This window comes from Bacillus sp. V59.32b (assembly GCF_003429085.1).
GTDB lineage: Bacteria > Bacillota > Bacilli > Bacillales > DSM-1321 > Peribacillus.
In genome coordinates this window covers 1-115,343 of the sequence record NZ_QVTC01000007.1, presented here as the reverse complement: position 1 = coordinate 115,343, position 115,343 = coordinate 1, and the positions used below count along the sequence as shown (strand labels likewise).

Here is a 115,343-nt window from a genome sequence, read left to right as displayed (position 1 = left end):
GTAAGCAGTTCTCTACTACTTCGGCATAGTTGTGTAGATTTTTGTCTAGGATTTTTATCATTTTTTCCGTTGCCCCTTTTTGGGGACCAAAAACGGCAGAAGCTCCCTTTTCACCTACAAGCGGACTCATGACGTCACAGGCGGCTTCAACTTTTATGTCTTTTAAGCGTACATCCAATTTAGAAATATCTATACGGTATAAATCATTTAGATGATCAGCTTGTGGCGGGATTTCTTCGTCCGCCTTATTGAAAAACTTCACTCCTAAAGCGGCTGCCATACCAACACCGCCATCGTTTGTAGCTGATCCGCCGAGCCCTAAAATAATTTGCTTAACATCGCGATTTAAAGCATCAAAAATTAACTCTCCTGTCCCCCTCGTCGTGGTAAGCAGCGGATTTCTTTGCTCCTTTGGCACCAAATGAAGACCTGAGGCGGCCGCCATTTCAATGAAGGCCGTTTGACCGTCTCCTGAAATTCCATAGAAGCCATCTACTTTATTTCCAAGCGGCCCTGTAACAGACAAGCTCACTAGTCTGCCGTCCGTTCCATCAGCAAGGGATTGAACGGTACCCTCACCACCGTCACCAATCGGGATCTTCACATAGTCAGAAGAAGGAAAAATTTTTCGGAAGCCATTCTCAACAGCATGGCACACTTCCATGGACGTCAAGCTTTCTTTAAAAGAATCCGGGGCTATGACGATCTTCATAAACATCCTCCACTCCTGTTGAACAGATAGTTTTTGTCTTTCTATTTCGTTTTTTATTTACCAAATACCATTGCTATATCCATCTTACTCACAGAAAAATGGATTTTCAAGGAAATATCATTTAATGATAACCCACACTATTATTAATATCTTAGCCGTTTTGCTAATCTTCTCATTTAAACACCCTTCATTACTATTTAATTTAAATATTATAAATTTTGGAATTATGTTGTTTTATAGTTCAAAAGACTTATAATTAAATTGTATAATTAAAACTAAGGAGATGGTCCTGTGGAAAAGAAACCGGTTTATTACGACGGCAGTGTTAAGTTTCAATTATCGCAGATAAATGAAAGCGTTACCAAACTACCTCAAATTACGAACGAAATTAGAAAATCCATCGGCTGTAATCCGTATCAGGCTAACCCGGTCAAACGGTAACTAGAAAAAAGAACAGTCCCCGTGTTGTAAATGGGGACTGCCTTCATTATTTTGCCTGCAAAGCCGCTTCCTGGTCTCTATTTTTTGAAGCATCGTCTCCCCTACTTTTCCCCGACTTCCTCGAAGAAAGATAAACCCCAACGAAAATAATAAGCAAGCCGATGATTAAATTCGGTGTGATTGCCTCACCAAGCAGGACATAGCCCCAAATCATGGCGGTCGCAGGAATCAGGTAAGTAACGGTTGCTGCCAGTTCTGGACTTCCCTTCGTGTTAATATAAAAATAGATAAGCTGCCCAAGTCCTGAACCAAAGCAGCCCAGGCCGATGATGGCGAATATAGGTAAAGGCTCCAGCAACATGTCTAGCTTAATCGGCTCCGTAAGCAGCATACCGATGAAACCGATAACCGCACCAGTTAGTAAAGTAAATGTTGTTATGACTAATACACCGGTGCCAGTTAAGAATCGTTTCGTAAATTGACCGGCAAACCCATAGCAAATAGCGGCTAGCAACATCGTTCCAACCCCGACGAAATCCTGTCCGAAAAGCTGTCCAAATTGAAAATCCATTAACACGAGTATCCCGAAAAATCCGATAAGGATTCCAATCCACTGACGGCCGCTAAGAACATACGAAAATAGAATAAATCCAATAAGTCCCGTCCAGATCGGCGTCGTTGCGTTAAGAATGGAAGCGGTCGTGCTGTTTATTACTGTTTCGCTCAAGGGAATCAATCCCCAGGCCAAGCCGCAATTGAAAATTCCTACAAGGACCAATGCTTTCCATGGTAACTTCCAGTTTATCTCCTTACGTTTCCACCATAAAACTGGAAGCAGGATGATGGCCCCGGCCAAGCAGCGAAGAAAAACGATACCCCACACCCCCGCAGGCTCCAACAGCCACTTCATAAAAACAAACGATAATCCCCAAATCAAACTAAGCCCGACTAAGGCCCCGTACAGTCGAATCATGATTTATTCCCTTCTTTCTATTCTTATTATGTCAAAGTTTGATTTGGATTTCATTCGAAATCTTGCTTTTTAATACATTGACTCTGATACCGCTAAGCACTTATCGACCTACTCTTAGTACAATTAGCACAGGATAACCATTAGTAGTAGGACCATGATTGCCACGGCGGCAACACAATGTTGTCTCTGTCCCGAAAAGAAAAGAAGACCTTCAAAATTGAAGGTCTTCTATCAAATCTATTAGATAAGATATTTTTTGTAGTAAAATAACGTTAAGATGAATGCAATAATAGTGTAAAAAACTGAGGTATACAGAAAGACAGAACATTTTTCTGGTCTTTTCTTAGTTTCTGCATCAATCTTCATACCTGTTGTAGCTTGTGTGTCCATTCTTATACTGTTACTTACAAATCTTGAGAAATCACCCTGGAAGCTGTTAGGAGGTTACCTAAAATTCCAACTGGAATGGAAAAATCAATAAATGTAACATTAAGAACATAGGTAATAGCCAAGTTTATCCCAGCCAATAATGCAATTGATAATAAGAATCTAATGAGACTTTTCATAGCAGCCCCCTATTTGCCCAACTCATTTACCATATACTAAACACCAACTCGACTTATCGATTACTTTTGTTAAACTAAACCTTTAATTATCATAGTTCTTAGGCTTTTATAAATATTTTATGATTCATACAAAGAAATTTATTCAACTATCATTTTGCTTGCAGTTTCAGCATCACTTCAATGTTTAATTGCATCCAAGAAATGAAAATCAACTTAAATAATGGTCGAGATAAGATGTCTGCCAAGCATTGAAACGTTATATCCAACCTATGAGCTTACTGCTAAAAAACATGTAGGAAAAATGGAGAGGAAGTTAAAGGATTATTAATGTGAGAAAAACAGAAAGAAAGTCCTTAAGGAAAGAGGTTAATACTCTTTTTTTCATCTTTCATTTCATCGATTCAGATTACTGTCCCTCTATCACTGCTTTTAAAGCGCACATCTTCCCTCCATTTAATTACGGTAACTTCTGTTCCTTTTCCAACTCTGGATTCGATTTTGAATTCATCCATTAACCTTCTAACACCGGGAAGACCGAAACCGAGACCGCTAGAGGTTGAATATCCATCCTTCATCACTTTTGCTACATCCTCTATTCCCCAGCCACTATCTTTGGCGATTACCTTTATGCCCACCGTATGCTCTACTAACATTTGTTCTATAGAAATCTGTCCATAATCTGCATACAAAACTATATTTCGCGCCAGTTCAGAAATGGCAGTAATGATTCTAACCTGATTTACATTTCCAAAACGAAGTGATTTTGATAATTCTCTGCCTTTTCGTCTTGCCTCTGCTATATCTTCATTTTTATGAATATCGACTATTATTCTATGCGCCATTCAAATCTCCTTACTAATTGGCGAGTACCATACAGGCCAATTTTTTTATTTCTCGCGCTCATATTTGCAGTCGCCATACTGTCAATTCACATAGTTTTTCGGTTTAGGTAATCTGCCGAATCTTATCCCCTACCAATAAAAAAGCCAAAAAGAAGATGGATTACTCTTCTTTTTGGCTTACATCTAGTTCTTTTGCCTAGCTTATTACCGCCCTGATTTTTTATTTGGCTTTAAAATAAAGATGATGCTGCTTCGATCTCTTTCAAAGTCCCAGTCAACAAAAAAATCCGTTAACTGTGCATCCAAATACGTTTCGAAATTGTAGCGATGTTCGTGAATAAGTCTTTTCTCAAGATTTCGTTTCGTGACTCTCAAGGTATCCTGAAAGCCGAGTTTAATTAATTCCTTCTCAATGTTAACAAGGAAGCCGGTCCGGATGATAAGTAATGTACGGGAATTAATGAAGTACGAATAAATAGTATCCGGCTGTTTTTCAGCCTCTTTACTTACTCGAGCAATCTCATTATGAATTTCATCTTGATTCTCGTAGGAATCTATAATAGATTGATTGTTTTCCGCACTTATGGCCACAAACATGCCAGAAGGCGAATCCAAATTCCAATCGTAATAAAATTCCTCAATATCCATCCCAATATGTATTTTTATGTATGCTTTAATTTCTTCAATTAATGTTTCCATTAACATGTCCCTGGTTTTTTCAACATAGATGCTCTGTTCCTGATTGACTAACGCTTTTTCCATCGGGGATAAGAAGTTTGTAATATAAACAGTGATAAATGGCTTATTAATACTTGCAAATACCGATTCCGGGCCCCTTCCGAAATTTTCCCGAAGCAGCCTTCCGATATAACTGCCCAATTCTTTTTCACGATCTCTTTCCAATACATTCATATAATTCGTCCTTTGGCATATGTCTACTATTTGATCATTTCATCCATTTTCTAGTTCTTTAGATTAGTATAAGATGAATACTTAATGCTTATAAAGAATAAAATCCAAAATATTTTCAGTTTTTTTATCCACTAAAACAAGCCAAAAAGAAGGTCTTTGACCATGCTTTTTGGCTTACATCTAGTTCTATTGCCTAGCTTGTTTCCACCCATCATTAAATTGGAGATTTATGTTTGTTCATTTATAGTACATTATCCATATATATCTTGTAAATAAAAATTTCCTTATTATTACTTTAAATTTCCTTAATATTACTTTCTCTTTATGCCCATTCCATTCCTTCCCGTTTTTGAAAGTTTTCACATAATTTCTTATCTGCTTCCAAAAGACTACGAAACAAATTTAGCACTTGAGAAAAATTAAGGAATTTCTTTTCATGTAACACGATTCTTAATCCATATCTTTTTATGTAAGATTCCTGCCTTGCTCTTTTTTTGAAAAAGTCCAGTTCACAAGAAAGATTCCAAGGAAAATCAGTAAGCCTCCCAGATAGACATACCATTGTATTACTTCGCCTAACAATACCCACCCAGAAAGAACTCCGAAAAAAGGAGCCAGAAAGATAAATGCACTCGTTTTGCCTGCATCGCCTTCATTCAGCAAGTAGAACCATATCGCAAACTGGATAATCGAAGCCATAATGGCGAGCCACAAAATAATAAAAACGGAAGTCGGGTTTATGATCAGCTTAGGGGTTTCAACGGTTAGTCCCAGCATCAATAAAACCAGTCCACCGAACAGCATCTGATAAGCAGTCAGCACCCATATATTAAATCGGCTGCCCCACTTTTTAATCAAAATCGTGGCAATCGACCACGAAATAGCCGAGCCTACTCCAAGCATGGTTCCTTCCTTCAGCTGTAAATGAAAGCCGAGGGTAAGAAACACCCCTGCAAATCCAACCACAACACCCGCCCAATGGGAAAACTGATATTTAGAGCCAAGGAAAAGACTGGCCAGGATAACAACAATAAGAGGATTGCTGAAAGTCAGTATGGAGGATTCTCCAGCCGGTATCGTTCTTAAACTCAGAAAAATGCAGGCCATTACTCCAGCTGTCTGGAAGAGTCCGGTAAGAAGGATTCTTCCCCAATCGGACGGCAACTTAGGATGCGGTTTTTTAATGACCAGCATTGCCATGATTAAACCTGCAATCGTAAACCGCAAGCCGACAAGCAGTAAAGGAGAAACATACGTTAACCCTATTTTCCCGACCGCAAAGGATGAGCCCATAAGCGAAGTAGTCAAGATAACTAGCAATATGTAATAATATCGATTCATAATCCGCTCCCCGGCATGTACCTTGACTTAATATCCTAGAATGGATTTTAAACAAATAGTAACATACCTCTTTCATCCGTGTATGTAAATTCGCTTACATGCATAATAAAAACCTTATCGCAAGGTTGAAACTAACCCGGCTATAAGGCTTTAAATAGACTCATAAACGTATATAAAATATTATCGTATATTTCTTTTAGGATTGGATGAGGTTCTATTTGCATCCGGGGGCATAGTGTTTCCGCGGAAGTTGGCTGCCTGTTTTACCGAGTTTGTGACGTTATGAATGACTTCGCCGACATCCTGAGCAGATTCCAGTAATGGATCCACAGTCCGCATTTTATGCTTCACATCGACCGTGATTTGATTGGCTGTATGGATCAGCTCCCTGGATTCCTGCGTGAGGTCCTGGACCGCGTTCCTCACCTCACTAAGGGTCTTGTTGGTTTCTCCCAGTGTCACCATTCCTTTTTGGAGCAACCCGATAAGAAATATGACCAGCCAGATAAATGCAATTGCGATGGCAGCAACACTGAATTCAATAAGCATAAAAACAACTCCTCCTTTTTAACCAATTTATGTACAAGCACTGCAGATATTCCTTATATATTTCCAATCCGAATTTATCCGAAAATAAAGAAAACTCGTCGATTGACGAGCCGTAAGGCGGAGATTAGACGAAGTTGCACTTATGCAGAGAGGAACATTTCCACTTTCATTTCTGCCAAAAAAATACAAATGCCTATATCCCCTTGCGCTCGGGAAGCAGCATTCGTATGTATCTAAGGATAAATTCCGGTAACACATCAATATTGCCTGTGAAGTGGAGAGCAGCCGTTAATTTAACCTAATCTTCACTCCCCCATTTGGTGTAGACCTGATTACCGGGGCATCTTCACTGGTTTTAAAGTTGGATGTTCTTGCTGGTTGGTCCTTACTGGACACAGAACTCGCTGCATCTTCTCGATGATGATTAGTGGCACCGTTTTCTCTTGACACAGCTTCGTTATTTGGAATGATACCAGATCGTTTAACCGTATCTGTTACACTGTGGATCACTTCTCCTACATCCTGGGCCGATTCTAACAAGGGGTCAAATGAGTGGATCTTATCTTTGATATCGTCAGTGACTTGGCTGGCGGAATGGATCAACCGTTGGGATTCCTCTGTCAGGCCAGTAACGCTGTTTCTCACTTCAGCAATTGTGCGTTGGGTTTCCCCGAGTGTCTGAATCAATTTAGCGGCCAAACAAACAAAGGCAACTGAAGCACTGGCAACGCTGACCTTAATAATCATGAGCTTCCCCTCCCTTTCCCTTTCATTTTATGTACGTGCCTCAAGCTATATTCCCGTAGTTACAGGAATATAGCTGAAGTCGGGGGAGCTTCAGTATCGAGTTGTTGCACTCTTTTCATTTGGCAATGATATACCAAAAAAAGAGTCTTCTTGTACATTTATATTTCCTTTTTTCTATTCTCCGAAATGGTTACAAATTTCCTGCTTCCGGCTTCCATTCCAACAATAAATAGTAAAATCGCTGCTACGCAAAGAATAATGATAGGAATCGTCCAACTATGAGTGAAGTCGTGAATAAGGCCAAAAAGTGCCGGTCCAACCGCGGCCAATAAATATCCAATCGATTGGGCCATTCCCGATAACTCTGCTGCTTGATGAGCGTTTTGTGTCCGCAAAACAAAAAACATCGTGGCCAAACTGAAGGCTGCCCCTAAGGCAATTCCAACGAGCACTGCGCAAAATGGGGCAAATGTTGGACTCCCGCTCAACAGCCCTGCATAGGTAAGAAGCAAACAAAGCACAATGAACCCTACGAGGCCCCGTTGGTTAGCAAGACGCCCTGCCCAAATTGGGATTAAGAAGGAAGCTGGAAGGCTTACAAACTGGGCCAATGACAAAAGCCAGCCTGCTGTCGAATGGCTTAATCCTTGTTCATGAAGCATGGAAGGAAACCAGGTTATGACAGTATAAAAGACTGTGGATTGCAGCCCCATAAACAAAGCAACTTTCCAGGCGAGGCCGGATTGCCATACAGAGCCGCCCTTTTTCTGAGAACTCGTTGGCTTATTAGCTGAACGCAGCTGTGGCAGCCATAATACTAGGGAAACGAGGGAAAGTAGAATCCAGCATACAAGCGAAGAACGCCAGCCTTGGCCGAAGCCCTGAGAGATGGGAATACTAACCCCTGAGGCTATTGCTGCCCATAGATTCATAGAAAGGGAGTATGTACCCGTCATAAGACCGACTTTATTCGGAAATTCTCGTTTAACTAATCCGGGCAGAAGTACATTGCAGATGGCAATTGCTATACCGAGCAAGCCAGTGCCTAGAAATAATGTTTCAATAGAGGGAACATAACGGAGAGCTATCCCTGCCGCCAATACAATCATCGCTCCAAAGAGTGTGTACTCTGTCCCAAAACGGCGGGCGATTTTAGGAGCGAGTGGTGAAACGGCCGCAAATGCCAGCAGCGGGATGGTTGTTAACATACCTGCTGATCCATTGGAAATGTTCAATTCCGTCTTAATCGAATCGACAATCGGTCCAACACTTGTTAGAGGGGCTCTGAGGTTGGCTGCTGCGAATATGATGCCTAGAATCAGCACAGAGACTGCGAGATTGGAAGAAGCATGGGTTTGAGTTATTTTATTTTTTGTTATCAAGTAAAATCATCCTTTTTGTATTTCAAGCCGAAGCAGACAGTTTTAAATAATTGTTAAAAATCCATGTTATAACCAAATGGCTATGACAGTACATTCACCTTTTTAACCAAATTAACAGACTAAGGTCTTAGGATTGGCATAGTTCTCCTCCAAGAAGCATTCTTTCCAAGAATTTCCGAAGAGTGTACCCTTTTTCATGTCATTCACACTAGAAGATGAATTTTAAGTCTAAAACCACAAGAAAATCAGCCAAGTAAATGGACCCTTATGAAAATATATCAATCATGGCCACTTCAAATCCTTGAAGAACAAACGAACGGAGAACATCTTCTTCTTTGTATATAAAGGGTGTCCCATATACGTCCTCTTCTGTGAGGATATATTGCTCGACTACTCTTTCATTGGGGTAGATTAATAAATACTCTTTTACTCCATGTTTTTGGTATACGTTCAGTTTTTCAATGCGGTCTTTGTGCCACGTAGAAGGATATACAGTTCTCCTGTTAGCTGGGTGAATTCGTTGGTGTTTCCGGGATGGTACAGATTGCTTATGAGGAATGCCGTCAATAACTTCATAGCGCGGTTCGTCAGGCCATGTTAAATATTCAGCATATGTTACTTTCTTAGGATCAGGTTTAATGGAACTCATTACAACCCCCCACTTACTAACCATAGTTTAACAACATTTTAAAGATAATGATAGCCGAACAAAACGGACGTTCAAATCAGATGCGAAAGAAAAATTGATTTTCAAGTTTAGCTCTTTCCTAACTTCCGCGCACATTTTAACAACTACGCATACATTTTCGCTAAAAACGCTCCCATATTTCGTCCACTATTCATATCTTAGACTAAAAGGTGTGAATTATATGGAAGCACTCATCTTCACTTACCTGGCCGCTTTTCTATTGCTTTTTTATGTTGGCCTTTTAATCATCGGGGCGTCATGTACGGCTGTTTTGTTAGGAGTACAACTGTTCAGAAAAATAAAAGGCAACGTATATAGGCAAGATTATACTAAGCATTTAAAGTAAGGCACCTTCCGGTTATTGGAAGGTGCCTCTCGCTGATTCTTATTTAGCTGCCTTTTCCTTATTATCTATCTCGACCTCTTTATCACTTGCTTCTGTTCCCTTTCCTCTGTCTTTTTCTTTTTTCTCGGTTTCTCTTTCTCTATCTTTTTCTTTTTCACTATCCCTCTTTTCTTCTGATTCTTGTTCTCTTTCCTCTTCTCGTTCTTCTTCTTTCCCTTTCGCCTTCCCTTTCATTGTAAACTGCCAAATATCTGACACCGCTTTTCCTTTGTAGGAATCAGTTGCTTTGACATACCAAGCGTAGGAATTGGCTTTATCGAGATGCTTCCATTTAACAGTGGCAACCTTCCCGCTGCCTATATTTTTCACTGTGCCGATCTCTTTATCTGTGAACACGGCTGCTTCAAAATAGTCTGTGGCTACTTGTTTTTCTTTTGGCTGCAGATCTCCAAGCTCGATTACAAATTCATCTTTACCGGGATATACGGTTGGGTCATAAAAATTATACTTATCCAGATATGGTGAATATGTTTTCACATAAATCCTATTTTCTGACGGATTTACTTGTAGCAATCTCATAAATCCTTGCCCGCCTTCAGGTCCGCCTTGATAGTCGGCAAGCATTTGATATACTTTTCTGTCAGGTGTTCCATCTCCGTTATCATCAACATCACTGATTAAGGTTTCGCTGTCATGATAATGTCCGCTCAGTGTTGCGATGACATTTTTATTTGGAACAACCACTTCTTCAAAAACCTTATTTCCGACCGGGCTGCGGTTTCCGGACACAAGCATATACTCGTGGAACGCAAGGATCGCCATTCGATCCGGATGCTTTGCGAGAACTTCATTCATCCAGGCGATATCCTCATCATTTACACCCCAGCCCATATAGAGCATAATGTAGTCATTTCCATTAGCAGAAACCAGATCGTAATGTCCGCGGTTATTTTTGTAGGATTCGCCATAATGGTTTTGATCTTTAAAGCGATTCTCACCAAAATACTTATAATATTCCGTATAGTCTCCGGTTTTATGGCCAACATCATGATTTCCGGCCAGTACACCATAAGGGACCTTTGCGTTTTCAAGTGTCTTCATATATTCGTCGGCGTAGCTCCATTGCTTCGGGTCTTCGGCGATATTGACAAGGTCGCCGGTATGGAACACATACTTAATGTTACTTTTAGTTTTGTTCGCACTGACCCAGTCTGTCATTTTCTGATAGATGTGCGGATAGCTTTCAGAATAATACTGCGTGTCGGACATCCAAACGAATGAATAAACGTAATTATTTGAAACGGCTATTTATCCTGAACGATCACCTGGACAGCACGGTCTTTAACAAATGCTGGTCCTGACACGGTGCCTTTTAATTGGAAATCTTCCTTAGCGGCTACTTTTGAATCCACAGCAATCCATTTTCCTTCCGCATGGTTCCAGGCATACATGGTGACTTTTCGCCCGGGAAGGGATTTTCCGTTCCATTTCAACTCGATTTGGTCTGAATCTTTTACAGCGGCATCAAGCTTGATCTCAAAACGCTGATACGGAAATTGTTCGGTGGAACTGGTTGTCGTGTATGTTCCGTCCAGCTTTTCAATGGCCTCCAACTCTGTCTCGGAAAGTTCTTTTTCCCCGTCCAGTTTCATTACCTTCGGCGGTTCTGTATCGGATGCATGCTGTGAGACTATCATATTTGCTTTATTTTCCGAATTGTACTTAAACCCTTGATAAAAGGAAACATCCATATTATCGTTGGTTGGATCCGTTACGCGAACAGACAGCTTCGGATTAGGGTTCACATTTGTTTCCCCATCCTTTGGTGTAATAACCTCAGGCTGACGCGGCATTTCTTCCACGACTGAGAAAGTTACTTTCTTTTCTCCCTTATTCCCTGCTTTATCAATCGCTGTAACCGTAAAGACATGGTTACCCGCAGTCAAATCTGCGGAGGAAGTCTTAAAGGGAAGTTCAATTTTCTTCCCGTCAAGAGTGGCTTCAAAGCTTTCAACGCTGCTGATCGCATCATTGATCGTCGCGTTTATATCAAAGTCTCCCTTATATTCCTGTCCCTCCAAGACACTCGTTTCAATCTCTGGGGCTGTATTGTCGACCCGGACGTTCGCTTTGGTCTCTTTTCCTTCGCTGTTACGTGCTTTTATTTCATGTTCCCCTTCTTTTTCAAGCTTCGTATTCCATTTATAAGCGACAGAATTGAACTTGTCAGAAGGAATGTTGAAGCGGAAATCGAGAAATACATGCGAACCGGCACTATCTCCTATTGGGAGTTCCTTGTCGACATCTTTAAAATCCGGATCATAAATCGTTGTCCCGTCAGACAAAACAAGGCGGATATTCTTAATATAAAAGTCGTCCCGGTTCTCTTCTGAAACCGGATCAAAAGGAGAAACCTTTGTCCCGGATCTTACGGTGATCACTGTATCTTCATTGATTTGCATTTTATCTGGTGAGATGGGAACCGACATCGTTTCATAGCTGTTAATGGTATCGTCAAAGATTTTTAATGTTTCATTTCCCATCGTCACACCATTTTTGAAATAAAGATTCGTCTTCTTAACATCAAAAGCAAAGTACGCCTTATTCTCCATGGATTTGAACGTATGATTGATTTCCTTGTTGTCAATTAAGAGCTTCGGCTGTTCACTGTCATCGGTTGCTTTTATCGTCTTTTCACCGGATAGCAGGTCATGATCTTTTACGTTCAATCGCAATCCTGTCGTTGATACTTCTCTTGTAATCGTTACTTTTTGTTTTTCAGTCGCGACAGTGTTTGCTCCATCTGAAGCCATTGCGTAATATTCGACCCAATCCTTCCCGATCAGTTCAGGCGAATAAACCGTATGATGGTAAAGCCCATCATCATAGTTTTCACGAAGATAGATTTTCTTGTAATCGGCCTCAGCGTTTGACCGGTAATAGAACGCAAGCGTCTTAACAGCCTGGTTATCCTTCGCATCAAAGCTGATTTTTAAATTGTTTTCTTCCTTCACTGCTTGTGTTGGCGCGATGAGTTGAAGCGTCGGATGTTCTGAATCTGCTGCTGAATCTACAGGCGCCTTCGGTATTTGAATACCTGCCACCTTACCAGGTGTCGCTTGTTCTTTAGCGCTGCTGATTTTCGTCGAGTCAATGGTGCCTTCTGAAGTCGGGAACCGGTAAAGAATTCCTTTGTTCGCCGCTGAGTCATTCACATTCGGCTGATCATTGTAAAAAGCTCTTGAGGTCTCCTTGCCCGTATTCGTGGCAATAACAATTCCACGGTGGCTGCCGTTCGCCATGCCCCCGGAGTGGATCCGGACGATATTCTCGTTCTCTGTCAATTGGCTTCCGTAATGCTTGTTAAAATCAGCAACCGTTTTCGAACCGTTATCAGCGTTAATGATCCAAAAAACAAGCGATTTCTTTGAAGGAATCACGACATCTTCTTTATCAGAAGGCCACACCAAATCCGCTTCCGGACCCTCTGCCGGGTAGCGGTACTGAATCTTGTAATCCTTGAAATTTACCGGTTTGTCGCTATTGTTGTAAATCTCAATAAATTCATAGCCATCAAGCTTTCCGACATTGGTTGAATCCGGAACAATTTCCGTGACAAGCAATGGAGGAACTTTTTGTGTATCGTAAGGCGGTTGTTCGATTGCTGCGGTATACGTTTCGGTTTTGCTTGTATTGATTCCATCTGTTGCTTCTATATAATAGGAAAATGTTTCAGACCAAAGCTCGTTTTTAGGGATGACTGCCTTATATATCTGTTCTTCTGCAGAAAGTGCCATTGTTGCTTGTAAGTAAGTGCCTTCTTCCTCCTGTTTATAAAAGAGTGTCGCACTATCCACTTTATTGTTATCGGTAACTTTTGCGGTTACCGTCAGATCATTTGCAGAGCTCCCTGCCGTTACCGGCTCGTGCGTGATTACAGGTGCTTCTTTATCCGCAGGCTGTTCTGTTGGGACGAGCTGTAACGGATCAACCTTGCCGACAGTCGGCTCCGATTTCTTCAGGAATGTTTCCATATCATGACCCGATGAAGGCAGCTTGAAATGCGCGGACAACCCGTCACCGATATCGTCTGGCAGATAGGCTGCAGAACTGATCGCGTTTCCGGTGTTATCCTGAAGGACAATCGACCGGTTTCCTCCATTATAAAAACCGGTGAAGCCGGCACCTGAGAATTCCAGAATAGACTCCGCATCTATGCTTGCACCATAATGAGTAAGAAAATCCGCTTTATTTTTATTGCTTTTGTTATACCAGAATACAAGAGTTTGACCCTGGTCGATGGTGTGTTCCCCGACGGAAAGCGGTATGTTCGATCCCGATCCATCGCTGTATGTATAAAAGTATTTATAATCTGCCAGATTCAGCGGCTGCCCGCTGTTGTTATGTATTTCAAAATACTCGTAATCATCTGCGCCCTTATTATTCGGCATAATCTCGGTAATGACTAGTCCCTGTTTTTCTGAGGCCGACACGTTTTGGAAGGCAACAGGTGTGAAAAGTCCTGTAAAACTTAAAATAAAGACAAGAAACATTGCAAGAGGTTTCCCTAATTCTACTCTTTTCATCTTCATCCTCTTTCCCCAAATAATAGTTTTTTCAAAATAAGTCTAATAGTGGTATATGAAGAAAAAATGAAAGAAATGTAAATAGACTGTAAATGAATAGAAACAGGTACAAAGCCCCTATTATACAAGCGTACTAAATTACTATTTTACCCTCTCGTAATATTCTTGCTACTAATCTTTTACCTTTGCACGGATAAAAATTAATATTCCGTTGCTACTCTTGAAAAGTAGTTTAATAGAGATGGGAGATGTGTATATTGAAAAGAAGATGGATGTCGGCGCTTGGGGCGCTAGTAATCGGAATTGGTGTTTTGTCAGGTGGGGAAACTGGAATGGCAAAGGAAAAACATAAGGATATCGTAAACGTCTCCCATCGCGGTGCTTCCGGCTATGCTCCGGAACATACGATTACAGCCTATGAAATGGGCGAGAAAATGCACGGAGACTATATTGAAGTAGACTTACAAATGACAAAGGATGGCAAATTAATCGCCATGCATGATGAAACGGTAGACCGGACAACAGATGGTACAGGCCGGGTAAAAGATTACACTTTAGAACAAATCAAACAGATGGATGCCGGCAGCTGGTTTAACGAGAAGTATCCGCAATACGCAAATCCGGCCTATGCGGGATTACAAGTGCCAACGCTTGAAGAAGTGTTCCAGAAGTTCGGAAAGAATGCTAATTATTATATCGAAACGAAGTCACCAGAAGTGTATCCCGGAATGGAAAAAGAACTATTACGTCTCGTAAATGAATACAAAGTCAATAAAAAGAAGCTATTAGTTCAGTCTTTCAGTTCAGCCAGTTTGTTAAAAACGAAAGAACTGGATCCATCCATAAAGCTCGTTCAATTGCTTTCTTACAGAAGCAACGCTGTGATTACCGATGCTGAAATTGCTGCCATTAAGCAATATGCAATCGGCGTTGGCCCGAACTATACGTATCTGAACCAGGAATATGTACAAAAAGTAGTCAATAACGGACTAGCCATCCATCCATACACCGTCAATGATAAGGAAACGATGAAGAAGCTGATTGACTGGGGTGTCACCGGAATGTTCACGAACTTTCCAGACAGGCTTCATGAAGTGAAGAAGGGGAAGTAGGCATTTTAAAAAATAAAGGATAGGGCAGCAGCGTTCAGATTCACGCTGCTGCCCTATCCTTTTTGATTGGTCAGAATTAATTAAATCTCCTGATTCCCTTATGAAACAATAACCCCAAAGAGATTAGTAATATAATAGAGCATAAGCTAACCAGTGTTTGTATTTCCCCTACCCCTTTTGCTAACCAGCCCGTCAGCAGATAACCTACTGGCAGCAAGGCAAATGAACCTAAATAATCAAGGCTCGCAACTCTGCCGAATTTCTCTTCCGGGACGATTTCCTGCAAACTCGTCTCCCAGATGAGTCCGAACAGCATGATCCCCGCTCCATCAATAAACATCAACAGCATTAATAATGGAACGCTCGTTACGAATGGCGTCAAAAGCAACGCCAGCCCGCTTGCAGCAACGCCGGCATAGGCTAGGATTCCCCTCTTTCTCCATTCCTTCCTCAGTCCAAAGATGATACCGGATACGATGGCACCAGCCCCTGCAGAGGACAGAACAAGTCCGTACACAACAGGTTCGAATTCATGATGGATATTGATCAGCCACGGCAGCAATACCTGTGTGACCCCTCCTGCACAAATATTAATAAATGAAAAAGCGAGAATCGTAATCCAAAGCCAGGACTGTTGTTTGATCACATCAATACCTTCTATGAAATCTTGTTTCATTGTATGTTTTTCTTGCGTATTTACAGTAATTTGCTGAAAAGATAAAGAGCGAAGGCTGACTATAAAGAAAAAAGAAATAATATATGTAAGAGCATCTAACCCAAAGCCCCAGCCTGCTGATAAAGAGGTGACGATCAGCCCGCCTAACACTGGACCAAATAATCTGATTCCCTGCTGACTTACCTGTGTCAAGGAATTGGCCGCGTTACGGATATCTTTTGTAAACACCTTTGCTCGAACCGACGAATACGCGGGAAGGAAAAACCCATCCATCAAGCCCATAAGAAACATTAAGATAAAAAGATAGGTCATATTGAGCTGGTCCGTGAAGGCCAATACAGAAAGCACACCCATAATAATAAACCGAATAATATCAACGGCTAACATGATATGTACTCTGTTTAGCTTATCGACCAATATCCCTGCAATCGGAAGCATGATTACATTAGGAAGCATATATAAAGCCATCACGGTTCCCATCATCGCTGTCGAATTCGTCAGTTCAAACACCACGATCGGCAAGATGACCATCGTGATCGAACTTCCCAATATGGAAAAGAGCTGGCCAAAAAATAAGGCAGTGAAATAACGCGATTTTTTAAAAGGTTGAAAAATAATCAGACCTTGATCATGAGCCTGATTTGTTTGGATTGAACTCACTATACCCCTCCTACGATTACTCATTCTTCCATTAATATTATCACTTCGTGGAATTTCTTTCTAAATTATTTATAATTATAGTACGAACTTCCCCAACAAGCTTTAGGAAGTGAAAAAAGGAAAATAAAGCAAAAAGAAAACCCGCCGATTGGCGAGTTTTCATGATATTAATGCATTTTTTCTTTTAGTTGCAATTTTTCTTTTTCTTCATCTTCGTGTTCTACTTTTTGTTGCTTGTAATTTCCTGCTAGGATAATACCGAGCACGACGACTGCTTCAAATCCGTATTTTACAAATGAATTCGTAAAGTAATCATGCATGAACGGTTCAGCGACAATCATCTTGGCAGCGGTCCATCCCAGGATCGCAGCACCGATTGTAATGATAAACGGAAAACGTTCGATTAGCTTAAGGATTAAGGTGCTGCCGAACATGACGACCGGAATCGAAACCAATAGTCCAATTACGACAAGCAGCATGTTTCCGTGTGAAGCTCCGGCAACAGCCAAAACATTATCCAATCCCATCAAGGCATCCGCGATAATGATGGTGCGGATGGCTGCCCACATGGAATCAGCTGCTTTAACCTCATGTTCCTCCTCATCCAGCAACAGCTTATAGGCAATCCATACGAGCAGAACGCCGCCTACTAAATGCAAACCAGGTACATCTAATAAGTACACAACCAGCAGCGTCAAAATACTCCTTATGACAATCGCGCCTATGGACCCCCAAAGTATTACTTTCTTTTGCTTCTCTTTAGGAAGCTTCCGTGCTGCAAGCCCTATAAGTATAGCGTTATCTCCGGCGAGCACCAAATCAATCATAATGATAGACAAGAGCGCCGCAAAAAATTCACCTGATAAAATTTCCATCTTATTCTCCCTTTCTCCCCAAAAAATAAAGAGACCCTTGCCTTTGACGGCAAAGGTCTCGCTGAGCGCTAAACAAAAGCTTAGGCCAATAAAGCCGGTGGATATCCCACGTAATGACGACTTTATTTCAGGTGCATACCTGACGCTACTCCCCTTTACGGGAAAAGTTATTAAGTTATTAAAAATACAAAAATCAATTCAACTATTCTATTCTAGCAAAAAGTGTAGAGTAGTAAAAGAGAAATGTATTAATAGGTTAGAAAATTTTAGTTCACATGGGTTGACCTTATGAATGATGTTTTTCTTCAAAAGAAATATACAAGCAAAAACGTGATGATTAATGATTGCGCTGAAGTGATCATAAAATCATTTTTCCAGTATGTTTTTGAAAAAGGGCTTAAAGTCCTGGCTATCACAAAACTGCATATCCATATAGTTAAAAACGTTAAAACAAAACCCATCTTCATTCTCCCCCTAATCAAATCAGAAAAGGCTCTACTTTAAATACATTTGTCCATCTATATTCTACCATTATTTCTAAACTATCAATCCTCTCTTTGAATGATGGATTATATCTTTTTCATAGTGTGGATATCAGGAATGATTGTTATGCTTATGGCTACTTTATATAGCAATTTAAGAATCGGCAAAATTAAAAAAAGTCTGCAAATAGTTGAAAGCATGAAGTTGTCAACACTTTTCTATCAATGTAAAGAGGAAATACATTTTCATAAAAAGGTTGTTTTAGAATATTCCTCATTGATAAAATCAAAATTTCTCCTGTTGAACAGGTAGATATAATGAAGAAGTTTTATAATAATGAATTTGCTTTTGAACAAACCAATATTGAAACTGTGAAAGACTCGTTACTTTTAGAAGAATCCAATGGTAATCTATTATCAGGAAAAACGGGAACTGCAGTTATAAACGAGGAAAATGTGGCTGGCTGGTTTGTGGGATATGTAGAAAGTGTAGATAATACGTTTTTCTTTGCCGTTCATATTCAAGGTGAAAAGCAGGCAGGCGGAAGCTCCGCTGCCAAGATCGCACTTTCCATTTTGGAGCAGGAAGGCATTTATCAATCTGTTATGAAATGATTTTACATCAGTTTTTCTTATGTTATACAATCGGTGGTATCGGAATTACGCCATTAGAAGATGAAACGCAGAGTAAAATCTGCGTTTTTTTTATTGTCTGGTTAATAATATAATAACAAAACCCCCATTATTCTCCCCCTAAATCATCGAGGCCTTTTGTTCCCAATATGAAATTCGATCATATACTTTATTGTTCCCTTCAACAGGGGGGTAAACAAAAATATCGTAGTAACCGACTTTTGACTAAATATTATCCAATTCGAAATTCATGTATTTTAGTAAGGAGAGATCCACTTTGCAAAATCGTCAGCAAACCATGGTTAGTATTCCTTCCCCATCACAATGGGGTATCCACGCTGATATAGCTGGCAGACCGATTGTTTGGGGTACAATGATCATTAATTCAATTACGGATAACAGGGTAGTTGGTACGATTAATTTTCGCGGTACAGCTATTCCAATTAACGGATTTTGGAATGAAAAGACCAGGCAAGTAAGTTTTAATTCACCTTATGCCACGTATTCCGGTAACCTGTCCATATTTGATGATTCTGCAATTAGAGTTCGACATTATATGTTAAGAGGACGGCTTATGATGAAACCTCCCTCTTTACAAGCAGGTGAATATGGCACATGGGTTGCAACAACCGATACAGCTCTAACGGGAACTCCTATTATCAGTGATGCTTTGCCGCCTGTTGGCGCCTTTTTGACATCGGATATTATGTATGGGCCAAATAGATAGAATGATGGGGAATTTTATTTATGACCCATACAAATTTACTTTAAAATACTCCATTTTTAGGATGGAACTTTTCACGCAAATCGTATAAATGACGATTGGTTTGCTGTTTATTCGGGGTTACCATAACTTGTAAAGTAATTCTCCGCACAAGTTCTTCCTGATTCAATCAGTTTTAGCTTTGTTTCAGGAGGAATATCAAAGTCAACTGCAGAAACATCAAGTGAATCGATATAAATGGTGCGTGCTGAATCATTCTCGTTCAAATGCATATTCCTTTGGCACCTCATGATCGTCCTCATTAAGTGCCATGTAAAATCAGGTAGGTCCTTGATTTCATGCCTCTTTGGCGAAGCATTATGCATATAAGCATTTATATCTTCTTTAGATTCTAATCGAATCCCCAGTGTTTCTTTATTATAGACACGTGTATCATAAGGTCCGTTTCCGGACAAAGCATGATTGGTAGCTGCATAATAATTCGGTATCGAATAATGCTCTTCCTTTGTAACGTACCGTTCCCAATCGAATGACCTGATAGGGTAATTATCCAAAATTCCCCCATCCACATAAAGGTCATCCTTCCATTTCACTGCTTCAAAAAAGAATGGAATGGACATTGAAATTCGGACAGCCTTGGCAACAGGCATGTCGGGACTCTTTTCAAATGAGAATGTCTCGATAAGATGGGTTGAGACATTGGTCCCTTGAAAAAAAATTTCCTTAAAATGATCGCTTTCCATTCGATCATGGATATCTTTAAAAGTAGAAGATCTATCTCCTGTCTTTTTCTCAATGATACCTTCTATCCAATTCTCAAAATGGTCACCTTTAAACCAGCCATAACCTTGAGTCAAACGAAAAGCATCTCGAACAGGCCCGACGGTATCATCCTTAAATTTTCTGAAGTCCAAGACGCTCAATATGTTTTCCAATTCAGAGATTGTATAGCCTAATCCAAGAATAAGCACCGTAATCGCACCCGCCGAAGTACCCCCAAATCTTTTAACATTGTCAAGTATATGTTTATCTTCTAAAACTTTTAATGCCCCAACAAATCCAATTCCTTTAACTCCTCCACCTTCAAATATAAGATTTCTGAAGAGATGATTCATAAAAACACCTCGATTTTCATGTAATGTAATCCGACTATATAGATTGAACTTAAGTTTTTCTTTATAATTCGGAAGGATTTTTTTTCATCACTCGTCGAAATAAAGCTTTATCCTGAATAGGCGGTGAGATGTCATGAAATCCAATGTTGACGAATTACAAGATGTCGAAAATAGACTTAAAACTGAAAAAAGTCGTCGCATGTATGAACGTTATCAGACAATCCGGCTACATTTGATGGGAAAACCTGTCCAGGAAATCGCCGCCATTCACAAGCGAACCAGTAAAACAATCGGAACCTATATCCGTTCCTACCAAGAACATGGATTGGACGACTTAACCATGAAGTTCTCAACCGGAAAGCCACCACGATTGACGACGGAACAGCAGGCGCAGGTAAAGCTGATGAATCGTTCTCCATGCTCAGCCGGCCATAATTGCCATGAACACATGAAATGTAAAAATTAATTTCTGTTTTTTGGTTAATATAAGAACATCGTTTTCATTTGATCCTATACTTTTGCTCGTTGATTAGTATCTACATAATACTGCTTTTTAAAATCGAAAAATCACTTATCTGCTACCAATCCAAGGAGGATGACAACATGGAAAATCGTTCAGATATAAACCAGCACCAGACAAGCGAGATCCAAAAGGAAGTATTTGAAGACTATACGTGGAAATGGTTCTTTTCCAAAGAAGCAGAAGGCCTGACGGCAAGTAGTCCGGGTTTGGAATATGCTCATTTTATGAAAACCCATTTTGGAATGGATATCGATTATACGAAGCTTATTAAAAACTCGGTTGACGATATAGGCAAATTGCTTAATGCGGATATTGAGAATGGGGTGATTGATGAACTTATTGGCAGGTGCGAGGAAATTAGGCGCCAGTATGTAGCCTATTCACAGACAAAAAAAGAAGGCGACCCCGGAGTGATCAAAACACAGCATGACAAATTATTAGAACTTGAAAAAGCAGCAGGCATAACTGTAAAAGAAACAGTGAATCAATTTGATATTCCTCAAGTGTTAGGACCGATCGCAATGGCTTGTTCTCTGCACCTAATGGCGATTATCGAATTACTTCCCAATTCAGATGAATTTGACAAGGCTTTTGCACATTTCGCTAAGGAATATGGTAATTTGTTAGAAATGGGAGCCCAGCAATTTTATAAACAGGTACCAGATGATAATCAAGAATCAGCCACAGATGAACGTGATGTATTTTTGAATCTCTCTAACGCATGGAAGCTTTTACCCAAGAAACATATCATTTAACGCCTTTATCATATGGGGTCAGAATCGTCATTTAATATTGGGTGATTTACATACAATATTATTCCTAATGAATTAAGAATTCCGAGAATCCTCTATTCGGTCATATAAAATAGCCTATTATTCCTTGGCGCGGAACAATAGGCTATTTCAATTCTTTAGAGTAATAATTTCTTGTTACCCTTCAAAAAATTTCTGAGTAGTCTATATATCGGAATTATTCCATTACGAACACGAGATTTTTTCCTTGTTTCACCTCATCTTCATATTGCCGTGCTGCTTCATCATTCAGCGCCGTTTCCTTTAAAGCCTCCGTTAAACCACCATACCTGCGGCAGCTCCGCCCAGTGTGGTAAATATCGGGCCTGTTCTAAAATTGAATCAATCCTGCGATGGCAATCAATACCTAACTTGAATAACTAAATTCCTACCCATCTATTAAAAAGATTTGCCTCTATGCCAAATTGATCCAAAGCTTTTTGTACACTTTGGTCTATGATGTCATCAACTGTTTTTGGATGGTGATAAAAAGATGGTACAGGTGGGAGAATAATCCCGCCTATTTGCGCGACCGTCGTCATATGGTTTAGATGACCAAGGTGAAGCGGGGTCTCCCGGACCATTAATACTAATTTTCTTCTTTCCTTTAAACTGACATCGGCTGCCCTGGTCATGAGGTCAACATTATAACTGTTTGCGATTCCTGAAAGAGTTTTAATCGAGCAAGGTGCAATAACCATTCCATCAACCTTGTATGATCCGCTGGATATAGCGGCACCGAGATTCTTATTATCGTAGACTTTAGTGGCTAACTGTGTAACATCCTCTATCTTGTATTCTGTCTCGTATTCAATGGTGGTTCTTGCTGTTCCGCTAAGGATGAGATGACTTTCTACTTTTACCGCCTTTAATGCTTCCAGTATACGAATCCCATAAATAGCTCCGCTTGCCCCAGATATTCCTACAACGACTTTCATTCATATCCCCCAATCATCAATCAAATAACATGCAATCCTATTATTTCTTTTCAAGATGCTGTGTACGTAATCCCGACGAATTTTTGTTTATATAATCATTAATGTTGATCTCATCAAAGCCAGGAATATGAATTCGTTTATATCTCATAGGTTCGCTTCCTAAAGGAATCGTGCAATCAAACCCCATTTTGGATCCAAAGCCCTCGTCAGTGGACGGATCCAATTTTGACCCTTGTGTACCGTTTATTACCACTAAATCTGTTTCTGCTTGAAAACGTGTGGCAATGGCCCATTCGACTTCTTCCATATTAAATACGTCGACCTCTTCATCGACCACAACTACGTGCTTTATGTCGAAGCTATTGGCAAAAGAAGCAATAATCGCATTTTTTCCCTCACCTTCATTTCGCTTTTTGATGGAAATGACTGCATGATACCGGCATGTTCCTCCAGGGCTCATATGTACCGCCTTCACTGAAGGAACCGTTTGCCGTATACTTTGAATCAGGCTGGCTTCCCTTGGTATACCCCCTAACAATAAATGTTCGTATCCAGCGGGTACAATCGTATAGAAAATGGGATTGTTCCGGTGCGTAATCCCAGTTATCTGGACAACTTCCTTATCACCTCTCGGACCATAGTATTTTGGAAATTCACCAAATGGCCCTTCCGGTTCCCGGACTTTAGGCAGAATTTTGCCCTCTAGCACAATTTCTGCATAAGCCGGCACATCAATGTCCACCGTTTCACATCGGACCACTTCAAGGGGTTCCCTTAACAGTGCGCTTGCAATTTCAAGTTCATCAACACCGAAAGGAGTACTGGCCTGGGAAGCAAGAAGAGTAACAGGATCCACGCCGATGGCGATGGCACATTCAAGCGGCCTGCCTGCATCTTCCGCCTGTTTAAATAAATGATAAGTATGTCGGGGCAAGAGAAGTACACCCAGTCTGTCTTTCCCCGAAATCTGCAGGCGGTGTATTGAAACATTTTGTTTTCTCGTAACCGGGTCGCGCACGATAAAAAGCCCGGCTGTTATATACTTGCCTGAATCCTTTTCATGATGGACCGGTATCGGGAAACAATCTAAATCGATATTGTCCAAGATGATATTTTCTTTAACAGGGGCATTCTCTTTTTTTACATGGCGACACTGGGTAGGAGAGGTAACTGCTTCAGTAAATTTTGATAGTAATTGATACTGGTCGGTTTCCAGTGCTTCCGCAAATTGTTCTCGTGTTGCACAAATGCCAGAAACGATTGGAATTTCATAGTCTTCTACATTAGTGAAATAGGTTGCTTTTTTGCCATCCAGCTTTTTCGTAAGTGCTGCGACTTCGAATTGGAGACTGACTTCCTTATCCATGACTGCCACCCTGTCGGTTTTCTGCAGGTACTCTAGCCAGGTGCGAAGTGATTTTGCCCTCATACACGAACCTCCTAATTGTTCACCAAGCTGCCAAATATATCTTTCAATCGTCTGTCAAATAATTTCGTCAACCGCTCGCGACCTTGTACTTCCGGCGGTGTCGGCACTTCACGCCCATCAACGATTACTTGCTGGTCATAACGGATAAGAATATACGGAAGATATTCATCGTAAATCGCCCGGATTCTCTCGGCATGCTTTGGATTGCGTGCTAAAAGCTTGAGCATGCGCAGGCCGAACCCAACATGCCGGCCTTCATCTTCTTTAATTCTCGCAAACCCTTCTTTAAGCCCCGGGAACAATCCTTTGCTGCCATAAACAGCTTCAAAAACATCATACCCTGACATCGCCTGAACCCCTTCGATAATGCCTTGATAATGAGTCAATCCTTCAACAAGGGCTGCTTCACGCTCTTCGGGACCTGCTTCCAGGGCGTCAAGCATTTGCCTGGCACGGTCGTCCAGCCTTTGCTGGACGAGGTTTTTCACACCGGAGATTCGTTCGCGGCCCAACACTTCAGTAAAATAGCGCATAAAAAACTCTGTATGTTTAAATTCCTCCAATAATTGAGTGCTTAGGAAAGCTTGTTCTTCCGTGGTCGATCCCAACATAATCCAAGGACAGAATTTGAGGGCAACGTTTTCCTCCGCATCGAGAAACCCTGTACAAAAATGGATAAGATAATCTTTCAAGTCCTGGTCAAGTGATTTGAAATCCTGCTTATCTTGTCTTAAATCAATAGCCTCAGGATCCCAGGTCCCAAATCGAATTGCCTTTCGATATAGATTCCAAGCGACTTCACTCGTACTTTTATCAAGACCAGAAATTAATTCTTCGCTCATATCCAATTCCTCCATTTTAGAATTAATACACACCTTTTAATAGCTCAAACACTTCTGCTTCAGACGGCTGACGTGGATTAAATTTCATCATCCCGCTTTTAAAAGAATCCTTTGCAATGTCAGCCAGCTTCGCTTCTGGCACATTGAGATCCCTTAGCCGGGTTGGAAGTCCAATTTCTTTTACCAAACTTGCCACAACATTTGAAGCCAGCTTTGCAAGCTGATCTTCATTATCGGCCTTTCCGCCCAGTAGTCCGGCGATTTTGGCAGCCTTATCAGGACGGGCAAATGAATTAAATTCCACTACCTGGGGCAGTAATAATCCAATAGCTACCCCATGTGGAATGTGGCAATGTCCTGAAAGAGCACTTCCAATTGCATGGGTCAAGCCAAGAAAACTATTGTTAAAAGCCATGCCAGCAAGCAGACTACCATGGGACATTCCACTCCTTGCCTGTTCATCTTCCCCATTGCTTACCGATCGGTGAAGGTTGGAACCGACTATTTCAATTGCTTCCAAAGCCAGAGCTGCAGATGCAGGGCTGGACCTCAGTGAGAAATAAGATTCAATGCCATGGGCCAAGGCATCTATACCTGACGCAGCTGTCATAGTTTTCGGTAAATTCATCGTTAGCTGCGGGTCGACAAGAGCAATAGTCGGTGCCATATACTGACTGGTAACGGTCACCTTGACATTTTTGACCCAATCAGAGTACACCCCAAAAATGGTTACTTCACTGCCGGTACCCGAAGTTGTAGGTACCGCGATTAAAGGAATCGTCGGAGCGGTACCTATCTTGTCAACACCTGCATAGTCCTCAATGCTCCCGCCATTGCTTGCTACCACCCTGATTCCTTTTGCCGTATCAATGGCACTTCCTCCACCGACCGCCACAATGCAATCATAGGCATTTGCTGTAAAAACTTCTGAACCTTTATTGATTGTCTCAAGACCTGGATCAGGTTCAACCTCCAAATATTTTTCATATTGAATGTTTGCGGCCTCCAAGGACTTTTCCAAATTCTGAAGCAGCCCGGCAGCCTCCACTCCTTTATCGCTAACGAAAAAGACATTCTTCACGCCCAATTGGCAAAGCTTCTCTCCAAGAAGCGAAGCTTTGCCAAATCCTAACTCAATCAAGGTAGGGAGATGAAACGAAAAATCAAAATTAATTCCTTTATACATACCGATCTTACTCATTCAATAACCTCCCTTCTTAATCAGTTTCAATATGAATGTGTTTTGTTTCGCAGTACTCCATCAATCCGTCTATTCCTCTGGTGCGTCCTAAACCACTTTGCTTGTAGCCCCCAAATTCCGCTTCCGGGAAATTCTTGTTGTACGAATTAATCCAGACGGTACCCGCTTTGATACCCTTTGACATTTTCACGGCCCGGTTTAGGTCCGTAGTCCATACGCCGGCGGACAAACCGAAGTCGCTGTCATTTGCTATTTCAAGTGCTTCTTCATCGCTAGAGAACGATTGCACGGCAAGAACGGGGCCAAAGATCTCTTCTTGGACAACCCGGCAATTGGCTGGAAGTTCATCTATAATAGTCGGGCTGAAATAATATCCTTTATCATAATCGCCACCTGTCAATGGGTAACCGCCTGTAATGATCCTGCCTTCCTGTTTGCCGATTTCGCAATACTTCTGGACGATATCAAGCTGGCTCTGCGACACGAGCGGACCCATATCCGCACTTTCGGATAACCCGTTTTCGACCCGGATCCCTTCTGCGTAATTCTTTAATCGGGCTACGACTTCATCTTTTATCGAATCATGTATTAGCAATCTTGATCCTGCCATACAGATTTGCCCTGCCGAGATGAAAATCGACTTCCCAATGATAGGAATCGCTTTATCCAGGTTCGCATCAGCAAACACAACATTTGGCGATTTTCCACCCAGCTCCAACGCCAGCTTTTTAATATTGCTTGCACCCATTTCCATAATTGCTTTCCCAGTTGAAGTATCACCAGTAAAGCTGATCATATCAATCTTGTTGCTTGTTGCCATATAGGCTCCAATTGAGCTTCCAGGACCTGTGATAATGCTGACAAGCCCTTTGGGGAATTCAGGTACCTCGTCTATCAATTTAAAGATCTCCACTGAAATGGATGGGGTCAAACTGGCAGGCTTTACGATGACACCATTGCCGGCGGCAAGAGCAGGAGCTAGTTCCCTTACCATCAGAAGAGCCGGCCAGTTCCATGGTGAAATGATGCCCACAACACCAATTGGTTCCTTTACGATGACTCCAAGATTATTTGGTTCCAGTTGAATGGAACGTCCAAAAACTGTACGGGCAGCTCCTGCAAAATATTTCAGTGTATCGATACAACCGGAAATCTCTATCCGTGATTCGCGAATGGTTTTACCTTGTTCCATTGTCAAGATCCTAGACAAATCTTCCATGTTGTCTGTCATTTTCTGCGCTAAGCTAAGCAGTGCTTCATAACGGCGCTTTGGATTGACTGACCAATCACTCTGCAGATAAGTTTCCTCCACAGAATCGATAGTTGCCTTTACATCGTCCAGGTTGGACTTTTGGGAATAGCTAACCAATTCACCCGTTGCGGGATTGTACGATTCAATCATTTCTTTTGACGTCGATTCAATCCATTCTCCACCAATATAGTTGTAATAAACAGGTATTTTCTTATCTACCGCTGTCGTCATTTTTCTCCTCCCAAACTAGATATTAGAGGAAGGGGAAAGAGTTTTCCCTCTTCCTAAGATATAATTCTATTTCAAATTTCCTCTGGTCTCCGGTATGATCAGGCTTCCAATAATATAAACCAGATATATAGCGATAAAGAAAATCATCAGAGTATGTGGAATGTTCTGCACTGAGCCGCTTGCTAATGTCACAAAGGTTGGCATCATGCCGCCAACGGCAAATCCCATGTTCCAGGAAAGCCCGGTGCCGGTAGAGCGAATGGATGTTGGAAAACGTTCATTTAGAAAAATCAATACAGGAGCATAAGCAGCATTCCCGAGAAACACTACACAGATGGTATAGAAATAAATCGAAGAAGTGGTTGTTGCATCAGCTAGTGAAAGATAAAAGAATGGAAGGCCGATGATATTTATCAAACCGACACCAAGGAAAGTCTTCTTCCTGCCGATTATTTCACTTAAATGGCCCACAATGAGTGCCGAAATAATCGTTACGATACTGGAAGTGATAAGAATACCCGATTTAGTTGCTGGTGATACGCCGTTAATGATATCCAAGAAAGTAGGGATAAAACCTGCAGTGAGATAATAGCCGGAACCACCGCCAATAACGATCATGAGATTGACCATCAATACACGAAAGTAAGTTGTAAACAGGGACTTAACCGGCTTTTGCTCAACCGTTTGCGGCTGCTTCTTTTCTTTTTTCTCTTTTTGAAGCTCTTTCCATAATGGTGACTCATCAAGGGTTCGGAAAACAAAGAGACCAGCGACGGATCCGATAAGACCCGTGAAAAACATGACTCTCCATCCCCATTCACTGAATGCTTCACCCGGAAATAAAGCGGATACAATTGTGAATGCGATTGAAGCGAATAGAGCTCCTAGACCTGCTCCCCCCCCGCCAATAAGGCCGGACATTAACCCTCTTAATTTAGGTGGCGCAGATTCAGTTCCGATCGTATGTGTGGAGGCCACAACACCACCAACAAATATCCCTTGTACTAGGCGCAGCAGCAAGAAGATTACTGTGGCAAACACACCTATTTGCGGCACTGTCGGCAACAGGCCAAAAACAGCGGTACTCAATCCAACACCCACTATAGCAACCGTCATCGCTTTCTTTCTGCCGTTTTTATCGGCATAGGATCCAAAGATGGCTGATCCGAGCGGACGCATAAGCAATGTTACAGCAAATGAAGCGTAAACAGCAGCCAGGGATAGGGTCGGGTTGCTGCTTGGAAAAAATAATGCTCCAATTGTTGGTGTCACATACAGAAGAATAAAAAGATCATAAAGGTCGAAAGACCATCCTAAAAGTGATGCCATAGTCGCCGAGACTAATTGACGATTATTGCCCTGCTTATCAGGCGGATTTGAAACAACCTTGTGTACCGAATTTGACATTAGAAATACCCCCTATTATTTATTTTTGTGTAACTAAATCTTACTTAAACAAAAACCAGTTTGATTTATTCAGAATTTTCTGTCTTTTAAACCTGCAACATTAGCCTAATTTTGAGGAGATAATCCCCACAGTCTTTCTGTGAGGATCACATGAATTAAGTTTTTTATTTCCCTGTAAAATTAGGTTTCCGCTTTTCTACGAAGGCATCTACACCCTCTTTAAAATCATCGGTGCATCTTAGCATTCCATATGCCCGGCCCTCGATTTCCAAACCAGTGCTGAGCGGCCCTTCTTCTGCTGCGTTTAATACTTCTTTACATACACGCTGGGCTAGCGGTGAAAATCTTGTCAATTCTTCTGCCAATTGGAGAACTTCTGTTTCCAATTCATCCTTGGCGACGACTTTTGTCAGCAGTCCCCATTGATATCCTTCCTCTGCGGGAATTCTTCTTGCCCTCATGATCATATCTTTAGCCCTTGTCAGTCCGACTGCTTTCACTACACGTTGGGTACCGCCGCTTCCCGGTATCATTCCCAGATTCATTTCCGGGAGGCCCAGAAGTGTATCGTCCGCAGCGATTCGGAAATCACAGGCCATGGCGATCTCAAAACCAACTCCAAAGGTAAAACCCTGAAGCTGTGCAATCACAGGTTTGGGTGAACGTTCCGGAGCGGCGACATTGATTCTTAAACGTGATAGCTCTTCCGGATGAGTTTCCATGAATTGCGGGATGCTCCCCCCTGCGCTGAAAGCTTTATCCCCTTCCCCTTTGACTATGATAACCCTTACATTTTCATCCTTATTTAACTGATCGAAGATCTCTGAGAATTGGCCGCGGGCAGTCATGCTGATATAGTTCATTTTTTCCGGACGGTCAAAAATAATAGTAGCGATTTGCTTTTCATTGTTTTTTTCAACTCTGATATGATCATATTTTGTTGTCGTTTCCATGTAAAATTCCCCTTTCGTTTACCCTACTATTTTATTTTCATCAGAATATAATTCGACTTCTCCATCCCTGATCTTACGGCGAAGAATTTTGCCTACCGGGCTTTTCGGAATCTGTTTTAAGAACACATAATTACGCGGCCGTTTAAAATTGGATAACTTCGGATCACTTTTGCAAAACTCATCAAGTTCCTGGACAGTGATGGTTGAGTCCAATGGTACGATGAATGCAGATACGATTTGTCCCCAGCGGTCATCATCTTCGCCAACTACGGCAACCTCAGAAACCTTAGGATGTTTGGAAATAACATCTTCCACCTCAAGCGGATGGATATTCTCTCCTCCTGAGATGATCATATCGTCAACCCTTCCGACTACAAATAAATCTCCATCATTATCAATGATCCCTAAATCACCGGTAAAGTACCAGCCTTCCCGTATTGCCTTTTGGGTTGCCGCCGGTTTATTCCAATAGCCCTTAAATGCCTCATTCGAATTAAGATTAATGATGATTTCGCCTACTTCTCCTTTTCCGATTAAGTCGTGTGGCAGTGAATTTCCTTCGGCATCGGCCTTAACAAGGCGGACATTTTGATGGAGACCAGGTTTACCTGCACACCCTGGTTTTTGCTGGACATAGGGACATATCGTAAAGGTGTATATTTCAGTGCTTCCATAATGATTCACAAAGACTTTAGGCTTTAATAAATCCACACACTTTTCCGTAAGAGCTGTTGTCATCGATGCTCCTGCATACCCGATTTTTTCCAGTTTATCTAAACGGTAGCTACCAAAAGCCTGATGGCTTAAAATATCGTGGTAAAGTGTAGGAACTAAATAGAGGGATGTGATTTCTTCGCTGCTTAATAATTCAAGAGCATCCTTTGCATCAAAATCCGGAAGAACCACATACTTTCCGTTCAAGAAAGCTATAGATAGCAAGGAACGCATCCCCATCGTATGGTATAAAGGCATGGTACCCAATGTACTTTCCCCGTCTGTATATTGATTTTGGATGATATGGGCAATAGCTGCTGAGTATTCATTTTTATGGCTCCTTGGGACCCCTTTTGGGAGGCCTGTTGTTCCAGATGTGTACAGCATCAATGCAATATCATCTTCATGGATCACAGGCTTATTAAAGCTTTCTGGACTTCTGTCAACAAGTTCTTCGTAATAAATATCCGCACCTTCGACAGCGCCGAGCCCTATCAGGATCGGATTTCCTTCAAAGGCTGCTTTAAGAACTGCATCCTGACTCGCTTCTTCATAGACGACTGCATTTGATTCTGCATCATTTACACAATACTCGACTTCTTTAGCGGACAGCCTATGATTTATTGGAGTGTATACAGCGCCAAGCTTTTGGATCGCCCAGTAGATTACGATGTTTTCAAGTCTATTTTTCAAGACAATGACAACACGGTCGTGCTGTTTGATTCCCATTCGCTGCAGGGATGCGGCAACCTTGGTAATTTCCTTATTTAAGTGGTTATATGTGTATCTTTTTTCGCCTTCTACCAGAGCCAACCGGCTTGGAAATCGTTCCACCGCAAATTCAAACATGGTTGATAAATTCATAGGTTCAACTCCCTTCTAAGAGACTGTCTCTTTGTTTTCTTCAACTGTTTTTTGAATAGCCTTCAGAATTCCGTCATAACCCGTGCACCTGCAAAGATGTCCAGAAAGCATTTCTTTAATTTCTTTGGTGGAAGGCTTCGGATTTTTCGATAAGTAGTCGCTGGTTGACATTAAGATGCCCGGCGTACAAAAACCACATTGAAGTCCATGGCATTCTTTGAAATTTTGTTGCAAACCGTTCAGCTCTCCATTTTGGCTAAGTCCTTCCACCGTTTGAATCTCGAGACCTTCTGCCTGTACGGAAAACATTAAACAGCTTCGGACGGCTGACCCATTCACGATGACAGTACATGAACCGCATACGCCATGTTCACACCCTATATGGGTTCCCGTAAGCCCACAATTTTCACGAATGAAATCACTTAATAGCATTCTTGGTTCAACTTCTTCCACGACCGTTTTTCCATTGATCGTAAGCCTTACTTGATGTAGCCCCAATCCGTTCACCTCCTAGCCCTCGTGTATGCTGATTTCAGGGTTCGTTTGGCGAGCACTGTCGCCAGATGTCTCCGGTAATCAGCTGAAGCATGCAGATCCGACTCAGGATCGACCGATGTTGCAACAATGTCCGCAACCTTGCCCAACAACGATTCAGAGAGCTTCTCCCCTATCATAATTTGATTGATGTCTTCCACTAATAGCGGTACAGCTTCGACTCCGCCAAGGGCAAGCCTGACTTTCGATATTTTATCCTGATCATCCAACGTCAGCTGGCAAGCAGAGGCAACCAAAGCAAAATCACCATGCCTCCGGGATATTTCATGAAAGGAATAACCAATCCTGCCTTCCCAAATCGGTATGTGGACCTCCGTTAAAAGTTCAGTGGGCGAAAGATCTGTCGTTAAGTAGGTAACGAAAAAATCCTCTACTTCCACTTCCCTTGTCTCCTCGCTGGAAGCGATAAACACGGAACCTCCAGAAGCCATTAGGGAGAGCGGAATTTCCGCACTCGGATCGGCATGGACCAGGCTGCCACCAAAGGTGCCTCTATTCCTTGTTTGAACATGGCCAATAAACGGAACCGCCTCACTCAACAAGCCGCTTTTTTCCTTTATCATTGAAGAGGATTCCACCCTACTTTGCCGCGTTAATGTACCTATCTTGACTCTATCATCATCAAATTCGATAAAATCGAGGTCAGTTAAATGATTGATATCAATCAGACATTCGGGGGCCGATAACCTCATATTCATGATCGGGACCAGGCTTTGCCCTCCAGCGATGATTTTTCCATCATACCCGGATTCATCAAGCAATGTGAGAGTAGTTTCCACTGTTTTGGGACAATAATAGTCAAACTTTGCCGGTTTCAAGCTTTTAACCTCCCTTCATACCTACGCATTCGACTCAATTCTCTTTAGTTCTTTGGCAAGCTTTTTGAAAAAATCCTGGATGATCAATTTGGCCACTCCACCCAGCATCCGTTGGCCAATCATCGCCACCTTTCCTCCCACTTCCGCCTCATATGTATAGGCGAGTTCAGTGGTGTTCTCATCAATTGGGCTTAGATCGATGATTCCAGTAGCTTCGACATTGCCCGGACCGCCTTCACCTTTGACAATTAGCTTGTAATGTGTCGGTCTTTCTATATCAGCAATCTCGATGGTAGATTCATATTTTCCTTTCACCGCTGCAATCCCGACCGAAAGTTCGGCATTGTATTTATTTTCAGCTTCCTGTTCTAGTTTTTCGCAGCCCATGATGCATTTCCCCAATACATTCGGATCCAACAGCACTTCCCATGACTGATCGATGCCCGCGTCCAATTTTAAAGTTCCTTGTCCATTCATTTCCTGCCACCTCTTTTACTTGTTGGTAACCTTTTGTTCAGAAAGTAATTTCCATATTTTATTTGGACTTAAAGGTAGAGAATCAATTGCGACCCCAAATGGTTTCAATGCGTCGCTTACCGCATTCGCAATCGCTACCGGGGCACTCATTGTATTTCCTTCTCCAAGCCCTTTCGCTCCAAGCGGAGTGACCGGTGATGGAGTTTCAATATGCTTAATCGTTATATTTGGTACTTCCGGTGCGGTCGGACAGAGATAATCCATGAATGAACCTGTCAGGAATTGGCCTTTATCATCATAGGCAAGTTCCTCATATAACGCCCCGCCCAGTCCATGGACCAGCCCCCCGTATATCTGCCCATCGACGATCAACGGATTTAACAGTTTACCGGCATCATGTATCGTAATATAGTCGAGAATGTTAACTTCACCGGTCTCCGGATCGATTTCAACTGTAACCAGATCCGCTACAAATCCATATGTGATCGAGGAATTGATTAAATCATTTTCATCCGGTGGTTCAGCGATTTTAGCTGTATAAAAATAAGTTTCATAGATTCCAGGCTCAGTGCCTTCCGGAAGTGACAATGGGTTCCAATGCGCCGATCCCGCTGCCCGCTTTACTGACCATCTTACAGAGGAATCATTTTTAGATAGAATGGTGGCGTTCTCTATTATCAGATCTTCTTCAGGCACATGGAGATGGTTGGCTCCGATTTGCAATAATTTTTTCTTTACTTTCTGGGCGGCAAGATAGACGGCACTTGAACCTAAAGAGGCAAACCGGCTGGAATAACTTCCGGAAGCTATCGACCATGGGCTCGTTGCAGTATCCAGTTCCGCCACCACGTTAATTTGATTTACCGGGATCTGGAGCACATCCGCCACTATTTGAGCGGAAACCGTCTCATGGCCCTGGCCTGTCGGTGCAGTACTGATTCTGACATTGACAAAGCCCATCGGATCCATTGAAACGGTTGCTGCTTCAGTACACCCGGATTTTGGCAAGGAAGCGGCTCTTTCTTCAGGGGTCAGGGCAATTGTGATGTAACCCATATTTGATCCTGAAGGCTCCACGATACAAGCAAGCCCTACACCAAAAACCTTTCCTTTTTTTCTAGCTTCAGCTTGCTTCTGCCTGAATTCTTTGTACTGCCCAGTATCTAACGCAAGTTGAAACGCCGTTTCGTAATCGCCGCTGTCATAGATTCCCCCGGATGCAGTCTGGTAAGGAAATTGATCGGATTTAATTAGATTCCTTTGGATGACCTCTGCAGGATCTAAATCCAGTTTGAAGGCAATCATTTGCATGATCCGCTCTAATGGAAAATAGAGTTCCTGGCCGCCGTATCCCCTTATTAATCCTGTCGGTAATTTGTTTGTCATCACAACATACCCATCAATCTGCAGGTTTGGGACATCATATGCCCCTGTTGTATTAGCATGGGTGCGGTAGAGACAAGCAGGTTCCGGTGCACGGATATAGGCGCCGACATTATCCATCATTTTCATTTTAAGACCAAGTACCTTTCCATCCTCTTTTACGGCGGCTTCGATATAGGTTACCCTGTCCGTTCCACTGGAGCTTGCGGACAGATGTTCCTGCCTGTCTTCGATCCATTTTACCGGACAGCCAGCGATCCGACTCACGACGGCGAGAAGCACCATGTACGGGAAGGTGCCTGCCTTGATTCCGTAGCTTCCGCCGATATCTTTTGGAACGATGATTCTAAGTCTATTACTCGGGATCTTTAACGCTCCTGCCATGACCGCTTGAATGATGAATGGTCCGTGAAAGTTAGCATGAATGGTATATTGGTTTGAGCTGTTTTCGTATTCTGCAATGATTCCATAGGTTTCGACAGGCGTAGCTGAATACTTTGGAAAATGGAATTTATGCTTAATGATCAGGTCTGCCTCATTGAAAGCCTGGTCCACATCTCCATAATGAAACGTTCGATGGTTTGCTATATTTGATCCTACATTTTCGTGAAGCAATGGGGCATCTGCTTCCATGGACTTTTCAATATCGACGATTGGTTTTAGCATTTCGTATTTTACCTTTACAAGTTCTGCGGCATCTTCAGCGACATACCTGTTTTTTGCAATCACGACGGCGACAGGCTCCCCGACATACCTTACTTTATCTATAGCAATCGGATAATAATGGACAGGTGCACTCACCCCGACACTAAAAGGATTTAAATAGGCTGCTATTTCTTTACCTGTAATAATACCATTTACACCAGGCACTAATAACGCCTCTGTAACATCGATTGACTTTATGATGGCATGTGGATAGGAGCTTCGGACAATCGCCGCATGGGCTGTATTGGGGGGGATGCCGATATCATCGATATACTTTCCTTGTCCGGTCAGTAATCTAGCATCTTCAACGCGTGTCAACGGGCTGCCAATAACATCAGTCATCTAACATACCTCCTCCCGAAGTAATTTTTGGTAATCTATTTTTGTATCTATATCAAAAGCCATATTTGTTCCCATACGTGAATAATAAATATGATGTTTATACTTTTTAATGACTGACCTGGCCCCTTCATCGCCACATACTTGGTACAATTCAGAAAACAATCGTCGATTAAATAAAACAGGGTGCCCATTTAGATTTTTATAGCTTGATTGAACGATCAGCGGTGATTCGTCCTGTGTAAGATAATCCTGAATTACTCTATTGATTTCCCGATAGGTTATTAACGGCATATCGCCGAGTAAAAACACCACCGCCGATGTATCTGCTGGCACAGAAACTAACCCTGATTTAATGGAAGTAGACATGCCTTGAACGGCCTTTTCATTTAAGATCAATTTATCTATTCCCGGTACAGAAGCCTGCGTAATAAGGTCTGGAACTTCAGGATTAACCACTACGGTAATCCCTGATAAATTGGAGTGTAAGCTCTGTTCGATCACATGGAGCAATATCGATTTTCCTTTAAAGGGCAGCAATAACTTGGCCGTTCCCATTCTTCTTGAAAAGCCTGCAGCCAGAATAATTCCCCAGACCTTGTTGTTCATGGTTTCAATACAACTTCACGCTCCTTCTCTGTTCTTATTGTTGGTTTCCCTTCTCCCTCGCTTAATCTGGAGCCAGTTCCACCACGATAAGCAACCATGATCTCGGCCAGGATACTCAACGCGATTTCTTCAGGAGTTTTCGAACCTAGATCTAATCCGATTGGGCTATGGATATGATGTAGTATGGGGTCAGCACAAAGAACTTCACTTGTTCCTATTAATTGATCCGTTCTTTTTCTTGGACCTAGTACTCCTAAATATGCCGGTGACATTTTCAGAACGTTCTCTAGAATAATTTGGTCTTGGATAAAGTTGTGTGTCATTAAGATCACATATGAATTGTGATGAATCGCTATATCCGGAACCGTTCCGGCGGGATAGACAATTAACTGGTCAGCGTTTGGAAAATTTTCCCGAGTAACAAATGCAGTTCGATAATCCAATACGGTAGTATGCCAATTTAACGTTTTCGCGATTTGTACTAATGGAATGGCGTCAGGTCCGGCACCAAAAATGATGAGTTCAGGGGGTGGTTCAGTAAATTCATAGAAGACTAGAAGGTCGGATTGTCCCCCGATAGAGGAAAGGCCATTCTTTTGTAAACATCTTTTACTGTAATAATCTTGTAAGATTTCTTGAAACGGAATATTGGGAGTTTCTCTTGATGCAGGGTCGATCAGCCAGGTTGTTCCCGATAACGACTCATCTTTTGAAGCTACGATAGTGATTCTGTGGATGGTTTTCGACTGTGCTGCTGAAAAAAAGGTATCGATGATTGCCGGGTTTCTATTGCGATCACCAGGAAGATATGGCTCCAAATAAACATTCATCTTGCCGTTACAACCCAAACCTAGTCCCCAGACGATATCACCATCATCTTGAAAATCATAATGGACGATCCTTGAAAGACCAGAAGCTAAAATCTCTTGGACATATTCCTTCAAATCGCCTTCAACACATCCGCCGCTTAACAGTCCGGTTAAGATTCCATCTTCAGTAATAAAGCATTTGGCCCCGGTTTTTTGATAGGTTGATCCTTCCGTAGAGATAATCGTTCCAAGCACGCCTTTTAAACCATTATCTCGACATCTTTGCAATTCCTTGTAAATTACGTACATCCGTTCACCTCCCTGTTAGATTGTGACCGTTATTCCAGAGTCCCAATGAAATTGTTCCCGGTACTCTGTTGGAGTTTTCCCTACTAATTTTTTGAAAGCGGTTGCAAAATAGCTTGAATTTGCAAAACCTGTATTATTCGCAATCACTTCAATTGGCAAGGACGATAAACGAAGCATGCCTTTCGCTTTTTGAACCCTGACAAACGTTACATATTCAACAAAGGTCATTCCCGTCTCTTCCTTAAATAGACGGCTAAAATAGGATGGGCTGAGATAAACCTTGTTTGATATACTTTTCAAAGTCAAAGGTTCCCCATAATTCAGTTGAATATATTGGATGGCACTTTCAATCGGGTTTTTTAAGTCTGTAATAAACTCACCCGACACATTATTGATCCCATAATGTACCTGGGAGCTGATTTCAGGAGCGAGCACCCTGTCGAACGTTTCCAACAGTTCATTTTTAGAAAGCGGTTTCAATAAAAAGGAAGCAAAACCGGCGTTCATAGCTTTTTGTACTAATCCAAACATCTTCAACTGGGTGACAATGATAATCGGCAAAGTAGGATATAATTGCAGGGCCGTCCTGCCGAATTGGAAACCATCCATATCAGGCAATGATAAATCGATTATCAGTGCGCTTGGCTGACTTTGCTTAAGAAGTAACAATCCTCTTTGAACAGTACTTGATTCATAAACAGATAGAAAATTGTATTTACTTTCGTTCACTATCGTACATATTTCTTTTCTTGCCATTTGATCGTTATCGACAATAAGCAACTCAGCCAACTATTCTCCTCCTATCTGAATCTTAATAAAAATAATGTCGAAGCAGTTTCATTATCTTGTTATGCTCATTTTAAATTCTTCTCATTTTTTTAATTTTCTAATTATTCTTATACTATTTGATACATCTTCTAACAGGTTTTAAATTTTTGCTTTTTATCTTTTAAATATTTCTTCTAATGTTTTCAATAATCCTTTTTGAATTTTCTTACAGTGTTAAAATGATTCTCTTACATAGTATTGTCTTAGGAATAATTACAGAGTTTTATTCAAACTAAAGGGTACGTTGATCCAGCAGGATTGACCGCCTTTTCTCATTATAGTTGTGAACAAAAAATGACATGTCTCTTTGGGACATCTCATTTTTTAAAGATCATTAACCTTCCAGAGTTCACCCTGAGCATGTTGACAGCTTCAGTTCTTTTTTCTGCAGGTACCTGGTATCCAGATAATGTGTCCCCAGTTTCAATTTCCCTAATGGCTGCAAGTCGGGAATTTGGGAAAATTTCGCGTCCAGGCTGCGGTAAAAAGCATCCAAATCCACGGGTTGTACGAATTGATTTTCCGCACGCATCTCTTCGACACAGGTGAAAAGGGCCTTTTCAAACTCCTCTATTCCGAAAAGCTGGCCGACTGGATGCTCACGATGGAACATGTGTTGGACGAACGGCATAAAGATTTTCCCTCTTATCTCTTCGTAAAAGTCTGCATAGAATTGAAGCAATTTCTTCTCTAAGCCTGGGAGGGAACGCTTGTATTTGGTATATAGTTCCCAGACTTTCTCATCCGCCAAATTTAGATTTTGATCAAATGTCTTTTCTTCGTTATAGACCTTGAATATAGTTCTGACCACTGATATGGGTGAGAAAGCAAACAATGACCGTATTCCATCCCGGTTTCTGCTCTTCTGTATGTTGTTCGCCATATCCCCTACATAGTTGAACAGTTTTTCAAAGCGATCGGCGAACGGCTGATACTCCTTGCTCAATTGCGGTTCCAAGTAATCGGAATACTCCTTTATCACCTTATCCAGTTTGGAGATGATATGATCCATTTCTTTTTCATTTATCACGATAGGAAACGCAATCAGCAAATCTAGAAAGTGGCGTTTCACTTCCATCAAGATGGATTCGTGAATGATACCATAGATCACTGGTACCGCTCCAGGCCCTATACAGAAGTACTCATTCAGGAATTCTTTCCTTTGTGGTTTTTCGCTGAGATTGTACCGCTTTTGGGAAAGATGCCTGGAGAAATCCAAATGCACCTGGATTCTCTTCATCAAAAGTTCCTTTAGATAGGCAAGCATTTCTTCATATGCCGCAAAACCCTGTTGTTCTTCTTTTCGAAGGTAACGCCCCCATTGTTTTTGGATGACAGGGTGGGACATTTGTTTCAGGATGGTTTGTACCTCCATCCGGCCATCTTCCGTCTTCATTTGTTGCCGGAAATTCTCGTCATGTGCTTTCCAATCATTAACGACATGTGTGATTGCGGATTTCAAATCCATTTCAGGATGACGCAGCCTCGTTCTGCTGACGAACCTATAAAAGTCGGTGCGAAAATCATCGAACATATATTGCGTTTTTAATTTTGTGATAAAGGTAGGGTTCTGCAGCAATTCTTTCCGGCATTCCATGACAGCCTTACCTAATTCCATGTTCTCTGCCGGACCCTCATACTGAGAGAATTCCTGGGCCATTTCGGTATCAAAGAATTGTATTACTTTTTCCACGAATATGTCATTGCTCTCATGATAATGCTGTTTTAACACCTTCCCGGAAATCCCGTCTGTCTTTAACACATAATAGAAGATTTCTTTCAGTCTTTGCTTTATTTCCTGATTGTGCAGGACTCCCGGCAATGCCAGTAATTCTGCTTTTTCTTCATCTGTTAAAGGAAATGCCCGTTCGTACGTAGCTAAGAAACGGTACACGGCATGTTCAAATTCCTCTTCTGAGAAATCCGTCTTCATAAACCCGGAAATCATGCTTAGCGTTTGTATGGTAGCCCCGTGTTCGTCATGCTCGGGTTCATTCAAGATATATAAAAATTCTTCTATCTCAGCTTCGGTAGGCCTACTCATAGGAAACACTCCCCAATGATGCAAATTGGGTGACAAGTTTTTTTCGGTATGCCATATAACCCCCGTCAAACAAACCGTCCTGATCCCAATCCTGAAATGGGTCATTGCCGTCATGTATATGATTTCCATTTGTATCGATAAATGGATCGTTCGCATCATTCGTAAAATCCCCATCGATGTCGTTTATCGCATCAAACGGATCGCTGAATCCGTCTCCATCATAATCGGAAAATAGGGGGGTTTGTGTCACTGATGAAATCGTGATCCAGGTCCAACAGACCCAACGTATTGTCAAAAATACCATCCATGTCAAAATCGATGTTCAGATCCATCGGTTCGAGGACGATGTCATCAAATATCCAGTCAAATATCAGGTCTTCCAACGTTATACACCTCTCCAACTGCTCAGTTTACCCAGTATATATCGGTAGAATTTCCTATTTTTAAAGTCGCAGGGATAGCTAAGTATTCCCTGGGGACGGGATTCATGAAGAAAAAAATTTAGCCTAACAAGTTCGGGAAAAGGTTCGGAATCCTTTTTTTGCTTATTATAATTTATTGGGAATGGTTATTATTCACCTATTAAACTTCAAAACCATAGCCTTTCACGCAAAGCGAGATTGTGAAAAATTGTATTTAAACTATAGGGTGCGTTTATCCAAGAAGGATAACGCATCTTTTTGTAGAAGTTATTGTACTAAGGAGCAGTTTAGCCCTTATTCAATTATGAGGAAAACCAAGGGGGAAACTAATATGACAAAGAATAAGGAGTTGTCACTAGAACAACGTGAAGAACTACTCAGAACTTTGAAAGCCCGTTTTGAGAAAAACATGCACCGACATAAAGGTCTCGAATGGGCTAAAGTACAAGCTAAGATCGAAGCTAATACTGAAAAACTGTGGTCGCTCAATGAAATGGAGGCAACTGGCGGAGAACCGGATGTTGTTGGCCATGATAAAAAGACGGGCGAATACATTTTTTATGATTGTTCACGGGAAAGTCCTAAAGGTCGCAGAAGTGTTTGTTACGACCGTGAAGCTCTGGAGTCAAGAAAAAAACACAAACCAGAAAATAACGCTATTGATATGGCAACTGCCATGGGAATTGAACTTTTAACGGAAGAACAATATCGGATGCTGCAGAAACTTGAAAATTTCGATATGAAAACATCGAGCTGGGTGCAAACACCCGCTAGTATTAAAAAACTTGGCGGGGCCATCTTTTGTGATTATCGCTACGACACTGTATTTGTGTACCACAATGGAGCGGAATCCTACTATGCTGCAAGGGGTTTCCGTGGCTCGCTAAGGGTCTAAATTTTGCATAAACAGCTAAATTTGAATGTGAGAATGGATTACTTGGGGAAAGGTTTAAATGATAGTAATCCAGTCATTTTTATGATGATATTGATAATAACGAGGAAGTCAGTTGTATAAAGATTCTGATGGTTCTGAGCTACACAGTTCATTAAAACACTATGCAAATTATGTAATTGAAAAACAATATCAAGTTCTTTCTTCAATACTGTTCTCTCTATTAATTGCTTTTTGTTGAACTTCTTATTGAACAAACGGTTCAGGTTACTGTAAAAAGGTAATTAGGTGTTAAGTAGAGAAAAAGTATAGATATACATAAAAAAATAAAATACATAAGGAGAAATGAATGCCACAAAATGAAGTTATTGTACAAACGGGGCAGGTTAGCTGAGGAAGAGGTTTAAATAGGAGAATTGTTGGCGATGGGGCTATTTATTTCTATATACAAGATATAGTGGTTCATCTAGATTATCAGAAAAATGGGATTGGTAAGGAAATAATGAATCTTTTGGTTGAATACTTGCATACGAATGCCCCAGATAAGGCGTTTGTTGGTTTGTTTGCATCACAAGGTAATGAATCGTTCTATGAAAAATATGAATTTAAAGATTTCTCACCAAACATGACAGGGATGTTTACTGTAATTTCAAAAAAATAGAAATAATTGATTGGAAATTTTAGGAGAACTAAATAAATCAACATTAAAAAAATTGTCTACAGGTACCTTTTTCCTTCAAAAAACATTCTGCCATAAACAGCATTTTATAATTGCCAAATACAATCTTTTTGCATATCCCACAATGTACAGATTTTTTGAAGATATCTAATTCCATGGTCACCTAACTTGCTTTTAACTTTTATCACGGATTGAAATTTCTTTATCAACTAAAATTCAAATCTCATTTATTAGACTGAATAAAACCGATTACTCAAAAAATAGCCTATCATTCACTCGCATGGAACAATAGGCCATTTCTTTATTTTACTGCTAATCTTAAGGATTAGTAAGTGTTACTTATATCACGGAACTATTCCGTTACCATCACGAGAATTTTTCCTTGTTTCACCTCGTCTTCATATTGCCGGGCCTCTTCCTCAGTGAGCCCCGTTTCCTTTAAAGCCTCCGTTAAACTGCCGGATTTAGTAGCCAGGCCTGCGGCGGCTCCGCCCAGTGTGGTAAATATCGGGCCTGCTGCTAAAATTGGACCGATTCCCGGGATTGCAATGGCACTCAAACCGACAAAAAGACCGGCTAAACCAATCGCACCACCCGTTGTTGCCCCGGCTATCAATCCATCCATTTCCTTAGGTTCCACTTGTTCAGCATCTGGTCCCAATTCTTCGATATTTTTTGCGACAAGAGAAATTTCATCCATGGTGTACCCTTTCTCCTTTAAATCTTCAACCGCCGCCTGTGCCTGTTCTTCATTTTCATAAACACCTATGACTCGTTTTTCCATGATGATTTGCTCCTTTCATGTCTTACCTTTTAAATACCCTTTTATAGAGACTTCAATCAGGAGATTTGCTGGTGGATTCTTTAAGGATTCGTAAAAGGTTTAATAATATAATCCACAATAAGTATTTTAGTTCTTGTATCTCATGCTAGACTAATCAATAAATACATAAATAAATAAATAAATAAACGATCTTGCTATTCTCTTCAGAATAAACAAGATCGTTTAGATTAATTGCTTATTTAAATTTGGTTTCGGAATTTTATTTTCCCTCACTCATTGATCTCCGTTTGCTCCTGTTTAGGAACACTCGCTACAAGTTGTTCAAACAAGTATGTAAGGTAAGAATGTAATTCAAATCGATCCTCTTGTGCGAAATCGGTTAATTTATTTTCCCTCATGGTATCCCCTCCCTTTTCATTAATAATACCCAAGCTATTAACCTTTTAATCATGGAATCTAATAAATAATACATACACCCAAATTAAAAAGTAATGATTTAATTACTATAATATATGAAAACGCTTTCAATTTCAAGTTAATTATTAGAGGGGTGAAAGGTGCCAGCCATAGTCAAAAATAATGCTCCTTTCATCTTGAACTATGGTATCTCGAAAGAACTAATCGAAAAAAAGCCCCCTGATTCGTATGAATGTAACGAATAGAAGGCTTTTAATTAAATGTGTCCATATTTCAATAGCTGAAAGACAGTACTACTGCTTATTCGGCACCGCACAACTGCCATCCGCACAGCTTGCATCGTCCGCTCCGTCTGCGGAAAGATTCTGCAATTTAGGCGCAGCAGATTCTTCCTGCCATATTTGCTCGAGCGCGCCAATGAATGATTCAGTCGGCTGGGCGCCAGAGATGGCGTATTTTTGGTTGATAACAAAATACGGTACCCCGCTGATGCCATATTGTCTGGCGACAGCCTGGTCATTTCGTACATCAGCCTCGTAAGCAGTCTCATCAGCTAGAATGTTCATTGCTTCTTGACGGTTCAATCCGACTGATTCTGCGATTTCTGCTAGTGTTTCATGGTCCCCGATATGCTTGGATTCTGTAAAATAAGCATAAAGCAGTTTTTCCGTGATTACAGCTTCTTTTCTTTGAGACTTTGCAAACTTAGCAAGACGGTGAGCATCAAATGTATTGGTAGACTTCATCGTATCAAAGTTGTAAGTCAGTCCCATAGCGGCTGCCTGCTGCCCGACCCCTTCGTTTGATTGTTTGGCCTGTTCAACACTCATCCCGTACTTGGATGCGAGCATTTCGTGGATACTTTTATCCGTGTTCTTCGGCGCATCCGGGTCAAGCTCAAAGCTCTTGTATTCAACTTCCACTTGGTCTTTATGGGCGAATTGGCCAAGGGCTTCTTCTAACCGACGTTTCCCAATATAACAAAACGGACAGACAAAATCCGACCATACCTCGATTTTCATAACGGCACCTCTTCCTTTTCCTTCATTATTCCCTACCATAGTAGCACAACATGTGACAAAACCTGATAAAGAATGCTCATTAGATTCCAAGCTGTTTTTATAAAAACGCTATTTTATTGAGATTCACTTTCCATTTATTTCTTTCTCCATCCTCCACACCCCATATGAATTCCGACCATTTATCCAAACCGCAAAGAACAATAGAGCACAAATGAGGGAGGATCCAACGAAAGGAACCGTGATATGGACAGCATAGAATACACCGCCCATTAATGGTCCAAGTATTCTGCCGAAGCTATCGATGGCCTGGTCCAGCCCCATAGTAATGCCTCTACCCATTCTCTCTTGTTTGGATAGTAGCGAAATGATTGTCGGGCGTATGCATGCGGATCCCACTCCTACTAAAGCGCATCCGAGAACCACCATCCAAATATCAATAGAAGCAGCAATTAATAGATAACCAATCGCACAGATGACAAAGCCAAATTTGGCAATCCAGTTTTCCGTTCTTATTTGATAAAGATATTTTAATAGAAAGAATTGGACGAAGGCGGAGCCGCCGGCAAATATACTGAAGGCCAGGCTTACTTCCCCGGGTGTTGCCGAGAATCTATCAATCATGAAGTAACCAAGCATTCCGAATAAACTGGATGCAGCAAGTGATATTCCGAGGGTAAGTATGTAGAGTTCCCGGTAACCGGTTTTTGTAACGAGAATTAGCGATCTTATGAAGGAAGGCTCAGCCATTTTTAATTTCTGCTTTGGGGGTTCTTTTATCGATACCCAGACAAACGGTAAAGCGAGAAACGCCAATGAGCCGGCAGCAATAAATGGTGCATTCACCCCCAAAGGAGCAAAGATGCCACCTAAAGCAGGTCCGCATAGAAACCCCAAACCGTTGACAGCCCCTATCTTTGCCATTGCGTTTCCCCGGTTTTCGTCATCCGAAGAATCTGCCACAATGGTCAGGGCAGCCGGAAGCGATCCAGCAGACAGGGTGGCACCGATGATTCGCGCGACTAACAATTGGCCGTAGGTTTGCGCAAAGATAATCAGGATGAAAGCAATGCCGAAACCGAACAGCCCGATAAACAGGATCGGTTTTCGGCCAAAGCGGTCGATTAATCTGCCCCATACTGGTGTTGATATAAATTGTGCAAGGGCCCAGCCAGTGATCAGGCTGCCCATTTGAAAGGAAGACAGACCTAACCGTTCGGCTACATATGGCAAGCTGGGGAGGACGATTCCGTAACCCGTCATCGTTAAAAACATGATAAATGACAATATGATAAAAGCTTTCCGATCCATGGTCTTCTTCTCCATTTCATCTACCTGTATCATTAATGTCTATCACTCATGTTGACTGTAGCATAATCGTCATGTAGGAATTTGTTCTAAGATGTCATAAATGACAATCCGTAAAAGGAAAATCCTGCTTTTTTCAGACTTTATTCAGCTTCTATACACAAAAGGCTATATGAAAGTATTGTTAATTAAATAAAGATCTTCATAACTTCCAAACAATTGAAGAACCCATTGAATGGTATGATAGCTCCTTCCTAATTCGCACGAAAGCACAAGGAAACCGGCAAGTCCATTACAATCCACTGTAAGAAGAAATGAAAATCAAAAACTAAAACCAGCCTTTAGTTTGACGAAGTGGCACAAATGTACACTCAACTGAAAATAGCGGTAGAAAATACGTTCGGTAATATCAAACGCAATCGGTCGTTAAGGCGTATAATTTCTACTTATATTCTGCTGATTTCGTGGAAAATTATAAGCGTTGAAGGAAGAAGTTCTCATAACAAATGCTCAAAAAAATGAACAGGAATAGAGGGACCTTCGACCGCTTATAATAAAAAGATAACTTAGGAGGAAAAAAAGATGAAATTAGCAGCACATGAACTACAGGATTTGCATGAATTGACGATGAGTTGTGTAAACTCGATTACGAATATGGCGTATATGCTGCAGCATGTCCTGGATCCCGAATTTAAGAGCATACTTGAAAGGCATTTTCCGTTTCATGTTCGGGATTATAACATGAAGGTGGAATTTCTGAATGAGACCGACGGAGCGAAAATGGAGCTTCCTCTATTTCGAGAAAAAGGAACCCTCTCTGATTATACTCAATCGCCCCTTGACACATATCCGCCTGTACAGCCGCGCACAATGGTTAGCGACATGAACGACCGTGAAATGGCCACAGCCTATTTGTTAACGTTAAAACGGGCAGGCCGCGAATATGCTTACTCAGCGATGGAGGCTGCAAACCCGGAATTGCGCTCTTTTTTACAAACTGCCTTTATGATGAGCTGCAGCCATGCTTACGATATGTGGCAGTATATGGTGCAGAAAGGTTATTATCCACTGGAACCAGCCGACCAGACGATGATTAGCAAAATTGGAACCGCCTACCAGGTTGTGCCTGAAAACCAGGAAATGATTCACCAGGCACTAAATAAATATAAAGGGCAAAATCCAATAGCCGGTGAAAGCGACCAATTATTTCAATGAAGTAAGTATCCGCCCATAAAACGGGCGGTTTTAATTTCGCTCTAGAAGGGCACTTTACCAACAAACCCCTAAGGGACCTCTGAATTGACCGTCAACCGTTTACTCATGTTGTCTCGCGAGAAACTTTATAACGATTTTTTCCAACCCATTGATTTCTTTAAAACTTTACATGACCCTATTAAGCAATTTCAGAATGTAAGAATCTGTTTTGTATAGTCAGTGAAATCTCCAAGATGCTTTTCAACAATTTGTTGTAAAATGTCTAAATTAACAGCTTGGTAATTATGCAGGGCTATGTTTCTAAAGCCAACCATTGATTTTAAGCGCTTCGCTGTATTTTCATCAATGATTAAATGATTGTGCAGCATATCAAATGCATCTCTGCTGGTTTGAGGCAATCCAAGTCTCTGATCAGCTACTATGTGCATGGCCAAATCGATAGATGCTTCACAAGCACGTTGAATATTGAGAATAATTGAGTCCTGTTTAGTAAAGTCTCTTAGATTTCCAGGATCGTTTGCATAAACCTCTTGAATCCGGCTAATGAATCGTTCAATAATGCTGATTTTATTTAAAATCACATCATTTTTCATAGATAGACCCGCTTTCATTTATTTTTTTTAGGATAGTCTCCCGTTCTTCATTTAATTTAGCGTACATGCTAAGTGCAGTCATTTGCAGGTTTTTTAGGAGCAAGTCGTTTGCTGAATAAATAATTGTACCAGTTGTGTAAATTTGGGCCTGGAATACCGTAGATGCCGTACGAAGATCTATCAAATCAACCTCAACTTTCAATATATCTGCTAGTTCTTGTGCAAGTTGAAAAATTTCGTATGTAGTAAGTGAACGTTCCTCACTAAAGAATGCCACATCAATGTCACTGTCTTATGTGTAGAGTTTTTAGCATATGAACCGAATACAATAATAAAAGCGGGATTTAGTTTGTTTACTAGGAAATCTTGAATTTGTTGAAACATATCCTCTTTCATAAGACACGCTCCCAAAAGTTATTAGTGTATTATACCAAACGTCCATTCCCATGTTCAACTTTGGCAAAAACTAGTACATCACGCAAAGAAAAAAGAGTCCTAACCCAAGGCTGCCCATTTGAAAGGGAGTCAGTCCTAACCATTCCTCTAGCATAAGCAGGCTGGGAAGGACAATTCCCTAGCCCCATAATTTTCATGTAGGAATTTGTTCTAACATAGATTTCCATAATTGAAATCCTTCAGATTTAAGGAGTTAACTTAAAGTTGTTCATTATTGTTCATTGATTCCCTTGGCATAAATAAACTTGCAATTAAAGTAATAATGCCGCCTAGCAGTAAAATGAAATTAAAAACCATTAAACTTGCTACACCATCAAATCCATTCCATTCCCCGAAAACAGGCACAAGTAACGGATAACTAAAAATTGAAACAATCGTTAGTATACTGCCAACTATGATCCTCAGTTTCTTTTTACCCGAAGTCAAGCTAAAACTAAATCGAATGATTAATATGGCAATTATGATTAGAATGAATACTAACATATCCGTCCCCCTTCTATAACGGGAAAAATTCTTATTACCAAATTATACCTCACTTCACAATCAAATAGATCAATTATCAAAAAATCCTTGGCTTCCATCCAAGGATTTCACTTTCAGTAAACATTTCATAATTCAATGTTCAATATTAATCATTTTGTGTCTCTAACAACCTCTCATGATGGGTAGAGTACATCGCCATCGATTCGGCAGCGGGATCCATGTATTTCTTGGCACTGTTCAAAGCAATCGGTCCTTCGGCAAGGCCGCCGGCAATCAACTTTAATTTGTTTGGATATGTGACGGCATCTCCGGCTGCGAAAATGCCCGGGATGTTCGTTTCCATCGCTCCGTTTACCACAATCCGTTCCTCGTTCATCGTGAGTCCCCAGTTTGCAATGCCGCCGTAATCACCCCTGATTCCGTGATTGACTACCACTTCGTCAGCTTTTATTGTCTTTATTTCTCCTGTTTCGACATGCTCAAGTACTACAGCTTCAATCTGTCCGTCTTTGCCAATCAGATCCTTAATGGTAAATGGAGTCAGTATGTCAGCATGCGTCTTCATCTCTGAAACATGGCGTTCATGACCGCCGAAATCATCCCGGCGGTGCACGACGGTCACTCTCTTTGCAACCGGAAGTAATTCATGGGCCCAGTCGACTGCAGAATTGCCGCCTCCTGAAATAAGTACACGCTTATCATTAAATGAGCATATCTCATCTATCGAGTAATGAAGCTGGCCGGCTTCGTATTGTTCCGCTCCGCTGACTTCGAGCTTGATAGGTTTGAAGATTCCAGCGCCAATCGTGATAATGATCGTCCTCGTATGATGGATTTCACCTGTTTCGGAGGTAAGCAGAAACGTTCCGTCTTCCATGCGTTTGAGGTCTGATATTCTTTGGCCGAATACGATGGTCGGTTCAAAGGTAGTTGCTTGTTGGATGAGTTGTCCTACAAAAGCACTGCCTGCAATCCCTGGAATCCCGCCAATATCACGCAGGATTTTTTCCGGGTAGAACATCGTTATTTTTCCGCCCAGGTATGAACCTGCTTCAATCAGCTTTGTTTTCAAATTCCTCATTCCGCTGTAAAATGTCGTGAACAGTCCGATCGGCCCTCCGCCAATGACCGTCACATCGTATAGGCCTTCTTGGTCCATGGATATCTCCCCTTATCTATTATTCTTAGCCATTAAATACATGAAATAGGGCGCGCCAATGATTGTGACGACCACACCGGCAGGAATCCCGCTCGGGTCGAGGACGACTCTGCCGATTGTATCCGCACCAAGGAGCAATAATGCTCCAATCAATGCGGCCACAGGAAGAAAGCTTTGGTGGCGAGGTCCGACAAGGCTTCTTGCGATATGCGGAGCCATCAGGCCGACAAACGTGATCCCGCCGCTCACGGATACGGAAACGGATGCCAGGGCAACGGCGATAGCCATAAGCACCAACCGCTCCCTTTCTACATTCACACCCAATCCGACACTGACATGCTCATGCAAATGTAAGGTATTGAGGACATTCGCTTTCATAAAAACAAGCGGCAGGAGGATCAGAATCCATGGCAGCAGAGCGAGCACGAATACCCAATCGTCTCCCCATATCCTGCCGGCCATCCAGTTGGCAAAAAAATCATACTGCTCCCGTTCCATCCGCGCCGAGAAGGTCATAATCGCGCCATAAAGAGCGGCTGCAAGTCCCACCCCTATTAAAACAAGCCTTGCCGGGTCAATTCCTTCGCCCTTTTCGTATGACATAAGATATATGAATCCTGCTGCCAACAACCCGCCCAGCAAAGCGAACAAGGGCAGTATGTATAAGTACATGGTTGATTCTGATGAAAAAAACATCACGTAAAAGACGACCATCAAGCCGGCGCCCCCATTAATCCCCAAAATGCCGGGATCGGAAAGCGGGTTCCTGGTAATGCTTTGCAGAATGGCTCCCGAAACGGCAAGTCCCATGCCTGCAAGAATCGTAATCAGGATTCTTGGTAAACGGAAGCCGAATAAGATTAAATTTTCCTTGTCGGTTCCTTGCCCCATGATCGTTCGCACCAATTGGGCAGGCGCTAAGGAAATATAACCGGTTGCTACGCTTATTACAAAAACCGCCAGTAGCAGCGCTAAAGCTGACAGTAAAGTGAGCCGAACTTTTTTTTGCTTTCGCGAATCGATCATGCCAGTTTTCTCCCTCGCTTTCGTGCCAGATAAAGGAAGAACGGAAAGCCCACCAGTGATACTATGGCACCCACTGGAGTTTCAAAAGGTGCATTTACCATTCTTGCGGCCGTGTCCGCGAGAACCATTAATATGCTCCCAAATACTGCTGAACACGGGATGATCCAGCGATAATCCGTGCCGACCAGATAACGGACGATATGAGGCACCATCAATCCGACAAAAGCGATCGGTCCGACTAGGGAAACAGCCGCTCCTGCCAGAATCAATACCACGGTCATTAACACCGCTTTTGTTAGTAGTGTCCTTTGTCCGAGCCCTTTAGCCACTTCCTCTCCGAAGCTGAGAATCGTCAGTCCTTTCGACAACATGACTGCTGCGAGGATACCGGCCGCAACTACTGGAACAACGATTTTCAACTGCAGCCAGCTAGTCCCTGAAACACCGCCATTCGCCCAAAATGTAAGATCCTGAGAAAGGTTGAAAAAGAGAGCGATTCCTTCACTCAAAGCCAATAATAAGCTCGAGACTGCAGCACCCGCCAAGGTGATTCGGAGCGGCGTCATGCCTCCTCTGCTCAGTGATCCGAGGCCGAATACCATCACAGCGCCAAGGCCGGCACCAATGAAGGAAATCAACATAACCGATAGAAAAGAAGCGCCGGTGCCAAAAGCAAAAACCACAGCCAGCGCCAGGCTTGCTCCTGAATTTAAGCCGAGCAGACCGGGATCCGCAAGCGGATTTCTTGTCATCCCCTGCATAATCGCACCGCTAACTGCAAACGCGGCCCCGACCATCGCTGCCCCCATCTCTCTTGGGAACCGGATGCTGACGATGATCTGATCGGTCTCCCTAGTAGAATCATAGGCAAAAATAGCTCTCCACACAGTGCCAAAATCAATATTTGCTGCTCCCACAGAGATGGATAGAACAATACTACCGAGCAAAAGGATGATTCCAAATGACAATATCGTGGTTCCGATTGCCGGCCTGGAATAAACATCATTATTTTGAAGAGATTTTGTTTTTGTAATTCTCATAGAATATGGCCTTCTTTACTATTTGCCTTTGGTCAGTGCATTGACGATAAACTCCATTTCTTTTTCCAATGAGATTGGGTCATTGAAATAGAAGGATTCTGAATCAAACGTGATGACGTTGTTCTTTTGTACGGCAGGAATTCCTTTCCATACATCTGTTTTCATGAATGAATTGTCCGCTTGGGCCCCGCCGTCACCTACAAAGATATAATCGCCGGCATACTCAGGGATCACTTCAGCCGAAATGGCTTTATAACCGGGGCCAAACACTTCCTTTTCCACTTTTTCGGGCGCTTTTAGTCCCAGGTCCTGGTAAATGACCTCGGTCCCTCTTCCCCAGTTCTTGCCGTATACGTACATGTCTTTTCCGAAGGTTTCAAAAACCATCGCAGTTGCATCTTTGCCAATTGCTTGTTGGACCTTTTCTTTTTCGGCTTTCGCTTTCTCTTTCCACTCTTCCACCCACGCTCTTGCTTCATTTTCTTTGCCGATGATCTTTCCGATTTCAATATGCTGTTCCAGGTAATTGTATTTGTCATAGGTGAGTGAGACGGTCGGGGCAATTTCAGCATACTTTTTCAGGTTTTTATCATCTGAATATGTAATAATCAAGTCCGGCTCCAGAGCGAGCAGCTTTTCTAAAGAATCAGCCGTTATTACTTCCGCCTTATCAAGTTTGCCTTCATAAAATTTATTGTTCTTTGGATACTCGTTAACCGCTATCGGAGTATTTCCGAGCGCCAGCAGGTTACCGGCATATGTCGCTGCAAGCATCGCGATTCTTTTCGGCTTGTCTGGTACTTTTACATCACCATTTTCTGACTGGTAGATTCGTGTTTTTGGAGCAGAATCTTCTTTTGCCGCTGTATTTGCTTCTTTATCACTCCCGCATGCTGCCAATAGTCCTGCGATAAGTACTGTAATGATCGTTAGAAATAAATTTTTTCTCATTCTTCCCATCTCCTGTTTTGATAATAATAATTATTCTCAATTAGTTTTAAAAAAAATAAACTTCCTCTTTTTTCTCATCCATTTTGGCTGCCTGCTGTTCCCCAGTTAGTAAATCATACGTCAGGCAGATTGGCTTTCCTGTTCTGGGATCCATGCCAATCTCGGCATCGATGTTAAACACATTTCTGAGCACCTCGGAAGTCATGACTTCCGCTGCATTTCCTTCTTTGATAATCTCGCCATCCTTCATCGTCACCATATGATCAGCGAATCGGGCCGCATGGTTTAGATCGTGAATCACCATTACGATCGTTCGTTTTTCGATATCGTTCAGGTATTTCAGAAGCTGCAAAACCTCCAGCTGATGCGACAGATCCAGATAGGTTGTCGGCTCATCGAGAAGAATGATATCCGTTTCCTGCGCCAGCGCCATGGCAATCCAGACTCTTTGACGTTGTCCTCCTGAAAGGGCATCGACCGCTCTGTGCTTGAAGTCTGAAATGCCTGTCACCTGAAGTGCCCATTCTATCACTTCCCGGTCCTTATCCTTCAAGGTTCCCATCCCTTTTTGATACGGATACCTTCCGTAAGAGACCAATTCAGCTACTGTCAGTCCTTCGGGAGCATCCGGGGATTGCGGCAGAATCGCCATTTTTTGAGCAATTTTTTTCGTCGATTCTTTCGTGATTTGTTTTCCATCCAGGTACACCGATCCCGATTTTGCCGTTAATATGCGGGACAATGTCTTCAGAACTGTGGATTTGCCGCAACCATTCGGTCCGATAATGGCCGTGATTTTTTCATCAGGTATATCCATGTTTAAATTTTTGACAATATCGTAATCTCCATACGATATTCTTAAATTTTCGGTAAAAAGCCGGGACATCTATGTACCTCCTTTATCTAAGCAGGATTCCATCATACTTCGCTACCTGACCATCACTACCCTTTGCTTTTCTCCCTCTGCTGACTTATCAACCATTACGTTATAAATGATAATGATTATCACTTTCACTTAAAATTTTATGAAAACGATTCAGTTATGTCAATAGAATTTTATAATTTTCAACAAAGTTTTGTTTTTTACATACTGAATGTTTCTAATTATGTTTACATATCGATTTCAAAGAGCTAAGATTAAAAAAATAACTGTATATCAATTTTTACTACTAGGGGTGTCTTATTCGTAAGGCTGAGAGAAAAGTGATTTTCAACCCTTTGGACCTGATCTGGATTATGCCAGCGTAGGAAAGTAGTCGGCATAGAACATTTGCCATGCTAACCAGCCAGGTCCCTCTTTGGATCTGGCTTTTTTACATTTCGGGAGGATGATACATATGAAAATGAATGACCAGGTAGTGCTTGTTACAGGCGGAAGCCGCGGGCTTGGAAGCGCGATAGTTCAGGCATGTGCGAGGGAAGGATCAAAGATCGTGATCAATTATTATTCCAGTGAGGAAAAGGCAGATGCCCTCAGGGAACAATTAGGAGACAATGCGATTGCGATCAAGGCGGATGTCCGGGACAAGGAACAGGTACAGAAGATGTTTAATCAGGCCAAACAGCATTTTGGCCAACCTGTGACTACCATTATCAATAATGCGCTTGTTAACTTCCGTTTCGATCCGGTCAATAAAAAAGATGCTTCAACGGTGTTATGGGAAGACTTTCAATCGCAGTTGGCAAGTGCGGTGAAAGGAGCTTTAAACACCATTCAGGCTGGATTACCGGATATGAAAGAAAACAGATTTGGGCGGATCATCAATATCGGCACCAATTTATTTCAAAATCCGGTCGTTGCTTATCATGATTACACAACGAGCAAGGCCGCTTTATTAGGTTTCACAAGAAATATGGCCAATGAATTAGGCCAATATGGCATTACGGTCAATATGGTCTCCGGCGGGCTGTTAAAGCAAACCGATGCAAGCGCCGCGACCTCTGAGGAAGTCTTTGCTCTTATTGAATCCTCCACCCCGCTCAGGAAGGTGACAGAGCCTGCCGAAATGGCTGATGCCATCTGTTTCTTTGCTTCCCCCTGGAGCAGAGCTGTGACCGGCCAGAACCTTGTCGTAGACGGCGGTCTTGTGATGGATTGAATTGGAACAAAGCAATAGTTTGGTTTATTCGTATTTGGGTAAAATAATCCCGTTAAATACGAGTAATAAAGGATGGTCAATATGACGCGCAAAACAACTGAACAAACTCTGTCCGTTAAAGAAGCCATTGAATCACGGCACAGTATCAGAAAATATGACCAGCAGCCGATCGGTGAACAAGATCTTCAAAGTATTTTTGAACTTGTACGCCTATCTCCTAGTGCCTGGAATCTTCAGCCATGGCGTTTCCATGTGGTAACCGATGAAGTTATGAAGGACAAACTGGAAGAGGCAGCTTACGGTCAAAAACAGGTAACATCAGCACCGGTCGTGGTCGTTGTGACCAGTGATATGGAAGATGTGCTCGAAAATCTGGCAGACACTGTTCACCCGGGACTCTCTCCCGAACAGAAACAAGATGAAATAGCTAATTTATCAGCATTATTCAATGGGATGAGCTTGGAAGAACGCGGCCAATGGGGATTAACGCAAACAAATATTGCATTCGGCATCCTGATGGTAGCTGTTCAGGGGCATGGCTATGCGAGCAACCCGATGCTTGGCTTCGACCAGAATAAAGTCAGAGAGATATTAGGCTTACCTGAACATGTGAAGTTCGCTGGGATTCTTCCTTTTGGCAAGCCTGATAGTGAGGGGTATCCTCATCATCGATTTGACACGAATAAAATTGTCACATTCCACTAAGTCTTGGGGCGATACAAAAGGAGCGGATTCATTCCCGCTCCTTTTTCATGCCATTTTTCCACTCTTTTAAGTAAAAATTCTCCATTGACTTGTCTTTCAAATGACCGTATATTATTACAAGTGAATGTATATTGTATTCATCTAATCACGATAAATGGTTACTTAATTATTTGATAAATGAAAGAAATTGCCAACTAGAGAGGAAATCACATCATGAATAACAAAAAACTTGGCCTGTGGATTTTGACGGCCTTGGTAGTCGGGAATATGGTCGGAACCGGCATTTTTATGCTGCCTGCTTCTTTAACTAAAGTGGCGAGCCCTGCCGGCGTGATTTCCGCATGGCTTGTTACCGGCTTTGGCGTGCTGATGATCGCACTTGTATTCGGAAACCTGGCTTTACGCAAGCCAAAGCTTATAGGCGGGCCGCAAATTTATGCGAAGGAATTATTTAAGCCCGGCAGCAACACTTCGACTTTGACCGGGTTTATGACTACCTGGGGATATTGGCTGGGGAATCTGACAGGGAATATCGCGCTCATTACGACTTTTGCCGGTTACTTGTCGACCTTCTTCCCTGCTCTATTAAACCAGGCTGAGCTGTTTACAATCGGCGGATTTACGTTAAAAGTCGGAAATGCCTTGACCTTTATCGTCTGTACGATCCTGCTATGGGGAACGCATTTGATTATATTGAAAGGCCATGACACGGCCGGAAAGCTGAATTTCCTGGCGACGGCAGCCAAGGTTATCGGGTTTTTCCTATTTATCCTCGTCGGTCTGTTTGCCTTTCAAAAAGCGAACATGCTTCCATTTGTTGCCCCGCGATTCGATGACGCGGGACAAGCTATCGGTTTGCTTGGGCAAATCAATAGTGCAGCCGTGACGACGCTATGGGCGTTTATCGGGGTGGAATCTGCCGTTGTATTTGCGTCGAGGGCCAAAAAGCAAGTCGACGTGAAGCGCGCGACCATGCTTGGATTACTGATCGCACTTGCCATCTATATTGGCATCAGCACGCTTGTCATGGGGATGCTGAGCCAAGAAGTTCTTGCGGCGTCTGACAAGCCGCTCATAGATGCGATTTCAACGGTGTTAGGTCCGATTGGTGGAAAAATTCTTGCGGCGGTTGGATTGATCAGTTTGTTCGGCTCCACAATCGGCTGGGTCATGCTGAGTGCGGAAGTTCCCTATCAGGCGGCGAAGCAAGGATTATTCTTGCCAGCTTTCGCAAAAGTAAATAAAAAAGGCATTCCTGTCTTTTCCATGGTAGTTACCAACATCCTTGGCCAGCTGTTTATTTTCTCTACTATTTCAAGCACAATTTCAACGGCCTTTAATTTTACGATTGTGATTGCAACGCTTGCCTATCTTGTCCCTTATTTCATCTCATCGGTCTTCCAGCTCAAGCTGGTCCTAACTGGTGAGACATATACGAGCCGGAGAAGCAGGATCTTTGATGGAGTCATAGGCGTTCTTTCAACCATTTATTCAATCTGGGTGATTTACGCGGGCACAGCGGATTTGAAGACATTTGCGCTGGGCATGGCTTTGCTGGCAAGCGGCATTTTCTTTTACAGATGGGTAAAACCTGCTGAGAGGCAAATAGAAGCCGTATAACTTTATGTTTAAAACATAAACGGGATATCTCTTGAGGATTAAACCTCAAAAGATGCCCCGTTTATTTTTGTATTCACTATCTAAATAGCTACTCCGGAACTCTTAGACTTTCTTAATTGATTGTAAGCGCCTGAGCCAATCAGAACACCCATAATAATCAATAGTAAGCCGATTAGGTGGGTTGCATAAATTCTTTCGTTAAGAAACAGAGCAGCGCCAATCAGTGAGAAGAATGGAGATAAATTCATGAAAACAGCTGATTCGGCGGCACCGATCTTTCCAATCGCATAATTATAACCCATATGGCCTACGGCCGTAGCGATGATCGCCGAAGCAAAAAAGATTACATAATCATAAACGGATCCATCGGCTATTCCTGAGAATCCACCCGGTTCAACGATTGGGCTCAGGATGAAAAGGAACATAGACCCGATTACAAGCATATATCCCGTCATCAAGCGCGGGTCCATCGTCTTCGATACTTTTTTAATCAAGATAAAGCTAAGAGCTTGTGAAAATATAGATAAGAAGACATCGATATCCCCGGGATTAATTCCGCTTGCTTCGGTATTTCCCGACATAACGGTGACGATGATCCCGGCAAAGCCAAGTATGAATCCTAACCCTTTTAAGAGGGTGAAGCGGCTGCCGAGCAGTATGATGGATAAGATGGCCGTAAGCAAGGGTCCCGTCCCGATAATGATCCCACCATGCACAGCCGTCGTGTCTTTAAGGCCTACCGATAAATAATAATGATGGGCTGTAACGTTCAATAAAGCCCCAAGGATAATGGCTGGAATTTCTTTTTTCGAGGGCAACCGGAGCAGCTTTAAAAAATAAAGAATTACAAAAACGGAAATGCCCGCTGTAAGAATTCTTAGTGCCGTGATGGAAACAGGCATGAACTGGTCCACAAGGATCTTTGTTGCAGACACGTTGAATCCCCATGCCACCATGATGACCACTAAAAGTATATACATTTTTGCCAAACCATCAACTTCTTTCTGGATGTCTATAATGTCTTAATGCTGAGCGTTTATTCCATATTAATCTATCTTTGCTACTCACATACAATAATTTGCCTGGAAAATGAGCCTTTATTGGCGACGCAGCGATCTGCAATTTCAAACCCCGCTTCCTTGATCATTTCGTCCATCGTTTCGATCGTGATAACGACCACTTTGCCAGCAAACCTGCGGGCGTTCTGAAGAATGGAGAGCTGGTCTTCCGGTGAGGCATGGGTATATAAATTATAGGGCATATCGATAATTGCAACGTCATATTTTTCAGAAACCTCTGATATGGGTCCCGTTGTTACCTCGCCTACATGCCCGAAGTAGGCAATATTCTCCCTGGATCCGTCTGTGACAAGAGGGTTTATATCGCGTCCGACGATGTCAATTCCCATCGAAAGCGCCTCGACCAATACCGTGCCAATCCCGCAGCAAGGGTCAATCGCTTTGACTCCTTCCGGTTTCGGTACAGCGATATTCGCCACAGCCCTGGCTACACGTGTGCTGAGTGCAGTGGAATATTCGCGGGGTTTTTTAAGATGATGAAGCCAGATTGCTTCGCTTTTGAGATATTTCCCGAAATACCATTTCCTGCCAAGAGGAACTATGCCGAATATATGGTCAGGCTCGTGCATATCGGCTTCGCCCTGGATGGGCCAGCCAATTTCCCGCTCGATTGCACGTTGCTCCCAGTATTCTACTTTTTCTTGCAAATCGTTTATTTTCACGAAAATAACTTTGAATGTTGATTCATCCAACTGGATGTGTTTTACTTGCTCGACAATCTCCTGCACGCTATCCCCTTCATGCATCACTTCAATCCGTTCCTTAATGAACGGACTTCTGCTGGGATCAATGCTAGTGGGGCTTTTGATAATATTGAACGGTGACTCAAGTCCAAAAAGTGAACGCATCTCCATGCGGCATAAAGAGAGTTCCTCCGGACTGCATGCATATGTGTATATATATGCTGGTGTTAGATTATGATTTTCCAAATAATTACATCCTTTATCATTTAAACTAGCTTCATATAAAACCTTATCCGTAAAAGCTGTTAAAAGCAATATGCAGGATTCATACTTCTTATGAAATTTCTGCCTATTATATCAAAAAATCACAAAGGACCCGGTGTAAACCGAGTCCTTTTGTCTAATTATTTCCACGCGCAATGCTAAACACATTAATTGGATGGTGCCTGTCATCTATTGAATTGGTGCTTCCATGCCAGCAGGCGCCCACTCTTCCTTTGAAGGGCCATAGATTCCTGGAACCGGCAAACCGGCCTGGCGCATTAGAACGGTCATTTGTCCGCGGTGATGGTTTTGATGAAGAATCAGCGTCATCAAGAAAATCGAATTTTGCTGCTTCTGTCCAAAAAAGTCGCTTTCAATCTGGAGACTTTCATCAGTCCATTGAGCTTTTATTGCCTCTAAGAATGCTGCGCTTACTTGACCATAGCTGTCTGCAATGAATTGAGCTGAGGTCGGCACTGGCCAGTTTTCCGTGGGGGCTTCAAACTTCAGCCCAGTGCGGGAAGTCATGATATGTATGGATGGTACAATGTGCCAAGCAATACGCCCCAATGTCCAATTCTCTTCAGTTATCTCCTGTTTAAGAGATTCGTCGGTTAGATTGTTCAGTATTTTTTGAGTTGCTTGTGATTCGAATTCCCAAGATTTCATAAAACCTTCCAATGTCAGAAACATATAGAACCCTCCTACGTTTAATTTAAGTGATGATTACGCTATTTTGTTGAAGAATCCTTCTTTAACCAAGTATATTCCTTCATGCAATACTCTTAATAATCCAACATAGTCATAGTATGCTTATATTCTCTCTGTTATTCTCATTATCTCAGAATGGGTATAAGTACTATATTATGTATTTATTCGGTTTTGCTACTGTTGCTTTTTAATGTCTTTACCGTTATCTTCTCCCAGGTTGTCCATGGCAAAAAGTTTTTTAATCTGATACTCAGTTTCACTCTTTTTCCAACAGGATGACGCAATGTCGTCTCTTTTTGCTGTGAAATCTCACCTATCAAACTAGCTACTTCCTGAGGATCTCCATATCCGGATTCATTTTTTAGTAAGTACCCTTCAATGTTTCTCATCGTTTCATAATATGGAGAATTTTCGAGTTGTGATTTCTCTGTTACTTGTTTCCCGGTTGTCCAGATGTTCGTCTGATATGATCCTGGTTCAACGAGAGCGACTTGGATTCCAAATGGTTTCATTTCAAGCCGGAGACATTCGCTCCAGCCTTCCAGAGCGTATTTGGAAGCAACATAAGGGGACATCCCCGGAAAACCGATTCTGCCACTGATGCTGCTTATATTGATGATGTTTCCATTTCCCTGTTCACGCATCAGCGGTAAAACTACCTGTGTAACAGCTATTAAGCCAAACAGATTGGTCTCGAATTGTTTCCTGTATTCATTGACTGGAATTTCCTCGACAAAACCGGCACCGGCATACCCGGCATTATTTACGAGTACATCCACCTGCCCAAGCGATTCTAATAATCTCTTCAAACCTTGAATGGACGCTTCTGATGTGACGTCAAGTTCATGAATTTCGATGTTACGGTCAATTCCCAATTCCTTGGCTTTCTTCGTTAATTCCGTTCCCTTTTGAGGATTCCTCATCGTAGCAATCACTCGAAAACCCCGATTGGCTAATTCGAGCGACGTCAATAACCCAAAACCGCTTGATGAACCGGTAACAATTGCAATTTGATTTCCCATTAAATCCCCCCTCCTTCTTTTATAACAAAGAAGGGTCCCATGCACCATTCATTTGTGGTGTGAAATGAAACCAATCTTTTGACTTTATGGCAGTTAATACATAACATCGGTTTATTGTTATTTTTCGATCATAATGAAGATGATAAAAATAATTGTGCACATGACGAAGGAGGATCTGTCAGGCATGTTAGAACACCGAGCATTTCAAAGAATGTATCAACAGGATAAAATGACACTCGGCTTTTCGATCCCGACTGAAAGAATGTCCAAAATGCCGAGAATGGAAAATCAATTGCAGCTCGCCCGTGCGATTGAAGATTTTGGTTTTGCAGCACTATGGCTACGGGATGTTACGATGCAGGATCTTACTATTGATGATAATGGCCAAATGTATGATGTCTGGATCTATTTAACGTATCTTGCTGCTCACACTAAGCAAATAGCATTAGGAACTTCTAGCGTCGTCCTTCCCTTGCGCCATCCGGTTCGCGTCGCTAAGGAAGCCCTTTCGATACACCGCTTGTTTCCGGATCGCCTCATCCTTGGTGTCGGATCTGGTGATCGGGCAAAGGATTTTACAGCTCTGGGAATTGATAAAGAAGATAGTGGACACCTTTTTAAAGAGAATTTCGAGACCATTGACCGATTGCTGAAGGAAGAAGGACCAACCATTCATTTTGATCATGGTTTTATAGATGGAACAGATACGAGATTGATTCCGCAACCGGTGTCGCCGATTCCCATGATGGCAACGGGCTTCAGCCGCCAGTCGATGGAATGGATTGCCGAGCATGGCGATGGTTGGTTCCAATACCCCAGAAGCATTCAGCAACAAACGATGTTAATCAGCGATTATCGCGCAATGGTGGAAGAAAAGTCTCCGGGAGTATTCAAACCGTTTACTCAGTCGTTATTTATCGACTTATCGGAAAATCCAGATGCACCTCCCGTCACCATTCCATTAGGTTTTCATGTCGGTCGCAAATATTTATTGGAGCTGCTTCAACAGTTCCAGACAATCGGCGTCAATCACCTTACATTTGTCTTGTATTTCTCTAAACGGCCGCCAGAAGATGTCATCCTTGAACTTGGTGAAGAGATTTTGCCGCATTTCCCTACGCATTCGCTTACTGATGAAAAATAAGGAGATGAACCCCTGTTTTGCAAAGCATACAAACGGCTGTATGCTTGACACGCAATCAATAACAAGCATGATTGAAATATAGTTCCCAAAAATAAAAACAGCCACTTCATTCATGAAGTGGCTGTTTTTATAGGTTTATAAAGAAACCTTTGTACTATCTATCTCATTTAATCTTGATTGAATTTCACTTTTATTTAATCCGTGTTCTTTCACATATAAATTCTCCGGGTGAACCCGACATTCATGGCTGCAGCTCCGCATATAACGATGTTCATTTTCCTCCGTGCAGAATATGCGTTTATCGCATTCGGGATTTGCGCAATTTACGTATCGTTCGCAAGGTTCGTTAGTAAAGTAGTCCCGTCCGACAACTACAGTTTCCACCTTATTAATCGGCACACCGATTCTGTCATCAAACACATAACACTGGCCGTCCCATAGCTGCCCTTTTACTTCTGGATCATTGCCGTACGTAACGATTCCCCCATGTAATTGGGCAACATCTTCGAATCCCTCTTTCAACAGCCATCCAGAAAACTTTTCGCAGCGGACTCCGCCGGTGCAATAAGTCAGGATTTTTTTGCCTTCTAATTTTTCTTTATTCTCTCGGATCCAAGCAGGCAATTCACGAAACGCTTTTATATCAGGTTTGATTGCATTGCGGAAATGCCCCAGTTCGTATTCATAATCGTTCCGAGCGTCGATTACAACCGTATCCTCATCTTGCATTTGTGCAAAGAATTCCTTTGGTTCGAGATATGTCCCTGTTAGCTCCAGAGGGTTCACGTCTTCGTCCAAACCTAAGGTGACCAGCTCTCTGCGGTGACGGACATGTATGTTCTTAAACGTATGCTGGTCGGCATAATCCATTTTATACACCATATCTTTAAAGCGGATATCCCGCTGCATATGCTCCATATATTCCTCAGTTTGCTCCAATGTCCCTGAAACCGTTCCATTGATTCCTTCACTTGAAACCAGAATCCGTCCTTTTAATCCCACTTCTTTACAAAACCGTAAATGGTTCTTTGTAAACCTTTCAGGGTCTTCGATCGTGACATATTGATAATAAAGCAAAACTCGATATTTATTCTCCATGTTCATCCACCTCATAATTTATTGTAAGTGAATCATCAGCTTTAAATCAGATATTAAACTTTTTTATTTTTAGGTTCTGTTAAATGATAATGTTGTTTTTGGGAAGGGAATCTGCGAGACTCCTGCGGAAAAACGGGCTGGCAAGACCCCGCAGCGAGGTACGAGTGAGGAGGCTTGCCAGTTCGTCCGCGGAAAGCGAGTAGATTCCATGACCATTTGAAAATCAACAATGGAATTTAACAGAGCCTATTTTTAAAATAATGCATAATCAAGATTTTAGAATAACATTTCCTTTGATATATTTCAATTGGACGTGCCGTTCAAATATGATTAACCCCATGTATATAATACCTTCCGAGGATTTCAAAACCATATTGCGAAAAAATCAGGGTTTTCAGAAAGAAGTTCCGAAACCTTAAAGGGAGAAATAATGAAGATCTTCGTCTTTTCATGTCTAAATCTGCGTATAAAAAAGATGCTAAGCTGTAACTTAGCATCTGCATGTAAAAAATATAGGTAAGCGAAGGTCCTTTTTTCTGCAGAATTTACATTTTATCATATGACTACAGAGGGTCTTTAATCATTTAAACGATCATTCATCTGATTTAAACGAAAACAGAGTTCATTTTAAACGAAAATCATGATGATTTAATGAAACTACCGGTCAATTGAACGAAAACGTCGTCCATTCAAACGAAACGCATTTTCGAGTATGATTTTAGCAACATCTAAATCCACTGGTGATTGTTGTAAACTGAGGAACCTCACGAGTTGTTTTCGTTTTTGGTCCCTGTTCTTTTACCAATCAATTATTCAAATAAATCATCAATGAAGTTTCTTCCCTCATCATGGTTCCGGGCAGCTTCCAACGCATTACTGACATCGATCAACCCGCTGCCAAAGTCTTCGTCATTGCCGCGTGCGCCGATGTCATACGCGGTATCTTTAATAATGTCCATGACCTCTCTATTTGTTAAATCAGGGTTTTCAGAAAGCACGAGGCCTGCCAGTCCTGCTACATGAGGCGCAGCCATGGATGTTCCCGACATCGCCGCATATTGCCGATTTACATACGTACTTGGAATTTGGACGCCAGGAGCTGCAACATCGATATAGTCTCCATAATTCGAAAAAGAAGCGCGTTCCCCCGTGTAGCTTACGGCAGAGACACTAAGAACTTCCGGATAAATAGCAGGATAGCTCGCATCGCTCGTATTTTCGTTCCCTGCTGCGGACACTAGGACCACGTTGTTAGCATAGGCATATTCGACAGCTTCTTTCATCAAAGAAGATGGATGATAATTCCCTAAGCTCAAATTGATGACATCTGCCCCGTGATCAACCGCCCAGATAATCCCCTTTGCTATATCAAAAGTAGTGCCATACCCTGCTGCACTCATTGCTTTAATCGGCATAATCTTATTAAACCATGTAAGCCCGGCGACTCCTTCACGGTTATTTGTTTCAGAGGCAATAATACCGGATACGTGGGTGCCATGGCCATTATCATCTTGAGGAATGTTATTATCTGCCAGCACATTGTATCCCTCCGTTACCCGCCTTCTTAAATCCGGATGATTTAAATCGACACCCGTATCTATGACTGCGATCACAATATCTTCATCACCTCTTGAAACACCCCAGCCTGATTCTGTTTGGATGACAGGCAAGTTCCATTGATACTGTTCACGGTACAAAAGGTCATTCGGCAAATCGGTTTGATTTTGCAGATACAGATAATTGGGTTCCGCGTATTCCACTTCGCCCCGGCTTTTGAAACGCTGAATCAGTTCTGGTGTTGTCAGACGATTAGAGCGAAAAACGAATCTGGACTCGAGATTTTTTACAACCTGCCCATCAACGTCCGCCATTAGCTTGTTTATCGTCTGCTGGCTTGGATTGTCCTTGAATTTTACCGATACTTCTTTTTTGTTATAATGGCTCTCCCTTCCGCCATTTTGATTGAGGAGAAACACGCCCTGATCAGCCCGTAAATGCATCTTGAGATTTTCCCCGTCCGCAATGCTGTTGATCTGCAGGAGCTGCCGGCCGTTATTAACATTCTGGATTCTTGAAACAGGGACATTAAATCGGTTATTGGCAGTATTAATTTCCGGATTTCGAGTATTTCTTTCGTTATGAGACAAAAAGACCGATCCAACCGTTATAAGAATCGCAAAGGAAATAGTAAATAGTAAGAACCTAGGTATTTTTCCCATGAAGGCACCCCTGGAATCAATTTGATTTTATTAGTTTGTTTTTGTCATCGGTATTTAACGATGGCAAATAGTGGTGTTTAATCTCATGGGATTAATCAGGTTCTAAATTTGTTTTCATTATGGAATTCATTCATCTCCAAATTTGTTGTAAGTAGGCTACTGTCTATGCCAAGGGCTTTTGCGGAACATAGTATAAAACCGTTAAGATATATAATAAGAAAGGAAATTACTAATGAATCCTTACCGCCAGTACCCATATGGAATGTCTTACAACCAGCCGCAATTTGCAGATGATTTCCCGCAATATCCCAAATCTGAGATTTGGGCGCAGCCGCTGGTCAAACAACCTATTTATCCTCATTTGAAATCAGAAGTGTTAAAGAAGATTTCCCCTTTTGTTCATTACGGAATGGAGGAGGCGAAGGACACTTCATATAAGCATGCTTTGCAGGAAGTGGCTGCTATGGCCTATTTAATGGGCAAAGGCATGGATCCGCACACCGCGTATTTGACCGTCGAATCGTGGGAAATTAACGAGATGTTTTAAGTACCCTACGTTAAGATAATAGTTGCTTATTCCCTTCTACTGCTGTCGGACATAATTACAATGAAGAAAACAAAAAACGCTATTCTTTCAGTTGCCATGAAAGAATAGCGTTTTCCTCTTAATTAATAATGGTTGCCTAACCAGAAGTGTTCTCCCTCCTTAGTCAAACATCCCGTTCTGATAATCCTTAAAAGCCTGGAATAGTTCTTCCTCTGTGTTCATCACAAACGGTCCGCGGTGGGCAATCGGTTCATTTAATGGCTCCCCGCTTAGAATCAGCACGATTGTATTTTCACTGTCGGCTTCAATTGAAATATCTTCTCCCTCATTCTTAAAAAGAACAAATTGCTCCGAAGAAACATTTAGTTCATGATTAATTACTGCAGAGCAATAAAAAACATAGATTTTACTGGCTTAGATAATTTGAATTTTGAAATGGTTAAGTTTAAAAAGATGAACTAAAACAAGGACCAAACCGTTCATATGGTTTGGTCCTTACCTTTCCTTGCTGATCACAATTTACTCTTTGACCTTTAAAAGCCGCAAACTATTTAGTGTAACAAGGAGTGTAGCTCCCATATCCGCAAAAATCGCTAACCATAGGGTTAACCAACCGGGGATGATTAAAAGTAATGCTACCGCCTTAATGGCTAAAGAGAAGGTGATATTTTGCTTAATAATCGTTAAAGCCTTCCGACTTAATTTGATTGTATATGGTAATTTGGATAAATCATCAGACATTAGCGCAATATCCGCTGTTTCTAACGCTGTATCTGTTCCAGCGCCACCCATCGCAACACCAACGGTTGATGCTGCAAGTGCTGGTGCATCATTAACACCATCTCCAACCATCGCGACACTTTGGTACTTTTCACGGAGCTGTTTAATATAGGTTAACTTATCCTCCGGCAACAAATCTGCCTTGATGTCGGACACTCCTACTTCATTTCCGATAGCTTGTGCTGTTCGGTGGTTATCACCTGTAAGCATCACTGTTTTTTCAATACCAATTTCATGAAGTCTTCGAATAACTTCTTTAGATGACTCTCTCATTTCGTCAGCTACAGCAATCAACGAAAGAATCTCCTGTTCTGTGCCTAGAACCATTACGGTTTTTCCTTGCGTTTGTAAGGTATTAATCTGTTCATTTAATTCTTTTTTAATGCCTTGATGTAATTCTTCTAATAGGTTCGGACTACCGACGTAATATATAACCCCATTCACGCTGGCTTTTACGCCTTTACCTGTAATCGATTGGAAGTCATCCACGACCACCTTGTTAAAATCGGATCCATCTTCCTCCGCTTTTCGCATAATCGCGGATGCAAGCGGGTGCTGTGATCCTTTTTCAATTGCAGCAGTTATGTTCATTAATTCCTTTTCATTACGTCCAAACGAGATTACATCAGTTACTGCAGGGACCCCTTTTGTTAATGTTCCTGTTTTATCAAAAGCAATAACTTTTAAAGCTCCTGCTTCTTCTAGATGAATTCCACCTTTAATTAACACACCATTTTTAGCAGCGTTACCTATTGCTGTAACAATGGAAACAGGTGTTGAAATGACCAATGCACATGGACAACCAACTACTAACACAGCTAATCCCTGATAAATCCACTCGCTCCAGTCTCCCCCAAAAAGCAATGGAGGAACGATAGCGATCATAAATGCCAATAGGATAATGAATGGTGTATAATATTTCGCGAATCGGTCCACAAAAGCTTGAGATGGCGCTCTCTCTGCTTGAGCTTCTTCAACCAAGTGAATTATTTTAGAAAGAGTTGTATCTTCAACACGCTTAGACACTTCTACTTCGAGCAATCCTTCTTCGTTCAAAGTTCCTGCGAAAACTTCGTCCTTGACTGCTTTTGCCACAGGAACACTTTCACCTGTTATGGCGGCCTGATTCAATGTGGATGTACCTTTTACTACAACTCCGTCCATTGCTAACTTTTGACCCGGCTTAACAATCATGATGTCTCCAACTTGAATATCTTCCACATGGACCATCATTTCTTCGTTCCCTCGTCGAATCAGGGCTTCTTTTGGAGCTATATCCATTAGTGATTGGATGGATTGACGGGCTTTATCCATCGAATAACGCTCTAATGCCTCACTTACCGCAAACAGAATAACAACTGTCGCTCCTTCTCCCCATTCCCCTATAGCTGCTGCTCCTATAATCGCAACTGTCATTAGGGTGTTCATATCGAACTTTAATCGAACTAAATTTTTTAGTCCTTTGATAAAGAGGGAATATCCTCCAATAAGAATGGAAGCAGCGTATCCAATTGTAGGAATAATATGCTCTTCACCATATTGTTCAGCAAGGAACCAGCTAATAATTAAAAGCACTGCTGAAATATATACTTTAATGTTTTCTTTTTGTCTCCAAAAAGGTTCACGTTCTATTGCTTGTTCTTTTTCATCTCGAACTCTTAGGTTTTCAAAAGCTCCTGCCTTCTCAAGTTCTTCGATGGTGGTACTTCCTGTAACAGTAAGTTTAGAAGCTCCAAAGTTAACTTTAGCATCAGAAACACCATACAGGTGTTTTACGTTCGTTTCGAACGTTTTTGCACAATCTGCTCAGGTGAATCCTTGTATGCGATAGGTCTTTGTCTCTTGATCTGTGGACTTTGCTAGTTGTTCAGACATTGACTGTAGCCTCCTGTTTGTTTGATAATGCAATGGAAATTAGTTGCTTGATTTGTTCATTTTCTAACGAGTAAAAAGCTAATTTACCCTCTTTTCTATACTTCAGAAGCCCTTGTTTATGAAGACTTCGTAGGTGGTGAGAAGCGGTGGCGACTGAAGAACCAATGATATTAGCTATATCGCATACACATAGTTCCCCATCTTGGCACAAAGAAAAGGCAATTTTTGCTCTATTTTCATCTGCTAGCGCTTTAAATAACTGGGCAACACTAGCTAGATCTACTTGTTGTAGTTTACCCTGTATCCGGTTCACTTTTTGTTCGTCAAAACAATAAATTTCACAAGTGTCCTTTTGACTCATATAATCACTTCCTTCAAAATTTTTATTAATTTTATTATACCCCTTTTTACTGATACTCAAAAGTATATTTGATTGATGTTATTTTTTTCTCAGCTGCTTTGTAACAATTCCTAACAGTTTATCTCAATTGATGCCATGAAAAAAGACCCAACGCAAATTGCGTTGAGCTTATTATACTTATTGCGACATGTAACGTTTTATACCAGATGGAGAAATCCTTTTTATTATTTCGTATTAAGAGATGTCTATGCTGCCATCAGTTTATTTAAATAAATTAGAAAGAGCGGTAAAAGTTTCATTCTCTAACATAATATATATTCCTAATCCTATAAACACAATTGGAATAATCCAGCGGCCGTATTTCTCAAGTGTTTCAGAAACATATCTGAATCTGGCCAAACGATAGCCGATTAAACACCAGATCGCCACCATAATAAAGAAGGTAACAACCGTAATAACCAGTTCATTCGTGTTCAAAGTAGAAAAGAACGGAACGTAAATTCCGATGTTGTCTCCACCATTGGCAAATGTGATAAAGGCTACACTTAAATAGAATTTATTGAATTTGTTTAAACTGGAAAGAATGGCACCTTCATCTTCTTCTTCACCTTTTATAAACAGTTTAACCCCTAAATAAATTGGGATTAGTCCCAGTAAACCTACCCACTGATCAGGAATGAGAGTTACACCAAATGTCGCTAAGAGACTGATTAGAACTAAAAGTGCAAAACCTAAATATTGTCCAATGACTATATCTCTAGGGTAAATACGGTTTCCATTAGTCTGCATGTTAACCGCTCTACCGTTACTCGCTTTCGCCTGTGTCCTTGCCTGAGAGAACAACAACATTAGAATAAAAATGTCATCGATATTAGTTGCGATAAACGCCCCTAAAGCCGAAATTATGGTCAAAATTAAATTCATTTGTGTCAACCCCTTTATAGTGTTCGTAAACAATCAAACGCAAGATTGAATATTATAGTATTTCCATTTCATAAACATAATTAATCATTTCTAATCAGTTTACTTTTCAGGTAAGCATATTAACAAATCTATTTAATAAACCTAATGTAACGTCGGAGCTAATTGTTCAAATATCCAATGAAGCATATAATATAATAAAATTCCTACAAAAAAAAAAGAATCACTGATCTGTCTTCAGTCGCACTTACAACGGGTAACAAATCAGCTGTAGCGATATATAGAAAAATACCAGCTGTAATGGAAAGAGCTATAGCAAGAATAATACTATCTACCAAAAAGAATTGAGTAAAATACAAAGCCGCAAATGCACCCATGATAGTTGAAATACCCAATAACACAGATGCACCTATCGCCTTCTTCTTACTTTTTAAATTTGCAAATACAATTGATGAAATCGTCCATCCGTCAGGGATCTTATGTAGCAAAACTGCAATTAATACAACAAATCCTATTCTTTCATCTATTTTGAAACTGGCAACGATAGATACACCATCAAAAAAAGTATGCACTAACATGCCCATTAAAGCACCCAGCGTTGTGGTCTGTGAATGAGAATGTTTGTGAGTCTCTTCTCCAAAATGAAAATGAGGTGCAAGAAACTGCTGGAACAAAAAAATTAAACAAAATCCTAAAACAATATATATTGGACTTGATTCATATAACTCTATTGCTTCAGGTATTAAATCCATAATAGCAAATGTGAAAAGTATTCCAGCGCTTAACGCCATTAAGGCATTAAGGCTCCTTCTAGACCAGTTTTTTTTAAGAAATATTACAAATCTACCTTAGATGTTAGCAAAAGCCGCCGTTAACACGTAGAACAATATGTCCATTCGTTTTCACTCCAAAAAGTTTGAAAAATTCAACCTGCACTATAAAGTGCAGGTTTATTTTCATTACACTATACTTATTTTTTATTCAGCATGTGAATTGCATGTCCCATTACACCTTCAGCTGCTTCCATCAATGGTTCAGGCAGAGTTGGATGGGCATGAATTGTAAGGCTAAGATCTTCGGCAGTTGCACCAGACTCAATGGCAAAGACCGCTTCAGCAATAAGTGATGACACTTCTGGCCCAACCATCTGTACGCCTAATACCCTTTTGGTGTTCTTTTCGGCCACAACCTGTACAAAGCCATCTGCATCAGAAACAGATAACGCCCTTCCGTTCGCCTGGAATGGGAACCGGCTAGAAACTGTTTCAAATCCTTTTTCCTTCGCTTCTTTCTCCGTTAATCCTGTGTAAGCAACTTCAGGGTCACTGAAAATAACAAATGGCATGGCTTGAAAATCAATTACACTCTTTTGCCCGCATATCACTTCTGCAGCAATTTTCCCTTCGTAGCTTGCTTTATGAGCAAGTAGGAACCCACCTGCGCAGTCGCCAATTGCATACACGTGTTCAACGTTTGTCTGACATTTATCATTGATCTTAATAAATCCGCGTTGATCGAGCTCTACCCCGATATTTTCCAAACCAATTTTTCCGGTGTTCGGTTTTCTCCCTATGGAAACTAAACAATAATCGCCAGTAATCGTTTCTTCGTTTCCATCAACCTGCACGCGGACCTGTACTTCTTCACCAGTATTTTCTCCGCCTTGGACTAGGGCATTCGTAATGACTGTGATGCCCAGTTCCTTCAAATGCCGTTTCACCACATTTGTAAGCATCGGGTCGGTACCGGGAAGAATCGTGTCCGATCCCTCTAGAATGGTTACGTTTGCGCCAAACTTAGCAAAAGCTGTACCCAATTCCAAACCGATGTAGCCACCACCCACTACAACTAAATGTTTCGGCACTTCTTGCAACATTAGTGCCTCCGTTGATGAGATGATTCTATTCTTATCAAATGGCATACTTTTTAATTCGAAAGGTAAGGACCCTATAGCAAGAATAAGATCTTTGTATGAATATAAATGTTCTTCGTTGCCCGTTTTAATTCTTACAGTTTGAGGTTCAGTAAGATATGCTTCACCACTGATGACTTCTACTCCATTTCCTTTTAGCAGTGTACGGACTCCGTTTGTTAGCTTGTTTACAATTCCATCCTTCCACTTCACTACTTCAGGCATATCTATTTCAACTTGACCTGAAACTCTGATTCCCATTGTTTTTGCCTGTTGTATTTGTTTGACTCGTTCAGACGCGCTAATCAGTGCTTTTGAAGGTATACACCCCCGGTTAAGGCAAACTCCGCCTAGTTCTGCTTTATCGACTAGTACCACTTTTTTTCCCAACTGCGCCGCACGTATGGCTGACACGTAACCTCCAGAGCCTGCACCAATAACTAACAAGTCCACTTCTTTTTTTACATCTGCAGTCATTTCTGTTTCCTCCCTTGGTGATTTGTGATGAAAAATAATGATCTTCCTGTTGTAGAGAAACCACCTAATATTCTAATCCTCGTTTTAATATGATGGACATATAACTTATACCCTATGTAATGTTTGTTATTTACACCAAACGCAAAATTTACATACATTTTGAAAATTGGGCTTTCCACTCCTATATTGGGAAAGCCCATTTCCTATTACTCTTTTACTCTCATAAGTCTTAAACCATTTAACGCTACAAGTAGGGTTGCCCCCATATCTGAAAGGATGGCAATCCAAAGCGTTAACCAACCCGGAATGACCAATAGCAAGGCTATTAATTTAATAGCGATTGCAAAGGTGATGTTGGATTTGATTATGTTTAGAGCTTTACGGCTTAGTTTCACTGTAAATGGAAGCTTTCTTAAATCATCTCCCATAAGAGCAACGTCTGCCGTTTCTAGTGCAGTATCTGTACCTGCTCCTCCCATTGCAATCCCAACTGTAGAAGCTGCAAGCGCTGGGGCATCATTTACACCATCTCCAACCATAGCTACTTTGCTGTATTCGGATCTCAATTGTTTAATATAATCTAATTTGTCCTGTGGCATCAGTTCTGCCTGAATATCCGATACTCCAACGTGACCGCCGATAGCATTTGCGGTACCTTTATTATCACCTGTAAGCATTATGGTCTTTTTGATTCCAAGTTGATGCAATTTCTGAATAACTTCTTTACTTGATTCACGTACTTCATCAGCTACCGCAATAACAGCGAGTATTTCTTTTTCAGTTCCAACCACCATAGCTGTCTTGCCTTCATTTTGAAGAGTCGTAACTTTTTCTTCTAAGTTCTTATCGAAATTAGAAGTTGATAATTCTTTAAAGAGTTTTGGGCTACCGATATAATAAGTAATCCCGTTTACAGTACCTTTAATACCCTTACCTGTAATAGAAGAGAAGTCCTCTACCAGTACAGCAGAATAATTAATATTTTCCTCTTCTGCTTTTTTCATGATGGCAGATGCAAGAGGGTGCTGGGAACGATACTCTAATGCAGTAATAACAGAGAGCAATTCTTTTTCATTTGTCTGCTTGTTCAACACATTAAAATCAGTTACAACTGGGACACCTTTTGTTAGTGTTCCCGTTTTATCGAAGGCAATGGCCTTTAAGGCACCCATTTCTTCTAAATAAACTCCACCTTTTATTAGAACACCCTTTTTCGCCGCATTCCCGATTGCTGACACAATGGAAATCGGTGTGGAAATAACCAGAGCGCACGGACAACCAACAACAAGTACAGATAGCCCTTGATAAATCCATGTTTCCCAACTTCCGTCAAAGAAAAGTGGAGGAACAACAGCCACTAAAGCGGCAATGATCATAATGATTGGCGTATAATACTTCGCGAATTTTTCGACAAACGCTTGAGATGGAGCGCGTTCTCCTTGTGCTTCCTCTACAAGATGTATAATTTTAGAAATCGTTGTATCTTCAACTAGTTTCGTTATTTTTACTTCAAGCAATCCTTCTTCATTTAACGTTCCTGCAAACACTTCATCATCCACCGTTTTGGCAACAGGGACGGACTCACCTGTAATAGCTGCCTGATTGACGGCAGAGTAGCCACTTACGACCACACCATCCATCGCAATCTTTTGACCGGGCTTCACGATCATAATGTCACCAACGGCGATGTCATCAACATGAATCATCATTTCTTGTCCGTTTCTTCTTACAAGCGCCTCTTTAGGGGCAATGTCCATCAAGGACCGAATCGATTGTCTTGCTTTATCCATAGAGAAACGTTCTAGAGCTTCACTGATTGCAAAGAGAATCACAACAATGGAAACTTCTGCCCATTCTCCAATGATTGCTCCACCTATAACAGCTACCGTCATAAGGGTTTTCATGTCAAATTCAAAGCGAAGCAAGTTTTGCAAACCGACTTTAAAGAGCGATAATCCTCCGATTAACATGGATACTACAAATGATAATGTAGTAATGAGGTTCTCTTCCCCATTCACAAACTCTGACAGGTAACCAAAGACAATGAACAAGGATGCATAGAGTAAAGTACTGTGCTTTTTATAAAACGGTACTTTTTCTTCTTTAATAAACTCCTTGCCTTCATTAATCCCTTTTGTAGCTTGCCGCACAGATTTTTCAGGAGACACTTTAAGGTTCTCAAAAGCCCCGGCTTTTTCCAGTTCCTCAATCGTTGCTTCTCCGTAAACGGAAATTTTTGATGCTCCAAAATTCACTTGTGCATCCTGAACGCCCGGAATTTGCTTTACATTTTTTTCAAACTTTCCTGCACAGTTCGCGCACGAGAATCCCTCAACGCGATATACATTTTTGACCTCTTCAACCTCATGCGAAGATTGCCGTTTAGGTTTTTCAGGAGCCACTTTAAGATTCTCAAAAGCTCCGGCTTTTTCCAATTCCTCAACCGTTGCTTCTCCGTAAACGGAAATTTTTGATGCTCCAAAATTCACTTGTGCATCCTGAACGCCCGGAAGCTTTTTCACATTTTTCTCAAACTTCCCTGCACAATTCGCGCATGAAAATCCCTCAACACGGTATACTTTTTTGTCCTCTAACGGTTTTGCTGCTTCACCCAACTTTAACAACCTCCTTTTGATGTGTAAAAGCCATTTTTATCAGTTGCCTTACATGATCGTCATCCAAGGCGTAATAAACCAATTTCCCTTTCTTGCGATATTTAGCCAATCCAAGGTTATTGAGCAGCCTCAAGTGATGAGACGTTGCGGCAGTCGTAGCACCAACAATATTCGCTACATCACAGACACACAATTCCTCTTCCAAGGAGAGAGCATAGGCAATTTTAATCCTTGTATCATCTGATAATGCTTTAAATATTTGAGCCACATCTAAAGTATTGTGCATTAACAATTCGCCTTTAACTCTTGAAACCTTCTCTTCGTCAATACACGTTATTTCACATGCATCTTTTTTCACTTATTCCACCCCTTTTAATCAATCAAACATTCATTTGAATAATATTATATTTCCTTAAACGAAGATAGTCAAACAAATATTTGAATGTATATCAAAAAATATTCAAATGATTGTTTGAATAAAGTATATACCTAACTAAAGTAAATAGTCAAATGATTGTTTGAATATATTGACTAGCTGAAAACTTTACCTCATTCTGAGAAGGAAACACAAGGTACGAATACGCATAAAGGAACATATGTAAACATTGATACCATCAATAAATGTTACGATTGTATTTGGTATTAGATACTACGAAAACAAGATTGGTTTAATCCTACAATCATCATAAGATACGACAAAATCTGTCAATATTATGTTTGAATATAGATAATACATCATCTATACTATAATTGAACTGTTAATCTAATATATATTTGAATGAGGGTGAGATAATTTGAAGAGAAAAAGGTTGGTTTTACGCACTGGAATCCTTTTACTGCTTTTAGCAGCCGTTGGGTATACGTTGTATGCTAATTTTACGAAGGATGACACAACAATCAAAGTTGGGTCTTCAGCTCCCGATTTTGTTCTAGAAACATTAGATGGCAAAGAAATGAAGCTGTCAGACTTGAAAGGAAAAGGAGTTTTCTTAAACTTCTGGGGTACATGGTGCAAGCCATGTGAGAAAGAAATGCCTTATATGGAGACCGAATATCAAAATTTCAAAGATAAAAATATTGAGATTTTAGCCGTAAACATATCAGAAAGCGACCTTGTTGTTTCTAGTTTTGTTGAAAGGCACAATTTAACCTTTCCCATTTTAATGGATCGTAAAAGCCAAGTAACAGATGTTTATAAAATAGGACCTATCCCTACAACGTATTTAATCGATGAAAAAGGGAAGATACAAAAGGTCATTACTGGCGCGATGACTCAGGGTGACGTAAGGGAACATTTAAATTCCATAGTTCCTAAGTGAAACGGAGATGTACTCAAAACACAGGTTAGGATGGGGAAAAGCTTAATGGAAGAGTTAAATATTGCTTTAGCATTTTTTGCAGGATTATTGTCATTTTTATCTCCTTGTTCTTTACCGTTATACCCAGCCTTTCTTTCGTATATTACGGGTATTTCCCTCAACGATTTAAAAAAGGAAAGATCGATATTTAAAAGGACGGCAATGTTACATACCCTATTGTTTCTTCTAGGATTTTCAATCATTTTCATGGCATTGGGATGGTCTAGCTCGTTGGTAGGGACATTCTTCATAGAAAATAAAGAATTATTAAGGCAATTAGGAGCTATTATTATCTTCTTCTTTGGGTTAATTATGACTGGCTTAATAAAAGTAGACTTTCTTCTTGGAGAGAAAAAGTTTCAATTTAAGAACCGGCCTGCAGGGTATTTTGGATCAATCCTAATAGGTATGGGGTTTGCCGCTGGGTGGACACCTTGTACTGGTCCAATACTTGCAGGTGTAATAGCCCTTAGCATTTCTAATCCCGGCCAAGGATTAATTTATATGTCCTTTTATTGTTTGGGCTTCGCAGTCCCCTTTGTAATCATGTCCTTGTTCATTGATAAACTCACATTCATTAAAAGACACACCCAGATCATGATGAAAATTGGCGGGTTCATAATGCTTTTCATGGGCATATTTTTATATTTCAACTGGTTAACAAAGATCATCTCTTTTTTGACAAACAATTTTTTCGGAGGATTTACCGGTTTTTAAATGAACAAAATGTAGTTCGACAAGCTAAAGTGGCTGTCTGAATACATGATTACCGGAAAATGAGAAAGAATGTATAAATTAATGTTTAGCAAGATTCTTTTCAGTTATCATTACATTCAATTCTATGAGTTTAATTCGAAATATAATTTAATAGAAAGAGGAAAAAAACATTGAAAAAGGTAATCTTTCCCCTTCTTACTTCAGCTATACTCTTAATAGGCTGTGCCTCTGAAAAAGGTGAACGCACAGAGAAGCCCCCGACTCTACAATATAAAGTTGGGAGTAATGATTGGTCTGCCGTCACTTCTGTCAGTGACAATCCAGACATATTAGAGGCGTATCAATTTGCTGTTGAGCATCCAGATGTACTAAATTATATGCCATGTTATTGCGGTTGTTATGAAGAAGATGGCCATACAAGCAATACAAACTGCTTTGTTGAAAAGGTAGACAACAAAATGGTGACCTTGGACACAATGGGCTTTGGCTGACAAGTCTGTGTAGACATAGCCCGTGAGGCTAAATCAGAGTTCGAAAAAGGGACACCATTAAAGGAAATAAGGGATAATATTGATAAAGAATATAAAGAAACTGGAAGTCCTTCCACACCCATGCCAAAAGGCTAATGAAGAAAGCATCATTATCTGATGCTTTTTTTGATAGATTAACTTATAAAGGTATTTTTCCACTAGTTTAATATTTCTTTGCTTTAAAGTACGTTCCGATTTAAATCACTATTCGGATCAAAGAATATCAAACCAAATTTTCACTGCTGTAGCCGTAATTAATACGGATAATATGATTTGAAGAATTTTTGTATTCATCTTTTTCCCTGTCATTGCACCAAGAGGTGAAGCAATCAAACTAGCAATAACCATTATTAAAGCAGGATAATAATCAACTTGCCCCGTTGTAATTTTCCCAACTGTTGCACCTATGGATGAAATAAAGGTTATCGCTAATGAGGAAGCAATCGTCATCCTTGTTGGAATTTTTAAAACCACTAGCATAATCGGTACCAGTAAGAATGCACCGGCCGCCCCAACAATACCAGATCCTACACCGACAATTAACGCTATCGATGCTGCTAGCCATTTATTAAACTTTACTTGATCTAGAGGAATATCATCGACTCCTTTTTTCGGTAAAAACATCATGACAGCTGCTAGTAAGGCCAATACCCCATAGACTATATTGATTCCGTCCTCTGTCATCACCTTTGAACCGAAACCACCGATGAAACTGCCTAATAAAATACTGGCACCCATATAGCCAATTAGGGTTTTATTCAAATATCCGCCTTTCCGATATGCCCAAACTCCCCCAATTGTAGCGAAAAAGACTTGGACTGCACTAATTCCTGAAACTTCATGAGCGCTAAAAGCAGCTATTCCAAATAAGGGCGGAATGTATAAAAGCATTGGATATTTAATTATCGAGCCACCTATTCCCAACATCCCTGAGATGTATGAGCCTATGAATCCAATTAAGAAAATGGTAATGATAAACGCGATGTCCATGTGTAGTGCCTCCTTAAAGAAAGAAAAGGGAACCATTCGCGGTTCCCTATTTTTATTACCCTTTTTTAATCCAGAATTTAATTACTCCATTTTCTTCTATTGTTTCTAACAACTCATGCCCACCAGAATTTGACCAAGCAGCTAAATCTGCTTTAGCACCTTTATCTGTGGCGTGTATTTCTAACACTTGACCAGATTGCAAGTCATCAATTGCTTTCTTTGTCCTAACAATCGGCATCGGACAAGCTAGGCCCTTTGCATCTAACACTTTATCTGAATTCATTTTTCATCTCTCCTATATTTGTAGTATCTTCCCAATAATTATTTTTAATTAGTAGGTTTTATCGCACCGCACAACGGTTTGGCCCAATTTCCATCTCACGTTGCTTTTCTTTATCAGGAGCTATCTTCCCCATATTTGTTTCACGGATTTCTTGATAGGAATTTGGCTGGGCAGGTAAGTTTTCTGTAACCATTTTTCTGAACTCTGCTTCATCTGCAATATTTAATCCATGATTTTCAGAGAAAAGCTTTCCTAAATTTTCAGCCACACTGCCATCCTCATTCAATTCTTCAATAATCATAAAGTGAGCAGGCAGAACGATTAACTCTTCTGATAAATCTCTGTAACGGTTATATAGAGTCTCTCTCAAGTCTCCAACCCAGTCCTCTGCCAATCCTGCTAAATCTGGTCTGCCAATTGAATCAATGAATAGGATATCTCCAGAAAGTAAGTACTTTTCATCGACTACAAATGAAGTGGATCCAATTGTGTGACCCGGAGAATAAAGAGCCTCAATGGTAATGGTTGTATTACCGACAGTCACAACGTTACCACCCTCCAATGGCTTGTATGCAAAGGTAACGTCCGCTGCATCTTTTGGAGGTAACCAGTATGTTGCATTCGTTTTTTCTGTAATAGTTCTTCCGCCAGAGATGTGATCAGCGTGTAAATGCGTATCAAATACATGCGTGATTTTTGCGCCGATGCTTTCTGCAAAGTCTAAATAAACGTCAGTCATTCGTGTTGAATCAATAATGGCTGCCTCACCATTAGAAGCTACCATATAAGACAAGCAGCCTTTACCAAGGCGTAGGAACTGATATATTTCACCGCCATCTTTTAAATCCCCTACTTTTACTGGCTCCAAATGTTCACTCCATGATTTCATCCCGCCCTTTAGGTAAGAAACCGCAATGCCAGCATCTGATAACATTTCAGCGACCATGATGGATGAGCCTTCCTTCGCACACACGACTAAAACATCTTTATTAGTTGGAATTTTATCTATTATTTCTTCTACCCCATCAAGTAGGTCGAAATAAGGGATGTTCCAGAATCCGAAATTTACACCTTCAATTTTCCAATCATTAAAATCACTTTGATTACGGACATCGAGAATATATAATTCTTCTTTATTTATAACTTTCTTTGCAACTTCTTTAGCTGTCATTTGCTTAACCAACATTTTTATACCCCCTATAGTATTTTATCAGCTAAAATTTTTTAAAAGATTTAAAATGTTAATGTCACGTCAGCGTCTTTTGCGAATTCTAAGAATGTTACAGCTCCACCAACTTCAATGCCATCTATAAAAGCTTCTTTTTCTAAACCCATAACATCCATTGTCATTTGACATCCGATAAACTTGACTCCCATTTCCTGTGCCATTGAAAGTAACTCTGGAATAGAAGGTACATTTGCCTTTGTAAATCCTTCAGCAAAATGCTCCTTACCTTCCGGCATCGGAAGTTGTTTATTCGCTTCTTTATGAATCAAGTTTAATCCTTCAAATGTGAAGAAAATGGCTACCTCCTGATCAGTTGCTGCTGCTGCCGTTGCAATGTTAAATACTTTATACGCATCAAATAATCCACCGTTACTAGCGATAATAGCTACTCTAGTCATGTTCATTGTCCTCCACTTGTATCAGTTTAGTTATTTGCCCTAATTATTAATGATTTAAAAATGGACATCTACAAATTTGCAAAGTTCTTAGATTCATTTTCTTTTTTTTTAGGATGGCAGCATGAACATTTACATCCGCCGTTATTTTCAGTATTAACAATTTTCTTATTCATTTTTTATAACCATCCATTCTAAAATATTTATATTCATTTTTGCTCTACTGACCTTTCTGTAACTCCATTCCATTCACTCATCCCCGGCACAACATTAATCACCTGTTTAAAACCTGCAGCTGTTAGTTTTTGTGCGGCTAAATCACTTCGGCTACCAGTACGGCAAACTACAAAAATCTCAGTCTCTTTATCTAATTCTCTTAAACGTTCATCTAATTCTCCAAGAGGTAGGGACTTAGCATTTGGAATGTGGTTAAAAGCATATTCTGCAGATTCTCGCACATCTAGTACAAGCAAATTTTGATTTTCTTTGATTTTTTGTTGTAATTCTTCATTGGCAATGACATTCGGATGCTTCTTTTCTGCTTTTTCTTCTCCACTAGCTTTGCGAAGGTAATGCTTTAGTACTGCCCCTTCTTCGATTGTACCCAAATATTGATGACCCGTACTTTCCGCCCATGCTTTCATATCAGCAGTAGATCCTTTATCAGTTGCTTGCACTTCCATTACTTCGCCCGGTTCTAAGACGTTCATTGCCTTCTTTGTTTTAACAATTGGCATTGGACAAGCTAAACCTTTTGCATCTAATACGGAATTTGTTTGAATCATTTTATTTCCTCCTTGTTTTCATACCATATGGGGTATTTCTTGATATAAAAAATTATTCAGTTGGACCTTTATACTCAAGCATTCCGCCGGTCATATTAATTACTTTAAACCCACGATTTTCAAGAAGTTTTGCAGCCTTTGAACTTCTTCCACCGGAACGGCATACCGTAATGTACTCTTTTGTTTTATCTAAATCCTGTAAGCGAAATTCTAATAAACCTAATGGAATATGAATCGCAGTTGGTATCTTTGCAGTTTTCACCTCGTCTACCTCACGCACATCTATAATATTAATGGGTGACTTTTCCTTTACCAATGTTTCCACTTCTGTTGGCAAAATTTCTTTCATGGTTAACAACCTCCTTTTTATAAACGCCAAGCGCCTATACCGCCTTTTACATTGGTTATACTTTTAAATCCGAGTTTCTTCAAAAGCTTACTGGCCTTGCTGCTTCTCATTCCACTTTGACAGATCACAAATACCTCTTTGTCTTTTGAAAGTTCATTCGCCCTTTTATGAAGTTCGAATAATGGAATGTTTTTAAACCCGTTAATATGATTCACCTTGAACTCGCTAGGGGTTCGTACATCAATAAACTGCTGCTTCTTTTCCTTGCTATTTAATTCAAATTTCAACTCAGAAGTAGTAATGTTTTTAATCCCTCTGGCTGGCATGAAACGCTGATAAACGAACCAAGCTATAGTGCCGATTATTAGGACATTTAGTAAAGTATCCACCATATTATGCCTAAACCCCTTACTCTTTATTTGTCTAATCTTTAGATTATTCTTATATGAATAAGTTTACGTTTCCCTCTTGTGCATCCGCTAAATAGGCAGCTACGCCGGCATATTCAATTCCGTCTAATAATTCCTCTTGCTGTAAGCCCAATAAATCCATTGTCATCGTACATGCAATGAGTTTAACTTCTTGTTCTTGCGCCATCTCTATTAATTGAGGAAGTGTCATTGCATTATGCCTTTTAATTACTTGCTTGATCATTTTAGGACCCATTCCGGCTAAGTTCATTTTGGATAGACCCATTTTATCGGCACCTCTAGGCATCATTTTCGCAAACATCTTTTCAAGGAATCTCTTGTTTAAGGTCAATGGCTCTTCCTTTCTTAAAGCATTTAATCCCCAGAATGTATGGAAAATCGTAACCTCATGATCATAGGCTGCAGCTCCGTTTGCAATGATATAAGCGGCCATTGCTTTATCATAGTCTCCACTAAATAATATAATCGTCGTTTTTTTCTTTTGTTCAGCCATGTAATATTCCCTCCTTAATCTCTTTAAACATATACGGGTATAGGTATATAGTTTATTAAAAAAAATTAGCGTTTCTCAATTCAGGAAACAAACACTGGGACATTCTTTTCCATCGAATACTTTAGTTACATTCATTCACTGTTCCCTATATACTTATACCTGTATGGGTATATGTTATGCTAAAAGTTAAAGTTCGTCAACTCACAAATATTGGCCAGTTGAAGAACTTTTCTTATCGACTTTTTATTAATAGCTCTACTGCTTCTTTAACTAGATGTTCAGTACCTTCGCCTTTCTCAACATTTTCACGAACACACTGCTCTAAATTGGTGCTGACAATAACACCCATCGTTCTATCTATTGCATTACGTGCAGCTGATAATTGATTGACAATTTCTCTGCAATCTTTTCCCTGTTCCATCATGCTTAGTACACCTTTTATCTGTCCTTCAATCCGCTTTAAACGGTTTACTACATTCTTATCGTACTCCATGCTGCTCTAACCCACCTTTCTGTTTACAAGGAAAATCAGCGATTTCATAACTGATTACGGTAAATCCTTTTCTAATTAAGAAACGCAAGCCCATGTTCAATTCTAGTCTATCAGAAGCGATTACATGAATATTACCATTTGGAATTTCATTATTAAAACGTCTCAAATATGCGTAAGGAATCTGCAAAGAATCCTGAGTTAAATCATTCCCTGCTTCATTATAATCCCTGATATCTAATGTTATGGTGTTTTTGTCCATGAAAGCACCTTGTATACAAGGAACATCTTTCACGGGAACATAGCGTTTATAAATAATAATTGCTATTAGTAAAGATAATACAAGCAATAAAAGAATCATATCAACCACCTTTATATCTGTTTACTGTCTTATATTATACCTATAGGGGTATGGTGTCAAGTGTGTTAAGAACATGATTCAATAAAAGGGAACCCATAAGCGGTTCCCCTCTATATTAACTATCTAATTGCACAACGATTAGGTCCAATCTCCATCTCCCTCTTTTGCTCTTCATCCGGATGGAATTTCCCCATATTCATTTGCCGTATTTCCTCATAAGAATTGGGTTGGGGAGGTAAATTTTCAGTTACGGTTTTGATGAATTCCTCACCACTTTGTATATTCAAACCATGATTTTTCTCATATAAAACACCGAGTTCCTTTGAAATACTTCCATCATCATTCATTTCTTTTACACCCATAAAGTGTGATGGTAAGACTATCAATTCTTCTGTTAGCTTCTTATACCGATGATACAGAGTTTCTCTCAAATCCTTGACCCAATCTTCTGCCTCTCCAGCTAAATCTGGACGACCAATGGAATCAATAAATAAAATATCTCCTGTCAATAAATATTGATTGCCAATCACAAAAGAAGTACTCCCAATTGTATGTCCCGGTGAATAAATAGCCTGAATAGTAATATTGCCTACTTTTATTTCGTTCCCGTCTTCAATTGGAACATATTCAAATGTAACGCCGTCAGCATCCTTTGGTGGAAGGTAATAAGTCGCTCCTAACTTCTCAGCAAGTTTTAAGCCTCCAGATATGTGATCAGCATGAAGATGTGTATCAATAACACTCTTAATTGTAATATTATTATCTTTACAAAACTGTTCGTACGTTCCAGTCATACGATTAGGATCAATAATGATGCCTTCTCTATTTGATTCGATTATGTACGATAAACATCCTTTTCCTAAACGGACAAACTGATAGACTGTACAGCCACTTTTAAGACCACCAATCTTTATTGGCTGAAGATATTCACTCCATGCTCTCATTCCACCTTCAATCGAATAAACGTCTTTAACCCCTGCTTTTACTAACTCTTCAGCCGCCTTTTTTGATGAATTGCCCCTAGCACAAACAGTATAAATTGGTTTGTTTGCAGGGAGTTTACTAATAACGGAATCTACTCCATCATTTAAAGGTGCATTGATCACTGTTGTGTTCCTGCCTTCAATTTTCCATTCATCAAAATCGCCTGTATTTCTTACATCTATAATAAAAATTTCTTCATTGTTTATTACCTTTTGGGCAATATCTTTTACAGAAATCGTTTTAAACGTCATTGGGTGCCCCTCCTGCTTGCGAAATAAAAATTATCTTGAGTTACTATAAAATGATCAATTTCAAGAACATGGCGTGTATTAAGTGAATTAAAAAGCAAGTAAAATTAATTGTCTCTCTATTTACTTAAACAAGGGATGGTCTGGTCATATGAAATGTTAAGCTAATCTAACCTTGGTTATTTCAAATCTGCTTTTAGGCAGGGTTGGCATTCTCACTAAGCTAATGCTCAAATCTTGACCGTCGGCCACTTCATAATGTATATGGTTCGTCAGAAAATCCATGCTCGCCTTCATGGCCTCAATTGTAATCCATTCACCGGGACATCGATGTCCTTTAAAGTGGTCGCCACCCCCTTGGGGTATAAAATCAAATAGACTACCATTCCATTCACTGAATCGCTCCGGCCAGAATTCATTTGGCCTTTCCCATAGGCGTGTATCGTGATTGGTTCCATAAACATCAAGTAGTACCAGATCTCCTTTATTGAAGTTGTATCCTTTCCAAATAAAGTCACTACGCACTCTTGCACCTAAAAACGGGCCAAAAGGGTAATATCGGCGTATTTCCTGTACAAACATTTCAATATAATCCCCTTTATCGGATTGCAATTTCTTCCGGCATTCCGGATATTCATACAAAGCTAATGCCCCAAAAGTAATGTATGTAGCAATAGCAACGATTGGTCTTAATACATTAATCAATTCCACCGCAGCCATTTGTGTATCAAGAGGTTTATCGTCAAGTTCACGGTGCCATGCCATAGCATACAATGCTGTACCTTCAGGTGAATTTAACTCACCGGACCGGACTTTTTCAATGATCTCAGTAATCCACTTTTCTGCTCTTGAACGCGCTCTTTTCCCCTGCCAGTGTCTTGGTCCCACAGCTCCAAATGCATCTACCATCGCACCGAAGTCGGTTGCCCTATGCTTTACTTCTTCTTCCTGCAACGGAACCCCGGCCCACTGGCAGGCTACCCGGCACAATATTTCCTGCGATTCATCGAATAGTACCACTTTATTCATATTTCCCCATTTATTCATTCTAGCCTGCCATTGCTCTGAAGTAAGATTAGAAAGCAATTTCAGCTTCTCAGGTGTCATTAGCGACATAAACAGAAGTTTCCTGTGCTTATGTGCATCACCATCCATTGCTTGTATTGCATTTTCTCCAAACAATGTCTTTTGTACTCTTTTAGGAGCTGCCCCCTTACGATGAAACCGTTCGGTATCATAAAAAACCTTTCCAGCTTCCTCACCACTCATGCAAATGACCTTCTCACCTAACAAACGTGTTTGAAAAATGTCTGACTGGTAACGGCGACATCTATTTTGAATAAACATATATCCTTCAAACAAGAGAGCAAGACTACTATCTAAGCTTTTATCAACGGGGATTTGTCCTTTCAACTTCATAAAATTTACAATCTCCTTTAATAAGATTTCCGTATAGCTATGTATTTTTTTCGTCAATCGAAGTATCGGAAAAACGTAAGTTACGTGTGTTTCTTGCCGAACTTGTGAAATTCAAACTCAAAAATTATTTTATCCTCCATTGTTTTTATTTTTATATTCTTAACTTACCCTAGCAAAAAGTCATTAAAACGAAAGTTAGAATATTCTCTTGTCATAGTATGACTAGTTTTGCATTGGGTAATTCATATTGAGGAAACCTTTTTCATTAACTAACATTAATATTTTTATTAACTTAAATATCATCCTATATTAATGCAAATCGACTTAAACATTCGGAACCTCACTTGTAACATCTACATTTAAAAATCAGCAGGAAATCATGGCCCATAATACACAAATAGCGTAAACAAAAAGGCATTACAAAGAAGGGATTAAGACCGAAGCCATTAACAAAAAGATAAAATCTCAACTACATAATTAATCAATAGCGGATTTTTCAAGGGGTAGAATCTTTTACAAAATCGCAATACAAAATAAAAAGCATACCAAAGGTATGCTAGTAATACTAAATTAGTTCTTTCTAACAAAAAACAGAATCTTATTAAAAGAAAGACACAAAAATATCGCTTACTTGTTATGCGTAAGAATGTAAACCAGCAATAACTAGATTTACTGCCACTAGATTAAACATAATGATGGCAAAACCAACTACCGCAAGCCATGCAGATCTCTCACCATGCCACCCCTTAGATAAACGCAAATGTAAAAATGCTGCATAAAACAACCAAGTAATGAGCGCCCATACTTCTTTAGGATCCCATCCCCAAAATCTTGTCCACGCTACCTGCGCCCAGATCATCGCAAATATTAGAGCGCCTAATGTAAAAACTGGAAAGCCAATTGTCACAGAACGATAACCGATTTCATCTAAGAGTTCAGGTTTCACATTATTCATCAATGGTTTTAAGGCAGCACCTAAGCGTTTTCGCAAAATAAGTCGGACTGCACCATATAAGAAGAATCCACTAATTAATGACCATACTAGGGTATTTAATTTCTTTGCATTAATAATTGCGGGAACATCCAACATTGGATTAAATTGTCCCTCCGTTTTCAATTCCCCTTTATGCGGGCCAACTAAGGCTGGCATATGAAATGTTTCTTCCACTCGTTGACCATCCTTATCCAACCATGAGAACTTCGCTTCATAATCCAATAGATTAAATGAAGTTGTAGCGAAAACGAATCCCATTACACTTATCAAGCAGAATAAGACAAACTCTAACCAAAACGTTTTCTTTCCTGCCTTCGTCTGGTCAGTCACTTTTATAAGATAAATAAGACCTGCTACAAAGCTTATAGCCAGAATGGCTTCGCCAAGAGCAGCTGTCGTAACGTGAATATAAAGCCAATCGCTTTGCAGAGCTGGAATAAGGGGTGAAATATCTCTAGGAAACATGCTTCCATATGCGATAATGAGACTTGCAACTGGAAGTGTAAACAATCCCAGTATACTAACTTTATACATTGAATAAATGATGATGAACGCACCGACTAGCACCATGCCAAAGAAGGCGATAAACTCAAATAAATTACTTACGGGCGCATGACCAGCAGCAATCCATCTAGTAATAAAATACCCAACTTGAGTAATAAAACCAACTATTGTTATTATGAACCCTATTTTTGCCCAACGGTTGATAATAGTTAAGCTTCCCTTTACACGGATTGCACCGCCAAAGAACAAAGTAGCAACAAGGTATAATATAAAGGCGATATATAATAAATTGCTGCTTAAACTCGCAAAATCCATTTTAGTCCTCCATTAGTTCGCTACTTTCTCCTTATGTATCTGATCTTCAGGATCGGAGAAGGTGGTCCCTTTTAACACAAAATTTAATTCTTGTTTAAATCCGTACCAATTTTTATTCGTATGCCCGGCAATCCAAAGGTCACGACCCACACGTTGAACCCAAACTCGTCGATGGTTCCAATACATCCCCTGTATAACACCGATCATAAAGATTGCACCATCAAGTCCGAGTATCCACAATGTAAAGTCCTTACGTACCGTCAACCCAGTTACATTCAATGTTTCAGCTGCAACAAACTTCATTTTATATTTCGTGCTACCCAATGGCTCTAATGTTTGTTGAATTGCCGAAGCTTACTTCTCCTTTAGGCCGGTCCGGTGCATGTTAATGTTCCCTTTATCTTTTCCAAAACTTCCTCCCAATGACACTTCATTTCTTCCGGTACATAAACGTCAGCCAATTTTTCATGGTGAAAACTGATGGTTGTCTTGGTCTCGTTGCTGGATATAAATCGAATTTGCAGGATCGAAGGCTTTTGCCATTCTTTTTTCTGCCATGTCATTCGAAGAAGGTGGAATGGATTGACAACGCGTAATTCACCAGATATGCCTTCTTTCGATTTATACTTGTAACCGACATCCGGATTGAATGAAGCCAGGTCTCCAAGCCTTAGGCTTAAGCCATCAGGGGCAGTCATCAATGTCATTGCTCTTCCTTTGAAATCGGGAATGTACCGTGGACCCCGGCTTAAAAAACAGCTGAAGCAGTCTGACCGACAGTCTTTCCGCTAAGCTTTTGTAACGATAATATTGATTTTCTTACAATCTCTTTTAATTCTTCAGAAGTGTAGTCTTTCACACATACACTGCCGTCTTTATATAACAGATTTTTATACTCAGGGAGCAGTTGGCCATATACATAGCCGTTTCCAGTATGGCTGAATTCATAGGCGATCAGTTTCTTCCTGACAGGAGAAGCATCATAATAGTAGAAAAATCGGCCGTATTGATCTTCTTTTTCCCTCAGTTCATGAAAAGAATGTAAGATTGATCTTTTTTCATCCAAAGATAACATGGTCCGTCCTCCTTTTATCCCGTCTCTATTACTGCTTCTATTCGAGAATAAATATTTCCTTCATTTTTTGTAAAACATGGACATGCGCCTCTTCAAATCAAAAAAGATGAGGTATCTCTCCTCATCTTTAAGTAGCTTATTATACCTGCACGAAGCATTCCTTTACTGTTTTCACAATGAATGCCAGATCATCTTCGGTAATGCTTAATGGTGGAGCAAGCGTCAGGACATTATTGTATCCTGCTACCGTATCTCCATTCTTCCCGATAATCAGCCCTTTTTCTTTACAGGAATTGATGATCAAATTTACCTTCTCAATTTCCAACGGTTCTTTTGAACCCTTGTCTTTTACTAATTCAATTCCGATAAGCAGACCTTTTCCACGCACCTCTCCGACATGCGGATGATCCTTCAGTTCCTGTAGTTTAGCGAGCAGCCATTCTCCTAGGTCTCTTGAACGATCTATGAGATTCTCAGTTTCGAATATTTCCAGATTCTTTAAGGCAAGGGCGCATGCCGCCGGATTTCCACCGAACGTATTCACATGGCGGAAGCGGTCATACGTGTCATCGCCAGCGTAGGCTTCATAGATTTCCCTTTTTACGGCAGTTGCCGATAAAGGGAGATAGGCACTAGTAATGCCTTTGGCCATCGTAATAATATCCGGCTTTACGTCATAGTTCATAAATCCGAACGGTTTTCCGGTCCGTCCGAATCCGCAGATGACCTCATCACAGATCAGCAGCGCTCCGTGTTTTTCACATATTTCCTTCACTTTCGCCATATATCCTTGTGGTGGCATTAAAATCCCGCCGCCTGTAATAATCGGTTCCATGATGACACCGGCGATGGTCTCGCTTAATTCCCAGGTCATTACCCGATCGATTTCCTCCGCCGATGCCAAGGTTGCTGCGTCATCCGGATTTCTGTATGTATCCGGCGGCGCCACATGCAGAAATCCCTGACTGAGCGGTTCGTATTTATATTTTCGTTGAGCCTGCCCTGTCGCGGCCAGGGCGCCCATCGTATTCCCGTGATAAGAGCGATATCTCGAGATGAATTTATGCCGATTGTGCCCGCCTGTCTGCTGATGGTACTGCCGGGCTATTTTAAAGGCCGCCTCATTCGCTTCCGAACCACTGTTCGAAAAGAAGATGACATATTCATCGCCCAGCCACTCATTTAATTTTTCAGCAAGCTTTATCGCCGGAATATGGCTTTGGGTCAATGGAACATAGGCTAACTCCTGCAGCTGCTTATACGCAGCTTCGGCAAGCTCCTTTCTCCCGTAGCCGACATTGACACACCATAAACCGGACATCGCATCAAGATAACGGTTGCCGTCATGGTCCGTAACCCAGGCCCCGTCACCTTTTATAATGACCATATTCGTTTGTCCGGGTGCAGAACCTTTCATGGAGTGCCAGAGATACTTTTCATCCGCTTCTTGCAGCGAGAGCGTATTTTCCAGGTTGTGCATGACATCAACTCCAAATCTGAAATTTAATACCGAGCAGTAAGCATTTTTTTCCGTGTATAAAACTCGACGCCGTCTTTGCCATTGGCGTGAAGGTCACCATAGAACGATTTCTTGTATCCTGAGAACGGGAAGAATGCCATTGGTGCCGGAACTCCTAAATTGACACCAAGCATCCCTGCATCAATTTCATCACGGAATTGACGGATGGCTTTCGCGCTATCGGTATAGAGACAGGCACCATTCGCAAATTCTGACTGATTGGTAAGTTCAATCGCTTCGTCAAGGCTTTCAACCCGCACGACTGATAAAACGGGGGCAAAAATTTCATCACTCCAAATCTTCATGCTCGTTTTCACGCCGTCAAAAATGGTAGGACCGAGAAAATATCCTTTATCCTCGACCTTATCGTTTCGTCCATCCCTGACCAATCTCGCTCCCTGTTCTTTTCCCGATTCGATATATTTCAGTGTCCGTTCTTTATGGGATTCGCGAATGACCGGTCCAAGGAATACATCTTTGTCCAAGCCATTACCGATAATGATTTTGTCAGCTGCTTGTGTTAGCTTTCTGACGAGCTGATCCGCAATCTCGCCCACTGCAACCACAACAGAAGCGGCCATACAGCGTTCCCCTGCAGAACCAAAAGCAGCCATCGTAATATTGCGAACGGTATTTTCCAAATCCGCGTCAGGTAAAACGATCGAATGGTTTTTCGCTCCGGCCAGCGCCTGAACACGCTTACCATTAGCAGCAGCCGTTTTATATATATATTCGGCAACCGGCTGGGAACCGACAAAGGAGATAGCTTTCACATCATCGTGGGTCAATAATCCATTCACTACATCATGTGCACCGTGGACTATATTTAGAACCCCATTAGGCAAACCGGCTTCCTTCAGCAGCTCTGCCAACCGGTTTGCGAGTAACGGTGTCCGCTCGGATGGTTTTAAAACAAACGTATTTCCGCAGGCAATCGCTAACGGAAACATCCAGCACGGTACCATCATTGGAAAGTTAAACGGTGTAATCCCGCCGATTACCCCGATCGGATACCGATACATCCCCGATTCGATTCCACTTGCAATATCAGGAAGCTGATATCCTTGCATCAATGTCGGAATGCCAGAGGCAAATTCTACACATTCTATTCCGCGCAACACTTCTCCATATGCTTCTTCATAGCTTTTTCCATTCTCCTGGGTAACCAGCTTCGCAAGCTCTTCCCAGTGTTCTGTCAAAAGCTGATGATAGCGGAACAATATTCGCGCCCTCTGCGGAACAGCTACTTTCTTCCATGTTTGAAACGCTTCCTTTGCAACAGCTACGGCATGCTCTAAATCCTCACGGGTCGAAAGCGGAACTCGTGCCAATAGTTCACCTGTGGCCGGATTCGGGACAGCTTCATATTTCTCGCTGGAGGAATCAACCCAACTCCCGCCCACGAAATTTTTTACTATTTTTATAGCTGGTTCAGTAATAGCCATTAACCAAAACCTCCATAGGGTCAGAATATTCTGCCTGATATTGTCCTCATTATATAAGGATCAGGTGGAGGGTTCATTAGACATAATGTATAGAAATCGTTCTGATTTCCCGACAAATTGTAAGTCGGCCATCTATCTAGAGACTACAAAATGTATGAGGGTGAATTTTCATTTAGATGAAGTAATTACATAATTAGGCTCGCCAAAGGAGGCCGGTGAAAAAGGGGGAATCTTCTTTACGCAGGTGATTGTCAGGAGATTTTTTTATAATCCCTATTTGGGACTTATATGAATCCCCTCGCTGATTTCCCAATCAGCGAAAAAAATACTCTTTGCATTATCATATCCGTTAGCCGTTAATTGATGATCCAACCATTTTTGGTCAAAACCGCGCTCTTTTAAATTGTCCCATAAAATTTCACCGTCAATGATTAGAGAAGTGGGAAGATCCACCTGAGTTTCCGGAATATGCAGATCCTGCTTGTCCGGTTTCTGATACTTGGATTGCAACAATGTACTTATTTGACCATTTGGTTCCAGAATGCCATACTTCACCTCACGCACTGAAAATACATTATTTTGCCGCAGCAAACTGGATACCTGATTGATATCCAGCTTGCTCTTTTTCAGCATATTGCGGTCAATGATTCCATCCCGAATGATAATCGAAGGATTTCCTTCTAACTTAGAACGTATCGATTTTGTTTTTAATGTCAAAAACTCTACACCCAGCATAAGAAGCGTCCACAAACCGACTGCATATAAAAAATAAAAAACGCTAATTCGATCTTCATAAATCGTATCGCCTAAAAAATCACCCAGCAGCAACACAAAAACGAAATGAAACGGGGTCAATTGATAAATTGAGGTTCTGCCAGTCATGTTAATAATGAAAAACAACGTAATAAATCCAATAATTATCTTGATTGACAGTAACCCGATGCTGATCTCATCCATTCTGATTTTCCTCTCTATAAAAATATGATTTGTTCACATTATGGTCGAATGGAAGTCTATTCATACAATCAAAAAGGCCATAAAAAAAGAAGCTTTCCAGGTGGAATACTTCTTCAACAATCATTGCTCGATTTCATATCGTAATGGATAATTCTTATTCGCGCTTTTTAAATAATCATACGCAAACATCATAAACTCTATCGCGAGACGCCTTTCAGACTTCATAAAGTCTTTTCCCAGCAGCTTTTCCAGTTTCTCCAACCGGTGATATAGAGTTTGCCTGACGATAAATAGCTTTTTGGAGGTTTCCTGCTTTGATCCGTTACAGGTTAAATAGGTTTTTAGGGTGACCATCAATTCACCGTTATACTTTTTATCGTATTCGATGACAGGTTCCAAATACTCATTGACGGTTTCTTCGAGGTTGCTATATTCCTTGATCAGAGATACTATCCTGTGCATATGGAGATCTTGATAGAAATAGCTCTTATTTTCTGCTGTTAACGAGTCTTGCAAGACTAACGCCTCTTTTGCTGTTTTATAGCTTTTATGCATGTGCTCCAATTCTAAAAAGTATTGGCCAACGCCAATCGTTATCCCCCACACCCGCTTCTTGCCGTTTCTTTCAGAATTGTTAATTCGAAGGAAGGCATCATTCATTCGTTCTTTCCAATTTTCCGGGGATCGTTTATCTCCCAAAATAAAAATGAGATGATGGTTCATTTCTGTGGAGAACAATTGAAATCCGGACTGTTCAAATACTGTCCGAAACAATAGTTTAAAATAGGTTCGATCCACCGCAGCGCTCTTTCCGGAATGTGGCTGCAGCGTACATATGCACACAGCGCCTCCATTCAATTTCAACCGGGGATGAGTATACGAAAGCTGATTGCGGATCACTTCGTCGCTATACTGGCCATCAAGCCAGCTCCTGATCCATTTGCTCTCTTCCGCTTCTTTTTTCTCTTCCACATATAACTCCCGCAAAAAATGCTGGGCAAGAGCGGTGGCCGTGCGATCTAAAATGATTAAATCAAACTCATTTAATTCGCGTTGTGCTGAATAAATCACTAGTTCGGCATATTTTTCCCCAAGGATTGTAATCTGTTGTTTTAAAATGGAAGGATTCATGGAGGTGTTTGCTTTATTGACCTTTTCAACAAGCTCCGCTAAAGCGTGTTCCCTGACATTCGGTACGGCCTTTAGCCTGTTATCATTAAAAATCGCCAGTACTTGTAAATCTAAATAGCTTTGCATGAATTTTAGGATTTGTTCGTAATCATCGACGTCGAGAAGTTTCTTATTGAGTTGCTGTGAATAGTTTTCGATGTTGGAAATAAGCAGGTATTGTTTATTAATGATCATGGAATGTAAATCGTGGGTTATATCAACAAATGGCACTTCTTCATGGAAAAGAATGATGGGAAATTTATGATCATTTGCGATCTGGAGTGCTTCTTGTGGAAGGTTTGAGATATGGGTTCCTATTTCGATACAAAGGCCGGCTGCGCCTGCTTCAATCAATTGCGTTAAAAAGGGGAGTACAAGGGCTTCGTCATCCCTCCAGCTTAATCCAGTGGTAAGAATCAATTCGTTTCCATTTAACAAATGGGTAATTTGTGCGGATTCAACGACATGTACCCACTTTACGAGACGACCCGCCCCCTCCGCTCCTGCTGCGAGTTCGCTTTTATCGAAATATTTCCGCCTTAGGATTTCTTCAATTGTCATAAAGGATTTCATCCAGCCACCCCGCTTCGTCTGACGGTTATATGTAACAGTTTCATTATAAGGCATAGACATAAGAAGCTCTATATCTTTGGAAGAGTTTCTTACATCAAAAAAAGACAAGATTTTCTGCCTCTTGTCTCTTTCTGTTTCGCCTATTGTCCTGGGGCAACTCAGTCGTGAACTAAACCTGTTTAGTGAATTTACTAATTAGGTTTCTTTTTTACTGATTCCCCGTTGTTCCATGAAAAACTAATTGGGAACAGGCTCCTGAACGTCTTAAGCATATCGATTGCCACAATGGGACTACTTGCACCATATTAAGCTCGTGCAGCAATGGCACTCAGCTCTATATCATTTGCCTTCAATGCTCCTGAGGCTACAACGAGTTAACTATAAGCCGAATCGACAGCCATTTTCATTAAGAGGCTTGCTGTTGGAGATTACAAGTATAAATGCATAATTTCTGCAAATTACTGTAGTAGGATTTAATTATTCACATTATAGGAGGAGATATTAATGAAAGGTAAAAAGGTTACACTTTTTCTTATGTCTTTAATAACGGCATTAGGATTAGCTGCTTGTTCAGATGGAGGTAATGAAACCAAACAAGAAAATAACGATCCTGGCAACAACCATTCAGAGATGAATCATTCCAGTTCATTAGAAGCTCCTAAAGGGTTGAAGGAAGCAACGAATCCAACCTATACAGTTGGAAGTACGGCAATTTTAGAAACTGACCATATGGAAGGTATGAATGGTGCTGAAGCTGAAATTGTTGGTGCTTATGATACGACAGCCTATGCTGTAACTTACACTCCAACAACTGGAGGAGAAAAAGTGACTAATCATAAATGGGTTATTCACGAGGAATTGAAAGATGCTGGTGATAAACCTTATGAAGCAGGAGATGAAGTCACCCTTGAGGCAGACCATATGGAAGGTATGAATGGTGCAAAAGCTACTATTGATTCAGCTGAACAAACGACTGTTTATATGATTGATTACACGCCAACAACAGGTGGAGAAAAATTGAAAAACCACAAATGGGTCACAGGAAGCGAACTTTCAGCACAAGAAGGTAATGGCGGAGAGCATTCTGGTAATTAAAAACGGTAAGAAAGGAAGGGCATCATTTCAGATGTCCTTCTTTAGATTATCTCAAGAAAGTAGTGAATTCGGTGATATGAACAAGGGCAAACTAAAAATTCTGGAATATCATCGTCTCAATAGAGGAACTAGTTAAATCTTTTTATGAAATCATAATGTCAATTATTATAGCAAAGGAATGATAATATGGATTCACCTGTATTAAAAAATGTAACGTTTATCTCATATATAATAGCCTTTTTGTTGATATTTACGATGGTTGGGATGTCGATGGTGCTGGAAGATCCCGAAATTATTTTGCCGGAAATCGCGGCAATGGCGATTGCCATGTGGGTGTACCGAGAAGCAGGATGGATCAGAAAGCCATCCAAGGTTTTTATTGCTCCCACTATCACGGCCGCAATCGGTTTTTTTGTTAATCAATTGCCCATCCATTATATAGGGAAGGTTGTCCTCACATTGGTATTGATGATGCTCTTTTTGCGTATCATTCAATCAAATTTAGCCGCTTCTCTCGCAACAGGCTTATTGCCTTTAGTGATCAACGCCAATCATTGGTCTTTTATTATTTCCGTTTTTATTTTTACCCTTATCTTAATGCTTGGAGTCCTCTTGTTTAAGTTAAATAAAGGGCTGGAGAAAAAAGTAGCGATCCAATACAAGTACATGCTGGTGTTCTTAGCCTTACACTTCATTTGGATTGGTCTATGTTGGGTCTTTGATTATCCGCAACTGTCAGTAATCCCGCCAATTGTTGTAGTGGTTTATGAATCGCTTCAAAAACCGATGTATAATAAAAAGATGGCAATGAAACAAGTGCTTGTATTGACAGTATCCGCTACTGTTGGAACGTTGTTATATTTTGCTATTGATTCTTGGATGCTGGTCTTGCTGTTGGATATGATTTTGATGCTTATTCTGCTACGGGTTGCAGGAATCCGTATCCCAGCTGTGTACGCATTCCCATTACTCCCGTTTGTCTTCCCTGCCAGTGTGGTGCGGATGCTGCCGATAGCAGCACTAGTAGCCTCCGTATTTTTCTTTGGTGCAGTGCTGGCATTTAAAAAGTTCGAGATGAAAAAAAGTAAAAAGAAAATTAGGCTTTTTCTTTTAACTACCATACTGAATGGTAAAATGATTATATGATAGGAGGTTTCAGTGAATGGTTATTCAACCAAATATGTCTTCAAAAGCTATCGTCGAAGTTTGGGAGAACACAATTGAAATTCTAAATACATACAATGTTCCGATTTCTGAAAAGACATTAGAGGTACTGGTACAACAGGATATTCTTCCTACCCTGCTAATGGAATTAAATACTAATGTGGGTAGTTCAAGTGTTACTTGTATTGAAGGTGGCTGACAAATGCCATCTAAATAGGAGTAGGTTACTCCTTATAAGAGGTTTCTTAAGCTGGTAGTGTATAAATGATTAAAGAGCATCGATATTCGATGCTCTTTAATGTGCAATCACTGTAATATACTTTAAATTTTTCCAAGTGGCATATTTGTGTAAGTAACAACCCAACTTCATTGTTCCTCTTCAATAGTCCATTTATAGCCAAGTCCCCAAACGGTTTTCAAATGATGCTCCACCGGAAACCCAACGTGTCGAAGTTTTTCCCTGATGTTTCTGATATGGGAATCGATTGTTCGATCCTCCGTTTCTGTTTTAAAACTCCATAGGGTCGAAAGTAAATAATCTCTAGAGAACACTTTGTTAGGGGATTTTAAAAATAGACCCAAGATGGAGAACTCCTTTGGTGTAAAGGAAATCAGCTCATTTTGATAATAGGCTTCATAAGCAGATTCATCCAAGGTTAATCCATTAAATGAAAAACAGTCTTTCAGGATGGTATTGGTTCGACGAATTACTGCTTCCATCCTTGCAAGTAACACTTCTTCGTTAAAGGGCTTAGTCACATAATCGTCTGCCCCTTTTTTTAAACCCTTCACCATTTCTTCATCTGCGTTCCGAGCGGTTAACATGATAATAGGAACGTTAGAGAATTGGCGGATTTTTTCACATGTTTCCCAACCATCCATTTTAGGCATCATTACATCTAGGATGACTAAGTCAACCTGTTCCTTTCTCAAGAACGTAAGGGCATCAAATCCTGAATTCTTTTTAATACACTGGTAGCCATGGGGTGATATATATAACTGTAACAAATCTAGCATTCTCTTTTCGTCATCAACTAACAGCACTGTCTTCATTTTTAGTTCTCCTTAAACGTAATCCTAAAACGTGTCCCCTGTCCAACACTGCTTTCAACGGAAATGGTACCTCCGTGAACTTCCACTAACTGCTTTGCGATGGCAAGTCCCAAACCATACCCTCCAGTTTCTCTAGAACGTGATTTTTCCACGCGGTATAAGCGGTCAAATACATACGGTATGTCATCATGTGGAATGCCCATTCCCTGATCACTTATGGCAATTTGAACGTTCCCATCCTTTGTAAAAGCTTGGATAGTGGTAACCGTACCTTCCTTCGAATATTTTAGCGCGTTGTCCAGTATATTTAGAAGAACTTGTTCAAAACGGGCAGGGTCCAAATCAATGAATAAGTCATTGTCACAATCTAGTCTCAATTGTATCCCTTTATTTTTAAATGCAGGTAATACTTTTTCATAAGCAGAATGTAGGAATGGGTAAAGGTGAACTCTTTTCTTAGTAATGGTAAAAGTGTTTTGATCCATTCTTGCAAGATCGAATAATTCCTCAAGTAACCTATTTAGTCGTTCGGACTCTTCATGTATGATGTCCAGGTATTGTGTCCGTCCTTGAACCCCCAAATCCGTTCTCTTAGCAATATTGGCATAGCCTTGGATATAGGTTAATGGAGTACGAAGTTCGTGAGAAATACTGGCAAGAAATTCATTTCGTTGCTGTTTCACATAATTTAATTCATTAGCTAATGTCTGAATTGATTGGGCAAGTTCACCTAATTCATCATTCGACCGAACAGGAACAGATACTGAAAAATCCCCGTTGCTTAATTTAGTGGTTGCTTCCTTCATAAGAATGAGCGGTCTTGTCAGAGCTTTTGATAAAAGGAATATTGTGATGAACATAAAGAACATAATGAGAATGGATGCCAACAAAAAATGCCTGTTTAATTGCGAAACAAAAGCTTCCACGTTTTCTGTGTTCTTAAACATATAGACATAGCCCGTATTCCTTCCATTTGTTTTAAACGGTGTAACGGTTGCTATATACCTTTCCTTCTTCCAGTCGGATTGAATGATACGACCTTTCCTTGGTACATGAGAGATGGGTTTGTTTAGTATCTTTTTCATCCCATTATTGACCGCTTCAGATGTTAAGAGGACTTTTCCAGTTGAATTTGTAATCACTACATCCGTATCGGTGTGAGATTCCATTAAACCAATATGATGAAGGGTGGCAGAATCAAAAGAGATTTCCATGACGTCACGGTGACTATTCCCTCTTGCCTTTAGAGATTCTAATTCCTCGTTAATTCGGGATTGAACCACATTACTGTGCAAAAAAATCATGGAAATGGACTCGATTAGTAAAATGCAAATAAAAATCCATAATCCTAATTTCAGTGATATTTTCAAAATGAGTCACCTTCTTGTTTAACGATATAAGTGTAACGAATATTTGTGGAGAAAGTATGCAGTTTCTCTTAAAACAGCAGATTACTAGTAAATTATTATATTTTTAAGATATATTTTATCTTAGATAACCATAATCTGAAGTCACATATGGATGCAAGGGAGAGAAATTGAATGACGAACGAAGATATAAAAAAAATGAAGATAGCAATCAATGGTGGGATAGGTTTCGGCTCAAGGCTAAACTCGAAACAATTACTGACAATCGCTAAATATATGAACGAAGATGAGGAACTGGAATTAACTACTTTTCAGCAAATATATATTGAAATCCCTGAAGCACAACAATTCGAAATCATCGATGAATTCACCCGGGTAGGGCTTCAGTGTTATCCTGTTGGAAACTACGTAAAAAGCCTGAGGACCTGTAATTTTTGTAAAGGGGAAGAAGAGGAAGGGATGCCAGTTGCTAAAGAGTTAAATCGCAGAATTGCGGGCATACCTGTTCCATTCACTCTCAAGGTTGCATATACGGGATGTCCCGTTGGCTGCGGTGAGCCGATGTTAAGTGATATCGGGGTAATGAAAATAAGGGAGCATTATAACTTATATGCAGGCGGGAAAGCGAAAGGAAAAGATGCAGAAGTAGGAACGTTATTATTGGAAAACCTGACTCCTGAAGAATTATATGCAGCAGTTGAAAATATGATCGACGTATATTCCCAAATAGGCAAAAAGCGGGAACCATTTTTTAAGTTTTTAAAGAGGGTCGATAAAGAAATCTTATTTGCATAACAGCAAAAAGAAAACACGCTGTTGTTAATTTTCAGCGTGTTTTCTCATGAAATTAGGCTACCATTTTGCGGCACATTTCCGCACATCTAAAGCATGACTCTGCACATTTTTGGCAGTGATCGTGGTCGTGCTTCTTGCATTCGTTCCCGCATGCTTCACAGATGTCTGCACATAGAGCACAGATTTGTTTGGCAAATGGACTATTCGTTTGCATAGCTTTAGCTGCAAAGCTACACATATCCGCGCATTCTCGATCCAACCGAATGCACTCCACCATCGCTTGTACATGAGCTTCTCCCAAGCAAGCTTCAAAACAGGTGTTACAAGCATCCATACATTCTAAGCATGCTTTAATACATTCCTCATATTGTTGCTGGGTCATATACATCCTCCTCTGAAATTAGGTTCAATTTCATTCTACCCACTCAAAATTTAAAATAACAGGATATTTAAAACTCCTAAGAATCTGCACATTTATGTAAAAAAAAGAGCATTGCCCGATTAGCATCGCTCCTCATACAGACTCTATGGAATTGTCATCAAACCTATAAAAGAACTTTATTTTGATAGTACCAGAATTCGATTGATTGGTTCCATTTTTCATGATCGCAAGTTGAGTCTTTTCTTTCACTTCTGAGCATCGAAAGGCCCTCAGTTGGCCTTTCTCTTTGGAATTTATAACATATTGATTTGGATATATAAAAAAAGGTTTACAATCTTCACTAATAAAATTTAGTCACATTGAGTTGTTCTAAAAATCTTTTCCTCAAAAAACAGGCCACGCTTAAAATGTGTTATGTAACAATTTTCCAACGTGAGACTTTTCATTTAAGAAAAAGTTAATTCACGACTAAGTTGACCGGAAACACCTATCTAACTGCCCGTCTTTGATTTTAAGAGCATAACAGAAAAGTATTTTCGCGCATCCGCTGTTTTGATATGAAGCTGCTTGAAATCATTTGCCTTTACTGATCTGAAATCAACAAAGGCGCCGCTAAGGTTTTCGGTGACATGCTCGATTTGATAGCCTTGATTGATCAAAAAGTCGATTTTTTCCCTTTCCGCCCGGTACTCCTGATACTCTGACATGGACATCCCCCATCCGAATATTCTCTAATAATGCATTTATACGGACAATTCTTCTTTTTTTCCAAGCGTTTCTGCACTGCCATATTTAGCGCGCTTCAGGAATTGTCCGCTGCCTGGTTCACCGACAAACTGCTTTTCACGGATAACAAATTTACCTTTCGATAAAACGGAAACAGGCTCACCGGTGACCTTCATTCCTTCAAAGGCATTGTAATCGACGGCCATATGGTGCGTCTCTGCCGAAATCGTTCTTTCTATTGCTGGATCGAAGATGACAATGTCCGCATCCGAGCCTATCGCTATTGTCCCTTTTTGCGGGAATAAACCGAACAACTTCGCCGATCTGGTTGAGGTGATGTCGACGAATTGATTTAGCGAAATGCGGCCCTTTTTGACGCCTTCCGAAAATAAAATACTCATGCGGTCTTCGATAATAGGTCCGCCGTTTGGAATTTTGGTGAAGTCATCCTTTCCAAGATCCTTTTGTCCTTTAAAGTCAAAAGAACATTGGTCCGAGCCGATTGTTTGCAGCTGGCCGTTTTTCAACGCATTCCAAAGTACTTCCTGATGCCGTTTTTCTCGGAGCGGAGGCGACCAGACGTATTTCGCACCTTCGAAGTTCGGCTTTTCTAAATAGGATTGGTCAAGCACCAGATATTGCGGACAGGTTTCACCCCAAATATCAAACCCTTTATTTCTCGCTTCTATGATTCTTTCAACCGCGTCCTGGCAGGATACATGGACGACATAGAGTTGAGAATTAGCGAGACCAGCCAGTTGTGCCGCTCTCCCCGTCGCTTCTCCTTCAATTTCAGGAGGCCGTGTTAATGCATGATAGATCGGTTCTGTGTTTCCTTCTTCCAATGCTTTTTTCGTTAAATAATCAATGACATCCCCGTTTTCGGCATGGACCATGACGAGGGCGCCATGTTCTTTGGAGGTAATCAACGTCCGGAATAGGGTTTCATCATCTGCCTGAAATACATGTTTATAGGCCATGAATACTTTAAAAGATGAAATGCCTTCCTCTTCTATCACACTAGGAATCTCTTGTAAAACCTGCTCGTTCATTTCGGAAATCATCAGATGGAAGCCGTAGTCGATTACTGCCTTATCCTTTGATTTATTATGCCAGGTTTGAATCGCATTCTTTAATGGCTTACCTTTATCGGTTAAGCAGAAATCAATCACTGTCGTAGTTCCGCCAAAAGCGGCTGCTATTGTACCGGTTTCAAAGTCATCCTTCGTCACAGTTCCGCCGAATGGCATTTCAAGATGGGTATGCGGGTCAATTCCGCCCGGAAATACGTAGGCACCGGCTGCATCAATCATTTCAGCACCGTCCGCGTTCAGGTTTTTTCCAATCGCAGTAATTTTCTCATTTTCTATTAATATGTCTGCTGCATATGTATCAGCAGCGGTCACAATTGTACCGTTTTTGATTAGTTTCTTCATCAAATTCCTCCCTATTTGACCAGATCCCTTTCACCAAGTGACCCAAGGACTGACTGACGCTCGTTCCAGGTCATCGGCGGCAGTTCATTTTTCAATTCGACCATATCAATAGCACCTTCGACAGGACAGACAATGGAACATAAATTGCAGCCAACACAGTCCTCTTCACGAACTCGTAAAAAAGGTCCGTTAGTATCCTGGAGCATATCGATGCATTGATGCGACGTATCCTCACAGGCGATATGGCATTTGTTACAGTTAATGCAGACATCATTGTTGATCCTGGCAACGGATTTATAGTTTAAATCAAGTTCACCCCAGTCGGAGTATCTCGCAACGGACTTCCCAACGAGATCCATGACAGAAGAGAGGCCTTTTTCGTCTAAATAGTTAGATAAGCCTTCGATCATATCTTCTACGATGCGAAAGCCATGGTGCATAGCGGCCGTGCAAATCTGGACACCTGTTGCGCCCATCAGTAAATATTCAACGGCATCCTGCCAGTTCGAGATGCCGCCTATGCCTGAAATCGGCACATTCACTAACGGATTTCTCGCACACTCAGCGACCATATTTAAAGCAATCGGCTTCACGGCCGGCCCGCAATAGCCACCATGTGCTCCTTTCCCGGCAACATGCGGAATCGTATTCCATGTATGGATATCGACGCCCGCCAGGCTGTTGATCGTGTTGATCATGCTTACCGCATCCGCACCGCCCTGGACCGCAGCTTCTGCTGTAACGGTGATGTCTGTTATATTTGGCGTTAATTTCACGATTACCGGCGTGGTCGCTGCTTCCTTCGTCCAAGATGTTTGTTTCTCCACCAATTCCGGCACCTGTCCGGAAGCAGACCCCATTCCCCTTTCCGCCATTCCGTGCGGACATCCGAAATTGAGCTCAAGGCCGTCTACTCCGACATCCTCCACACGCTTTACAATTTCATGCCACTTTTCCTGCTTCGGCTCGACCATTAACGATGCAATGATCGCGCGGTCCGGAAATCTCTTTTTCGTTTCATAAATTTCTTTCAAATTCACCTCAAGCGGCCGGTCGGTAATCAATTCAATATTGTTGAAGCCAGCTACTCTCTGGCCATTAAAATGGATAGCCCCAAACCGGGAAGAGACATTTAATATGGGGTCGCCCAATGTCTTCCAGACGGCTCCTCCCCAACCTGCTTCAAATGCCCTTTGCACTTGATAGCCGGAATTCGTCGGTGGGGCAGAGGCAAGCCAGAAAGGGTTTGGAGACTTAATTCCCGCAAGATTAATATGCAAATCAGCCATCGTCCTACCTCCCAATATCTATTTATTATGCGGTTGCACTAATCTCACTGCCTAGCTTTCTATGAACCTCAAGCGCTACCATCTTCCCCTGCTGGGCAGCAGAAACGACCATCGCTTCTCCCTGGCCCTTGCCGAAAATAACATCTCCGCAGGCATAAACTTGTTCTTTCGATGTTTGGAATGATTTCGATGCAATTTTAACGACCCCATCAGCATGCTCGATGCCGAACTCTTCGATTAACTGGACATATCTCGATTGTCCAATTGCCCGAATAACCGCATCCACAGCAATAATGAATTCTGAACCTTCGACTGGCAGAGGCCTGCGGCGACCATCTTCACCAGGCTCGCTTAATACCATTCGCTTGCACTCGATTCCCGTAACCTTTCCCCCTTCATCAGCGATGATCCGGTTCGGCGCAGTTAACCAATGAAACTCGACATTGTCTTGTTTGGCAAATTCATATTCAAATTCATAGGCTGTCATTTCCTCAATTGTTCTCCGGTATAGGATTTTCACATTCTCCGCTCCGAGACGAACCGAACAGGTCGCGGCATCGATCGCTGTATTGCCGGCCCCGATGACAGCGACTCGCTTTCCGATGATTTCCTTTGAAAGTTCACCTGTTTTGGTTGCTTTAACAAACTGAATCGCGTCAAAAACACTTGGCAGATCTTCGCCTTCGATGCCAAGCTGCGGGACATCTGACATCCCGATCGCCAATACTACTGCGTCATACGTTTCAAGTAGTTCCTGAGCCTGAATATCTTGGCCGATTCTTGTGTTCGTCCGTATTTCTACGTCAAGGCTTTTCACCTGTTCCACTTCCCAAAAGGAAATCGCTTGCGGCAGGCGGAAAGAAACAATTCCGTACGTATTTAACCCGCCCGCCTTCTCTTCCGCTTCAAAGACGGTGACCGTATAGCCGATCAGAGCCAGTTCCCGGGCCGCGGACAAGCCAGCAGGTCCGCCTCCAACAACCGCGACTGATTTGCCGTTCTTACTTCCTGCCTTGAACAAAACTTGCTGGTTTTGAATCGCCCAGTCAGTAGCGTAACGCTGAAGATTACCAATCATAATTGGTGTTGTAGAATGATTTAACACACAAGCTCCTTCACATAATTCCTCTGTCGGACAAACTCTTGCACAGCTTGCTCCAATTGGATTGGCTGTCATAATCGTTTTCGCGGAACCTTTTAAATTACCTGAGGCAATTTTTTTTATAAAAGTGGGGATATCGATATCAGTAGGACAGGCCTTAATGCAGGGAGCATCGTAGCAGTATAGACAGCGGTTTGCTTCTTCGATTGCCTGGCGATTCGATAAGCCTGGCTCGATTTCTTCAAAATTCCCTTCCAGGTTTTGCAGCGAAATTCTTTCTATTTTACTCAATCAACATTTCTCCTTTCCAGTTCAAATTGTTCATTCTAAACCTTAAGGAAGTAGAGAGGTCATTTCTTGATAGGTTTCAGGTCTGCGGTCACGGTAAAACTGCCAGACATCCCTTACTTCGCGAATCAGTTTCTTATCCATTTCCCCGACAATCACCTCGTCCTTATCACGGCTGGCCATTGCGACAAAGTTGCCCCGCGGATCAGCGAGATAAGATTGCCCGTAAAATTCACCCATATTCCACGGCGCTTCGACACCAACCCGATTAATCGCAGCGATATAATAGCCATTGGCTACAGCGTGGGCCGGCTGCTCCAGCTTCCACAAATACTCGGAGGTGCCTGCCACTGTTGCGGATGGATTAAACACGATTTCAGCACCCTTTAACCCGAGCAATCGTGCTCCTTCTGGAAAATGGCGATCATAGCAAATATAGACTCCAACATTCGCATAAGCCGTTTCAAAAACTTGATACCCAAGATTACCGGGTTTAAAGTAATACTTTTCCCAAAAACCATAGCCCTGGTCACCGGCTTGCACATGGGGTATATGATTTTTTCGGTACTTCCCTAGATAAGACCCATCCGCGTCAATGACGGCGGCCGTATTGTAATAAGTCGCGATTCCTTCCCGTTCGTAGATTGGCAGAATAATAACGACTTGTAATTCTTTTGCTAACTCCTGAAATAGTTTTACAGTTGGGCCATTCGGTATTTCTTCGGCAGCGTCATACCATTTTGGAGTTTGTTCGGCACAGAAATAAGGGCCATAGAAAATTTCCTGCAGACAAATAATTTGCGCTGATTTTTCTTTGGCTTCCCTGACTAGCTTTATGTGCTTTTCAATCGCTTTCTGCTTGTGTACTTCTACCGGTTCATCACCATGCACATCATTTGCCGCTTGAATAAGGCCAATCTTTACTTTGTCTGACATTACATAACCCCTCCCTAAACCATGTGGCCTATATAAAATACAGGAATTTACGTTGTTTGATTTATTTTATTATGACTTGCCTTACAGAAGCATTACACAAACTGTAAGTATTGACTGGCCTGTATCATACATTGTGTAAAAAGTTTTTTAATGAAAAGCCCGTCCAATATTTCTATGCACAAAAAGTGAGTTCATGCAGGAACAGAGCTCACTTTCTTGCTGTCATATCCATTTAATTTTTCCGAGTTAGGATGCCTAGTGCTGTTTGATATAACAGCTCCGTGCCTATTGCGATGTCCTCGTCCTTGGAATATTCAAGCGGGTTATGGCTAATGCCGTCTTTACAGCGGACAAAAATCATTCCATAATCACAGTAATTCGACATCACCAATGAATCATGAAACGGTCCGCTCATTAATTCAGTCGGTTTGTAGCCCATTTTTTCGCTGGCTTCCCGAATAATATTTTTTATCCAGTCGGCACAATACCGGGGCTCTGTATTGGTGTCCTCTGAAATCGTATACGTAAGACCATGTGCTTTTGCTATCGTATCGATCGCTGTTCGCACTTCCCTTTCATACTGATTTCGCCGTTCCAGTTCGATATCCCTTAAATCAACTGTAAATGTAACCTTCTCCGGAATGATGTTGCGCGAGTTTGGAAATACTTCTATATTTCCTACCGTTGCTACCGTGGGGCTGCCCGGATCTTGCGTGGCAATTTCATTTAAGGCAACAATAATTTTTGCCGAACCCAATAAGGCATCCTGGCGCATCGCCATCGGAACGCTTCCCGCATGTCCGGCAAAACCGATCAGTTCAACGGTAAGCCAGAGAGGGCCTGAAATGCCTGTTACAATCCCGATTGGTTCGTTTAATGTATCCAGCACCGGACCTTGTTCAATATGCATTTCCAAAAATGCGGCTATGCTTTCTCTCTTATATTGTGATTCTTCAAATTTCGTAATATCGCAGCCAAAGTCAACCAGCGCTTGTTTCCTCGTCATCCCGTCTTTATCCGCTCTATCCAATTCACCGGGTTCAAGGTCTCCCCAAATTCCGCGCACGCCGAAGATTCCTTTATTGAACCGGCAGCCTTCCTCATCACAAAAGGCTACCACCTCAATCGGGCTATCGGGAATGATCATTTTTTCAGTAAGTGACTGAACGACTTCAATGGCTCCTAAAACCCCTATTGCTCCGTCAAAGCGTCCTCCGTATGGCTGTGAATCAATATGAGAACCAAGCATTAAAATTGGCTTTTCCGGATTTTGTCCTTCCAATCTTCCGATTAAGTTCCCAAAATTATCAATGCGGGTTGCCATTCCCGCTTCCTCCATCCATCCCTTTACCACTTCAACCGCTTCGCGATCTTCCTTCGATAAAGCCAAACGGCATACCCCTGTATCACCGATTTTGCCGATTAAAGCTAATTGATGAATGCGTTCCTGTAATCTTTTTGGATCAATCGAAGTTGTTTTGATCATAAATTCACCACTTTCCGATTTTTATCTAAAAAAATCCTGAGAAAATACTGCTCAGACCTATTATTTTGTGAGTGCCGCATCGATCGGATTGGGGTGTGCATCTTGCGTCTGGTTGTCTATTATAGTAATTTTCTCGTACTCTCCCGGTTTTAAAATACTTTTATCACCCTTCATTAAATAGGTGTAGGCAATAATCGAAATAAACAATCCGAAAGTCCAGGCATTATCCCAGAGGAATCTAAGACTTGGAATCAATAAGCCGAGGACAGGGATTGCTACGCCTATCAAAAGAGCATAGACTCCGTTTTTATTAACCCCGCTGCTGTAATTGTATCTTCCGTTAGGTTCATACAGCTCTTTAAGGGACATTTGCCTTTTGCGCACAAGCCAATAGTCAGCGATTGCGATGCCATCAATCGGGCCGAGCAAGGCTGCATAAGCTCCGAGCCAGCCAAAAATATAGTTGCCGAAATTGGACATGATGTACCAAGGCTGCATTAAGATCGCCGCGATCCCGGTAATAAGCGCGCCAAGTGCAAACGTGATTCGCTTCGGGTTTAAATTCTCGACCGCTCGGGCTGGAGCCACAATGTTCGCGCCAACGTTGATCGTTAGGGAAGACAGGACTATTACAATCGTTCCTAAAAAGATAACAAATGGAGGGAAATTGGCTATTAGCTGGACCGGATCCCAAATCGCCTGGCCGAAGATGACGATCGTCGAAGATGTAACGGCTATCCCAATGAAAGCAAAGATGCTCATTGTGATTGGCAGTGAAAAGCTTTGGGCAACCATTTGTGCTTTTTGGCTTTTAGCATATCGGCAAAAATCTGGGATATTCAACGCAAGTGTAGCCCAGAAAGCGATGACCCCTGTTAAGGCCGGGAAAAATACCTTTAAAAACTCACCGGTTGTGCTGAATTTTGAGGGTTGCTCCAAAATAGGTCCCCAACCGCCAGCGTTCGTAAATGCCCAGAAAAGGAGAATGATGGCCGAGACGCCGACTACAGGAGCAGCGATTGAACCAAGCACCTTCATACTCTGCGGACCTTTATAAGCCACTCCAACATTCAAGGCCCAAAACAAGGCAAAAATGATTGCCGTATGTCCGGCTAAATCGCCCCAGGCAGGAAAAGTAGCCACCAACAAAGTATCGATAGCACCCGTCCCGATCCAGGTATTGATCCCGAACCATCCAGCCGCAACAATTGCCCGGGCGAGCGCCGGAATATGCGCCCCTTTATCCCCGAACCAAAGCCGTGCAAAGACAGGATACGGGATTCCGAACTTTGTTCCGGCATGTGAGTTTAATAAAATCGGGACAAGCACGATCGCATTGCCAAGAAATATCGTTCCAACCGCCTGCCACCAGTTCATTCCCAATGTGATCAAACCACTGGCCATCGTATACGCCGGGATACATAAGCACATTCCGATCCATAAAGTAGCGAAGTTTATACCTTTCCATGAATGTTCTTTAAGTGTGGTTGGGCGCAGATCATCATTCCATAACTCACTGTCACTCAAATTTTGCGCCACTTCTTCTGTCAGGGTAACAATCCCATTCTGTTCAATTTGCGTTTTCATTAAAACCCCCCTTTTTAAATGATCTTGTAAGTCCAGCTTTGATGATTTGATAAATTAGCCACTGACTGCTGTAGGATATTTTTCGGAATATTCCGAAAAATTTAAGTGAGTCTGTATTCGGATTGATTGATTTTATCTTAATGCTATGAATACTAGCCTTATATATTATTATATATATTATACAAACCCAATCATTGAACAAAGTGTAAAATTATAACTATGACTTTTTTTATGTTTTGTCTTAGTGCCATGCACCACATAATTTGTAAGGTCCGGTACAATAGATTACACTGTACATATCACTATACAAGAACTGGAGGAATACCCTATGACTGAATCCAACAATCCGGATAAAGCGGAAGCACCGAAAAAGAAAATGAGTCTGCAAGAAGCGATCCAAAAGCAACTCGAAAGTAAAAAAAGCCAGTCTTCGGATGGTCAATCAAACTCAAATTCTTCACAAACAACGAAGAAAATGAAAAGCCAGCAAACCAAAAAAGTAAATAATCGACGAAGAAGGACAGGTGTATAATGAACGGACAAAATCGAAAAGACATTCTCCCGGGAATTGCCGTTGATATTGTCCTAAAAGCGGATCAAAGAAGCGGAAAGCTAACAAGTGGAGTCGTCAAAGATATTTTGACCAACTCCAGCTTCCACCCCCATGGCATAAAAGTTAGGCTTACGGATGGCCAGGTAGGCAGAGTACAGGAGATAAAGACCAAATAAATGCCAAGCACCGATCATAGCTTGTTTGCATATTCTAAAATGTCGGGTATAATAAAATTATAAAAATGCATATATTAAAAAAAGACCGCTGGTGCTGGTTACACCAAACGGCCTTACAACAGAAAGTTCCCTGCAAAGGGGATCGGCAACAAGCAGAAATAATCCACCGGAGCCTGTTAACTCAAAGGTGGATTATTTTTTTTGGTTAAATGACAGTACAGCAACGACTAAGCTTGCAAAAGCACATACAAGCATCAACGCCTCAAAAACTGTCATACAGCACCACCCCCTTTCGGGACGGTACCGACCACCTCTGAGAAAACCTATTCTATTGCTCCTCCATTATATCATGCACCCGCTTAGTCAAGTAAATATCCAAGAAGAATAAAAATATTTTAGTTATCCTTTTTTGCAACTCTAACAACCTGAGTAAGTGGTTCAAAGATTCGAAGTGATATGATTCCAAGTATAAAACTCAACCACAAAACAATGAATACAAAAAACGTCTGGGTTCCTAAAAAAGCGCCAGCTGCGATCCGTTTTTTGGATGCTTCTGGCGCCTAACCTAATTTTAGCTTGCTTTTGCTTTTACCTGAGTCGCCCTGATTTTTTTTATATCAAGTCTGATGAGCAAGGAAACGATTAAAGCTGCGACAAATAGTCCGGTGAAAACCATAAGACTTTGTGAATAGCTTCCGGTTGCTTCCCTTATCCAGGAGGCGAACATCGGACCGATAAGACCCGCCGCTGCCCATGCGGTTAAAATGTATCCGTGAATAGCCCCAAGCTGTTTTGTTCCGAATAAGTCCCCTATATAGGCCGGAATCGAAGCAAAGCCTCCCCCGTAGCATGTATAAATAATCGCCAGGATTATTTGGAATAATAGCGGGTTATCTATGACAGTCAGCAACGGGAATGCGATAATTTGCAAAACGAAAAAAGTTGTATACGTGTTCGGCCTTCCGAGATAATCGGAAACCGATGCCCAGCCGATTCTTCCAAGACCATTGAATGCGCCCAAAACACCGACAAGTGCTGCAGCGGCGACCGGACTTAAACCGATGCTTTCCTGTGCCAACGGCGAGGCGGCGGAAATGATGGCAATTCCGCAAGTAACATTAATGAAAAGCATGATCCAAAGGTAGTAAAACCTTTTTGTTTTTACCGCCTCATTGGCGGTTAATTGAGACAGGTCTTGATTCAGAACGGCATCCCCGTTCTTAACCTTCTCCTCAAATCCTGCCGGCACCCACCCTTTCGCCGGAGGTTCTAAGTATAACGAAGAAGCGATCATGATAATGAAGTAAGCGGTTCCGAGAATGAAGAATGTATTGGCAATACCCACGGATTCAATCAGATTTTGCATAATAGGCGAACTAATAAGTGCCGCAAAACCAAAACCCATGATCGCTAAACCTGTCGCAAGCCCTCTCCGATCCGGGAACCATTTAACAAGTGTTGATACTGGGGCGATATAACCTACTCCTAGGCCAATGCCGCCTAACACTCCATAAAAAAAATACAATAATAGCAAGGACTCCATATTTATCGCCAATCCCGATCCGATCATTCCGACCCCGAAAAAAACAGCAGCCAATATTCCCGCTTTTCTGGGCCCGTATTTTTCAACAAAATGTCCTAAAAAAGCGGCAGACAGTCCTAGAAATAGAATGGCCAGACTAAAGGTGAGACTGATATCCGTTAAGTCCCAGTCAAATTCATTTGCGAGCGGCTTCGTAAAAACACTCCATGCGTAAACGGATCCAATTGAAAGATGAATTCCCACCGCAGAAGCTGCAATAAGCCATCTATTCTTCGTTTTTCCCATTTCTTCAACTCCTCTTTGAAATCGTAAAACCGTCAAGCTCCTTCTTCGACCTCTGAAGATTGACGGTTAGCTACCAGCAGGAACGCGTGCCGTACTACCAGCAATAAATCATTTCAGAAAAACAGATGATCACAATCTTTTCTATATCCCAAACTATCATTTTATAAACCAATAAATGGATGAAGGGACCATCCCAAATTGGATGGTTCCCTTCATCTACCTAATTCAAATCATATTCTCTGCCTTTTCCGGAAAATCAATAAATGGATTACGGTTTCCCTGCATTTCATAGATTGCATGGTTACGATGCTTCTCGTATAAGGATACCGGGAATTTATGATGCCACCCGAGTAAAAGCGGAATGTTTACCAATTCCTTGCGAATTACATCTCTATATCGAACCAGGAAATAGAGTGTGGCCCTGGCCACAATGCCTTTTCCGTATTCCGGTTCAAACTTATCTTCCACGGCCTTTCCGCACCCATCCTTAATGCCTGATATTCGCGCCTCAGGTACATAATCAGAAAAATCGTAGTACGGGAAATTACTGCGACTGCTGTTACAGCTCGGTTCACAGGCGAATAAATGATGCAAATCGCCTCTCATTGGCTCTTTTCTATCGAACCAGGACTGAGGTACGACATGCTCACAATTTAATAGATTTTCTCCCGAAAAGGAGTTGATCAATCCCTTGGCCTGAATTTCATAGAGCCTGATATCATGCTCAATCGCGGCTATAGGCTCCATTCCCTTACCGGAATATATGCTCTTTAATGTGCCATTTTCCTGCAGGTCAACCCATGGGTACAAATAGCGGTACGGTGTGTAACTCAACTTATACGCATGTGTTTGTTCTACTAAATCATGAATGCTGTCCGCAAGATTACTTTCTGTGAATGAAATATTCTGGTAATACTTGCTTATGATGTCCTTATCGGACTGTTCATCATAATAGAGTCGGTTTTCACGAATTTCCAGAAAATCCGCCTTTGCCGTTTCCAGTTCTTTTGTTAAAAATTCGAGCCTCTCCATCATATTTTCAACACTTGAGCTGCTAATTTTGGAGTAAACACTTCCGATAAATAGTCAACTGTCGTTAAGTATAATAAACCATTTCCTTCAAGCTGCGGCGAATTGCCTAGCGGAATGGTCCGCTTTATCAATTGAGCGTACAGTTCCGGCACAGTGAGACTACGGTCGAAACCTTTGTTCGCTATGTCTTTAATCAGTGCCAATGCCCCGGACACATGCGGTGTGGCCATGGAAGTTCCACTCAGCTTGGCATATTTTCCATTTAGGTAGGTTGAGAGAATCTCCTCACCCGGTGCTACTAAATCGATTTCATTATGAGAGTTAGTAAAATCGGAAGACCGGCGTTCCAAATCTATGGCCCCGACACTAATCACCTCGTTATAGCAGCCAGGATAGCCAAGTTCATCTGTTGAATCACGTCCGTCCCCCTCATTACCAGCGGCACATACAACAAGAATTTTATTATTAATGGCATTTATGATCGCTTCATGTAATTCGGGTACATCCTCTGGACCGCCTAGGCTCATTGAGATGATATCAGCCTTTTGCTCAACTGCATAATTGATGCCATCGATGATCCAGTCATATTGTCCTGAACCGTTTTTATCGAGTACTTTTAGTATTAATAAATTGGCTTCAGGAGCAACACCGACAACTCCGGAGCTGTTTTGCACAGCGGCAATCGTACCGGCAACATGAGTACCATGACCATTGTAATCCAGATAAATATCGTCATTTCCTTGATCGTCACCGGTGAAATTCCGTCCTCCGATGATCCGGTCTTTCAAATCCGGATGGGTAATCTCGCAGCCAGTATCCAAAATCGCAATCGTAATTCCCTTCCCTTTCGTCTTCTCCCAGACCTTGGGAGCCTGAATCAAGTCTATACCCCGCGGGACTTCGGAGACCTCTTGGACTTCTTCAACCACCTGATACGGAATTAATCGCATTTTTCGTTCCATTTGGATTCCCCCTTACAGAATTAAAATCGAAGCAAAATCCTGATGCTGTTAATAGTGTAACAATTCAGAATGTTCAACAACAGATACGTTTGGAGCATTTTCGACGAAAAACAACTCTTGATTGTCCTAAGTATACTCCATTTAATCAAATTATAGAACAAGTGTTCCTATTATGCAAATTTTTTAAATGTATTTTGCAGGTTTTTATATTGTTTTGAGGAAATGCTTCTTCTTTTGATAGCTTTTGTCATGTGGCAGGAAAAAGACAAATCCTCTGCAGAATATACACATCAACGGCATTGATTTTAAAAAAATGTATACAGAAAGGACTGTCAAAAATGACGAACAGCCAAATACAACGAGCCTATTCAATTAAGGATGTATCAAAGAAAATTAATACCCCAACCGGAACAATCAGGCAGTGGGAAAAAGATCTACAGGGACTTCTAAACATTCCCCGTTCGAAGCAGGGTGCAAGATTTTATACCGAGAAGGAAATCATCTTGCTCGAAAAAATTAAGGAAATGCGGGCTAACAATCTTAGCAAAGATATGATTCGAAAACTGATGAACAAGCATTTACAGAGTGATTCGGAAGCTCCTTCCGAATCACTCAAAGCCTCCTCTCCGAGCGCTGCCGATAACGCAATTGTGACGACAGAGAATGTAAATGCACCAGCACAAACCCAAAATTTAGAAGAATTATATACGGCTATGGAAACATATAAACAGAACATGGTGAATGAAATAAAGAATGTGATTCAGGCTAGCCGGAATGAAATGATTGAGGAATTAAAGAATGAAATCTCTCAGGCAAACTTGCAAACTGTCCAAGGCATCTCAAGGTCCATTCAAAGGACAAATGAAAAGAGAAAAGCTGAAATTGAGGAACTTACTCATGCAATTTCCCAGGCTTCAGAGCTTACTTACGAATCATTCGAAAGTATTTCAGAAAATATCGAGAAAGCTTCGGAACTAACTTCTGAAACATTCGAAACCTTATCTAGGAACATTGCGAAATCTTCGGAAGATACTTTCGAAAAGATTGCGAAAACCTCAGAAGGTACTTTCGAAAAGCTATCTAAGCAGATTACAGCCTCCAGTACCGCAACAAAGGACAATAAAAATCTCTTAAATAAAGTTTCACAGAATGTAAAGGATACACAGAAAGAAATCAGGACGGTAACCAAATCATTGCATAAAGATCAGGAACACTTTGTAGATTCAATGAATCAAAACATTAAAGAATTAACCGAAGTAATCCGGGATCGGGAAGAAGCTTTTCATGACATGGTCTCAAGCTTCCGTGAAGCTGCCGCGTCAAAGAAAAAAAAGAAATGGTGGAAGATTTGGGGTTAAGTTCATGAATCAGCCTCAGGTTAAAAAAGAATCTGTGTCTGGATTATAAATCTTTAGTTTGGATAATAAATCCCGCGTAGCTGGACATTTTATAAAATTGGCTCTGTTAAACGATAATGTTGTTTTTGGGAAGGGAATCTGCGAGACTCCTCGAAA

General features: G+C 41.2%; 114 protein-coding genes, 2 pseudogenes and 1 riboswitch (1 of these 117 running past the window's edge). Of the genes and pseudogenes, 25 read left to right on the top strand and 91 right to left on the bottom strand.

The features are described from left to right. Positions 1–712, bottom strand: the 5' portion of a protein-coding gene (locus D0463_RS02180; RefSeq protein ID WP_117304571.1) for a glycerate kinase. It extends 419 nt beyond the left edge of the window; 712 of the gene's 1,131 nt are visible here — the first part of the coding sequence; the start codon lies at positions 710–712; its stop codon lies off the left edge, out of view. 291 nt (positions 713–1,003) lie between these two features. On the opposite strand from D0463_RS02180, the gene D0463_RS19550 reads away from it, so the two are divergent. Continuing rightward, positions 1,004–1,153, top strand: coding sequence for a hypothetical protein (locus D0463_RS19550; protein WP_174234278.1), 150 nt, complete (start codon positions 1,004–1,006; stop codon positions 1,151–1,153). A 46-nt stretch (positions 1,154–1,199) separates the two neighbouring features. On the opposite strand, the gene D0463_RS02175 is transcribed toward D0463_RS19550, so the two are convergent. The 8 genes from D0463_RS02175 to D0463_RS02140 form a co-directional block, all read right to left on the bottom strand. Further along, positions 1,200–2,126 carry a DMT family transporter gene (locus D0463_RS02175; RefSeq protein WP_117304569.1) on the bottom strand — a complete coding sequence of 309 codons (927 nt, stop codon included), beginning with the start codon at positions 2,124–2,126 and terminating at the stop codon, positions 1,200–1,202. Between the two features lie 967 nt (positions 2,127–3,093). Beyond that, on the bottom strand, positions 3,094–3,534 hold the full coding sequence (locus D0463_RS02170) for an anti-sigma regulatory factor (RefSeq protein ID WP_117304567.1): 441 nt from the start codon (positions 3,532–3,534) through the stop codon (positions 3,094–3,096). A gap of 204 nt (positions 3,535–3,738) precedes the next feature. After that, positions 3,739–4,446, bottom strand: coding sequence for a Na-translocating system protein MpsC family protein (locus D0463_RS02165; protein ID WP_254052691.1), 708 nt, complete (start codon positions 4,444–4,446; stop codon positions 3,739–3,741). 465 nt (positions 4,447–4,911) lie between these two features. Continuing rightward, entirely contained in the window at positions 4,912–5,787 is an 876-nt protein-coding gene (locus D0463_RS02160; RefSeq protein WP_117304565.1) for a DMT family transporter, read from the bottom strand. A 180-nt stretch (positions 5,788–5,967) separates the two neighbouring features. Beyond that, positions 5,968–6,336 (bottom strand): DUF948 domain-containing protein, encoded by a 369-nt coding sequence (locus D0463_RS02155; RefSeq protein ID WP_117304563.1) that lies wholly within the window; start codon positions 6,334–6,336, stop codon positions 5,968–5,970. A 288-nt stretch (positions 6,337–6,624) separates the two neighbouring features. Further along, positions 6,625–7,083 (bottom strand): DUF948 domain-containing protein, encoded by a 459-nt coding sequence (locus tag D0463_RS02150; protein ID WP_117304562.1) that lies wholly within the window; start codon positions 7,081–7,083, stop codon positions 6,625–6,627. A 158-nt stretch (positions 7,084–7,241) separates the two neighbouring features. Further along, on the bottom strand, positions 7,242–8,462 hold the full coding sequence (locus D0463_RS02145; protein ID WP_483295711.1) for a CynX/NimT family MFS transporter: 1,221 nt from the start codon (positions 8,460–8,462) through the stop codon (positions 7,242–7,244). A gap of 268 nt (positions 8,463–8,730) precedes the next feature. After that, entirely contained in the window at positions 8,731–9,114 is a 384-nt protein-coding gene (locus tag D0463_RS02140) for a Uma2 family endonuclease (protein ID WP_160118346.1), read from the bottom strand. 220 nt (positions 9,115–9,334) lie between these two features. On the opposite strand from D0463_RS02140, the gene D0463_RS19265 reads away from it, so the two are divergent. Next, positions 9,335–9,499: a hypothetical protein gene (locus tag D0463_RS19265; protein WP_160118345.1), complete on the top strand. Its 165-nt coding sequence runs from the start codon at positions 9,335–9,337 to the stop codon at positions 9,497–9,499. Between the two features lie 39 nt (positions 9,500–9,538). Here D0463_RS19265 and D0463_RS02135 read toward each other — a convergent pair whose 3' ends face one another. Further along, entirely contained in the window at positions 9,539–10,768 is a 1,230-nt protein-coding gene (locus D0463_RS02135) for a metallophosphoesterase (RefSeq protein ID WP_117304556.1), read from the bottom strand. Between the two features lie 35 nt (positions 10,769–10,803). Continuing rightward, positions 10,804–14,085, bottom strand: a complete 3,282-nt coding sequence (locus D0463_RS02130) for a lamin tail domain-containing protein (RefSeq protein WP_160118344.1) — start codon at positions 14,083–14,085, stop codon at positions 10,804–10,806. A gap of 248 nt (positions 14,086–14,333) precedes the next feature. Between D0463_RS02130 and D0463_RS02125 the strand changes: the two genes are divergently transcribed. Then, a complete protein-coding gene (locus D0463_RS02125) occupies positions 14,334–15,197 on the top strand; it encodes a glycerophosphodiester phosphodiesterase (protein WP_174234277.1) in 864 nt (287 codons plus the stop codon). A gap of 76 nt (positions 15,198–15,273) precedes the next feature. Here the strand turns inward: D0463_RS02125 and D0463_RS02120 are convergent, their stop codons facing one another. Then, on the bottom strand, positions 15,274–16,536 hold the full coding sequence (locus D0463_RS02120; RefSeq protein ID WP_483295710.1) for an MFS transporter: 1,263 nt from the start codon (positions 16,534–16,536) through the stop codon (positions 15,274–15,276). Between the two features lie 164 nt (positions 16,537–16,700). After that, on the bottom strand, positions 16,701–17,408 hold the full coding sequence (locus tag D0463_RS02115; protein WP_117304548.1) for a TerC family protein: 708 nt from the start codon (positions 17,406–17,408) through the stop codon (positions 16,701–16,703). A 749-nt stretch (positions 17,409–18,157) separates the two neighbouring features. On the opposite strand from D0463_RS02115, the gene D0463_RS02095 reads away from it, so the two are divergent. Further along, positions 18,158–18,505: a penicillin-binding transpeptidase domain-containing protein gene (locus tag D0463_RS02095; protein WP_367946561.1), complete on the top strand. Its 348-nt coding sequence runs from the start codon at positions 18,158–18,160 to the stop codon at positions 18,503–18,505. Positions 18,506–18,800: 295 nt separating this feature from the next. Then, entirely contained in the window at positions 18,801–19,250 is a 450-nt protein-coding gene (locus D0463_RS02090; protein ID WP_117304538.1) for a hypothetical protein, read from the top strand. A 107-nt stretch (positions 19,251–19,357) separates the two neighbouring features. Here D0463_RS02090 and D0463_RS02085 read toward each other — a convergent pair whose 3' ends face one another. Next, complete coding sequence (locus D0463_RS02085; protein WP_117304536.1) at positions 19,358–20,362, bottom strand: patatin-like phospholipase family protein; 1,005 nt, start codon at positions 20,360–20,362, stop codon at positions 19,358–19,360. A gap of 133 nt (positions 20,363–20,495) precedes the next feature. Here D0463_RS02085 and D0463_RS02080 point away from each other — a divergent pair, with 133 nt between their 5' ends. Both D0463_RS02080 and D0463_RS02075 read left to right on the top strand, forming a co-directional pair. Further along, entirely contained in the window at positions 20,496–20,828 is a 333-nt protein-coding gene (locus D0463_RS02080) for a helix-turn-helix domain-containing protein (protein WP_117304534.1), read from the top strand. A 137-nt stretch (positions 20,829–20,965) separates the two neighbouring features. After that, positions 20,966–21,640 (top strand): hypothetical protein, encoded by a 675-nt coding sequence (locus D0463_RS02075; protein WP_117304532.1) that lies wholly within the window; start codon positions 20,966–20,968, stop codon positions 21,638–21,640. Positions 21,641–22,056: 416 nt separating this feature from the next. On the opposite strand, the gene D0463_RS02070 is transcribed toward D0463_RS02075, so the two are convergent. From D0463_RS02070 to D0463_RS01990, 17 genes are all read right to left on the bottom strand, one after another. Continuing rightward, positions 22,057–22,614, bottom strand: a complete 558-nt coding sequence (locus tag D0463_RS02070) for a UbiX family flavin prenyltransferase (protein ID WP_117304530.1) — start codon at positions 22,612–22,614, stop codon at positions 22,057–22,059. A gap of 40 nt (positions 22,615–22,654) precedes the next feature. Further along, on the bottom strand, positions 22,655–24,043 hold the full coding sequence (locus D0463_RS02065; RefSeq protein ID WP_117304528.1) for a UbiD family decarboxylase: 1,389 nt from the start codon (positions 24,041–24,043) through the stop codon (positions 22,655–22,657). A gap of 11 nt (positions 24,044–24,054) precedes the next feature. Then, on the bottom strand, positions 24,055–24,885 hold the full coding sequence (locus D0463_RS02060) for a R2-like ligand-binding oxidase (RefSeq protein WP_254052690.1): 831 nt from the start codon (positions 24,883–24,885) through the stop codon (positions 24,055–24,057). 22 nt (positions 24,886–24,907) lie between these two features. Then, a complete protein-coding gene (locus D0463_RS02055) occupies positions 24,908–26,086 on the bottom strand; it encodes an iron-containing alcohol dehydrogenase (RefSeq protein WP_117304524.1) in 1,179 nt (392 codons plus the stop codon). Between the two features lie 16 nt (positions 26,087–26,102). Then, on the bottom strand, positions 26,103–27,569 hold the full coding sequence (locus D0463_RS02050; protein ID WP_117304522.1) for an aldehyde dehydrogenase family protein: 1,467 nt from the start codon (positions 27,567–27,569) through the stop codon (positions 26,103–26,105). A gap of 66 nt (positions 27,570–27,635) precedes the next feature. Further along, the gene (locus tag D0463_RS02045; RefSeq protein ID WP_117304520.1) at positions 27,636–28,976 is read right to left on the bottom strand and encodes an MFS transporter; all 1,341 of its coding nucleotides are present in this window, start codon (positions 28,974–28,976) and stop codon (positions 27,636–27,638) included. 164 nt (positions 28,977–29,140) lie between these two features. Then, positions 29,141–29,929 (bottom strand): enoyl-CoA hydratase/isomerase family protein, encoded by a 789-nt coding sequence (locus D0463_RS02040; RefSeq protein ID WP_117304518.1) that lies wholly within the window; start codon positions 29,927–29,929, stop codon positions 29,141–29,143. 18 nt (positions 29,930–29,947) lie between these two features. Beyond that, complete coding sequence (locus D0463_RS02035; protein ID WP_117304516.1) at positions 29,948–31,507, bottom strand: AMP-binding protein; 1,560 nt, start codon at positions 31,505–31,507, stop codon at positions 29,948–29,950. A gap of 15 nt (positions 31,508–31,522) precedes the next feature. Beyond that, a complete protein-coding gene (locus D0463_RS02030; protein ID WP_117304514.1) occupies positions 31,523–32,005 on the bottom strand; it encodes a (2Fe-2S)-binding protein in 483 nt (160 codons plus the stop codon). A 5-nt stretch (positions 32,006–32,010) separates the two neighbouring features. After that, positions 32,011–32,880, bottom strand: a complete 870-nt coding sequence (locus tag D0463_RS02025) for an FAD binding domain-containing protein (RefSeq protein ID WP_117304512.1) — start codon at positions 32,878–32,880, stop codon at positions 32,011–32,013. A 21-nt stretch (positions 32,881–32,901) separates the two neighbouring features. Continuing rightward, positions 32,902–33,357: an SRPBCC family protein gene (locus D0463_RS02020; RefSeq protein ID WP_117304510.1), complete on the bottom strand. Its 456-nt coding sequence runs from the start codon at positions 33,355–33,357 to the stop codon at positions 32,902–32,904. 15 nt (positions 33,358–33,372) lie between these two features. Further along, positions 33,373–35,787, bottom strand: a complete 2,415-nt coding sequence (locus D0463_RS02015) for a xanthine dehydrogenase family protein molybdopterin-binding subunit (protein WP_117304508.1) — start codon at positions 35,785–35,787, stop codon at positions 33,373–33,375. Then, positions 35,788–36,393, bottom strand: coding sequence for a nucleotidyltransferase family protein (locus D0463_RS02010; protein WP_117304506.1), 606 nt, complete (start codon positions 36,391–36,393; stop codon positions 35,788–35,790). Beyond that, positions 36,390–37,511 carry an XdhC family protein gene (locus D0463_RS02005; protein WP_117304504.1) on the bottom strand — a complete coding sequence of 374 codons (1,122 nt, stop codon included), beginning with the start codon at positions 37,509–37,511 and terminating at the stop codon, positions 36,390–36,392. Before D0463_RS02005 ends, D0463_RS02010 begins: the two co-directional genes overlap by 4 nt. A 15-nt stretch (positions 37,512–37,526) precedes the next feature. Continuing rightward, complete coding sequence (locus D0463_RS02000) at positions 37,527–38,300, bottom strand: response regulator transcription factor (protein WP_117304502.1); 774 nt, start codon at positions 38,298–38,300, stop codon at positions 37,527–37,529. A gap of 388 nt (positions 38,301–38,688) precedes the next feature. Then, positions 38,689–40,383, bottom strand: coding sequence for a hypothetical protein (locus tag D0463_RS01995; protein ID WP_117304501.1), 1,695 nt, complete (start codon positions 40,381–40,383; stop codon positions 38,689–38,691). After that, complete coding sequence (locus D0463_RS01990) at positions 40,376–40,678, bottom strand: hypothetical protein (protein WP_117304499.1); 303 nt, start codon at positions 40,676–40,678, stop codon at positions 40,376–40,378. Before D0463_RS01990 ends, D0463_RS01995 begins: the two co-directional genes overlap by 8 nt. A 458-nt stretch (positions 40,679–41,136) precedes the next feature. On the opposite strand from D0463_RS01990, the gene D0463_RS01985 reads away from it, so the two are divergent. Further along, positions 41,137–41,700 carry a DUF4256 domain-containing protein gene (locus D0463_RS01985; RefSeq protein WP_117304497.1) on the top strand — a complete coding sequence of 188 codons (564 nt, stop codon included), beginning with the start codon at positions 41,137–41,139 and terminating at the stop codon, positions 41,698–41,700. 409 nt (positions 41,701–42,109) lie between these two features. Beyond that, positions 42,110–42,358, top strand: a pseudogene (locus D0463_RS01980) (GNAT family N-acetyltransferase); the annotation flags it as partial. 370 nt (positions 42,359–42,728) lie between these two features. On the opposite strand, the gene D0463_RS01975 reads toward D0463_RS01980, so the two are convergent. The 4 genes from D0463_RS01975 to D0463_RS01965 form a co-directional block, all read right to left on the bottom strand. Next, on the bottom strand, positions 42,729–43,160 hold the full coding sequence (locus D0463_RS01975) for a YflT domain-containing protein (protein ID WP_117304493.1): 432 nt from the start codon (positions 43,158–43,160) through the stop codon (positions 42,729–42,731). Between the two features lie 269 nt (positions 43,161–43,429). Continuing rightward, complete coding sequence (locus D0463_RS20035) at positions 43,430–43,558, bottom strand: hypothetical protein (protein WP_290369202.1); 129 nt, start codon at positions 43,556–43,558, stop codon at positions 43,430–43,432. Between the two features lie 312 nt (positions 43,559–43,870). Beyond that, positions 43,871–44,599 (bottom strand): DsbA family oxidoreductase, encoded by a 729-nt coding sequence (locus tag D0463_RS01970; RefSeq protein ID WP_117304491.1) that lies wholly within the window; start codon positions 44,597–44,599, stop codon positions 43,871–43,873. Positions 44,600–44,722: 123 nt separating this feature from the next. After that, on the bottom strand, positions 44,723–45,922 hold the full coding sequence (locus tag D0463_RS01965) for an MFS transporter (RefSeq protein WP_301950621.1): 1,200 nt from the start codon (positions 45,920–45,922) through the stop codon (positions 44,723–44,725). A 564-nt stretch (positions 45,923–46,486) separates the two neighbouring features. Here D0463_RS01965 and D0463_RS01960 point away from each other — a divergent pair. Then, on the top strand, positions 46,487–47,119 hold the full coding sequence (locus D0463_RS01960; RefSeq protein ID WP_117304487.1) for a spore coat protein: 633 nt from the start codon (positions 46,487–46,489) through the stop codon (positions 47,117–47,119). 188 nt (positions 47,120–47,307) lie between these two features. Here the strand turns inward: D0463_RS01960 and hepT are convergent, their stop codons facing one another. The 8 genes from hepT to D0463_RS01920 form a co-directional block, all read right to left on the bottom strand. After that, positions 47,308–47,712, bottom strand: a complete 405-nt coding sequence (hepT, locus tag D0463_RS01955; protein WP_117304485.1) for a type VII toxin-antitoxin system HepT family RNase toxin — start codon at positions 47,710–47,712, stop codon at positions 47,308–47,310. Further along, complete coding sequence (gene mntA / locus D0463_RS01950) at positions 47,702–47,989, bottom strand: type VII toxin-antitoxin system MntA family adenylyltransferase antitoxin (protein WP_367946558.1); 288 nt, start codon at positions 47,987–47,989, stop codon at positions 47,702–47,704. Before mntA ends, hepT begins: the two co-directional genes overlap by 11 nt. 377 nt (positions 47,990–48,366) lie before the next feature. After that, positions 48,367–48,651 (bottom strand): hypothetical protein, encoded by a 285-nt coding sequence (locus D0463_RS01945; protein WP_117304483.1) that lies wholly within the window; start codon positions 48,649–48,651, stop codon positions 48,367–48,369. A gap of 145 nt (positions 48,652–48,796) precedes the next feature. Continuing rightward, the gene (locus tag D0463_RS01940) at positions 48,797–49,810 is read right to left on the bottom strand and encodes an NAD(P)/FAD-dependent oxidoreductase (RefSeq protein ID WP_117304481.1); all 1,014 of its coding nucleotides are present in this window, start codon (positions 49,808–49,810) and stop codon (positions 48,797–48,799) included. A 12-nt stretch (positions 49,811–49,822) separates the two neighbouring features. Beyond that, a complete protein-coding gene (locus tag D0463_RS01935) occupies positions 49,823–50,836 on the bottom strand; it encodes a FecCD family ABC transporter permease (protein ID WP_117304479.1) in 1,014 nt (337 codons plus the stop codon). Next, positions 50,833–51,876, bottom strand: coding sequence for a FecCD family ABC transporter permease (locus D0463_RS01930; protein ID WP_117304477.1), 1,044 nt, complete (start codon positions 51,874–51,876; stop codon positions 50,833–50,835). The genes D0463_RS01935 and D0463_RS01930 overlap by 4 nt, the downstream gene beginning before the upstream one ends. 18 nt (positions 51,877–51,894) lie before the next feature. Beyond that, positions 51,895–52,827, bottom strand: coding sequence for an iron-hydroxamate ABC transporter substrate-binding protein (locus D0463_RS01925; RefSeq protein ID WP_117304475.1), 933 nt, complete (start codon positions 52,825–52,827; stop codon positions 51,895–51,897). 46 nt (positions 52,828–52,873) lie between these two features. Next, entirely contained in the window at positions 52,874–53,713 is an 840-nt protein-coding gene (locus D0463_RS01920; protein WP_117304473.1) for an ABC transporter ATP-binding protein, read from the bottom strand. A gap of 275 nt (positions 53,714–53,988) precedes the next feature. After that, positions 53,989–54,095, top strand: a riboswitch (TPP riboswitch). Between the two features lie 69 nt (positions 54,096–54,164). Here D0463_RS01920 and D0463_RS01915 point away from each other — a divergent pair. The 3 genes from D0463_RS01915 (at position 54,165) to D0463_RS01905 (ending at position 57,251) form a co-directional block, all read left to right on the top strand. Then, positions 54,165–54,926, top strand: coding sequence for a 3-oxoacyl-ACP reductase (locus D0463_RS01915; RefSeq protein WP_117304471.1), 762 nt, complete (start codon positions 54,165–54,167; stop codon positions 54,924–54,926). A gap of 81 nt (positions 54,927–55,007) precedes the next feature. After that, positions 55,008–55,631, top strand: coding sequence for a nitroreductase family protein (locus D0463_RS01910; protein WP_117304469.1), 624 nt, complete (start codon positions 55,008–55,010; stop codon positions 55,629–55,631). Between the two features lie 213 nt (positions 55,632–55,844). Then, complete coding sequence (locus tag D0463_RS01905; protein ID WP_174234276.1) at positions 55,845–57,251, top strand: amino acid permease; 1,407 nt, start codon at positions 55,845–55,847, stop codon at positions 57,249–57,251. 80 nt (positions 57,252–57,331) lie between these two features. Here the strand turns inward: D0463_RS01905 and D0463_RS01900 are convergent, their stop codons facing one another. The 4 genes from D0463_RS01900 to D0463_RS01885 form a co-directional block, all read right to left on the bottom strand. Further along, on the bottom strand, positions 57,332–58,231 hold the full coding sequence (locus D0463_RS01900) for a DMT family transporter (protein ID WP_117304619.1): 900 nt from the start codon (positions 58,229–58,231) through the stop codon (positions 57,332–57,334). Between the two features lie 80 nt (positions 58,232–58,311). After that, positions 58,312–59,259: a TRM11 family SAM-dependent methyltransferase gene (locus D0463_RS01895; RefSeq protein WP_117304465.1), complete on the bottom strand. Its 948-nt coding sequence runs from the start codon at positions 59,257–59,259 to the stop codon at positions 58,312–58,314. A 207-nt stretch (positions 59,260–59,466) separates the two neighbouring features. Next, positions 59,467–59,970, bottom strand: a complete 504-nt coding sequence (locus D0463_RS01890; protein ID WP_117304463.1) for a DinB family protein — start codon at positions 59,968–59,970, stop codon at positions 59,467–59,469. A 179-nt stretch (positions 59,971–60,149) separates the two neighbouring features. Beyond that, the gene (locus tag D0463_RS01885; protein ID WP_117304461.1) at positions 60,150–61,010 is read right to left on the bottom strand and encodes an oxidoreductase; all 861 of its coding nucleotides are present in this window, start codon (positions 61,008–61,010) and stop codon (positions 60,150–60,152) included. 184 nt (positions 61,011–61,194) lie between these two features. Between D0463_RS01885 and D0463_RS01880 the strand changes: the two genes are divergently transcribed. Continuing rightward, positions 61,195–62,154 (top strand): TIGR03571 family LLM class oxidoreductase, encoded by a 960-nt coding sequence (locus tag D0463_RS01880; RefSeq protein ID WP_117304459.1) that lies wholly within the window; start codon positions 61,195–61,197, stop codon positions 62,152–62,154. Between the two features lie 135 nt (positions 62,155–62,289). On the opposite strand, the gene trhO is transcribed toward D0463_RS01880, so the two are convergent. Both trhO and D0463_RS01870 read right to left on the bottom strand, forming a co-directional pair. Beyond that, a complete protein-coding gene (gene trhO / locus D0463_RS01875) occupies positions 62,290–63,252 on the bottom strand; it encodes an oxygen-dependent tRNA uridine(34) hydroxylase TrhO (protein ID WP_117304457.1) in 963 nt (320 codons plus the stop codon). Between the two features lie 809 nt (positions 63,253–64,061). After that, entirely contained in the window at positions 64,062–65,471 is a 1,410-nt protein-coding gene (locus D0463_RS01870) for a S8 family peptidase (RefSeq protein ID WP_117304455.1), read from the bottom strand. 232 nt (positions 65,472–65,703) lie between these two features. Between D0463_RS01870 and D0463_RS01865 the strand changes: the two genes are divergently transcribed. Further along, on the top strand, positions 65,704–66,018 hold the full coding sequence (locus D0463_RS01865) for a hypothetical protein (RefSeq protein ID WP_117304453.1): 315 nt from the start codon (positions 65,704–65,706) through the stop codon (positions 66,016–66,018). 159 nt (positions 66,019–66,177) lie between these two features. Here D0463_RS01865 and D0463_RS01860 read toward each other — a convergent pair whose 3' ends face one another. From D0463_RS01860 to D0463_RS01820, 8 genes are all read right to left on the bottom strand, one after another. Continuing rightward, a complete protein-coding gene (locus D0463_RS01860; RefSeq protein WP_117304451.1) occupies positions 66,178–66,423 on the bottom strand; it encodes a pirin-like C-terminal cupin domain-containing protein in 246 nt (81 codons plus the stop codon). Between the two features lie 114 nt (positions 66,424–66,537). Then, on the bottom strand, positions 66,538–68,673 hold the full coding sequence (locus tag D0463_RS01855; RefSeq protein ID WP_117304449.1) for a heavy metal translocating P-type ATPase: 2,136 nt from the start codon (positions 68,671–68,673) through the stop codon (positions 66,538–66,540). Continuing rightward, complete coding sequence (locus D0463_RS01850; protein WP_117304447.1) at positions 68,666–69,034, bottom strand: ArsR/SmtB family transcription factor; 369 nt, start codon at positions 69,032–69,034, stop codon at positions 68,666–68,668. The genes D0463_RS01855 and D0463_RS01850 overlap by 8 nt, the downstream gene beginning before the upstream one ends. Positions 69,035–69,295: 261 nt before the next feature. Continuing rightward, positions 69,296–69,958, bottom strand: a complete 663-nt coding sequence (locus tag D0463_RS01845; protein WP_117304445.1) for a CadD family cadmium resistance transporter — start codon at positions 69,956–69,958, stop codon at positions 69,296–69,298. Positions 69,959–70,161: 203 nt separating this feature from the next. After that, on the bottom strand, positions 70,162–70,746 hold the full coding sequence (locus tag D0463_RS01840) for a ZIP family metal transporter (protein WP_254052689.1): 585 nt from the start codon (positions 70,744–70,746) through the stop codon (positions 70,162–70,164). A gap of 179 nt (positions 70,747–70,925) precedes the next feature. Continuing rightward, positions 70,926–72,344, bottom strand: coding sequence for a dihydrolipoyl dehydrogenase (lpdA, locus tag D0463_RS01835; protein WP_117304443.1), 1,419 nt, complete (start codon positions 72,342–72,344; stop codon positions 70,926–70,928). Between the two features lie 206 nt (positions 72,345–72,550). Then, positions 72,551–74,959: a heavy metal translocating P-type ATPase gene (locus tag D0463_RS01825; RefSeq protein WP_117304439.1), complete on the bottom strand. Its 2,409-nt coding sequence runs from the start codon at positions 74,957–74,959 to the stop codon at positions 72,551–72,553. Continuing rightward, positions 74,952–75,317 (bottom strand): ArsR/SmtB family transcription factor, encoded by a 366-nt coding sequence (locus D0463_RS01820; protein ID WP_117304437.1) that lies wholly within the window; start codon positions 75,315–75,317, stop codon positions 74,952–74,954. The genes D0463_RS01825 and D0463_RS01820 overlap by 8 nt, the downstream gene beginning before the upstream one ends. 436 nt (positions 75,318–75,753) lie before the next feature. Here D0463_RS01820 and resA point away from each other — a divergent pair, with 436 nt between their 5' ends. The 3 genes from resA (at position 75,754) to D0463_RS01805 (ending at position 77,660) form a co-directional block, all read left to right on the top strand. After that, entirely contained in the window at positions 75,754–76,278 is a 525-nt protein-coding gene (gene resA, locus D0463_RS01815) for a thiol-disulfide oxidoreductase ResA (RefSeq protein WP_117304435.1), read from the top strand. A 45-nt stretch (positions 76,279–76,323) separates the two neighbouring features. Continuing rightward, on the top strand, positions 76,324–77,034 hold the full coding sequence (locus D0463_RS01810; RefSeq protein WP_117304433.1) for a cytochrome c biogenesis CcdA family protein: 711 nt from the start codon (positions 76,324–76,326) through the stop codon (positions 77,032–77,034). Positions 77,035–77,204: 170 nt separating this feature from the next. Next, positions 77,205–77,660: a PCYCGC motif-containing (lipo)protein gene (locus D0463_RS01805; RefSeq protein WP_301950620.1), complete on the top strand. Its 456-nt coding sequence runs from the start codon at positions 77,205–77,207 to the stop codon at positions 77,658–77,660. Between the two features lie 117 nt (positions 77,661–77,777). Here D0463_RS01805 and D0463_RS01795 read toward each other — a convergent pair whose 3' ends face one another. The 20 genes and pseudogenes from D0463_RS01795 to D0463_RS01705 form a co-directional block, all read right to left on the bottom strand. Further along, complete coding sequence (locus D0463_RS01795; RefSeq protein ID WP_117304429.1) at positions 77,778–78,554, bottom strand: sulfite exporter TauE/SafE family protein; 777 nt, start codon at positions 78,552–78,554, stop codon at positions 77,778–77,780. Positions 78,555–78,609: 55 nt separating this feature from the next. Beyond that, positions 78,610–78,837: a sulfurtransferase TusA family protein gene (locus tag D0463_RS01790; protein WP_117304427.1), complete on the bottom strand. Its 228-nt coding sequence runs from the start codon at positions 78,835–78,837 to the stop codon at positions 78,610–78,612. A 58-nt stretch (positions 78,838–78,895) separates the two neighbouring features. Continuing rightward, the gene (locus D0463_RS01785; protein WP_117304425.1) at positions 78,896–80,023 is read right to left on the bottom strand and encodes an MBL fold metallo-hydrolase; all 1,128 of its coding nucleotides are present in this window, start codon (positions 80,021–80,023) and stop codon (positions 78,896–78,898) included. A gap of 47 nt (positions 80,024–80,070) precedes the next feature. Next, positions 80,071–80,463: a DsrE/DsrF/DrsH-like family protein gene (locus tag D0463_RS01780; RefSeq protein ID WP_117304423.1), complete on the bottom strand. Its 393-nt coding sequence runs from the start codon at positions 80,461–80,463 to the stop codon at positions 80,071–80,073. Positions 80,464–80,669: 206 nt separating this feature from the next. Further along, positions 80,670–81,245: a sulfurtransferase TusA family protein gene (locus D0463_RS01775; protein WP_117304421.1), complete on the bottom strand. Its 576-nt coding sequence runs from the start codon at positions 81,243–81,245 to the stop codon at positions 80,670–80,672. A gap of 52 nt (positions 81,246–81,297) precedes the next feature. Further along, a complete protein-coding gene (locus tag D0463_RS01770; protein WP_117304419.1) occupies positions 81,298–81,594 on the bottom strand; it encodes a rhodanese-like domain-containing protein in 297 nt (98 codons plus the stop codon). 17 nt (positions 81,595–81,611) lie between these two features. Beyond that, on the bottom strand, positions 81,612–81,986 hold the full coding sequence (locus D0463_RS01765) for a rhodanese-like domain-containing protein (RefSeq protein ID WP_117304417.1): 375 nt from the start codon (positions 81,984–81,986) through the stop codon (positions 81,612–81,614). A 49-nt stretch (positions 81,987–82,035) separates the two neighbouring features. Beyond that, positions 82,036–82,518, bottom strand: a complete 483-nt coding sequence (locus D0463_RS01760; RefSeq protein WP_117304415.1) for a DsrE/DsrF/DrsH-like family protein — start codon at positions 82,516–82,518, stop codon at positions 82,036–82,038. 232 nt (positions 82,519–82,750) lie between these two features. Continuing rightward, the gene (locus tag D0463_RS01755) at positions 82,751–83,011 is read right to left on the bottom strand and encodes a metal-sensitive transcriptional regulator (RefSeq protein ID WP_094768444.1); all 261 of its coding nucleotides are present in this window, start codon (positions 83,009–83,011) and stop codon (positions 82,751–82,753) included. Continuing rightward, complete coding sequence (locus D0463_RS01750) at positions 82,998–83,369, bottom strand: sulfurtransferase (RefSeq protein ID WP_174234275.1); 372 nt, start codon at positions 83,367–83,369, stop codon at positions 82,998–83,000. The genes D0463_RS01755 and D0463_RS01750 overlap by 14 nt, the downstream gene beginning before the upstream one ends. Before the next feature lie 119 nt (positions 83,370–83,488). After that, positions 83,489–84,604 (bottom strand): MBL fold metallo-hydrolase, encoded by a 1,116-nt coding sequence (locus tag D0463_RS01745; protein ID WP_117304413.1) that lies wholly within the window; start codon positions 84,602–84,604, stop codon positions 83,489–83,491. Positions 84,605–84,760: 156 nt separating this feature from the next. Beyond that, the gene (gene cypC / locus D0463_RS01740) at positions 84,761–86,020 is read right to left on the bottom strand and encodes a CYP152 family fatty-acid peroxygenase CypC (RefSeq protein ID WP_117304411.1); all 1,260 of its coding nucleotides are present in this window, start codon (positions 86,018–86,020) and stop codon (positions 84,761–84,763) included. Between the two features lie 634 nt (positions 86,021–86,654). Next, positions 86,655–87,833: a c-type cytochrome biogenesis protein CcsB gene (gene ccsB, locus D0463_RS01735; protein ID WP_117304409.1), complete on the bottom strand. Its 1,179-nt coding sequence runs from the start codon at positions 87,831–87,833 to the stop codon at positions 86,655–86,657. 12 nt (positions 87,834–87,845) lie between these two features. Beyond that, positions 87,846–88,218 (bottom strand): annotated as a pseudogene (locus tag D0463_RS01730) (cytochrome c biogenesis ResB family protein); the annotation flags it as partial. Then, entirely contained in the window at positions 88,199–88,396 is a 198-nt protein-coding gene (locus tag D0463_RS19745; protein WP_254052695.1) for an SRPBCC domain-containing protein, read from the bottom strand. The gene D0463_RS19745 and the pseudogene D0463_RS01730, both read right to left, overlap by 20 nt. A 185-nt stretch (positions 88,397–88,581) precedes the next feature. Beyond that, positions 88,582–88,908 carry a hypothetical protein gene (locus tag D0463_RS19740; protein ID WP_254052688.1) on the bottom strand — a complete coding sequence of 109 codons (327 nt, stop codon included), beginning with the start codon at positions 88,906–88,908 and terminating at the stop codon, positions 88,582–88,584. 139 nt (positions 88,909–89,047) lie between these two features. Beyond that, positions 89,048–90,388 carry an aspartate aminotransferase family protein gene (locus D0463_RS01720; RefSeq protein WP_117304405.1) on the bottom strand — a complete coding sequence of 447 codons (1,341 nt, stop codon included), beginning with the start codon at positions 90,386–90,388 and terminating at the stop codon, positions 89,048–89,050. Positions 90,389–90,411: 23 nt separating this feature from the next. Beyond that, positions 90,412–91,872, bottom strand: a complete 1,461-nt coding sequence (locus D0463_RS01715) for a CoA-acylating methylmalonate-semialdehyde dehydrogenase (RefSeq protein ID WP_117304403.1) — start codon at positions 91,870–91,872, stop codon at positions 90,412–90,414. A gap of 273 nt (positions 91,873–92,145) precedes the next feature. After that, complete coding sequence (locus D0463_RS01710; RefSeq protein WP_117304401.1) at positions 92,146–92,829, bottom strand: DUF421 domain-containing protein; 684 nt, start codon at positions 92,827–92,829, stop codon at positions 92,146–92,148. Between the two features lie 120 nt (positions 92,830–92,949). Then, on the bottom strand, positions 92,950–94,680 hold the full coding sequence (locus D0463_RS01705; protein ID WP_367946557.1) for a PucR family transcriptional regulator: 1,731 nt from the start codon (positions 94,678–94,680) through the stop codon (positions 92,950–92,952). Positions 94,681–95,076: 396 nt separating this feature from the next. On the opposite strand from D0463_RS01705, the gene D0463_RS01700 reads away from it, so the two are divergent. The 3 genes from D0463_RS01700 (at position 95,077) to D0463_RS01690 (ending at position 97,030) form a co-directional block, all read left to right on the top strand. Then, entirely contained in the window at positions 95,077–95,667 is a 591-nt protein-coding gene (locus D0463_RS01700; protein WP_117304399.1) for a YdhK family protein, read from the top strand. 186 nt (positions 95,668–95,853) lie between these two features. Beyond that, the gene (locus tag D0463_RS01695) at positions 95,854–96,813 is read left to right on the top strand and encodes a hypothetical protein (protein WP_117304397.1); all 960 of its coding nucleotides are present in this window, start codon (positions 95,854–95,856) and stop codon (positions 96,811–96,813) included. A gap of 16 nt (positions 96,814–96,829) precedes the next feature. Beyond that, positions 96,830–97,030 carry a hypothetical protein gene (locus D0463_RS01690; protein WP_117304395.1) on the top strand — a complete coding sequence of 67 codons (201 nt, stop codon included), beginning with the start codon at positions 96,830–96,832 and terminating at the stop codon, positions 97,028–97,030. 167 nt (positions 97,031–97,197) lie between these two features. On the opposite strand, the gene D0463_RS01685 is transcribed toward D0463_RS01690, so the two are convergent. Together D0463_RS01685 and D0463_RS01680 are read right to left on the bottom strand one after the other, a co-directional pair. Beyond that, complete coding sequence (locus tag D0463_RS01685; RefSeq protein ID WP_117304393.1) at positions 97,198–97,884, bottom strand: response regulator transcription factor; 687 nt, start codon at positions 97,882–97,884, stop codon at positions 97,198–97,200. Positions 97,885–97,886: 2 nt separating this feature from the next. Continuing rightward, positions 97,887–99,254: a sensor histidine kinase gene (locus D0463_RS01680; protein WP_254052687.1), complete on the bottom strand. Its 1,368-nt coding sequence runs from the start codon at positions 99,252–99,254 to the stop codon at positions 97,887–97,889. A 171-nt stretch (positions 99,255–99,425) separates the two neighbouring features. Here D0463_RS01680 and D0463_RS01675 point away from each other — a divergent pair, with 171 nt between their 5' ends. Then, positions 99,426–100,046: an NAD(P)/FAD-dependent oxidoreductase gene (locus tag D0463_RS01675; RefSeq protein WP_117304389.1), complete on the top strand. Its 621-nt coding sequence runs from the start codon at positions 99,426–99,428 to the stop codon at positions 100,044–100,046. Between the two features lie 52 nt (positions 100,047–100,098). On the opposite strand, the gene D0463_RS01670 is transcribed toward D0463_RS01675, so the two are convergent. The 8 genes from D0463_RS01670 to D0463_RS01635 form a co-directional block, all read right to left on the bottom strand. Further along, positions 100,099–100,428, bottom strand: a complete 330-nt coding sequence (locus D0463_RS01670) for a four-helix bundle copper-binding protein (RefSeq protein ID WP_117304387.1) — start codon at positions 100,426–100,428, stop codon at positions 100,099–100,101. Between the two features lie 491 nt (positions 100,429–100,919). After that, entirely contained in the window at positions 100,920–101,135 is a 216-nt protein-coding gene (locus tag D0463_RS01665; protein WP_117304385.1) for a hypothetical protein, read from the bottom strand. A gap of 36 nt (positions 101,136–101,171) precedes the next feature. Then, entirely contained in the window at positions 101,172–102,590 is a 1,419-nt protein-coding gene (gene hydA, locus D0463_RS01660) for a dihydropyrimidinase (protein WP_117304383.1), read from the bottom strand. A gap of 11 nt (positions 102,591–102,601) precedes the next feature. Continuing rightward, on the bottom strand, positions 102,602–103,879 hold the full coding sequence (gene preA / locus D0463_RS01655) for an NAD-dependent dihydropyrimidine dehydrogenase subunit PreA (RefSeq protein ID WP_117304381.1): 1,278 nt from the start codon (positions 103,877–103,879) through the stop codon (positions 102,602–102,604). Between the two features lie 25 nt (positions 103,880–103,904). Then, positions 103,905–105,272 (bottom strand): NAD(P)-dependent oxidoreductase, encoded by a 1,368-nt coding sequence (locus D0463_RS01650; protein ID WP_254052686.1) that lies wholly within the window; start codon positions 105,270–105,272, stop codon positions 103,905–103,907. A gap of 42 nt (positions 105,273–105,314) precedes the next feature. Beyond that, positions 105,315–106,205 carry a nitrilase-related carbon-nitrogen hydrolase gene (locus tag D0463_RS01645; protein WP_117304379.1) on the bottom strand — a complete coding sequence of 297 codons (891 nt, stop codon included), beginning with the start codon at positions 106,203–106,205 and terminating at the stop codon, positions 105,315–105,317. A gap of 232 nt (positions 106,206–106,437) precedes the next feature. Further along, entirely contained in the window at positions 106,438–107,691 is a 1,254-nt protein-coding gene (locus D0463_RS01640) for a M20 family metallo-hydrolase (protein WP_117304377.1), read from the bottom strand. Between the two features lie 60 nt (positions 107,692–107,751). Further along, positions 107,752–109,278, bottom strand: coding sequence for an NCS1 family nucleobase:cation symporter-1 (locus D0463_RS01635; protein ID WP_117304375.1), 1,527 nt, complete (start codon positions 109,276–109,278; stop codon positions 107,752–107,754). A gap of 328 nt (positions 109,279–109,606) precedes the next feature. Here D0463_RS01635 and D0463_RS01630 point away from each other — a divergent pair, with 328 nt between their 5' ends. Both D0463_RS01630 and D0463_RS01625 read left to right on the top strand, forming a co-directional pair. After that, on the top strand, positions 109,607–109,810 hold the full coding sequence (locus D0463_RS01630; protein ID WP_117304373.1) for a hypothetical protein: 204 nt from the start codon (positions 109,607–109,609) through the stop codon (positions 109,808–109,810). Continuing rightward, entirely contained in the window at positions 109,810–110,007 is a 198-nt protein-coding gene (locus D0463_RS01625) for a YwbE family protein (protein ID WP_117304371.1), read from the top strand. The genes D0463_RS01630 and D0463_RS01625 overlap by 1 nt, the downstream gene beginning before the upstream one ends. 192 nt (positions 110,008–110,199) lie before the next feature. On the opposite strand, the gene D0463_RS20195 is transcribed toward D0463_RS01625, so the two are convergent. From D0463_RS20195 to D0463_RS01610, 4 genes are all read right to left on the bottom strand, one after another. Beyond that, a complete protein-coding gene (locus D0463_RS20195) occupies positions 110,200–110,283 on the bottom strand; it encodes a putative holin-like toxin (RefSeq protein WP_367946560.1) in 84 nt (27 codons plus the stop codon). A gap of 295 nt (positions 110,284–110,578) precedes the next feature. Next, positions 110,579–111,835 carry an L-lactate MFS transporter gene (locus D0463_RS01620; RefSeq protein WP_117304369.1) on the bottom strand — a complete coding sequence of 419 codons (1,257 nt, stop codon included), beginning with the start codon at positions 111,833–111,835 and terminating at the stop codon, positions 110,579–110,581. Between the two features lie 225 nt (positions 111,836–112,060). Further along, the gene (locus tag D0463_RS01615; RefSeq protein WP_117304367.1) at positions 112,061–112,870 is read right to left on the bottom strand and encodes an endonuclease I family protein; all 810 of its coding nucleotides are present in this window, start codon (positions 112,868–112,870) and stop codon (positions 112,061–112,063) included. Continuing rightward, positions 112,867–113,829, bottom strand: coding sequence for a S8 family peptidase (locus tag D0463_RS01610; RefSeq protein WP_117304365.1), 963 nt, complete (start codon positions 113,827–113,829; stop codon positions 112,867–112,869). Before D0463_RS01610 ends, D0463_RS01615 begins: the two co-directional genes overlap by 4 nt. A gap of 338 nt (positions 113,830–114,167) precedes the next feature. On the opposite strand from D0463_RS01610, the gene D0463_RS01605 reads away from it, so the two are divergent. Beyond that, complete coding sequence (locus tag D0463_RS01605) at positions 114,168–115,187, top strand: MerR family transcriptional regulator (RefSeq protein WP_117304363.1); 1,020 nt, start codon at positions 114,168–114,170, stop codon at positions 115,185–115,187. Positions 115,188–115,343: the final 156 nt, after the last annotated feature.

Bases quoted from the DNA above. Each gene is read 5' to 3' on its own strand.
- D0463_RS02175 (WP_117304569.1), bottom strand. From the start codon at position 2,126: ATGATTCGACTGTACGGGGCCTTAGTCGGGCTTAGTTTGATTTGGGGA.
- D0463_RS02170 (WP_117304567.1), bottom strand. From the start codon at position 3,534: ATGGCGCATAGAATAATAGTCGATATTCATAAAAATGAAGATATAGCA.
- D0463_RS02165 (WP_254052691.1), bottom strand. From the start codon at position 4,446: ATGAATGTATTGGAAAGAGATCGTGAAAAAGAATTGGGCAGTTATATC.
- D0463_RS02160 (WP_117304565.1), bottom strand. From the start codon at position 5,787: ATGAATCGATATTATTACATATTGCTAGTTATCTTGACTACTTCGCTT.
- D0463_RS02155 (WP_117304563.1), bottom strand. From the start codon at position 6,336: ATGCTTATTGAATTCAGTGTTGCTGCCATCGCAATTGCATTTATCTGG.
- D0463_RS02150 (WP_117304562.1), bottom strand. From the start codon at position 7,083: ATGATTATTAAGGTCAGCGTTGCCAGTGCTTCAGTTGCCTTTGTTTGT.
- D0463_RS02140 (WP_160118346.1), bottom strand. From the start codon at position 9,114: ATGAGTTCCATTAAACCTGATCCTAAGAAAGTAACATATGCTGAATAT.
- D0463_RS19265 (WP_160118345.1), top strand. From the start codon at position 9,335: ATGGAAGCACTCATCTTCACTTACCTGGCCGCTTTTCTATTGCTTTTT.
- D0463_RS02135 (WP_117304556.1), bottom strand. From the start codon at position 10,768: ATGTCCGACACGCAGTATTATTCTGAAAGCTATCCGCACATCTATCAG.
- D0463_RS02130 (WP_160118344.1), bottom strand. From the start codon at position 14,085: ATGAAAAGAGTAGAATTAGGGAAACCTCTTGCAATGTTTCTTGTCTTT.
- D0463_RS02125 (WP_174234277.1), top strand. From the start codon at position 14,334: ATGTGTATATTGAAAAGAAGATGGATGTCGGCGCTTGGGGCGCTAGTA.
- D0463_RS02115 (WP_117304548.1), bottom strand. From the start codon at position 17,408: ATGGAAATTTTATCAGGTGAATTTTTTGCGGCGCTCTTGTCTATCATT.
- D0463_RS02085 (WP_117304536.1), bottom strand. From the start codon at position 20,362: ATGAATCATCTCTTCAGAAATCTTATATTTGAAGGTGGAGGAGTTAAA.
- D0463_RS02080 (WP_117304534.1), top strand. From the start codon at position 20,496: ATGAAATCCAATGTTGACGAATTACAAGATGTCGAAAATAGACTTAAA.
- D0463_RS02075 (WP_117304532.1), top strand. From the start codon at position 20,966: ATGGAAAATCGTTCAGATATAAACCAGCACCAGACAAGCGAGATCCAA.
- D0463_RS02070 (WP_117304530.1), bottom strand. From the start codon at position 22,614: ATGAAAGTCGTTGTAGGAATATCTGGGGCAAGCGGAGCTATTTATGGG.
- D0463_RS02065 (WP_117304528.1), bottom strand. From the start codon at position 24,043: ATGAGGGCAAAATCACTTCGCACCTGGCTAGAGTACCTGCAGAAAACC.
- D0463_RS02060 (WP_254052690.1), bottom strand. From the start codon at position 24,885: ATGAGCGAAGAATTAATTTCTGGTCTTGATAAAAGTACGAGTGAAGTC.
- D0463_RS02055 (WP_117304524.1), bottom strand. From the start codon at position 26,086: ATGAGTAAGATCGGTATGTATAAAGGAATTAATTTTGATTTTTCGTTT.
- D0463_RS02050 (WP_117304522.1), bottom strand. From the start codon at position 27,569: ATGACGACAGCGGTAGATAAGAAAATACCTGTTTATTACAACTATATT.
- D0463_RS02045 (WP_117304520.1), bottom strand. From the start codon at position 28,976: ATGTCAAATTCGGTACACAAGGTTGTTTCAAATCCGCCTGATAAGCAG.
- D0463_RS02040 (WP_117304518.1), bottom strand. From the start codon at position 29,929: ATGGAAACGACAACAAAATATGATCATATCAGAGTTGAAAAAAACAAT.
- D0463_RS02035 (WP_117304516.1), bottom strand. From the start codon at position 31,507: ATGAATTTATCAACCATGTTTGAATTTGCGGTGGAACGATTTCCAAGC.
- D0463_RS02020 (WP_117304510.1), bottom strand. From the start codon at position 33,357: ATGAATGGACAAGGAACTTTAAAATTGGACGCGGGCATCGATCAGTCA.
- D0463_RS02015 (WP_117304508.1), bottom strand. From the start codon at position 35,787: ATGACTGATGTTATTGGCAGCCCGTTGACACGCGTTGAAGATGCTAGA.
- D0463_RS02010 (WP_117304506.1), bottom strand. From the start codon at position 36,393: ATGAACAACAAGGTCTGGGGAATTATTCTGGCTGCAGGCTTTTCAAGA.
- D0463_RS02005 (WP_117304504.1), bottom strand. From the start codon at position 37,511: ATGTACGTAATTTACAAGGAATTGCAAAGATGTCGAGATAATGGTTTA.
- D0463_RS01995 (WP_117304501.1), bottom strand. From the start codon at position 40,383: ATGAGTAGGCCTACCGAAGCTGAGATAGAAGAATTTTTATATATCTTG.
- D0463_RS01985 (WP_117304497.1), top strand. From the start codon at position 41,137: ATGACAAAGAATAAGGAGTTGTCACTAGAACAACGTGAAGAACTACTC.
- D0463_RS01975 (WP_117304493.1), bottom strand. From the start codon at position 43,160: ATGGAAAAACGAGTCATAGGTGTTTATGAAAATGAAGAACAGGCACAG.
- D0463_RS20035 (WP_290369202.1), bottom strand. From the start codon at position 43,558: ATGAGGGAAAATAAATTAACCGATTTCGCACAAGAGGATCGATTTGAA.
- D0463_RS01970 (WP_117304491.1), bottom strand. From the start codon at position 44,599: ATGAAAATCGAGGTATGGTCGGATTTTGTCTGTCCGTTTTGTTATATT.
- D0463_RS01965 (WP_301950621.1), bottom strand. From the start codon at position 45,922: ATGGAGAAGAAGACCATGGATCGGAAAGCTTTTATCATATTGTCATTT.
- D0463_RS01960 (WP_117304487.1), top strand. From the start codon at position 46,487: ATGAAATTAGCAGCACATGAACTACAGGATTTGCATGAATTGACGATG.
- hepT (WP_117304485.1), bottom strand. From the start codon at position 47,712: ATGAAAAATGATGTGATTTTAAATAAAATCAGCATTATTGAACGATTC.
- D0463_RS01945 (WP_117304483.1), bottom strand. From the start codon at position 48,651: ATGTTAGTATTCATTCTAATCATAATTGCCATATTAATCATTCGATTT.
- D0463_RS01940 (WP_117304481.1), bottom strand. From the start codon at position 49,810: ATGGACCAAGAAGGCCTATACGATGTGACGGTCATTGGCGGAGGGCCG.
- D0463_RS01935 (WP_117304479.1), bottom strand. From the start codon at position 50,836: ATGATCGATTCGCGAAAGCAAAAAAAAGTTCGGCTCACTTTACTGTCA.
- D0463_RS01930 (WP_117304477.1), bottom strand. From the start codon at position 51,876: ATGAGAATTACAAAAACAAAATCTCTTCAAAATAATGATGTTTATTCC.
- D0463_RS01925 (WP_117304475.1), bottom strand. From the start codon at position 52,827: ATGAGAAAAAATTTATTTCTAACGATCATTACAGTACTTATCGCAGGA.
- D0463_RS01920 (WP_117304473.1), bottom strand. From the start codon at position 53,713: ATGTCCCGGCTTTTTACCGAAAATTTAAGAATATCGTATGGAGATTAC.
- D0463_RS01915 (WP_117304471.1), top strand. From the start codon at position 54,165: ATGAAAATGAATGACCAGGTAGTGCTTGTTACAGGCGGAAGCCGCGGG.
- D0463_RS01910 (WP_117304469.1), top strand. From the start codon at position 55,008: ATGACGCGCAAAACAACTGAACAAACTCTGTCCGTTAAAGAAGCCATT.
- D0463_RS01905 (WP_174234276.1), top strand. From the start codon at position 55,845: ATGAATAACAAAAAACTTGGCCTGTGGATTTTGACGGCCTTGGTAGTC.
- D0463_RS01900 (WP_117304619.1), bottom strand. From the start codon at position 58,231: ATGTATATACTTTTAGTGGTCATCATGGTGGCATGGGGATTCAACGTG.
- D0463_RS01890 (WP_117304463.1), bottom strand. From the start codon at position 59,970: ATGTTTCTGACATTGGAAGGTTTTATGAAATCTTGGGAATTCGAATCA.
- D0463_RS01885 (WP_117304461.1), bottom strand. From the start codon at position 61,010: ATGGGAAATCAAATTGCAATTGTTACCGGTTCATCAAGCGGTTTTGGG.
- D0463_RS01880 (WP_117304459.1), top strand. From the start codon at position 61,195: ATGTTAGAACACCGAGCATTTCAAAGAATGTATCAACAGGATAAAATG.
- trhO (WP_117304457.1), bottom strand. From the start codon at position 63,252: ATGGAGAATAAATATCGAGTTTTGCTTTATTATCAATATGTCACGATC.
- D0463_RS01870 (WP_117304455.1), bottom strand. From the start codon at position 65,471: ATGGGAAAAATACCTAGGTTCTTACTATTTACTATTTCCTTTGCGATT.
- D0463_RS01865 (WP_117304453.1), top strand. From the start codon at position 65,704: ATGAATCCTTACCGCCAGTACCCATATGGAATGTCTTACAACCAGCCG.
- D0463_RS01850 (WP_117304447.1), bottom strand. From the start codon at position 69,034: ATGAGTCAAAAGGACACTTGTGAAATTTATTGTTTTGACGAACAAAAA.
- D0463_RS01845 (WP_117304445.1), bottom strand. From the start codon at position 69,958: ATGAATTTAATTTTGACCATAATTTCGGCTTTAGGGGCGTTTATCGCA.
- D0463_RS01840 (WP_254052689.1), bottom strand. From the start codon at position 70,746: ATGGCGTTAAGCGCTGGAATACTTTTCACATTTGCTATTATGGATTTA.
- lpdA (WP_117304443.1), bottom strand. From the start codon at position 72,344: ATGACTGCAGATGTAAAAAAAGAAGTGGACTTGTTAGTTATTGGTGCA.
- D0463_RS01810 (WP_117304433.1), top strand. From the start codon at position 76,324: ATGGAAGAGTTAAATATTGCTTTAGCATTTTTTGCAGGATTATTGTCA.
- D0463_RS01795 (WP_117304429.1), bottom strand. From the start codon at position 78,554: ATGGACATCGCGTTTATCATTACCATTTTCTTAATTGGATTCATAGGC.
- D0463_RS01790 (WP_117304427.1), bottom strand. From the start codon at position 78,837: ATGAATTCAGATAAAGTGTTAGATGCAAAGGGCCTAGCTTGTCCGATG.
- D0463_RS01785 (WP_117304425.1), bottom strand. From the start codon at position 80,023: ATGTTGGTTAAGCAAATGACAGCTAAAGAAGTTGCAAAGAAAGTTATA.
- D0463_RS01780 (WP_117304423.1), bottom strand. From the start codon at position 80,463: ATGACTAGAGTAGCTATTATCGCTAGTAACGGTGGATTATTTGATGCG.
- D0463_RS01775 (WP_117304421.1), bottom strand. From the start codon at position 81,245: ATGATTCAAACAAATTCCGTATTAGATGCAAAAGGTTTAGCTTGTCCA.
- D0463_RS01770 (WP_117304419.1), bottom strand. From the start codon at position 81,594: ATGAAAGAAATTTTGCCAACAGAAGTGGAAACATTGGTAAAGGAAAAG.
- D0463_RS01765 (WP_117304417.1), bottom strand. From the start codon at position 81,986: ATGGTGGATACTTTACTAAATGTCCTAATAATCGGCACTATAGCTTGG.
- D0463_RS01760 (WP_117304415.1), bottom strand. From the start codon at position 82,518: ATGGCTGAACAAAAGAAAAAAACGACGATTATATTATTTAGTGGAGAC.
- D0463_RS01755 (WP_094768444.1), bottom strand. From the start codon at position 83,011: ATGGAGTACGATAAGAATGTAGTAAACCGTTTAAAGCGGATTGAAGGA.
- D0463_RS01750 (WP_174234275.1), bottom strand. From the start codon at position 83,369: ATGATTCTTTTATTGCTTGTATTATCTTTACTAATAGCAATTATTATT.
- D0463_RS01745 (WP_117304413.1), bottom strand. From the start codon at position 84,604: ATGACGTTTAAAACGATTTCTGTAAAAGATATTGCCCAAAAGGTAATA.
- cypC (WP_117304411.1), bottom strand. From the start codon at position 86,020: ATGAAGTTGAAAGGACAAATCCCCGTTGATAAAAGCTTAGATAGTAGT.
- ccsB (WP_117304409.1), bottom strand. From the start codon at position 87,833: ATGGATTTTGCGAGTTTAAGCAGCAATTTATTATATATCGCCTTTATA.
- D0463_RS19745 (WP_254052695.1), bottom strand. From the start codon at position 88,396: ATGACATGGCAGAAAAAAGAATGGCAAAAGCCTTCGATCCTGCAAATT.
- D0463_RS19740 (WP_254052688.1), bottom strand. From the start codon at position 88,908: ATGTTATCTTTGGATGAAAAAAGATCAATCTTACATTCTTTTCATGAA.
- D0463_RS01720 (WP_117304405.1), bottom strand. From the start codon at position 90,388: ATGCACAACCTGGAAAATACGCTCTCGCTGCAAGAAGCGGATGAAAAG.
- D0463_RS01715 (WP_117304403.1), bottom strand. From the start codon at position 91,872: ATGGCTATTACTGAACCAGCTATAAAAATAGTAAAAAATTTCGTGGGC.
- D0463_RS01710 (WP_117304401.1), bottom strand. From the start codon at position 92,829: ATGGATGAGATCAGCATCGGGTTACTGTCAATCAAGATAATTATTGGA.
- D0463_RS01700 (WP_117304399.1), top strand. From the start codon at position 95,077: ATGAAAGGTAAAAAGGTTACACTTTTTCTTATGTCTTTAATAACGGCA.
- D0463_RS01695 (WP_117304397.1), top strand. From the start codon at position 95,854: ATGGATTCACCTGTATTAAAAAATGTAACGTTTATCTCATATATAATA.
- D0463_RS01690 (WP_117304395.1), top strand. From the start codon at position 96,830: ATGGTTATTCAACCAAATATGTCTTCAAAAGCTATCGTCGAAGTTTGG.
- D0463_RS01685 (WP_117304393.1), bottom strand. From the start codon at position 97,884: ATGAAGACAGTGCTGTTAGTTGATGACGAAAAGAGAATGCTAGATTTG.
- D0463_RS01675 (WP_117304389.1), top strand. From the start codon at position 99,426: ATGACGAACGAAGATATAAAAAAAATGAAGATAGCAATCAATGGTGGG.
- D0463_RS01670 (WP_117304387.1), bottom strand. From the start codon at position 100,428: ATGACCCAGCAACAATATGAGGAATGTATTAAAGCATGCTTAGAATGT.
- D0463_RS01665 (WP_117304385.1), bottom strand. From the start codon at position 101,135: ATGTCAGAGTATCAGGAGTACCGGGCGGAAAGGGAAAAAATCGACTTT.
- hydA (WP_117304383.1), bottom strand. From the start codon at position 102,590: ATGAAGAAACTAATCAAAAACGGTACAATTGTGACCGCTGCTGATACA.
- preA (WP_117304381.1), bottom strand. From the start codon at position 103,879: ATGGCTGATTTGCATATTAATCTTGCGGGAATTAAGTCTCCAAACCCT.
- D0463_RS01645 (WP_117304379.1), bottom strand. From the start codon at position 106,205: ATGTCAGACAAAGTAAAGATTGGCCTTATTCAAGCGGCAAATGATGTG.
- D0463_RS01640 (WP_117304377.1), bottom strand. From the start codon at position 107,691: ATGATCAAAACAACTTCGATTGATCCAAAAAGATTACAGGAACGCATT.
- D0463_RS01635 (WP_117304375.1), bottom strand. From the start codon at position 109,278: ATGAAAACGCAAATTGAACAGAATGGGATTGTTACCCTGACAGAAGAA.
- D0463_RS01630 (WP_117304373.1), top strand. From the start codon at position 109,607: ATGACTGAATCCAACAATCCGGATAAAGCGGAAGCACCGAAAAAGAAA.
- D0463_RS01625 (WP_117304371.1), top strand. From the start codon at position 109,810: ATGAACGGACAAAATCGAAAAGACATTCTCCCGGGAATTGCCGTTGAT.
- D0463_RS20195 (WP_367946560.1), bottom strand. From the start codon at position 110,283: ATGACAGTTTTTGAGGCGTTGATGCTTGTATGTGCTTTTGCAAGCTTA.
- D0463_RS01620 (WP_117304369.1), bottom strand. From the start codon at position 111,835: ATGGGAAAAACGAAGAATAGATGGCTTATTGCAGCTTCTGCGGTGGGA.
- D0463_RS01615 (WP_117304367.1), bottom strand. From the start codon at position 112,870: ATGATGGAGAGGCTCGAATTTTTAACAAAAGAACTGGAAACGGCAAAG.
- D0463_RS01610 (WP_117304365.1), bottom strand. From the start codon at position 113,829: ATGGAACGAAAAATGCGATTAATTCCGTATCAGGTGGTTGAAGAAGTC.
- D0463_RS01605 (WP_117304363.1), top strand. From the start codon at position 114,168: ATGACGAACAGCCAAATACAACGAGCCTATTCAATTAAGGATGTATCA.